112 protein-coding genes, 3 tRNA genes and 1 riboswitch are annotated in these 108,304 nt (G+C 68.9%); of the genes, 67 read left to right on the top strand and 48 right to left on the bottom strand.

What is annotated here, in order from left to right; translation table 11 throughout:
* The first annotated feature begins 44 nt into the window (after positions 1–44).
* The 3 genes from ASG17_RS15385 (at position 45) to ASG17_RS03390 (ending at position 1,773) form a co-directional block, all read left to right on the top strand.
* A tRNA-Arg gene (locus ASG17_RS15385) sits at positions 45–117 on the top strand.
* Between the two features lie 94 nt (positions 118–211).
* Positions 212–1,105, top strand: coding sequence for a co-chaperone YbbN (locus ASG17_RS03385; RefSeq protein WP_056099195.1), 894 nt, complete (start codon positions 212–214; stop codon positions 1,103–1,105).
* A gap of 11 nt (positions 1,106–1,116) precedes the next feature.
* Positions 1,117–1,773 carry an LON peptidase substrate-binding domain-containing protein gene (locus ASG17_RS03390; protein WP_056099199.1) on the top strand — a complete coding sequence of 219 codons (657 nt, stop codon included), beginning with the start codon at positions 1,117–1,119 and terminating at the stop codon, positions 1,771–1,773.
* On the opposite strand, the gene ASG17_RS03395 is transcribed toward ASG17_RS03390, so the two are convergent.
* The gene (locus tag ASG17_RS03395; protein WP_056099202.1) at positions 1,767–2,489 is read right to left on the bottom strand and encodes a GDSL-type esterase/lipase family protein; all 723 of its coding nucleotides are present in this window, start codon (positions 2,487–2,489) and stop codon (positions 1,767–1,769) included. The two genes, ASG17_RS03390 and ASG17_RS03395, sit on opposite strands and share 7 nt — an antisense overlap.
* A gap of 109 nt (positions 2,490–2,598) precedes the next feature.
* Here ASG17_RS03395 and ASG17_RS03400 point away from each other — a divergent pair, with 109 nt between their 5' ends.
* Together ASG17_RS03400 and ASG17_RS03405 are read left to right on the top strand one after the other, a co-directional pair.
* Positions 2,599–2,793 (top strand): Trm112 family protein, encoded by a 195-nt coding sequence (locus ASG17_RS03400; protein WP_056099205.1) that lies wholly within the window; start codon positions 2,599–2,601, stop codon positions 2,791–2,793.
* 2 nt (positions 2,794–2,795) lie between these two features.
* Positions 2,796–3,599 carry an AAA family ATPase gene (locus ASG17_RS03405; protein WP_156367718.1) on the top strand — a complete coding sequence of 268 codons (804 nt, stop codon included), beginning with the start codon at positions 2,796–2,798 and terminating at the stop codon, positions 3,597–3,599.
* Here ASG17_RS03405 and ASG17_RS03410 read toward each other — a convergent pair.
* The 3 genes from ASG17_RS03410 to ASG17_RS03420 all read right to left on the bottom strand — a co-directional run bounded on the left by ASG17_RS03410 (position 3,568) and on the right by ASG17_RS03420 (position 6,438).
* Positions 3,568–4,422 carry an HAD family hydrolase gene (locus ASG17_RS03410; RefSeq protein WP_056099211.1) on the bottom strand — a complete coding sequence of 285 codons (855 nt, stop codon included), beginning with the start codon at positions 4,420–4,422 and terminating at the stop codon, positions 3,568–3,570. The two genes, ASG17_RS03405 and ASG17_RS03410, sit on opposite strands and share 32 nt — an antisense overlap.
* A 129-nt stretch (positions 4,423–4,551) precedes the next feature.
* Entirely contained in the window at positions 4,552–5,607 is a 1,056-nt protein-coding gene (locus ASG17_RS03415) for an NAD(P)-dependent alcohol dehydrogenase (RefSeq protein ID WP_056099215.1), read from the bottom strand.
* Between the two features lie 144 nt (positions 5,608–5,751).
* Complete coding sequence (locus ASG17_RS03420) at positions 5,752–6,438, bottom strand: TorF family putative porin (protein ID WP_056099217.1); 687 nt, start codon at positions 6,436–6,438, stop codon at positions 5,752–5,754.
* A gap of 113 nt (positions 6,439–6,551) precedes the next feature.
* On the opposite strand from ASG17_RS03420, the gene ASG17_RS03425 reads away from it, so the two are divergent.
* The gene (locus ASG17_RS03425; RefSeq protein WP_056099221.1) at positions 6,552–8,183 is read left to right on the top strand and encodes an ATP-binding protein; all 1,632 of its coding nucleotides are present in this window, start codon (positions 6,552–6,554) and stop codon (positions 8,181–8,183) included.
* Here ASG17_RS03425 and ASG17_RS03430 read toward each other — a convergent pair.
* Positions 8,180–10,501: a PAS domain-containing sensor histidine kinase gene (locus tag ASG17_RS03430; RefSeq protein ID WP_056099224.1), complete on the bottom strand. Its 2,322-nt coding sequence runs from the start codon at positions 10,499–10,501 to the stop codon at positions 8,180–8,182. The two genes, ASG17_RS03425 and ASG17_RS03430, sit on opposite strands and share 4 nt — an antisense overlap.
* A 107-nt stretch (positions 10,502–10,608) precedes the next feature.
* On the opposite strand from ASG17_RS03430, the gene ASG17_RS03435 reads away from it, so the two are divergent.
* Complete coding sequence (locus ASG17_RS03435) at positions 10,609–11,010, top strand: metallopeptidase family protein (protein WP_056099227.1); 402 nt, start codon at positions 10,609–10,611, stop codon at positions 11,008–11,010.
* Between the two features lie 108 nt (positions 11,011–11,118).
* On the opposite strand, the gene ASG17_RS03440 is transcribed toward ASG17_RS03435, so the two are convergent.
* The gene (locus ASG17_RS03440) at positions 11,119–12,033 is read right to left on the bottom strand and encodes a WecB/TagA/CpsF family glycosyltransferase (RefSeq protein WP_056099230.1); all 915 of its coding nucleotides are present in this window, start codon (positions 12,031–12,033) and stop codon (positions 11,119–11,121) included.
* A gap of 151 nt (positions 12,034–12,184) precedes the next feature.
* On the opposite strand from ASG17_RS03440, the gene ASG17_RS03445 reads away from it, so the two are divergent.
* The 6 genes from ASG17_RS03445 (at position 12,185) to ASG17_RS03470 (ending at position 15,323) form a co-directional block, all read left to right on the top strand.
* Positions 12,185–12,271 (top strand) — tRNA-Leu (locus ASG17_RS03445).
* 133 nt (positions 12,272–12,404) lie between these two features.
* A complete protein-coding gene (locus ASG17_RS03450; RefSeq protein WP_056099233.1) occupies positions 12,405–13,019 on the top strand; it encodes a ribonuclease D in 615 nt (204 codons plus the stop codon).
* 5 nt (positions 13,020–13,024) lie between these two features.
* Positions 13,025–13,708 (top strand): LPS export ABC transporter periplasmic protein LptC, encoded by a 684-nt coding sequence (gene lptC / locus ASG17_RS03455; RefSeq protein ID WP_056099236.1) that lies wholly within the window; start codon positions 13,025–13,027, stop codon positions 13,706–13,708.
* A gap of 5 nt (positions 13,709–13,713) precedes the next feature.
* Complete coding sequence (locus tag ASG17_RS03460; protein WP_056103026.1) at positions 13,714–14,202, top strand: LptA/OstA family protein; 489 nt, start codon at positions 13,714–13,716, stop codon at positions 14,200–14,202.
* Between the two features lie 21 nt (positions 14,203–14,223).
* Positions 14,224–15,015 carry an LPS export ABC transporter ATP-binding protein gene (lptB, locus tag ASG17_RS03465; RefSeq protein ID WP_082496095.1) on the top strand — a complete coding sequence of 264 codons (792 nt, stop codon included), beginning with the start codon at positions 14,224–14,226 and terminating at the stop codon, positions 15,013–15,015.
* Positions 15,012–15,323 (top strand): EF-hand domain-containing protein, encoded by a 312-nt coding sequence (locus ASG17_RS03470; protein ID WP_056099241.1) that lies wholly within the window; start codon positions 15,012–15,014, stop codon positions 15,321–15,323. The genes lptB and ASG17_RS03470 overlap by 4 nt, the downstream gene beginning before the upstream one ends.
* A gap of 203 nt (positions 15,324–15,526) precedes the next feature.
* Here the strand turns inward: ASG17_RS03470 and lepB are convergent, their stop codons facing one another.
* Positions 15,527–16,276, bottom strand: coding sequence for a signal peptidase I (lepB, locus tag ASG17_RS03475; RefSeq protein WP_056099243.1), 750 nt, complete (start codon positions 16,274–16,276; stop codon positions 15,527–15,529).
* 191 nt (positions 16,277–16,467) lie between these two features.
* On the opposite strand from lepB, the gene rpoN reads away from it, so the two are divergent.
* The 3 genes from rpoN to ASG17_RS03490 all read left to right on the top strand — a co-directional run bounded on the left by rpoN (position 16,468) and on the right by ASG17_RS03490 (position 19,271).
* On the top strand, positions 16,468–17,967 hold the full coding sequence (gene rpoN, locus ASG17_RS03480; protein ID WP_056099247.1) for an RNA polymerase factor sigma-54: 1,500 nt from the start codon (positions 16,468–16,470) through the stop codon (positions 17,965–17,967).
* Between the two features lie 95 nt (positions 17,968–18,062).
* On the top strand, positions 18,063–18,722 hold the full coding sequence (gene hpf / locus ASG17_RS03485) for a ribosome hibernation-promoting factor, HPF/YfiA family (RefSeq protein ID WP_056099248.1): 660 nt from the start codon (positions 18,063–18,065) through the stop codon (positions 18,720–18,722).
* Positions 18,723–18,800: 78 nt separating this feature from the next.
* Positions 18,801–19,271: a PTS sugar transporter subunit IIA gene (locus ASG17_RS03490; RefSeq protein WP_056099252.1), complete on the top strand. Its 471-nt coding sequence runs from the start codon at positions 18,801–18,803 to the stop codon at positions 19,269–19,271.
* Between the two features lie 137 nt (positions 19,272–19,408).
* On the opposite strand, the gene ASG17_RS03495 is transcribed toward ASG17_RS03490, so the two are convergent.
* The 4 genes from ASG17_RS03495 to ASG17_RS03510 all read right to left on the bottom strand — a co-directional run bounded on the left by ASG17_RS03495 (position 19,409) and on the right by ASG17_RS03510 (position 21,005).
* Positions 19,409–19,669: a DUF1150 domain-containing protein gene (locus ASG17_RS03495; RefSeq protein WP_056099255.1), complete on the bottom strand. Its 261-nt coding sequence runs from the start codon at positions 19,667–19,669 to the stop codon at positions 19,409–19,411.
* A gap of 61 nt (positions 19,670–19,730) precedes the next feature.
* Entirely contained in the window at positions 19,731–20,150 is a 420-nt protein-coding gene (locus tag ASG17_RS03500) for an Hsp20 family protein (RefSeq protein WP_056099258.1), read from the bottom strand.
* A gap of 173 nt (positions 20,151–20,323) precedes the next feature.
* Positions 20,324–20,399 (bottom strand) — tRNA-Ala (locus ASG17_RS03505).
* Between the two features lie 135 nt (positions 20,400–20,534).
* On the bottom strand, positions 20,535–21,005 hold the full coding sequence (locus tag ASG17_RS03510; protein WP_056103032.1) for a TIGR02300 family protein: 471 nt from the start codon (positions 21,003–21,005) through the stop codon (positions 20,535–20,537).
* 124 nt (positions 21,006–21,129) lie between these two features.
* Here ASG17_RS03510 and aroA point away from each other — a divergent pair, with 124 nt between their 5' ends.
* The 9 genes from aroA (at position 21,130) to ASG17_RS03550 (ending at position 27,942) form a co-directional block, all read left to right on the top strand.
* A complete protein-coding gene (aroA, locus tag ASG17_RS03515) occupies positions 21,130–22,449 on the top strand; it encodes a 3-phosphoshikimate 1-carboxyvinyltransferase (protein ID WP_056099260.1) in 1,320 nt (439 codons plus the stop codon).
* Positions 22,450–22,453: 4 nt separating this feature from the next.
* Positions 22,454–22,795, top strand: coding sequence for a type II toxin-antitoxin system RelE/ParE family toxin (locus ASG17_RS15110; RefSeq protein WP_255353993.1), 342 nt, complete (start codon positions 22,454–22,456; stop codon positions 22,793–22,795).
* Positions 22,770–23,078 (top strand): addiction module antidote protein, encoded by a 309-nt coding sequence (locus tag ASG17_RS03520; protein ID WP_056099263.1) that lies wholly within the window; start codon positions 22,770–22,772, stop codon positions 23,076–23,078. Before ASG17_RS15110 ends, ASG17_RS03520 begins: the two co-directional genes overlap by 26 nt.
* Positions 23,078–23,713, top strand: a complete 636-nt coding sequence (gene cmk / locus ASG17_RS03525) for a (d)CMP kinase (RefSeq protein ID WP_056099266.1) — start codon at positions 23,078–23,080, stop codon at positions 23,711–23,713. The genes ASG17_RS03520 and cmk overlap by 1 nt, the downstream gene beginning before the upstream one ends.
* A gap of 145 nt (positions 23,714–23,858) precedes the next feature.
* A complete protein-coding gene (rpsA, locus tag ASG17_RS03530) occupies positions 23,859–25,565 on the top strand; it encodes a 30S ribosomal protein S1 (protein WP_056099269.1) in 1,707 nt (568 codons plus the stop codon).
* Between the two features lie 190 nt (positions 25,566–25,755).
* Positions 25,756–26,046, top strand: coding sequence for an integration host factor subunit beta (locus tag ASG17_RS03535; RefSeq protein WP_056099271.1), 291 nt, complete (start codon positions 25,756–25,758; stop codon positions 26,044–26,046).
* Between the two features lie 124 nt (positions 26,047–26,170).
* A complete protein-coding gene (mscL, locus tag ASG17_RS03540) occupies positions 26,171–26,593 on the top strand; it encodes a large-conductance mechanosensitive channel protein MscL (RefSeq protein WP_056099274.1) in 423 nt (140 codons plus the stop codon).
* A 206-nt stretch (positions 26,594–26,799) separates the two neighbouring features.
* Positions 26,800–27,417, top strand: coding sequence for a 30S ribosomal protein S4 (gene rpsD / locus ASG17_RS03545; RefSeq protein WP_056099276.1), 618 nt, complete (start codon positions 26,800–26,802; stop codon positions 27,415–27,417).
* 132 nt (positions 27,418–27,549) lie between these two features.
* The gene (locus ASG17_RS03550; protein ID WP_056099279.1) at positions 27,550–27,942 is read left to right on the top strand and encodes a hypothetical protein; all 393 of its coding nucleotides are present in this window, start codon (positions 27,550–27,552) and stop codon (positions 27,940–27,942) included.
* 18 nt (positions 27,943–27,960) lie between these two features.
* Here ASG17_RS03550 and ASG17_RS03555 read toward each other — a convergent pair whose 3' ends face one another.
* A complete protein-coding gene (locus tag ASG17_RS03555; RefSeq protein ID WP_056099281.1) occupies positions 27,961–29,070 on the bottom strand; it encodes an NADH:flavin oxidoreductase/NADH oxidase in 1,110 nt (369 codons plus the stop codon).
* Between the two features lie 154 nt (positions 29,071–29,224).
* Between ASG17_RS03555 and ASG17_RS15910 the strand changes: the two genes are divergently transcribed.
* Positions 29,225–29,356 (top strand): hypothetical protein, encoded by a 132-nt coding sequence (locus tag ASG17_RS15910; protein ID WP_255353994.1) that lies wholly within the window; start codon positions 29,225–29,227, stop codon positions 29,354–29,356.
* Positions 29,353–29,754, top strand: coding sequence for a hypothetical protein (locus tag ASG17_RS03560; protein ID WP_056099284.1), 402 nt, complete (start codon positions 29,353–29,355; stop codon positions 29,752–29,754). The genes ASG17_RS15910 and ASG17_RS03560 overlap by 4 nt, the downstream gene beginning before the upstream one ends.
* A gap of 49 nt (positions 29,755–29,803) precedes the next feature.
* On the opposite strand, the gene ASG17_RS03565 is transcribed toward ASG17_RS03560, so the two are convergent.
* The 4 genes from ASG17_RS03565 to ASG17_RS03580 are packed head-to-tail and all read right to left on the bottom strand — an operon-like array spanning position 29,804 to position 31,593.
* Positions 29,804–30,157, bottom strand: a complete 354-nt coding sequence (locus ASG17_RS03565; RefSeq protein WP_056099287.1) for a DUF1428 domain-containing protein — start codon at positions 30,155–30,157, stop codon at positions 29,804–29,806.
* Between the two features lie 33 nt (positions 30,158–30,190).
* Positions 30,191–30,679, bottom strand: coding sequence for a VOC family protein (locus tag ASG17_RS03570; RefSeq protein WP_056099290.1), 489 nt, complete (start codon positions 30,677–30,679; stop codon positions 30,191–30,193).
* 2 nt (positions 30,680–30,681) lie between these two features.
* A complete protein-coding gene (locus ASG17_RS03575; protein WP_056099293.1) occupies positions 30,682–31,143 on the bottom strand; it encodes an SRPBCC domain-containing protein in 462 nt (153 codons plus the stop codon).
* 9 nt (positions 31,144–31,152) lie between these two features.
* Complete coding sequence (locus ASG17_RS03580; RefSeq protein ID WP_056099295.1) at positions 31,153–31,593, bottom strand: VOC family protein; 441 nt, start codon at positions 31,591–31,593, stop codon at positions 31,153–31,155.
* Positions 31,594–31,651: 58 nt separating this feature from the next.
* Here ASG17_RS03580 and ASG17_RS03585 point away from each other — a divergent pair, with 58 nt between their 5' ends.
* The 3 genes from ASG17_RS03585 to ASG17_RS03595 all read left to right on the top strand — a co-directional run bounded on the left by ASG17_RS03585 (position 31,652) and on the right by ASG17_RS03595 (position 34,081).
* A complete protein-coding gene (locus tag ASG17_RS03585) occupies positions 31,652–32,368 on the top strand; it encodes a winged helix-turn-helix transcriptional regulator (RefSeq protein WP_056099298.1) in 717 nt (238 codons plus the stop codon).
* Positions 32,369–32,471: 103 nt separating this feature from the next.
* Positions 32,472–32,789, top strand: coding sequence for an Mpo1-like protein (locus ASG17_RS03590; protein ID WP_056099302.1), 318 nt, complete (start codon positions 32,472–32,474; stop codon positions 32,787–32,789).
* A 101-nt stretch (positions 32,790–32,890) separates the two neighbouring features.
* A complete protein-coding gene (locus ASG17_RS03595) occupies positions 32,891–34,081 on the top strand; it encodes a TMEM43 family protein (RefSeq protein ID WP_056099305.1) in 1,191 nt (396 codons plus the stop codon).
* An 80-nt stretch (positions 34,082–34,161) separates the two neighbouring features.
* Here the strand turns inward: ASG17_RS03595 and ASG17_RS03600 are convergent, their stop codons facing one another.
* Complete coding sequence (locus tag ASG17_RS03600; protein WP_056099308.1) at positions 34,162–34,743, bottom strand: 3D domain-containing protein; 582 nt, start codon at positions 34,741–34,743, stop codon at positions 34,162–34,164.
* Positions 34,744–34,938: 195 nt separating this feature from the next.
* Between ASG17_RS03600 and ASG17_RS03605 the strand changes: the two genes are divergently transcribed.
* From ASG17_RS03605 to ASG17_RS03615, 3 genes are all read left to right on the top strand, one after another.
* Positions 34,939–35,967 (top strand): hypothetical protein, encoded by a 1,029-nt coding sequence (locus tag ASG17_RS03605; RefSeq protein ID WP_056099311.1) that lies wholly within the window; start codon positions 34,939–34,941, stop codon positions 35,965–35,967.
* Between the two features lie 135 nt (positions 35,968–36,102).
* Positions 36,103–36,873 carry an RNA methyltransferase gene (locus ASG17_RS03610; protein ID WP_056099314.1) on the top strand — a complete coding sequence of 257 codons (771 nt, stop codon included), beginning with the start codon at positions 36,103–36,105 and terminating at the stop codon, positions 36,871–36,873.
* A complete protein-coding gene (locus tag ASG17_RS03615; RefSeq protein WP_056099317.1) occupies positions 36,870–37,193 on the top strand; it encodes a YnfA family protein in 324 nt (107 codons plus the stop codon). The genes ASG17_RS03610 and ASG17_RS03615 overlap by 4 nt, the downstream gene beginning before the upstream one ends.
* 190 nt (positions 37,194–37,383) lie before the next feature.
* Here ASG17_RS03615 and ASG17_RS15390 read toward each other — a convergent pair whose 3' ends face one another.
* Entirely contained in the window at positions 37,384–38,214 is an 831-nt protein-coding gene (locus ASG17_RS15390) for a hypothetical protein (RefSeq protein ID WP_162238768.1), read from the bottom strand.
* A 275-nt stretch (positions 38,215–38,489) separates the two neighbouring features.
* On the opposite strand from ASG17_RS15390, the gene ASG17_RS03625 reads away from it, so the two are divergent.
* The gene (locus ASG17_RS03625) at positions 38,490–39,062 is read left to right on the top strand and encodes an OmpA family protein (protein ID WP_056099323.1); all 573 of its coding nucleotides are present in this window, start codon (positions 38,490–38,492) and stop codon (positions 39,060–39,062) included.
* A 50-nt stretch (positions 39,063–39,112) separates the two neighbouring features.
* Here ASG17_RS03625 and ASG17_RS03630 read toward each other — a convergent pair whose 3' ends face one another.
* Positions 39,113–39,553: a VOC family protein gene (locus ASG17_RS03630; protein WP_056099325.1), complete on the bottom strand. Its 441-nt coding sequence runs from the start codon at positions 39,551–39,553 to the stop codon at positions 39,113–39,115.
* A 187-nt stretch (positions 39,554–39,740) separates the two neighbouring features.
* On the opposite strand from ASG17_RS03630, the gene ASG17_RS03635 reads away from it, so the two are divergent.
* From ASG17_RS03635 to ASG17_RS03650, 4 genes are read left to right on the top strand one after another with little or no spacing between them, the layout of a single operon-like run.
* On the top strand, positions 39,741–40,847 hold the full coding sequence (locus ASG17_RS03635) for an S-(hydroxymethyl)glutathione dehydrogenase/class III alcohol dehydrogenase (protein ID WP_056099328.1): 1,107 nt from the start codon (positions 39,741–39,743) through the stop codon (positions 40,845–40,847).
* A gap of 12 nt (positions 40,848–40,859) precedes the next feature.
* Complete coding sequence (locus ASG17_RS03640) at positions 40,860–41,246, top strand: VOC family protein (protein ID WP_056099331.1); 387 nt, start codon at positions 40,860–40,862, stop codon at positions 41,244–41,246.
* Positions 41,243–42,088, top strand: a complete 846-nt coding sequence (fghA, locus tag ASG17_RS03645) for an S-formylglutathione hydrolase (protein WP_056099334.1) — start codon at positions 41,243–41,245, stop codon at positions 42,086–42,088. The genes ASG17_RS03640 and fghA overlap by 4 nt, the downstream gene beginning before the upstream one ends.
* Positions 42,085–42,324 carry a hypothetical protein gene (locus ASG17_RS03650; protein WP_056099336.1) on the top strand — a complete coding sequence of 80 codons (240 nt, stop codon included), beginning with the start codon at positions 42,085–42,087 and terminating at the stop codon, positions 42,322–42,324. Before fghA ends, ASG17_RS03650 begins: the two co-directional genes overlap by 4 nt.
* 293 nt (positions 42,325–42,617) lie before the next feature.
* Here the strand turns inward: ASG17_RS03650 and ASG17_RS03655 are convergent, their stop codons facing one another.
* Positions 42,618–42,845, bottom strand: a complete 228-nt coding sequence (locus ASG17_RS03655) for a hypothetical protein (RefSeq protein ID WP_056099339.1) — start codon at positions 42,843–42,845, stop codon at positions 42,618–42,620.
* A 179-nt stretch (positions 42,846–43,024) separates the two neighbouring features.
* Here ASG17_RS03655 and ASG17_RS03660 point away from each other — a divergent pair, with 179 nt between their 5' ends.
* From ASG17_RS03660 to ASG17_RS03670, 3 genes are all read left to right on the top strand, one after another.
* Positions 43,025–43,639 (top strand): superoxide dismutase, encoded by a 615-nt coding sequence (locus ASG17_RS03660; protein WP_056099341.1) that lies wholly within the window; start codon positions 43,025–43,027, stop codon positions 43,637–43,639.
* A 106-nt stretch (positions 43,640–43,745) separates the two neighbouring features.
* The gene (locus tag ASG17_RS03665; RefSeq protein WP_235560351.1) at positions 43,746–44,660 is read left to right on the top strand and encodes an MBL fold metallo-hydrolase; all 915 of its coding nucleotides are present in this window, start codon (positions 43,746–43,748) and stop codon (positions 44,658–44,660) included.
* A 242-nt stretch (positions 44,661–44,902) separates the two neighbouring features.
* On the top strand, positions 44,903–46,459 hold the full coding sequence (locus ASG17_RS03670; RefSeq protein WP_056099344.1) for a beta-xylosidase: 1,557 nt from the start codon (positions 44,903–44,905) through the stop codon (positions 46,457–46,459).
* Here ASG17_RS03670 and ASG17_RS03675 read toward each other — a convergent pair.
* The 3 genes from ASG17_RS03675 to murC form a co-directional block, all read right to left on the bottom strand.
* Complete coding sequence (locus ASG17_RS03675) at positions 46,456–47,622, bottom strand: N-acetyltransferase (RefSeq protein ID WP_200935022.1); 1,167 nt, start codon at positions 47,620–47,622, stop codon at positions 46,456–46,458. The two genes, ASG17_RS03670 and ASG17_RS03675, sit on opposite strands and share 4 nt — an antisense overlap.
* 92 nt (positions 47,623–47,714) lie before the next feature.
* The gene (locus ASG17_RS03680) at positions 47,715–49,754 is read right to left on the bottom strand and encodes a TonB-dependent siderophore receptor (RefSeq protein WP_056099352.1); all 2,040 of its coding nucleotides are present in this window, start codon (positions 49,752–49,754) and stop codon (positions 47,715–47,717) included.
* A 31-nt stretch (positions 49,755–49,785) separates the two neighbouring features.
* Positions 49,786–51,189, bottom strand: coding sequence for a UDP-N-acetylmuramate--L-alanine ligase (murC, locus tag ASG17_RS03685; protein ID WP_056099355.1), 1,404 nt, complete (start codon positions 51,187–51,189; stop codon positions 49,786–49,788).
* Positions 51,190–51,258: 69 nt separating this feature from the next.
* Here murC and ASG17_RS03690 point away from each other — a divergent pair, with 69 nt between their 5' ends.
* Positions 51,259–52,095, top strand: a complete 837-nt coding sequence (locus ASG17_RS03690; RefSeq protein WP_056099358.1) for an LD-carboxypeptidase — start codon at positions 51,259–51,261, stop codon at positions 52,093–52,095.
* A gap of 57 nt (positions 52,096–52,152) precedes the next feature.
* Here the strand turns inward: ASG17_RS03690 and thrB are convergent, their stop codons facing one another.
* Together thrB and ASG17_RS03700 are read right to left on the bottom strand one after the other, a co-directional pair.
* Positions 52,153–53,097, bottom strand: coding sequence for a homoserine kinase (gene thrB / locus ASG17_RS03695; protein WP_056099364.1), 945 nt, complete (start codon positions 53,095–53,097; stop codon positions 52,153–52,155).
* A gap of 13 nt (positions 53,098–53,110) precedes the next feature.
* On the bottom strand, positions 53,111–54,868 hold the full coding sequence (locus ASG17_RS03700) for a homoserine dehydrogenase (RefSeq protein ID WP_056099367.1): 1,758 nt from the start codon (positions 54,866–54,868) through the stop codon (positions 53,111–53,113).
* 413 nt (positions 54,869–55,281) lie between these two features.
* Positions 55,282–55,397, top strand: a riboswitch (SAM riboswitch).
* 77 nt (positions 55,398–55,474) lie between these two features.
* On the opposite strand from ASG17_RS03700, the gene ASG17_RS03705 reads away from it, so the two are divergent.
* From ASG17_RS03705 to ASG17_RS03720, 4 genes are all read left to right on the top strand, one after another.
* A complete protein-coding gene (locus ASG17_RS03705; RefSeq protein ID WP_056103038.1) occupies positions 55,475–56,524 on the top strand; it encodes a homoserine O-succinyltransferase in 1,050 nt (349 codons plus the stop codon).
* Positions 56,521–57,702 (top strand): cystathionine gamma-synthase, encoded by a 1,182-nt coding sequence (gene metB, locus ASG17_RS03710; RefSeq protein ID WP_056099369.1) that lies wholly within the window; start codon positions 56,521–56,523, stop codon positions 57,700–57,702. Before ASG17_RS03705 ends, metB begins: the two co-directional genes overlap by 4 nt.
* Before the next feature lie 94 nt (positions 57,703–57,796).
* On the top strand, positions 57,797–58,984 hold the full coding sequence (locus ASG17_RS03715) for a divergent polysaccharide deacetylase family protein (protein WP_056099373.1): 1,188 nt from the start codon (positions 57,797–57,799) through the stop codon (positions 58,982–58,984).
* 186 nt (positions 58,985–59,170) lie between these two features.
* On the top strand, positions 59,171–59,647 hold the full coding sequence (locus tag ASG17_RS03720; RefSeq protein WP_056099376.1) for an RNA pyrophosphohydrolase: 477 nt from the start codon (positions 59,171–59,173) through the stop codon (positions 59,645–59,647).
* Here the strand turns inward: ASG17_RS03720 and ASG17_RS03725 are convergent.
* From ASG17_RS03725 to ASG17_RS03760, 8 genes are all read right to left on the bottom strand, one after another.
* Positions 59,644–60,093, bottom strand: coding sequence for a PaaI family thioesterase (locus tag ASG17_RS03725; protein WP_056099378.1), 450 nt, complete (start codon positions 60,091–60,093; stop codon positions 59,644–59,646). The two genes, ASG17_RS03720 and ASG17_RS03725, sit on opposite strands and share 4 nt — an antisense overlap.
* A gap of 58 nt (positions 60,094–60,151) precedes the next feature.
* Positions 60,152–60,406 carry a hypothetical protein gene (locus ASG17_RS03730; protein ID WP_056099380.1) on the bottom strand — a complete coding sequence of 85 codons (255 nt, stop codon included), beginning with the start codon at positions 60,404–60,406 and terminating at the stop codon, positions 60,152–60,154.
* Between the two features lie 85 nt (positions 60,407–60,491).
* Positions 60,492–61,475, bottom strand: a complete 984-nt coding sequence (locus ASG17_RS03735) for a metallophosphoesterase (protein WP_056099383.1) — start codon at positions 61,473–61,475, stop codon at positions 60,492–60,494.
* 8 nt (positions 61,476–61,483) lie between these two features.
* Positions 61,484–61,753 carry an ATP synthase F1 subunit epsilon gene (locus ASG17_RS03740; RefSeq protein WP_056099386.1) on the bottom strand — a complete coding sequence of 90 codons (270 nt, stop codon included), beginning with the start codon at positions 61,751–61,753 and terminating at the stop codon, positions 61,484–61,486.
* Positions 61,754–61,755: 2 nt separating this feature from the next.
* Entirely contained in the window at positions 61,756–63,297 is a 1,542-nt protein-coding gene (gene atpD, locus ASG17_RS03745) for a F0F1 ATP synthase subunit beta (RefSeq protein ID WP_056099389.1), read from the bottom strand.
* Between the two features lie 37 nt (positions 63,298–63,334).
* Positions 63,335–64,213, bottom strand: a complete 879-nt coding sequence (locus tag ASG17_RS03750) for a F0F1 ATP synthase subunit gamma (protein ID WP_056099392.1) — start codon at positions 64,211–64,213, stop codon at positions 63,335–63,337.
* Between the two features lie 32 nt (positions 64,214–64,245).
* Positions 64,246–65,778, bottom strand: coding sequence for a F0F1 ATP synthase subunit alpha (gene atpA, locus ASG17_RS03755; protein WP_056099394.1), 1,533 nt, complete (start codon positions 65,776–65,778; stop codon positions 64,246–64,248).
* A gap of 67 nt (positions 65,779–65,845) precedes the next feature.
* Complete coding sequence (locus ASG17_RS03760; protein ID WP_056103040.1) at positions 65,846–66,400, bottom strand: F0F1 ATP synthase subunit delta; 555 nt, start codon at positions 66,398–66,400, stop codon at positions 65,846–65,848.
* Between the two features lie 321 nt (positions 66,401–66,721).
* Between ASG17_RS03760 and ASG17_RS03765 the strand changes: the two genes are divergently transcribed.
* Together ASG17_RS03765 and ASG17_RS03770 are read left to right on the top strand one after the other, a co-directional pair.
* Positions 66,722–67,567, top strand: coding sequence for a TerC family protein (locus ASG17_RS03765; protein WP_056099397.1), 846 nt, complete (start codon positions 66,722–66,724; stop codon positions 67,565–67,567).
* A gap of 7 nt (positions 67,568–67,574) precedes the next feature.
* On the top strand, positions 67,575–68,348 hold the full coding sequence (locus ASG17_RS03770) for a glutaminyl-peptide cyclotransferase (RefSeq protein WP_056099398.1): 774 nt from the start codon (positions 67,575–67,577) through the stop codon (positions 68,346–68,348).
* On the opposite strand, the gene ASG17_RS03775 is transcribed toward ASG17_RS03770, so the two are convergent.
* The gene (locus ASG17_RS03775; RefSeq protein ID WP_056099401.1) at positions 68,345–69,142 is read right to left on the bottom strand and encodes a hypothetical protein; all 798 of its coding nucleotides are present in this window, start codon (positions 69,140–69,142) and stop codon (positions 68,345–68,347) included. The two genes, ASG17_RS03770 and ASG17_RS03775, sit on opposite strands and share 4 nt — an antisense overlap.
* Before the next feature lie 158 nt (positions 69,143–69,300).
* Here ASG17_RS03775 and obgE point away from each other — a divergent pair, with 158 nt between their 5' ends.
* Both obgE and ASG17_RS03785 read left to right on the top strand, forming a co-directional pair.
* Entirely contained in the window at positions 69,301–70,347 is a 1,047-nt protein-coding gene (gene obgE / locus ASG17_RS03780; RefSeq protein ID WP_056099403.1) for a GTPase ObgE, read from the top strand.
* A 136-nt stretch (positions 70,348–70,483) separates the two neighbouring features.
* On the top strand, positions 70,484–71,416 hold the full coding sequence (locus tag ASG17_RS03785) for a hypothetical protein (RefSeq protein ID WP_056099406.1): 933 nt from the start codon (positions 70,484–70,486) through the stop codon (positions 71,414–71,416).
* Between the two features lie 11 nt (positions 71,417–71,427).
* On the opposite strand, the gene ASG17_RS03790 is transcribed toward ASG17_RS03785, so the two are convergent.
* Both ASG17_RS03790 and secA read right to left on the bottom strand, forming a co-directional pair.
* On the bottom strand, positions 71,428–72,591 hold the full coding sequence (locus tag ASG17_RS03790) for an aminotransferase class V-fold PLP-dependent enzyme (protein WP_082496099.1): 1,164 nt from the start codon (positions 72,589–72,591) through the stop codon (positions 71,428–71,430).
* A gap of 56 nt (positions 72,592–72,647) precedes the next feature.
* The gene (gene secA / locus ASG17_RS03795) at positions 72,648–75,536 is read right to left on the bottom strand and encodes a preprotein translocase subunit SecA (protein ID WP_056099412.1); all 2,889 of its coding nucleotides are present in this window, start codon (positions 75,534–75,536) and stop codon (positions 72,648–72,650) included.
* Between the two features lie 281 nt (positions 75,537–75,817).
* Between secA and ASG17_RS03800 the strand changes: the two genes are divergently transcribed.
* The 6 genes from ASG17_RS03800 to ASG17_RS03825 are packed head-to-tail and all read left to right on the top strand — an operon-like array spanning position 75,818 to position 79,292.
* Positions 75,818–76,756 carry a peptidylprolyl isomerase gene (locus ASG17_RS03800; protein WP_156367720.1) on the top strand — a complete coding sequence of 313 codons (939 nt, stop codon included), beginning with the start codon at positions 75,818–75,820 and terminating at the stop codon, positions 76,754–76,756.
* Positions 76,753–78,162: a bifunctional glutamate N-acetyltransferase/amino-acid acetyltransferase ArgJ gene (argJ, locus tag ASG17_RS03805; protein WP_056099418.1), complete on the top strand. Its 1,410-nt coding sequence runs from the start codon at positions 76,753–76,755 to the stop codon at positions 78,160–78,162. Before ASG17_RS03800 ends, argJ begins: the two co-directional genes overlap by 4 nt.
* 21 nt (positions 78,163–78,183) lie before the next feature.
* Complete coding sequence (locus ASG17_RS03810; protein WP_056099420.1) at positions 78,184–78,420, top strand: hypothetical protein; 237 nt, start codon at positions 78,184–78,186, stop codon at positions 78,418–78,420.
* Positions 78,417–78,653 (top strand): type II toxin-antitoxin system RelE/ParE family toxin, encoded by a 237-nt coding sequence (locus ASG17_RS03815; RefSeq protein ID WP_056099422.1) that lies wholly within the window; start codon positions 78,417–78,419, stop codon positions 78,651–78,653. Before ASG17_RS03810 ends, ASG17_RS03815 begins: the two co-directional genes overlap by 4 nt.
* Positions 78,654–78,688: 35 nt before the next feature.
* The gene (locus ASG17_RS03820; protein WP_056099425.1) at positions 78,689–79,093 is read left to right on the top strand and encodes a (deoxy)nucleoside triphosphate pyrophosphohydrolase; all 405 of its coding nucleotides are present in this window, start codon (positions 78,689–78,691) and stop codon (positions 79,091–79,093) included.
* 19 nt (positions 79,094–79,112) lie between these two features.
* Positions 79,113–79,292, top strand: coding sequence for a Flp family type IVb pilin (locus ASG17_RS03825; RefSeq protein WP_056099427.1), 180 nt, complete (start codon positions 79,113–79,115; stop codon positions 79,290–79,292).
* A 171-nt stretch (positions 79,293–79,463) separates the two neighbouring features.
* On the opposite strand, the gene ASG17_RS03830 is transcribed toward ASG17_RS03825, so the two are convergent.
* Positions 79,464–80,339: a methyltransferase domain-containing protein gene (locus ASG17_RS03830; RefSeq protein WP_056099430.1), complete on the bottom strand. Its 876-nt coding sequence runs from the start codon at positions 80,337–80,339 to the stop codon at positions 79,464–79,466.
* Here ASG17_RS03830 and ASG17_RS03835 point away from each other — a divergent pair.
* From ASG17_RS03835 to ASG17_RS03850, 4 genes are read left to right on the top strand one after another with little or no spacing between them, the layout of a single operon-like run.
* Positions 80,338–81,114 (top strand): ComF family protein, encoded by a 777-nt coding sequence (locus ASG17_RS03835; RefSeq protein WP_056099431.1) that lies wholly within the window; start codon positions 80,338–80,340, stop codon positions 81,112–81,114. The two genes, ASG17_RS03830 and ASG17_RS03835, sit on opposite strands and share 2 nt — an antisense overlap.
* Positions 81,115–81,141: 27 nt before the next feature.
* Complete coding sequence (gene grxC, locus ASG17_RS03840; RefSeq protein ID WP_056099434.1) at positions 81,142–81,399, top strand: glutaredoxin 3; 258 nt, start codon at positions 81,142–81,144, stop codon at positions 81,397–81,399.
* Positions 81,400–82,236: a carbon-nitrogen hydrolase family protein gene (locus ASG17_RS03845; RefSeq protein WP_056099437.1), complete on the top strand. Its 837-nt coding sequence runs from the start codon at positions 81,400–81,402 to the stop codon at positions 82,234–82,236. It begins immediately after the preceding gene.
* Positions 82,233–82,667 (top strand): DUF1178 family protein, encoded by a 435-nt coding sequence (locus ASG17_RS03850; protein ID WP_056099440.1) that lies wholly within the window; start codon positions 82,233–82,235, stop codon positions 82,665–82,667. Before ASG17_RS03845 ends, ASG17_RS03850 begins: the two co-directional genes overlap by 4 nt.
* 6 nt (positions 82,668–82,673) lie before the next feature.
* Here ASG17_RS03850 and ASG17_RS03855 read toward each other — a convergent pair whose 3' ends face one another.
* From ASG17_RS03855 to ASG17_RS03865, 3 genes are all read right to left on the bottom strand, one after another.
* Complete coding sequence (locus tag ASG17_RS03855) at positions 82,674–83,963, bottom strand: ammonium transporter (protein WP_056103043.1); 1,290 nt, start codon at positions 83,961–83,963, stop codon at positions 82,674–82,676.
* A 93-nt stretch (positions 83,964–84,056) separates the two neighbouring features.
* On the bottom strand, positions 84,057–88,574 hold the full coding sequence (gene gltB, locus ASG17_RS03860; RefSeq protein ID WP_056099443.1) for a glutamate synthase large subunit: 4,518 nt from the start codon (positions 88,572–88,574) through the stop codon (positions 84,057–84,059).
* Positions 88,571–89,998, bottom strand: coding sequence for an NAD(P)-dependent oxidoreductase (locus tag ASG17_RS03865; RefSeq protein WP_056099446.1), 1,428 nt, complete (start codon positions 89,996–89,998; stop codon positions 88,571–88,573). Before ASG17_RS03865 ends, gltB begins: the two co-directional genes overlap by 4 nt.
* Before the next feature lie 243 nt (positions 89,999–90,241).
* On the opposite strand from ASG17_RS03865, the gene ASG17_RS03870 reads away from it, so the two are divergent.
* Complete coding sequence (locus ASG17_RS03870) at positions 90,242–92,680, top strand: membrane-bound PQQ-dependent dehydrogenase, glucose/quinate/shikimate family (RefSeq protein WP_056099449.1); 2,439 nt, start codon at positions 90,242–90,244, stop codon at positions 92,678–92,680.
* A gap of 135 nt (positions 92,681–92,815) precedes the next feature.
* Here the strand turns inward: ASG17_RS03870 and ASG17_RS03875 are convergent, their stop codons facing one another.
* A complete protein-coding gene (locus tag ASG17_RS03875) occupies positions 92,816–94,057 on the bottom strand; it encodes a glutamate-5-semialdehyde dehydrogenase (RefSeq protein ID WP_082496191.1) in 1,242 nt (413 codons plus the stop codon).
* A 5-nt stretch (positions 94,058–94,062) separates the two neighbouring features.
* Positions 94,063–95,217: a glutamate 5-kinase gene (gene proB, locus ASG17_RS03880; protein ID WP_056099454.1), complete on the bottom strand. Its 1,155-nt coding sequence runs from the start codon at positions 95,215–95,217 to the stop codon at positions 94,063–94,065.
* 279 nt (positions 95,218–95,496) lie between these two features.
* On the opposite strand from proB, the gene ASG17_RS03885 reads away from it, so the two are divergent.
* The 3 genes from ASG17_RS03885 to ASG17_RS03895 all read left to right on the top strand — a co-directional run bounded on the left by ASG17_RS03885 (position 95,497) and on the right by ASG17_RS03895 (position 98,933).
* On the top strand, positions 95,497–96,276 hold the full coding sequence (locus ASG17_RS03885) for a ZIP family metal transporter (protein ID WP_056099456.1): 780 nt from the start codon (positions 95,497–95,499) through the stop codon (positions 96,274–96,276).
* A gap of 210 nt (positions 96,277–96,486) precedes the next feature.
* A complete protein-coding gene (carA, locus tag ASG17_RS03890; RefSeq protein WP_056099460.1) occupies positions 96,487–97,644 on the top strand; it encodes a glutamine-hydrolyzing carbamoyl-phosphate synthase small subunit in 1,158 nt (385 codons plus the stop codon).
* 65 nt (positions 97,645–97,709) lie between these two features.
* Positions 97,710–98,933 (top strand): DUF1624 domain-containing protein, encoded by a 1,224-nt coding sequence (locus ASG17_RS03895; RefSeq protein WP_082496101.1) that lies wholly within the window; start codon positions 97,710–97,712, stop codon positions 98,931–98,933.
* A 43-nt stretch (positions 98,934–98,976) separates the two neighbouring features.
* Here ASG17_RS03895 and ASG17_RS03900 read toward each other — a convergent pair whose 3' ends face one another.
* The gene (locus ASG17_RS03900; protein ID WP_056099467.1) at positions 98,977–99,243 is read right to left on the bottom strand and encodes a hypothetical protein; all 267 of its coding nucleotides are present in this window, start codon (positions 99,241–99,243) and stop codon (positions 98,977–98,979) included.
* A 191-nt stretch (positions 99,244–99,434) separates the two neighbouring features.
* Here ASG17_RS03900 and dnaG point away from each other — a divergent pair, with 191 nt between their 5' ends.
* A complete protein-coding gene (gene dnaG, locus ASG17_RS03905; protein WP_056099470.1) occupies positions 99,435–101,327 on the top strand; it encodes a DNA primase in 1,893 nt (630 codons plus the stop codon).
* A 333-nt stretch (positions 101,328–101,660) separates the two neighbouring features.
* Positions 101,661–103,613: an RNA polymerase sigma factor RpoD gene (rpoD, locus tag ASG17_RS03910; RefSeq protein ID WP_056099474.1), complete on the top strand. Its 1,953-nt coding sequence runs from the start codon at positions 101,661–101,663 to the stop codon at positions 103,611–103,613.
* A 48-nt stretch (positions 103,614–103,661) separates the two neighbouring features.
* Here rpoD and recR read toward each other — a convergent pair whose 3' ends face one another.
* Together recR and ASG17_RS03920 are read right to left on the bottom strand one after the other, a co-directional pair.
* Positions 103,662–104,264, bottom strand: a complete 603-nt coding sequence (gene recR, locus ASG17_RS03915) for a recombination mediator RecR (RefSeq protein WP_056099477.1) — start codon at positions 104,262–104,264, stop codon at positions 103,662–103,664.
* Positions 104,264–104,593 (bottom strand): YbaB/EbfC family nucleoid-associated protein, encoded by a 330-nt coding sequence (locus ASG17_RS03920; protein ID WP_056099480.1) that lies wholly within the window; start codon positions 104,591–104,593, stop codon positions 104,264–104,266. Before ASG17_RS03920 ends, recR begins: the two co-directional genes overlap by 1 nt.
* Before the next feature lie 150 nt (positions 104,594–104,743).
* On the opposite strand from ASG17_RS03920, the gene ASG17_RS03925 reads away from it, so the two are divergent.
* A complete protein-coding gene (locus tag ASG17_RS03925) occupies positions 104,744–105,358 on the top strand; it encodes a malonic semialdehyde reductase (RefSeq protein ID WP_056099483.1) in 615 nt (204 codons plus the stop codon).
* Between the two features lie 178 nt (positions 105,359–105,536).
* Here ASG17_RS03925 and ASG17_RS03930 read toward each other — a convergent pair whose 3' ends face one another.
* The 3 genes from ASG17_RS03930 to ASG17_RS03940 all read right to left on the bottom strand — a co-directional run bounded on the left by ASG17_RS03930 (position 105,537) and on the right by ASG17_RS03940 (position 108,110).
* A complete protein-coding gene (locus ASG17_RS03930) occupies positions 105,537–107,390 on the bottom strand; it encodes a DNA polymerase III subunit gamma/tau (RefSeq protein ID WP_056099485.1) in 1,854 nt (617 codons plus the stop codon).
* Positions 107,391–107,517: 127 nt separating this feature from the next.
* Complete coding sequence (locus ASG17_RS03935) at positions 107,518–107,697, bottom strand: Flp family type IVb pilin (protein ID WP_056099489.1); 180 nt, start codon at positions 107,695–107,697, stop codon at positions 107,518–107,520.
* A gap of 233 nt (positions 107,698–107,930) precedes the next feature.
* Positions 107,931–108,110: a Flp family type IVb pilin gene (locus ASG17_RS03940; protein ID WP_056099491.1), complete on the bottom strand. Its 180-nt coding sequence runs from the start codon at positions 108,108–108,110 to the stop codon at positions 107,931–107,933.
* Positions 108,111–108,304 lie beyond the last annotated feature (194 nt).

The raw sequence follows: 108,304 nt of genomic DNA on the forward strand, positions 1-108,304 counted from the left end.
TTCCACCCGTTGCGGACATTCCCCACGTCAGTAAGCTGACGCCGAGCGCGGTAGCATAACCGGAGAGTGCATCAGGTTCGCCCTGAAGACGCCGGGTTCAAGTCCCGGCCCGCGCTTGCGACCGCGCTTCCTGGTCCCCGCCACCTTGCCGCACCCGCCTCGCGCGACCATCTCCCGCCTGCCGCGTTTTAAAGCTCACACGGAGACTTCCATGACCTTCGCCGACCCGACCGCCACCGCCGACCTGATCAAGGAAGGCTCCGACGCCTCCTTCATGGCCGATGTGGTCGAGGCGTCGAAGAGCCAGCCGGTCATCGTCGACTTCTGGGCCACCTGGTGCGGGCCGTGCCGGCAGCTGACGCCGGCGCTCGAGAAGGCGGTCCGGGCCGCCGGCGGAGCGGTGAAGCTGGTCAAGATCGACGTCGACAAGAACCCGGCCTATGCGGGCCAGCTGCGGGTCCAGTCCATCCCGACCGTCTACGCCTTCGTCGACGGCCAGCCGGTCGACGGCTTCCAGGGCGCGGTGCCCGAAAGCCAGATCACCGCCTTCATCGCCAAGCTGGCGGGCGGCGGCGACGACGCCTCCAACGACATCGAGCAGCTGATGGCGCTGGGCGAGGAATCGCTGGGCCTCGGCGACTTCGGCGGCGCGGCCCAGGCCTTCGCCCACGTCCTGTCGATCGACACCGAGAACCCCAAGGCCATCGCCGGCATGGCGCGCGTCTACCTGGGCGGCGGCGACATCGACCAGGCGCGCCAGACCCTGGCCATGGCGTCGGGCTCCAACGACCCGGCGATCCAGAGCGTGCGCGCGCAACTGGCCCTGGCCGACCATGCGCCGTCGGGCGAGCACGCCGATCTGGAGGCCAGGGTCGCGGCCGATCCCAACGATCACCAGGCCCGCTTCGATCTGGCCAACGCCCTCTCGGCGTCGGGCGATCTGAAGGGAGCGGTCGATCACCTGTTGAAGATCGTCGCCGCCGACCGCGAATGGAGCGAGCAGGCCGCGCGCAAGCAGTTGCTGACCGTCTTCGATGCGGCGGGCGCGACCTCCGACATCGCCCGCGACGGCCGCAAGCGCCTGTCCTCGATCCTGTTCGCCTGAGCCTGAGACCGATGCCGCAGGGCTATGTTCGCGCCGACGACCTGCCTCAGGTCATCCCCGTCTTCCCGCTGGCCGGCGCCATCGTCCTGCCGCGCGGTCAGCTGCCGCTCAACATCTTCGAGCCGCGCTATCTGAACATGATCGACGACGCGATGGCGGGCGACCGGATCATCGGCATGATCCAGCCGACGGGCGGCCCCAGCCACCTACCGCGCCTGTCGCAGGTCGGCTGCGCGGGCCGGATCACCAGCTTCGCCGAGACGTCGGACGGCCGCTATCTGGTCACCCTGACCGGCGTCTGCCGCTTCCGCGTCGCCGCCGAAATGCCCGCCTCCACCCCGTACCGCCAGGTGCGCGCCGCCTTTCAGGCCTATGAGTCCGATCTGGCCGAGCCGGACCTGGACGCCGAGCTGGACCGGCCCGGCTTCTTCGAGGCCCTGCGCCGATATCTGGATCACCGCGCGCTGGAGATCGACTGGGAGACCGCCGAGGGCGCACCCGTGGACGCCCTGGTCAACAGCCTGTCCATGGCCCTGCCGTTCGATCCGGCCGAGAAGCAGGCTCTGCTGGAGGCGCTGGACCTGACCGCGCGGGCCGAGGCCCTGACCGCCCTGCTGCGCATCGACGCCGCCGACGCGGGCGACGACGCCGCGCCCTCGGTTCAGTAGGTTCGGGACGCGCGCAGCAACGTGGGCCCGCACGACCGCGTGGTTTGGGCTCCGGGCTCTGGATCGTTCATCGGCTCGGCCGCCAGGATACGCGGCTCGGGCGCGATCCTCGGCCCGGTTTCGACGCCAAGGCGGCGCAGACCCGGCGTCAGGGCTTCCAGCCATTGGCGATACCCCGCTGCGTTCAGGTGCAGACCGTCGCGCGTCAGTCGGGGATCTAGCCCGCCGTCCGACAAAGCCAAAACCTCAGCGCCGTCCAGAAAGACCGCGCCGGCCGCCTGCGCCGTCTCGAGCAATGTGCAGTTCAGCCGGGCGACGGCGTCGGCGCGTTCGGCCGCACGGGGCGGTACGGCGAGCACGGCGATCGCGACGTCGGGGCTCAAGGCCCGCCATGTGGCCAGCGTCCGCCCCAACCAGTCGGGCGCCGCCTCGGCCGTGCCATGCGTGATGTCGTTGGTGCCGGCCAGCAGGACGATCCGGGCCGGACGCACGCTCAGAACCTGGGCGGCTCGGTCGTGGACGTCTCTGGCCGCGTCGCCGCTGATGCCGAAGTTGCGGCTGGGCTCGTGCGGGGTCAGGCGGTCCCACTGCGCATGCTCGATCAGGCTGTCGCCGACGAAGGCTGTACCCACGCCGTTCAGAGACGCATAGCCGGCGAACAGCCGAAGCCGACGCTCGCGCCGTGCACGGACGGCACGCGCCTTGGGAACAGACATACTCACGCAACAAGCCAGGCGCCGAGGGGAGCCGGCGTCCCGACCAACATGGGCGCCATGCAACGGGGGTCCAGTAGCGGTGTGGCGTCAGGCGCGATATGACGCAGGCATGAGCGACGTCTTCCACACACCCGTCACCGTCGATCCCCGCCTGCTGGAGATCCTGGTCTGCCCGGTGACGCGCGGGCCGCTGACCTATGACCGCGACCGCGAGGAGCTGGTCTCGGCGGGCGCCAAGCTGGCCTATCCGATCCGCGACGGCGTGCCGATCATGCTGGCCGAGGACGCGCGTCAGATCGACTGACCGTGGCCTTCGATCCGATCGAGGTTCTGGCGGATTGGGTCCGCGGCGCCGATTTGGCCGCGCCGCCGCCGCTGATCGGCGTGGCGGGCGCGCAGGGCTCGGGCAAGACGACGCTGGCGCGGCGGGCGGCGAGGGCCCTGGGCGCCGCGCACCTGTCGCTGGACGACGTCTATCGGACGCGGTCCGAACGGGCGCAGGCGGCCGCCGAGGTCCATCCCCTCATGGGCGTGCGCGGGCCGCCGGGCACGCACGACCTGGACCTGCTGTTCGAGGTGGTGGACCGATTGCGCGCCGCCGGACCGGACAACGTCACGTCCCTGCCGGCCTTTGACAAGCTGAAGGACGACCGCCTGCCCGAGGTGGACTGGCCGGTGTTTCACGGCCGGCCCCGCGCCATCCTGATCGACGGCTGGTGCCTGGGTGCGACCGCACAGACCGCGGGCGACCTGCTGACGCCGATCAATGTGCTGGAGCGCGACCACGACCCGGACGGCGGCTGGCGGCGCGCCGTCAACGACGCGCTGGCCGGGCCGTATCAGGCCGCCTTCGCGCAGTTCGACCACACGCTGTTCCTGGCCGCGCCCGGCTTCGACGTCGTCGCCGGATGGCGGCTGGAGCAGGAGGCCGGGCTGATGGGCGTTTCGTTCCAGGCCGTCCCGCCCGAGCGCCGCGCCGCCATCGACGCCTTCGTCCAGCATTTCGAACGCATCACCCGCCACATGCTGGCCGGAGGGGTGCGAATGGACGTGGTCGTTCCGCTGGATCCAGCGCGGGTCAGTCTTCCGCCGGCATGGTCCCGGCGTTGACCGCGATGCGGCCGACCAGACCCTTGACGATCAGGTCCAGCGGCGATCCCTCGCGGTAGTCGGCGGCGGCGACGAAGTTCACCCGGTCCTCGGAGATCAGGGAATAGATCTTCTGCTGATCCCGTTCGGAGTTGCGCGGATCGTAGACGGCGATCGAGAAGCCGCCCTTGGTGTGCATCATCTTCATGGTCGGCACGTCGGTGTCGCCGTCGCCCAGGAATATCATGCGCTCGAACGGCACCGGCCGCGCGTCGTCGGGGATGAAGCGGTTGATCCGCTCGTGATCCCAGTGGTTCAGCACGCCCTTGTTGATGCGGAACAGGTACTGGGTCTTGGTCGTGTAGTTGACCCCCACCGCCGGCCAGATGGCCACGCCGTCGCGGTCGTAGGCGAACTTGGACGCGAAGACGTGGTGGAAGGCGTCGCGGATCGGACACCCCTCGATCATCTCCTCCAGCCCGGCCGAGATGATGTAGTGCTCGATGTCCAGGTTGTAGCGTGCGCCGAAGGCGTTGATGCGGTCGAACCAGCCCGGGCCGGTCAGGTCGGTCTTCAGCCCGTCGAACAGCTTCACGTCCTCGCCATGCTCGCGCAGCAGGGTCCGGGTGATCGGCGCCGCGTTCTCGCGCGCCCGCTGCAGCATCAGCTGCATGTACATCAGGATGTTGTCGCCATCGGCCTCGCGCGTCAGCCGGTCGGCCTCGCCCCAGAAGTCGCCGATGCCCATGCCGACGGAGGGGATGAAGGTCACCTCCTGCATGTTGCCGCGCGCCAGGGTCCCGTCGAAATCGTAGATCAGGGCGGTCTTCAGAGGGGCGGGCATGGGGGGCTCGGGCGGCTTTGGTGAAGAGTGCTGGTGAGCAAGAGGTGAGGAGAAAGCAGGTTCAAGCTCTGCTCACTCCTCGCTCACTAGCACTTTTCACCCTGACGCCCACAGACGCCTCGTCGGGCGTCAGGCGGCCAGCGAGCCCAGGTCGATCGAGAAGCGGTACTTCACGTCGCCCTTCAGCATCCGCTCGTAGGCCGTCTCGATCTGGTCGATCGGGATGATCTCGACGTCCGAGACGACGTTGTTGTCGCGGCAGAAGTCAAGCATCTCCTGCGTCTCGGCGATACCGCCGATCAGCGAGCCGGCGATCGAGCGGCGGCCGAAGATCAGGGCGCCGACCGAGGGGGAGGGGTGCGGCTCGGCCGGCACGCCGACCAGCACCATCGTGCCGTCCCGCTTCAGGGCCATGACGTAGGGATCCAGATTGATGGGCGCCGCCACCGTGTTCAGGATGAAGTCGAAGCTGCCGGCGTGGGCCTGCATGTCGGCCTTGTCCTTGGACAGCACCACGCCCTTGGCGCCCAGGCGCGCGGCGTCCTCGGCCTTGCCCGGCGAGGTGGTGAAGACATAGACGTCCGCGCCCATGGCGGCGGCCAGCTTGACGCCCATGTGGCCCAGGCCGCCCAGGCCGACGACGCCGACCTTCTGGCCCGGCCCGACCTTCCAATGCCGCAGCGGCGAATAGGTGGTGATGCCGGCGCACAGTAGGGGCGCCACGGCGGCCAGCTGGCTCTCGTCATGGCCGATGCTCAGGACGAAATCCTGATCGACGACGATATGCTTGGAATAGCCGCCGAAGGTGTGGCCGCCCAGATGCTTGTCCGGGCCGTTGTAGGTGCCGACCATGCCCGTGCCGGTGCAGTACTGCTCCTCGCCCGCCACGCACGACGGACAGACGCGGCAGCTGTCGACCATGCAGCCGACACCGACCAGATCGCCTTCCTTGAACCGGCTGACCTTGCCGCCCACCGCGCTGACGCGGCCGACGATCTCGTGGCCCGGGCAGCAGGGGAACAGGGTGCCGCCCCACTCGGCGCGGACGGTGTGCAGGTCCGAATGGCAGACGCCGCAGTACAGGATGTCGATGGCGACGTCGCTTTCCAGCGGTTCGCGACGCTCGAAGCTGAAGGGCGCCAGCGGCTTGTCGCCGGCGGGTGCGGCGTAACCGATCGTTTGCATGGGGGACCTCATGGGATGGAAGGGCGCAGCAGGACGCAAGGGGCTGACCCGGCGACGCGTCGCCGATAACGCCATGATACGCCCGTCGGCTCCGTCAGAACACCGGGCCAGTGCGATATGTCGTCTGCGGACCCGGCCCCGGCGTCAAAAGCTCGCGAAGACGCTGCCGACCAGGGCGCCCGTGTCGGCGTCGCTGTCGATCCATTCGACGCCGGCGGTCAACCGGCCGAGCGGGAGGAAGGCGCCGATCCGCCAGTCGGTCTTGCCGTCCGGCGCCCATGCGCCGTCCTCGTAGCCGATCGACGCCGCCAAGCTGACGGGCCAGGCCTCCGGGGCGTAGTCCAGGCCGGCCCAGGCGTATCGATTGTCCTCTTCGCCGAGGGCGCGCTGTGCGGGGGCGTAGGCGACGCCCAGGGTGGCCGTGGCGGGGCCGAAGGTGCGGCTCGCCTGAACCGGAACCTCCACATAGTCGACGTCGTCGCCGCCGGGGTAGCGATAGGCCGAGACGGCCGCGTCCCAATCCAGGCCCAGCCATGCGCCCGCCCAGCCGCCGGTCAGCGTGACTTCAAGCTCCGATCCGTCACCGTCGTCGCCGGCGCCGTACGTCTCGATGCTGGACAGATAGACATCGGCGTAGAAGCCCGAGGCGTGCGAGACGGTGACGCCCGCCTGCAGCGCCGGATCCCCGCCGGACAGGCTGAGCCCGCGGAAGCGATAGTCGCTGACCGCGCCAGCCGTCGCCTCCACGCTCCAGTCGCCTTCATCCTGCGCTAGCACGGCGCCTGGCGCAGCCAACGCCATGGCGCCGATCAACAGTCCGATGCACTTCATGCGGGTTCCTCTTCGCTGCACGGCTAGCGCGAGGAAGGTTAAATTTCCCGGAAGTATTCATGTCTTAACGCTGAGGTGGGACGGTCACACCAGGAAGGCCGGGAAAGCTAGCCATGGACCACGCCCGCAGCGGCCAGGCGCACGAGATGCGGCTGATGAAGATCGGCGCCGCCACTATTCTTGGCGTCGTCTGCCTGGGCATGGCGTTGGCGCTGTTCCTGGTCAGCCGCGCGATCGACGCTCGAGCGTTGCGTGACGAGCAGGCCCTGGTCGAGCGTCGCGTGACCCGCAGCCTGGCTTCGATTTCTGAAGACATCACCTCCGCCACCATCTGGAACGACGCCGTCACGGCTATCGAGCGCGACGACCGGGAGTGGATGCAGGTCAACTTCGGCGACTACTACGCCGACTATATGGACCATGCCGTCACCCTGGTCTTCGACGGGGATGGCCGGCTGCTGCAGGCGTCGCGCGACAGCGAGCCGGCAAGTGCGGCCAGCGAGGCGCCCATCATCGCCGCGACGCAGAGCCTGCTGGCCGAGGTGCGCAAGGATTCGACGGACGCCAAGCGCCGCCGGGCCGTCGGCTTCGCCGCCGTCGCCACCCGCTCGGGCGTCGTCCGTGCGGGCGGTCAGCTATACCTGGTCGCGGCGGCGACCATCGTCCCTGAGGCGGAAACGCCCGTGGCGCGCCCGCCCGAGGACGCCGTCGTGATCTCGGCCAAGCCAGTCCAGGCGCTGGTAACCGCCATGAGTGCGGACCTGGGGCTCAGCGCGCCGCGGCTGACGGCGGCGGATGCGCCAAGTCTGAGCCGTCTGCGATCCGAGGACGGGGCGGTGCTGGCCGGCCTTGCCTGGACGCCGGAACGGCCGGGTCGGCAGGTGCTCATGACCCTCATCCCGGTGTTCGCGGGCCTGTTCATCGCCTTCATGATCGCCGCAGCCGCAATGTGGCGGCGCATCGCCAGTAACGTCCGCCGCCTGAGCCACAGCGAGGCGGCGTTGAGCGACGCGCTGGCCGCGGCCGACGCCGCCAATGTCGCAAAGACCCGCTTCCTCGCCAACATGAGCCACGAGCTTCGGACACCCCTGAACGGCGTGCTCGGTATGTCGGAGGTGCTGACGATGAGCGGCCTGACCGGACCGCAGCGCGCTCAGGTCGGTATAATCAAGCAGTCCGGCGAGCATTTGCTCAGCATGATCGAGCGCATCCTGGAGATGGCGCACGTCGACGCCACCCTGGCCGCGCCGGAAGCGCAGGCGTTCGATCCGGCGGCGGTGTTCGCCCAGGTGGCGGCGGGCCTGCATGGAAAGGCCGTGGCGAAGCGGTTGGCCATGACCGAAGCGTTCGAACCGACCGGCGTCCGGCTCGGGGATGCGGGTCGCGTGGCCAAGGTGCTGCACGCCCTGATCGACAACGCGATCCAGTTCACCCCCCAGGGCTCGGTCCGTCTGGAGCTGGAAGCGACGCCCGATCGAGTGACGTTCGTGGTTGCGGACACCGGCGTGGGCATGTCGCCCGAAACTCAGTCTCGCCTGTTTACGCCGTTCAGCCAGGGCGACGATTCCGCCACGCGCTCCGTCGACGGGGCGGGCCTGAGCCTGGCGCTCGCCAAGCGGCTGGTCACGTCCATGAACGGGGAGATCACCACCGAAACGCGGGTGGGCAGCGGCTCCACCTTCCGGGTCATGCTACCGGCTCCGGCCGTCACGATCGCCGCGGCCACCCCGGCGATGGCGGCCTAGCCCAGCGCCAGCTCCGGGGCCCCGACCTGCACCGGCGGCTCCGCCGGTACGTGCAGGATGAAGGCCGCGCCTTTCCCCGGTTCGCTCTGCACCTCGGCCCAGCCGCCGTGGAGTTCGACCAGGGCCTTGACCAGGGCCAGGCCGACGCCGGGGCCGCCGCGCTCGCGTTTGACGAAGCGGTCGAAGACATGGGCCTGCAGGTGGTACGGGATGCCCCGGCCGGTGTCCTCGATGCGGATGCGGACCTCGCCGCCGGCGCCCGCCTCGGCGGACAGGGTGACGGCGCCGTCGTCGGAGACCGCGCGGGCGGCGTTGTCCAGCAGGTGGTCGATGGCCTGGACCAGGCGGCGCTCGTCCGCCCGGATGGTCGGCAGGCCTGTGGGGCAGCTGACGGTCAGGACCGCGCCCCGGCCGACGATGCGCGGGCGCACCCGCTCGGCGGCCTCGTCCAGGATGTCGCGGATCCGCACGTCGCCCAGCGTCAGCTCCATCTCGCCGGCATCGATCTGGGCCATGTCCAGCACGTCGTCGATCGAGGCGGCCAGCTGGCTGGCGGCGACGCGGATGGCTCCCGCGTGCTGGCGGCTGCGCTCGGGCAGGTCGCCCAGGGTCTCCAGCAGCTCGGAATAGCCGACGATCGTCGTCAGGGGCGTGCGCAGTTCATAGCTGACGGAACCGACGAACTCCCTCTTCAGCGCCTGGCTCTCATCCAGCGCCGCGGCCTTGGCGGCCAACGCCTGCTCCAGCTCGCGCCGGGCGGTGACATCGGAGAAGGCGACCAGGGTGGCGCCGTCGGGCAGGGGGCGCGTCTGCCACGCGGCCACGCGGCCGTCGGCGGTGCGCCCTTCGCCCGAGATCGGCACGCGGCTTTCAGGATCGGGATCGGCGACGCGCGCCTTCAGGCTGAGCCACAAGGCCGGGTCGGGCAGGACCGCCTTGCACAGTTCGGCGATGCGGTCGAAGTCGCCCGCCGCCGTCAGCCGCTCGCCGGACAAAGCCCAGAAGCTCTCGAACGCCTCGTTGTGCAGGCGCAGGCGGCCGTCCGACCCGAACACGGCGACCGCGTCGTTCAGCTTGTCCAGCGTCGCGCGCTGGACCTGGATCTGGGCGTTGAAGCGGCTGCGCAGGCGCAGTTCGTCGGTGATGTCCGAGAACAGCAGCAGCACGCCGCCCAGCGGGTGCGGCTGGCGCACCACGCGCAGCGTGCGGCCGTCGGGCAGGGACCAGCTGTCGTCCGGTGCGGCCTCCGACGCCCCGTAGAAGTCCAGCTCGCGGGCGCGCCAGCCGGAATAGTCGACCACCTCGGGCAGCTGGCGGGTCTGGCGCAGGCGGTCCAGCAGTTCGGCGTGGGTGGGCCGGTCGTCCAGCCAGGCGGGCTCCAGATCGAACAGGGTCTGGAAGGCGCGGTTGTGGAAGGCGAGCCGCTTGGACGGGCCGAAGATGACCACGGCGTCGGCCAGATGGTTCAGGGTTTCGTCGTGGGCCTCGACGTGGCGACGCAGGGTGTCGCGCGTCTCCTCGGCCTCGGTCATGTCGATGGCGAAGGCCAGGACCGCGCCGGCCGCGCCCGGCGCCGGCTCGGCGATGACCAGCCAGGCCTTGCGGCGTCCGCCGCCGGAGACCCAGCGGAAGCCCTCCTGCCGGCCGTTCAGCCGCCGCGCCTCGGCGATCAGGGCGTCGGCCCCGCGATCGAAGCTGAGGGCGGCCTTGCGCGCCTCTTCCAGGGTCTCGACCCGCATCTCGGTCAGCCAGGCGCGGTTGGCCCAGACCAGCCGCCCGGCCGCGTCCACGACCCAGGCCGGGGAGGGGGAGACGTCGGCCAAGAGGCCCAGCCCGCTTTCGGACGCGCCCTCGACGGCGCCGGGCGCCGGATCGGCCGGGGCCAGTCGCAGCCAGGCCTCGCCCGCGCTGGCCCGCCCCTCGACGCGCCAGAGCCGCTCGGCGTGGGCTAGGGTCAGGTCCATGGGTTCGCCCCGCTCGACCAGGGCGGCCAGGCGCCCCGGCGCGGCCTCGCGCACGGCGTCCAGGATGGGGGCGGAATCGGCGGTCTCGGCGTTGGCGAAGGCCCGCGCCACGGCGGGATCGCCCAGCGCCGGACCGGCTGTGGCGTCCGGCCCGACCGGGATGCGCATGTCGTCGAAGGCGGCCAGCGCCGCGCGGTGCTCCGCCAGCGCCTGGGCCAGCGCCTCGCGGGCGGCGTCGCTGCGGTCGCGCTCGGCGTTCAGCGAGGCGCGCAACCTCACGCCCCACAGGCTCAGCGCCAGCGCCAGCCCGGTGGCCCCGGCGGTCGCGACATAGGCGAGGTCGGCCCCTGCCATCTTCTTCCCGGTCTGATTCGGCGTTCACCATACCCCAGCCGCGCGAAAAGCCACGCGCGACCATCCGCCGATTTGATCCCGTTTCGGGTCGTATCCATACAGGGGCCATGACCGACCCGATCGCCCCTTCGCTCGACGACTTCGCAAGGTTGGCCCGCGAGGCCTTCGACGCCCTGCCGCCCGAGTTCCGATCAGCAGCCGGGGAGGTCGTCCTTCGCATCGACGACTTCGCCGATGACGAGACGCTGGACGGATTGGGGATCGAGGATCCGTTCGAGCTGTCGGGCCTCTATCACGGCGTCGACATCGGCCGGCGCGACAGCCTGGGACCGGCGGCCGAGCCTTCGCGCATCTTCCTCTATCGCCGCCCGATCCTGGACGAATGGTGCGAGCGCGGGAATGTCGGCCTGGCCGAGCTGATCGCCCACGTCCTGATCCACGAGATCGGCCACCACTTCGGCCTGGACGACGACCAGATCCACGCCATCGAGGACGCGGCGGAGGGTTGAACCGTGGTGCGGATGGAGGGGTGAAGAGGGCGAGTGAGCAAGAGGTGAGCCGATGCGCGCTCGCCTGATCACGCCTTGCTCACCAGCACTCTTCACTCGGGCCGAAACTCAACGGCCGGCCGGCTTCGGCGGTCCGGCCGGGGCGGGGGCGTTGCGGGGTGTGCGCGCGGGCTTCAGGCGGCGCCGCGCCGCCTGGGTCACATCGGACAGGATGCGCGGGGTCAGGGCCCAGGGCTCGTAGAGATAGCGGCGGGCCAGACGCTTCGGATCGCACAGCAGGCGATAAAGCCACTCCAGCCCCGCCTGGCCCATCCAGCGCGGCGCCGACTTCTGGACACCGGCTTCATAGTCGAAGGCGGCTCCGACGGAGAAGATGACGCAATCGGGCAGGGCGTCGAGGTTGGACATGATCCACGCCTCCTGGCGCGGCATTCCCATGCCGACGAACAGGACGTCGGGCTGGAAGGCCTCGATCTGGGCGACCACCGAGGCGTTCTCGGCCGAACCGGGCGCGGCGTCGAAGTAGCCGTGGCGGGCCAGGATGCGCGCGCCGGGATAGCGGGCGGCGACGTTGGCGACGGCGGCTTCGGCCACGCCGGGCGCCCCGCCCAGGTAAAGCACCTTCCAGCCCGACCGATTGGCCACGCTCCAGAAATGCTCGCGCCAGTCCAGGTAGGTGCAGCGATGCAGCGGCCGGCTGTGCAGGCCGATCAGGCGCGCGAACCAGATCAGCGGCGTCGAATCGACCTCGATCATGTCCGCCTGGTCGTAGAAGCGGCGCATGCCGTCGTTCTCGCGGACCAGCTTCATGCTGTTCAGATTGTGGTTGGCGACCAGCGCCTTCCTGCCCTCTGCGACCCAGGCCTGGACGTGGTGCATGACCTCTTCGGGTCTGATCAGGTCGACGGCCTCGCCCAGCAGACGCACGCGTTCCAGCGCCCGGCGCCGCAGCCGGTGTGGCTTGCGCGGCCTCGCCCGGCGGTCGTCCTGGACGGCTTGGAAGTCGGAGACGTGGGCGTTCATCCCACAGCTCTAGGCCGGCGGCCGGAAACGCCCGGTAAGAGAAGAGGCTTAATGCGCGTTCACAACATGAAATCCGCCGTTGACCGCACCGGATCACTGCCTTAAGGGTCCGCGCCTTCCGGAACGGCACGCCTCGGCGGCGCGGTTCTGGGCCCAGATGGCGGAATTGGTAGACGCGCTGGCTTCAGGTGCCAGTGATCGAAAGGTCGTGGAGGTTCGAGTCCTCTTCTGGGCACCATATTTTGAAACGGCGTCGTCCTGACGGGCGGCGCCGTTTCTGTTTTTGGCGCAGATTTCTCGGCCCTATCGCGTCTCGCGCGGCGAGACGCTACTTGAGGGCGGACGCGCGCGACTTTTGAGGCCCTGCTTTCATGACCATCCACCTGCACGAAGGCGATCTGCCCGCCGGGCTTGACCTGGGACCGTCGGTGGCGGTGGATTCCGAGACGATGGGCCTGCGTTATCGGCGCGATCCGCTGTGCGTGGTCCAGCTGTCGTCCGGCGACGGCGACGCCCACGTGGTGCGGCTGAAGCGCCCCGACTACGACTGCCCGAACCTGAAAAAGCTGATGGGCGACCCGAACGTGCTGAAGATCTTCCACTTCGGCCGCTTCGACATCGCCATGTTCCAGCTGCATCTCGGGATCGAGACGCGGCCGGTCTATTGCACCAAGATCGCCTCCAAGCTGGCGCGCACCTACACCGACCGCCACGGCCTGAAGGATGTGGCGCGCGAACTGGCGGGCGTGGACATGTCCAAGGCGCAGCAGTCCTCGGACTGGGGCAATGAGCGCCTCAGCCAGGCCCAGCTGGAATACGCCGCCTCCGACGTCCTGCACCTGCACGTCATCAAGGCGAAGCTGGACGAGATGCTGGTCCGCGAGGGCCGGATGAAGCTGGCCAAGGCGTGCTTCGACTTCCTGCCGACCCGGTCCAGGCTGGACCTGGAAGGTTGGGATGAAATCGACATCTTCGCCCACGCCTGATCCGCATGACCGACCTCGATCCGCAGGCATCCGCACCGGCCGAAACCCTGGAGGCCAGGAAGGCGAGGGATGAGGCGCGGCTGGCCGAGGCGGGCGCGGCGTGGCGCAAACGGTCCCAGCGGGTGCGGCTGTATCGCCGGCTTCTGCCCATCATCATCCTGGTGCTGGCGGGCGGGGCGCTGACGTGGACCATCTTCCGCTCGGTCATGTCTGGCGTCGAGCGCCGGGCCAGCGAGACGCAGGAAATCCGCCTCGATAACCCCATGTTCCATGGCCAGGACGCGCAAGGGCGCGCCTTCATGATCGGGGCGCAGGGCGCGGTGCGCGACCCTCAAACCGGTCGTTTCCGTCTGAACGGGCCGGTGCTTCGGCTGAACCTGGGCGGGCGCAAGGTGACGCAGATGACCGCCGACGCGGGCATCTACAACGAGGCGGCGCGCACCGTGACGATCGGTCCGAACGTAAAGATCACCGACGGCGGTTCGGGTTTCACCCTGACGACGCCCGAGGCGGTGGTCGATACGGCGACTGGCGTGGTGACGGGGTCGAAGGGGGTCCAGGGCGCCGGCCCCCTTGGAACCATCAACGCTTCGTCCTATGCGATCTATGACCAAGGCCAGCGGGTCGTTTTCAACGGCCAGGGCGACAACAAGGTGCGCGGGGTCATCAACCCCGCCTCGGACAGGTGATCGACATGAACCGCAAGGTGCGCACGTTCCTGCCGCTGCTGGCCATCGCCGGCGTGCTGGCCGCCGCCCCTGCGGGCGCGCAATCGAACGCCGGGGACCAGCCGGTGATGTACGGCGCCAACTCGGGCGAATACACCTCGAACGGCTTCGCCCTGCGCGGCGCCGCCGAGGTGCTGCAGGGGACCAACCGCCTGCGCGCCGACAGCATCAACGGCTTCACCGCGGGCGGCGATCTGCAACGGGTCGAGGCTTCGGGCAGCGTCTATTTCGTCACCGCCAACGAGACGATCCGCGGCGACCGCGCCGTCTACACGCTGGGCAACGGCGAGGTGGTGGTGACCGGCGACGTCATCCTGACCCAGGGCAAGAACGTCCTGACCGGCGGCCGCCTGGTCTACAACGTGCGCACGGAACAGGCCCGGATGGAGGGCGCGCCGCGCGGCGGCTCCGGCACGCGCATCCAGGGCGTCTTCTATCCTCAGAACGGAGGCTGAGCCTCACGGCTCGCCCTGACCGTGGCCCGCAAGGAACTCTCCGCCCTCAACATCAACGAGGCGCCCGCACCGGCGCCGGCGCCCTCCGTGGCCGACAAGGGTCTGCGCGTGCGCAACGTCGCCCGCAGCTTCGGCGCCCGTCAGGTCGTGCGCGACGTCTCGCTTACGGTCCAGCGGGGCGAGGTCGCGGGCCTTCTGGGCCCCAACGGCGCGGGCAAGACCACCTGCTTCTACATGATCACCGGCCTGATCCCGGCCGACAGCGGCTCCATCTGGCTGGATGGCGAGGACATCACCCTGCAGCCGATGTACCAGCGCGCTCGCATGGGCCTGGGCTATCTGGCGCAGGAGGCCTCCATTTTCCGGGGCATGACGGTCGAGCAGAATATCGCCGCCGTCGTCGAGCTTCACGAACCGTCGCGCGCCAGACAGGCCGAGGAGGTCACCCGCCTGCTGGAAGAGCTGCGGATCGATCACCTGCGTCACGCGCCCGCCTCCGGCCTGTCGGGCGGCGAACGGCGGAGGGTCGAGATCGCCCGCTCGCTGGCCGGCAAGCCCAGCTTCATGCTGCTGGACGAGCCCTTCGCAGGCATCGACCCCCTGGCCATCGCCGATATCCGCCAGGTCATCCGCTATCTGGCGGACGAGGGGATCGGCGTCCTGATCACAGACCACAATGTGCGCGAGACGCTGGACATCATCGACCGCGCGTCCATCATCTCGGGCGGCGCCGTCCTGTTCGAAGGCACGGCCGACGAGGTGATCCACGACCCGGAGGTCCGCCGGGTCTATCTGGGCGAGATGTACGCATGACCCCGAAGAAGAGCGAGACGCTGGAGATCCGGCTGTCGCACGCGGCCAAGACCGCCTTCATGGAGCGCTGCCGCGCGGCGGGTGTGACGGCGTCCGAGGCGTTGCGGGCCCATATCGAAGGGCAGCCCCGCAAGACGCGCCGCGCGCCGGCGATCATCGCCGCCCTGATCGGCCTGGCGATCGGGGCCGTAGCGGCGCCGTCGCTGGCGGCCGCGGCGGGCAAGGTCTCGTCCGACCGGGCGGCGTTTGCGAAGCTGGACGCGAACAGGGATGGCGTGGTGAGCTTCGAGGAATTCCGCGCCCGCTAAGCCCTTCCCTCTCCCAGAGGGAGAGGGCTTGAGCGCCTGAGAGCCGTCAGGCGATCAGTCTTTGCGCGACCCGAAGGGCGGCGCGAAGCGTCAAAGGTGAGGGGACCGCCCCATCCTGTTTGCCGCCACCCCTCACCCGTTCGGCTTGGCGCATCGCTTCGCTCTGCGAGCCTCAAGCCCTCTCCCTCTGGGAGAGGGAAAACCTATTGGATCCGCTTGAAAAACCGGTCGCCCCTCAGATTCAGCCAGGTCCACGGCTTGAACAGCCCCGCGCCGGGCTTCCAGGACGCCAGCACCCATTCCGCCTTGCCGACCAGATTGCTGGCCGGCAGCAACCCCACCCCCACGTCCGCCGGAAAACGCCCGTCCAGCGAGTTGTCGCGATTGTCGCCCATCACCAGGTACTGCCCCGCAGGCACCTCATAGACGCCGGTGTCGTCCGCAAGGGTCTGGCCGCCGTCGTAGGTGACATAGCTGCGCCCTGACGGCTGGGTCTCGCGCACCCGCCGCACCACGCGCTCTGGCCGGTCCAGATCGACGGTCAGATCCAGCGCCTCCTGCGCCCACGGCTGTCCGTTCACGACGACCTGGCCGCCGATCATCTGGACCCGGTCGCCCGGCAGGCCGATGACGCGCTTGATCCACGCCTGTTTCGGGTCGCGCGGCAGGCGGAACACGACCACGTCGCCGCGCTTCGGATCACGCCCGAAGACGCGCCCCGACACCCATGGGCTGAACGACACGGACGCCAGGCTCCAGCCGTAGGTCGGCTTGGACACCACGATGTAGTCGCCGGTCCTCAGCCCCGGCTCCATCGAGGACGAGGGGATGGTGAAGGGCTGCAGGAAGACGGCGTGCAGCGTCAGCGCCGCCGCCAGGCCGATGATGAGGGTGCGGACCGTGTCCAGGATTTCGGCCCAGGGATCGGCGGCGGTTTCGGGTGTCTCGGTCATGGCGGCAGCAAAGCCCGCTCTGCCTCAATCTCCAAGCGACCCCGTGTCCGGACAGGCGGCGATCGTGTCCGGACACCGCATCGCATGCGGCAGCGGGGGCGTGTTCGCCTCGCGTTAACCTCCCCCCGACATTCTGCTCCAGCAAGTATCGGGCCACGTCGGCCCATCTGCGGAAAGTCTGGGGAAACGCGGTGCTCGGTCAGAGGCTGGAGGTCAGGCAGGGTCAGGGGCTGGTCGTCACGCCCCAGCTGCAGCAGGCCATCAAGCTGCTGCAACTGTCGAACCAGGAGCTGGACGCCTTCGTCGAGCAGGAGCTGGAGCGCAACCCGCTGCTGCAGCGCGACGAGCCCGAGGGCGAGACGGGCGACGCCCCGGCCGCCACGGAGGCGGCGGATCGCGCCGAAATGAGCTTTGACGACGGCCGCGCCCAAGATGGCGGCGACGCCGTGGACGCCCGATCCGACGACGTGCACGGCGAGGCCTCGCCCGGAGAGCGCGCCTCGGATCGCGCAGCCGAGGACAGCCAGCCGGGCCTGTCGGACTGGTCGCGCGTCGGCGCCGGCGGCTCGGCGCCCGAAGGCGACTACGAACGCCCCGACGAACATGAGGCGACCCTGTGGGAGCATCTGCAGGCCCAGGCCTCGCAGGCGGCCTTCAGCGCCCCGGACCAGGCCATCGCCCTGACCCTGATCGATGCGGTGGACGAGGGCGGGTATCTGCGGATCGAACTGGCTGAGGTGGCGGACCGCCTGGGCTGCGCGCTGGAGCGGGTCGAGGCGGTGCTGGCCGTCTGCCACGGGTTCGAGCCGACCGGCGTCATGGCCCGCACGGTGCCCGAATGCCTGAAGCTGCAGCTGATCGAGCGCAACCGCTTCGACCCGGCCATGGCGGCCCTGCTGGACAATCTGGAGCTTCTGGCGCGCCGCGACCTGATCGGGCTGAAGAAGGTCTGCGGCGTCGACGGCGAAGACCTGACCGACATGATCGCCGAGCTGAGAGGCCTGACGCCGCGCCCCGGCGCCGGGTTCGGCGGCGAGCCGGCCCAGACGGTCATCCCCGACGTCCATGTGCGGCCCGATCCCGCCGGCGGCTGGCGGGTCGAGCTGAACGCCGATACCCTGCCACGCCTGCTGATCGACAAGCGCTATCACGGCGTGGTCCAGGCCGGCGCGCGGACCGAGACTGAAAAGACCTTCGTCGCCGACTGCGCCGCCCAGGCCAGCTGGCTGGTCAAGTCGCTGGATCAGCGGGCCAAGACCATCCTCAAGGTCGGCAGCGAGATCGTGCGCCAGCAGGACGCCTTTCTGGCCTTCGGCGTCGAGTTCCTGCGGCCGCTGAACCTCAAGACGGTCGCCGACGCCATCGGCATGCACGAGAGCACCGTCAGCCGGGTGACCTCGAACAAATACGTCTCGACCCCGCGCGGCGTGTTCGAACTGAAATTCTTCTTCACCGCCGCCATTCAGTCCGTCGACGGCGCCTCCACCCATTCGGCCGAGGCGGTGCGCCACCGGATCAAATCGATGATCGATGCGGAGGGGTCGGACGGCGACGTCCTTTCCGACGACCGCATCGTGGAAATTCTGAAGGAGGCGGGCATCGACATCGCCCGCCGGACCGTAGCCAAGTATCGGGAAGCCCTGCGTATTCCGTCGTCTGTCGCGCGCAAGCGGATGCTCAAGACGGCCTGAGCGGACTTCAGCGCGCGACATCTGGCCGCTCCGGAATTCCCACGAATGCGTGAGCGGCCGTTGACACCAAAGACGTCCGGTCGCGTTCTATCCGCATGCAAGTCCAAGTCAGCGGCAAGCACGTGGATGTCGGCGAAGCGTTAGGCTCGCGCATCTCCCAGGAACTCGAAGACGGCATCGGCAAATACTTTGAGCGAGGAGCTCAGGACGCCGAAGTGATCGTCGCCAAGGAGGGCCATAGCTTCAAGGTGGACTGTTGGGTCCGGCTTGCTTCGGGTCAGGTCGTGGTGACGACCGGCATGGGCGGCGACGCCCATTCGGCCTTCACCGAAAGCCTGTCGAAGCTTGAAACCCGCGTCCGTCGCTACAAGCGGCGCCTGAAGGACCACCATATCGGTCCCAAGGGCCTGTCGCCCGAGAAGACCGAGAACGCGGCCCGCGAGGTCGCGCACTCCATCGTCCTGCGCAATCCCGACACGGTCGAGGACGACGCCTTCGGCGACACCGATCGCGCGGACGAACCGCCGCCCGTCGGCATGGTCATCGCCGAGACGCAGTCGGAGATCCGCACCATCACGGTCGGACGCGCGGTCATGGAGCTCGATATGACGGGCTATCCGCTCGTCATGTTCCGAAACGCGGCGCACGGCGGCCTGTCGGTCGTCTATCGCCGTCCCGACGGCAACGTCGGCTGGATCGATCCTGAACGTCAGGGCGTGCGCCTGAACGGTAACGGTTCAACAAACGGTCACTAGTAAGAGCTTCCCTCGCGGGGCGTGTGCGTCTACACGGCGCCCGCCTCGCGGGTTGTTCGCGTTCGAGTCGGGGATTTCATGGAAATCGGAGATCTTCTGGCGTCGGACGGCGGCATCGTGCTGCGCGGCGGGGCGTCGTCCAAGCGGCAGGCGTTGCACGCGGTGGCCGAGGTTGCGGCTTCGGCCCTGGGCGTCGACGGCCAGCGCGTGTTCGACGCGCTGATGGAGCGCGAGGCTCTGGGCGCCACGGGCCTGGGCTCCGGCGTCGCGGTCCCGCATGCGCGCCTGAGGGGGCTGACCCACGTCTCCGGCGTTTTCGTGCGACTGGACACGCCGGTCGCCTACGGTGCCGTTGACGATCGCCCGGTCGACCTGTTGTTCGCTCTGTTCGCTCCGCCGGCCGACGGCGCGGGCCACCTGCGCGCCCTGGCGGCTGTCTCGCGCGCCATGCGCTCTCCCGAGCTTCGCGAACGCCTGCGTCAAGCCAAGTCGGAGGACGCGGTGCGGGCCATGTTCGTCCCCCAGGAAATCACCACCACGGCGGCGTGAAGCTTCGGTCGCTAGATCGTCGCTCCTTGGACCGCGCAGCGGACCGCCGATACATCCCGCGCTAAGCGTGATCTCCTGGCTTTAGGTCTCCTCGCTACGCTCGCCCCGCAATGACGGACAGGGTTGCCCTTAAGCCGTCAGTGGACAGAGACCGGCGCCAGTTCGTGCGCCACGGCGGCGGCGAAGGCGGACTCGCGGTCCACCATCACGGCCAGGCGCTCGCCATCGGCGCTGTGGACCGCGTACAGGGTCGCTTCCGGGTCGATCTCCAGTCCCTTCACGGCGGTGACAGGCGTGTCGGACAGGACATCGGCCGCGCGGATCTGGCGAACATACACCAGGTCTGGGGCGCCCAGGCCGGCGAAGTCTTCTTTGGTCATCATCATCACGGGCGTCATAGGACCGCCTCCTCAAGCTTGCTAACGCCCGACAACGCCGGGCGGTTCGACCGCCGCGTCTTCAGCCGGCGGTTATAGGGATGCGCCGCACGGTGCGTTCGGGCTCCGGCCGGCTCATGTCGACGTGCAGCAGGCCGTGCTCCAGCCTGGCCGTCTCGACCTCCAGCCCATCCGCCAGCACGAAGCTGCGGACGAAGCCCCGCGCCGCGATGCCGCGATGCAAAAAGGCCTGTTCGGTCTTGGCCAGACCCTCTCGCTTGCCGATCAGGGTCAGCTGGCGCCCCTCGACGGAGACGCTCAGCTCGTCCGGCGCAAAGCCGGCGACCGCCAGGGTGATGCGCACCCCGCCGTCCTCGCGCTGTTCGACATTGTAGGGCGGATAGCTCTCGGCCGCCGCCTTGGCCGCCCGGTCGATCAGGGCCCGGGTGTGGTCGAAGCCCAGAAGAAAGGGGCTGTCGAACAGGATGGTGCGCGTCGTCATCGTGATCCTCGAGCCCTTGAAAGCAGCCCCCGGCCGTCGATCGCCCCCCGAAATCGGCAGGGCGCTGGCCGTGATTGTCAGATGGGGACGGGACAGCGTCGCCGCAACGCAGAGGGCCTGCAGGGCCGGAAACGAAGAAGGGGCCGGACATGCGTCCGACCCCTTCAGGAAACTGGTGGAGCTAAGCGGAGTCGAACCGCTGACCTCTTGAATGCCATTCAAGCGCTCTACCAACTGAGCTATAGCCCCAAGCCTTTCGGCCGGTTCGCCGCCGAAACCCCTGCGGGCCCCCTGCGGCGAGGCGGCGGAACCTATGTCAGGCCCCCTCCGCGATCAACCCGTCGGGACGCGATTTTTTTCGCGTCCCGAAACAGGCTGTTTTGGTCAGTCCTCGTCCTTGCCCGGACGCGAGATTTCGCCGTCCAGATTGTCTTCGTCCTCGTCCTCGATGAACGGGACATCGTCATCGTCGTCGTCGGCCAGGACGTCGTCGTCGTCGCCGTCGGTCGTGCCCATGCCGGCTTCTTCCGAAGCGTCGGCCGGGGTGCTTTCGTCGTCGTCGTCCGGCGTTAGGATGGGCTCATGGCCTTCCTCGTCGATTTCCGGGGCGGTGACGGCTTCGTCCTCGTCCTCTTCATCGGCGTCCGCCTTCTTGTCGGCGACCTGATCCTCGGCCTCGTCATCGGCGGCGTAGCCGGGGGCGAGACGACCGCGGACGCGGCGGTTCTTCAGGGCTTCCTCGGGGTCGAACTCCGTGGCGCACTTGGGGCAGTGGGCGGGGCGACGGTTGAGGTCGTAGAATTTGGCCTGGCAGTTCGGGCAGATCTGCTTGGCGCCAAGTTCAGGATTGGCCACGGGGCGCATACCTTTGGCGGGAGGGGGGGATTTAGGGCGGCTCACTTGCCACCCGATGGGGCCGCTGTCAAAACGCAAATCCTCGCGCCACCCGCGCGCCAGCACAGACGTGGAGCCTCAGCGGGTGACGACGCCTTCACAACTGACCGCGCGGCCTGCCCGCTCCCTGGCCGGCGTCGTGCGCGCGCCGGGCGACAAGTCGATGTCCCACCGTGCCCTGATCTTCGGGGCGATGGCGTCCGGCGTCACCGAAATCGAGGGCCTGCTGGAAGGCGACGACATCCTGGCCACCGGCCGCGCCGCCGCGGCCTTCGGCGCCCGTGTCGAACGGCTGGGCGACGGTCATTGGCGGGTCGAAGGCCAGGGCGGTCTGAAGTCGCCCGCCGAGGTCATCGACTGCGGCAACGCCGGCACGGGCGTGCGTCTGCTGATGGGCGCGGCCGCCGGCTATCCGATCCAGGCCCGGTTCGACGGCGACGCGTCGCTGCGCAAGCGGCCGATGAAGCGGGTCACCGGCCCGCTGGCGTCCATGGGCGCCCGCTTCGACTGGCTGGCTGACGAGGACCGGCTTCCCGTGCGCGTGCACGGCGGCGCGCTGGGCGCCATCGACTATGTGCAGAGCGTCGCCTCGGCCCAGGTGAAGTCGGCCATCCTGCTGGCGGGCCTGAATGCGTCGGGCGTCACCACGGTGCTGGAGCCGGAAAAGAGCCGCGACCATACCGAGCGTATGCTGCGCGCCTTTGGGGCCGAGGTCGGCGTCGAAGAGATCGGCGAGGGCTGGAAGGTGTCACTGGCCGGTGGTCAGCCGCTGAAGGGGACGTTCGTGGCCGTGCCGGGCGATCCGTCGTCGGCGGCCTTCCCTCTGGCGGCGGGTCTGGTGGTTCCAGGCTCGGAAGTGACGGTGGAGGGCGTCATGCTCAATCTCCAGCGCACCGGCCTCTTCCAGACCTGGATCGACATGGGCGCCGACCTGACCATCTCGAACCGCCGCCAGGCCGGCGGCGAGGACGTCGGCGACATCACCGCCCGCTATTCCCAGTTGAAGGGCATCGTCGTCCCAGAGGCGCGCGCCGCCTCGATGATCGACGAATATCCTATCCTGTCGGCTACAGCGGCTTTTGCTGACGGCCGGACGATCATGCGCGGCATCGGCGAGATGCGCGTCAAGGAAAGCGACCGCATCGCCCTGATGGTGGCGGGCCTGCAGGCCTGCGGCGTCCAGGTCGAGGAGGAGCCGGAGGGCTTCACGGTCACCGGCGGCCCCGTTCGCGGCGGGGCGAACGTCACCACCCACAGCGACCACCGTATCGCCATGAGCCACCTGATCCTGGGCCTCGCCGCCGCCGAACCCGTCACCGTCGATGAACCCGGCATGATCGCCACCAGCTTCCCGGGGTTCGTGGAAATGATGAACAGGCTGGGCGCCGCCATCGGCGAGGCTTGACTATTTGTCGCCTATAGACGACAATCTGATCCTCGAGCTGAGATACACCGACGCCTTCCTGCGTTGGCGTCGAAGCTTGAGGGACAGGCAGGCGATCGCTCGGATCACCACCCGGCTCGATCGCCTTGAGAACGGTCTGTGGGGCGACGCCAAATCGGTCGGAGGCGGCGTCACTGAACTACGGCTACACTTCGGGCCGGGCTACCGTCTCTACGCGACCCAACGCGGGAATAGGATCGTGATCCTGCTCTGCGGAGGGGACAAATCAAGCCAGAGCCGGGACATCGCCGATGCCCAGCGCATGGCAGGAGAGTTGGACGATGGCGATCAAAACCTACGCCTATGATGCGGCCGATTTCCTCGACAGCCCCGAGGCGGTCGAAGACTATCTGATCGCATCATTCGAGGACGCGGCTGAATATGGCGATCCCCGGATCATCACCAAGGCGTTGGGCAATGTCGCGCGGGCCAAGGGCATGACGCAGATGGCTCAGGACGCCGAACTGTCGCGCACGGCGTTGTATCGGGCGCTCAGCGAAGAGGGGCGGCCCGAGCTGTCGACCATCTTCAAGGTGATGCAGGCTCTGGGCCTGCGCCTCGCCCCCGTTCGCGTGGAAACCGCCGCCTGATGCCTATCGTGATCGCTGTCGACGGCCCGGCCGCATCGGGCAAGGGCACCATCGCCGCGCGGCTGGCGCGGACCTATGGGCTGCCGCACCTGGATACGGGCCTGCTGTACCGCGCTGTCGGGGTGAAGATGCTGGGCGAGGGTCACTCGCTGGACGACGCCGACGCCGCAGAGGGCGCAGCCTGGTCGCTGGTTCCGGCCGGCCTGGCCGAGGATGAGCGCCTCACCACCGGCGAGGCGGGCGAGGCGGCCAGCCGCGTGGCCGGCTATCCGGGCGTGCGCGCCGCCCTGCTGGAGCTGCAGCAGGCCTTCGCGCAGCAGGACGGCGGCGCCGTGCTGGACGGGCGTGACATCGGCACCGTCATCGCGCCGGACGCTCAAGCCAAGTTGTTCATCACCGCGACCGCCGAGGTGCGGGCCGCGCGCCGCTGGAAGCAGCTGACGGCGCGCGGCTTCGACATCGCCTACGAGGCCATGCTGGCCGACATCGTGGCGCGCGACGAACGGGACGCCGGTCGCGGCGCGGCGCCGATGGTCCAGGCCGACGACGCCGTCTTGCTGGATACGACCGATCTGGATATAGAGACCGCCTTCGATGCGGCCCGCCGTATCGTCGAGGCCGCGCGCGCCCGCTAAAGGCAAATCCAACGCGCCGCTTCGATCCTTCCGCGGGCGCCCTGGTCTATCGACCTCGCATCACACGACCCGCCTATCCGATCTCACCCACCCGCGCGGGGCCGTCCGGCTTCGCGCCCCAACCGTTTAGAAATTCCAGAGCTTCATGACCGACACCCAAGCTTTCAATCCCTCGCGTGACGACTTCGCCTCGCTGCTCGAAGAACAACTTCAGGGCCGCGACTTCGGCGAAGGCCAAGTCGTCCACGGCCGCGTCGTCGGCGTCGAGAAGGACATCATCATCGTCGACGTCGGTCTGAAGACCGAAGGCCGCATCGCCGCCCGCGAGTTCGGCATCGGCGAAGGCGCCGTGATCCCCAAGGTCGGCGACAACGTCGAAGTCTATCTGGAGCGCGTCGAGAACGCCCTGGGTGAAGCGGTCATCAGCCGCGACAAGGCCCGCCGCGAAGAAGCCTGGACCCGCCTGGAAGGCGTGTTCGAAAAGGGCGAGCCGGTCAACGGCGCCATCGTCGGCCGCGTCAAGGGCGGCTTCACCGTCGATCTGGGCGGCGCCTCGGCCTTCCTGCCGGGCTCGCAGGTCGACATTCGTCCGGTTCGCGACGTCGGCCCGCTGATGGGCAAGGAACAGCCCTTCGCCATCCTGAAAATGGACCGTCCGCGCGGCAACATCGTCGTCTCGCGCCGCGCCATCCTGGAAGAAGCCCGCGCTGAGCAACGCACCGAACTGGTCGGCCAGCTGCAAGAGGGTGAAGTCCGCGACGGCGTCGTCAAGAACATCACCGACTACGGCGCGTTCGTGGACCTGGGCGGCATCGACGGCCTGCTGCACGTCACCGACATGTCGTGGAAGCGCGTCTCGCACCCGTCGCAGGTGCTGGCGGTCGGCGACACCGTCAAGGTCCAGATCGTCAAGATCAACCCGGACACCCAGCGCATCTCGCTGGGCATGAAGCAGCTGCAGTCGGATCCCTGGGACGGCGTGGAAGCCAAATACCCGGTCGGCGCCAAGTACACGGGCCGCATCACCAACATCACCGACTACGGCGCGTTTGTTGAGCTGGAAGCCGGCGTCGAAGGCCTGGTGCACGTCTCGGAAATGTCGTGGACCAAGAAGAACGTCCACCCCGGCAAGATCGTCTCCACCTCGCAGGAAGTGGACGTCATCGTGCTGGACGTCGACGCCTCCAAGCGCCGCATCTCGCTGGGTCTGAAGCAGGCCCAGGACAACCCGTGGGACGCCTTCGTGGCCGCCAACCCGATCGGCTCGACCGTCGAGGGCGAGGTCAAGAACGCCACCGAATTCGGCCTGTTCATCGGCCTGGACAACGACATCGACGGCATGGTGCACCTGTCCGACCTTGACTGGTCGGTGTCGGGTGAAGAAGCCATCCAGCGCTACCGCAAGGGCGAAACCGTCCGCGCCAAGGTGCTGGACGTCGACGTCGAGAAGGAACGCGTCTCGCTGGGCATCAAGCAGCTGGGCGGCGATCCGGTCGGCGAGGGCGATACCTACAAGCGTGGCCAGCAGGTCACGGTCACTGTCACGGCGATCGAAACCGGCGGCATCGAGGTCAAGTTCGGCGAAGACGACGCGCCGGTCTCCAGCTTCATCCGCAAGTCGGACCTGAGCCGCGACCGCAACGAGCAGCGCACCGAGCGCTTCTCGGTCGGCGACCGCGTCGACGCCATGATCACCGGCGTGGACAAGGCCTCGCGCCGCGTCTCCGTCTCGATCAAGGCGCTGGAAATGAAGGACGAGCAGGAAGCCATCGAGCAGTTCGGGTCGTCCGACTCGGGCGCTTCGCTGGGCGACATCCTGGGCGCCGCGCTGAAGAACGCCGCCAAGGACTGATCCCGTCCCATGACGACAGAGGGGCGGCCGGAGCGATCCGGCCGCCCTTTTTCGTGGGCGTAAAGTGTCCGGTGCCGGACGTTATCAACGATAAGATTGGCCGTTAGCCACGCAAACCCCTTTTTCGCGCCGAAAGCGAAGGCTACGGTAAGGGTCACGGCCACTGAGGTCGGACAGGCGGGGGCCTGAAATGATCAAGTCTGAACTGATCGAACGCCTTGCGGCGGAAAACACCCACATGACGCACGCCGAGGTCGAGCGCGTGGTCAACGTCGTGCTCGGACAGATGACCGAGGCCCTGTCAGAGGGCGGGCGTGTCGAGCTGCGTGGGTTCGGCGCCTTTTCCGTTCGCGCCCGTCCGGCGCGGTCCGGACGCAATCCGCGCACGGGCGAGGCGGTCGAGGTCCCGGCCAAGGCGGTGCCGTTCTTCAAGAGCGGCAAGGAGCTGCGCGAGCGCCTGAACGCATCGGGCGACGCCTGACATTTTGAATGGGCCTGTCGCGCTCATGCGCTGCTTGAGGCCCGATTTCTGCTCCGCCTGACTTGAGGCCCGGCAAGCGTGGCCGTTAGATAGGCGGACGTTCACGTTTGCCTGGAGCCGCCCGATGAGCCTGCTGTCCGAATTCCGCGAGTTCGCGGTTAAGGGGAACGTCGTCGACCTGGCCGTCGGCGTCATCATCGGCGCGGCCTTCAACGGCATCGTCAAAAGCCTGGTCGATCAGGTGGTCATGCCGCCCATCGGCCTGATCACGGGCGGCATCGACTTCTCCAAGCTGGAATGGGTGCTGCGGCCCGAGAACCTGGCCACGCCGGAGATCGAGAAGGTCGCCATCATGTACGGCGCCTTCCTCAACACCGTGATCCAGTTCCTGATCGTCGCCTGGGTCGTCTTCCTGATGGTCAAGGGCGTCAACGCCCTGCGCCGGCAACAGGCAGCCCAGCCCGATTCCACGCCGTCGGCGCCCACGCCCACCGAGACCCTGCTGGCCGAGATCCGCGACGAACTGAGGGCGCAGCCGAAGGCGTAGTCCTGGCTGCCTTCGCCGGCCCGTCCACGGCGCGGTGTACGGGCCGGCCGAACCTTGACTCCGCCTCGCCCCGCCGTCATAAGCCCCGCCTTCACGCGACCGGCATGCCGGTCCGCGCGAACCAGTACGGACGATGCGTGGACCGCCGTTGAGATCGCATTCCCACTCACGGGGATGCCGGGCCGCATCAGCATTGAGAGTGACTTATGTCCAAGCGCCATAGCGCCAAGTACAAACTCGATCGGGTCATGGGTGAGAACCTGTGGGGCCGCTCGAAATCCCCGGTCAACAAGCGTTCGTACGGCCCCGGCCAGCACGGTCAGCGCCGCAAGCAGAAGGTCTCGGACTTCGGCCTGCAGCTGAAGGCCAAGCAGAAGCTGAAGGGCTACTACGGCAACATCACCGAGAAGCAATTCTCGGCTACCTATGACGAAGCCTCGCGCCGCAAGGGCAACAGCTCCGAGAACCTGATCGGCCTGCTGGAAGCCCGTCTGGACGCCGTCGTGTACCGCGCCAAGTTCGTGCCGACCGTCTGGGCCGCCCGCCAGTTCGTCAACCACGGCCACGTCACCGTCAACGGCAAGAAGGTGAACATCGCCTCCTACCGCGTGAAGGTCGGCGACGTCGTCGAGGTCAAGGAAAAGTCCCGCGCCCTGGCCCTGGTCCTGGAAGCCCAGCAGTCTTCGGAACGCGACGTGCCGGATTACCTGGAACTGGGCGACCGCGGCTTCTCGGTCCGCTACGCCCGCGTGCCGGAACTGGCCGACGTGCCGTTCCCGGTGAAGATGGAGCCGAACCTGGTCGTGGAATACTACTCCTCCTGATCGGCGAACGACCCCAAGATACGAAAGGCCCCGGGCGCGTCCCGGGGCCTTTTTTTGTTTGATGCCCCGCCCATTCCCGCCGCACGCGAAAGCTGGCATTCTGTGTTCGGCTGGCTGGAGAGGGAGGCTGAGATGAAACGCTCATTGGCGATCGCCGCTCTCGGCCTGTCACTGACCGCCTGCCAGACCCTGTCGATGGGCGGCAAGGACGACGACGCGGTCGCCGCCGCCATGCCCGGCCAGGTCGAGCCCCTGCACGCCGCCGCCTTCACCAACGACCTGGCCGTCTTCTGGGTCAGTTCGAACGGCTGCACCACCAAGGACGACCTGCGCCCAATCGTCCAGATGCGCGGCGGTTCGGCCGTCATCACCCTGCGCCGCATCGAGGAAGACCCCTGCGACCAGCCGGTCACCGAGGGCGTCGAGCTGCAGTGGTCGTTCGAGGAACTGGGCCTGCCGCAGGGCGCCCCCGTCTCGGTCAACAATCCCTACCAGCTGCCGGCCAGCCTGCTGCCGACGTCCTGACGATCCTCGGCCTCTGATCTAGCCGTGGGCCAGCTTGTACCCCGGCCACACCGGCTCGGCCGCCCGCGCATACTGCTTCGGCATCGCCTCCGGCGCGCCCAGCGCCACGGCCGCATGGTGACCCCAGTTGGGGTCGTCCAGCACCGCGCGGGCCAGGGCGATCAGGTCCGCCTGGCCGGAGGCCACGATGGCCTCGGCCTGGTCCGGTCCGGCGATCATGCCCACGGCCATGACGACGGCGTCCGGCACGCCCGCCTTGACCTGCTCCGCGAAGGGCACCTGATAGTTCGGTTCGCCGCCCGGAATCCGCGCCTTGGCGACATTGCCGCCGCTGGTCAGGTGCAGATAGTCGTAGCCCAGGTCGTGCAGGGCGCGGCCGAAGGTCACCGCCTCTTCCGGCGTGACGCCGCCTTCGGTCCAGTCCGACCCGTTAAACCGCACGCCCAGCGCCTTGTCCCGCGGCCACGCGTCCCGCACCGCCGCCGCGACCCGCAGCGGAAAGCGCATCCGGTTCTCCAGCGAGCCGCCGTTCTCGTCCGTCCGGTGGTTCGACAGCGGCGACAGGAACTGGGTCAGCAGATAGCCGTGCGCCGCGTGCAGCTCGACGAGGTCAAAGCCCGCCCGGTCCGCACGCCGGGTCGCGTCGACGAAGGCGTCGACCACCCGGTCCATGCCCGCGGCGTCCAGCGCGGTGGGCGTGTGCCAGTCGTCCTTGAACGGCTCGGCCGAGGCGGAGAATGTTTCCCACGCGCCTTCTTCGGGCCGGCACGCCCGCCCGCCGTCGATCCACGGCGCCGTGGTCGAGGCCTTGCGCCCGGCATGGGCCAGCTGGATGCCGATCGGCGTGTCGGAATAGGTCCGCAGCTCGGCGATCAGTCGCGCGAAGGCCGCCTCCTGTTCGTCATTGTATAGTCCGGTGTCGTCCGGCGTGATCCGCCCCTCCGCCTCGACCCCCGTGGCCTCCAGGATCACCAGGGCCGCGCCCGACAGCGCCAGGCGTCCCACGTGCTGCCAGTGCCAGGGCTGGGGCACGCCATCGACGGCCGAATACTGGCACATCGGCGCCACCACGATGCGGTTCTTCAGGGTAAGCGGCCCGATGGCGCGGGGCGAGAACAGTTGGCTCATCGGCGGGGTCCGTCAGGCAGGAACAGGGGCAACCGCAGCTATGCCGGTTGCGGTCCCGTTCAAGGGCCCAGCGTCCTTTCCCTTTCCGATTATTCACGTGACCCCGGTGGGCCAGCGTCGCCATATGCAGCCTGCATTAAAGGGGATCCCATCCATGCGCCGTCTGATCATCATCGCCAGCCTTCTGGCCGTTTCCGCCCCGCTGCTGAGCGGCTGCATCATCATCGCCAGCGACAAGCCGTCGACCCGCGTGGTGACCTCGGCCCCGGCGGAACCGTCGCAATGATCCGCCGTCTGATCGCCGCCGTCGCCCTGATGGCGGCCGGCGCGGCCCTGTCCGGCTGCGTCATCTACAGCGGCTCCGAGGGCGAGAACGTCGAGGTGCGCGTGGGCGACCACGCCGCGGCCCACACCGTGACCGACGCCCCGACCGAGGTGCTGCGCACCGCGCGCTTCGACGGCCAGGCCCTGGTCGTGCGGGTCGACAGCAACGGCTGCACCCAGGCCTCCGACTTTTCCGTCAGCGTCACGGACGGCGCACCGGCCGCCATCAGCCTGGTTCGCGACAAGCCCGACCTGTGCAAGGCCCTGGTCCCGGATGGCGTCGAACTGCGCTGGACCTACGACCAGCTGGGTCTGGACGCCGGCACGGCGGCCCGCATCGAGAACGCGCTGAAGCTCTAGTCGCCGTCTCCCGCTCCGCCGTTCAAGACGGCGGAGCGGGATCGATCGGTCAGGCCGTGGCCTCGAACAGCGTTTCGAACCCGCCCCAGATCATGCGCTTGCCGTCGAACGGCATGTCCAGGGTCTCCATGCGGGGATCCTGCATCATCTTCTCGTAGCCGCTGTCGGCCGTGGCCTTGTCCGGCCAGATCAGCCACGAAAAGACGACCACCTCTCCCTCTTCCAGCTTCACCGCCTGGGGAAAGCCGGTCACTTCGCCGACCGGGACGTTGTCGCCCCACGTCTCGACCTGGGCGATGCAGCCGAACTCCCTGAACAGGGGCCAGCCGGCCTTGGCGGTGGCGAGGTAGGCGTCCTTGTTCTCGGCCTTCACCGGGATCACGAAACCGCTGACGTAGCTCATGGGATGCTCCTTGGGTCGAGGGGGCGGTCTGGTTCAGCCCGCCGCGTCGGCGGCGGCTTCCAGGGCGGCGATGTCGATCTTCTTCATGGTCATCATGGCCTCGAAGGCGGCCTTCGCGCGGGCGGGGCTCTCGGCGTAGAAGGCCATCAGGCGCCGGGGCGTGATCTGCCAGCTGACGCCCCAGCGATCCTTGCACCAGCCGCACTGGCTCTCGGCGCCGCCGTGGCCGGTGATGGCGTCCCACAGGCGGTCCGTCTCGGCCTGATCGTCCGTGTAGATCTGGAAGGACACCGCCTCGGTCTGTGGAAACTGCGGCCCGCCGCTCAGGCCCATGAAGGACCGGCCCGCCAGGGTGAACTCCACCACCAGCTCTTCGCCGGCCCTGGTCGAGGGATTGTCCGACGGGCTGTCGGACGCCGTGTCCAGGCGGCTGTCGGGCAGGCCCAGCGAGACATAGAACTCGGCCGCCGCTCGCGCCTGGCCTTTGTCGTACCAGATGCAGGGGGTGATCTTGTCACGCATGGTCACGCCTCCGCTTCGGCCAGCGCGGCCAGTTGATCGGCGACGGCGCCCCAGCCTTGCTCGAAGCCCATGGCCTTGTGCTTGTCGGCCGCTTCGGCGTTCCAGTGACGGGCGCGCGTGACGTAGCGGGTGCCGCCGTTCTCGGGCTCGAAGGTGTCCATGCGGACGAAGGACAGGTCGCCCGCCTGCGGAACCCAGCCTTCGGTCATCGCGCCGGTGGCGACCAGTTTGCGCGCCGGCACGATCTCCAGCACCACGCCCTTGTAGGGATGCTGCTCGCCCTCGGGCGACTGCAGGGTGAAGTTGAAGCGCCCGCCGGAGAACAGATCCATCTCGGCCACCGGCGTGGTCCACGGCTTGGGACAGAACCATTCCGTGGGGCGCTGGGTGAACACCTTCCAGACCGTCTCGGGGCTGGCCTTGATGAAGCGGCTGACGCTCAGTTCGTGGGGGATGTCGGACATCGCGTTTCCTCAGTGGGCCGGGGTGTCGGACGCCATGTCCGGCGGACCGCCCGCGGCGGCGGCCGGGTCCATCCAGACGTATTCCCAGTGGTGGCCGTCCAGGTCGTCATAGCCCTGGCCGTACATAAAGCCGTGATCCTGGGGCGCGGGCTCGGCCTTGCCGCCGGCGGCGACGGCCTTGGCGATGATGTCGTCCACCGCCTGGCGGCTGTCGCGGGTCAGGCACAACGAGACCTGGGACGTCGCGTGGGCGTCGGGGATCGGCTTGTCGGTGAAGCTCTTCCACTTCGGGTGAGTCAGCAGCATCACATAGATGGTGTCGGAGATGACCATGCAGGCGGCCGTGTCGTCGCTGAACATCGGGTTCTTGGTCGCGCCGGTCGCCTCGTAGAAGGCGATGGATCGAGGCAGGTCGGCGACCGGCAGGTTGACGAAGATCATCTGGGTCATCGGCGTTTCCTCTCGTTGACGTTGCCAACGGTGGATCACGTGATTATATGAGTCAACCATGAAGTTAGAAAAAGTAACCGATCAGTCCGTTACGCCGACCACAGCCATGGGCGGGCGCTGGTATCATGACGCCTGCGGGGCCGCGCATGCGCTCGAGATCGTCGGCGAACGCTGGGCCTTGCTGGTCATGCGCGAGCTGTTTTGGGGTCCCAAGCGCTTCGGCGACCTGAAGGCGTCCCTGCAGGGCATCAGCGCCAACGTCCTGACGCAGCGCCTGGAAAGTCTGGAGGCGGCCGGCGTGGTTCAGCGCCGCCGCCTGCCGCCCCCTGCCTCGGTCCAGGTCTATGCGCTGACGCCCTGGGGGCAGGAGAGCGAGCCCATCTTCCAGGTGCTGGGCCGCTGGGCCGCCCGGTCGCCGGACCATGACCCCACCTTGCCGCTCAGCGTCTCGTCGCTGATGCTGTCGTTCCGCACCATGTTCGACGCCCGAAAGGCGGCCGGCCGAACGGCGGACGTCGGATTCCGCCTGGGCGCCGAGACCTTCCGCGTGAGGGTGGGCGGCGGCGCCCTCGAGGTCGCGCGCGGCGACATCGACGGCGCGGAGGCGACGATCATCGCCCCCGAAGCTCCCGCCATCGCCGCCGTCGCCTATGGAGGCCAGCCGCTCGCCGCCCTGCAGGCGGCCGGGGCTGTGACGGTCGAGGGCGACGCCGCCGTCGCCGGGCGCTTCCTCGGCTGGTTCACCCTGCCGGACAAGGCGGAGAAGCCCGCCTAGTCCATCCCGATCAACGGATGCGACCGTCTCGACACTCGCCGCCGTCTGCCCCATGCTTCGCTGAAGGGCCTCCCGTGGGGGGGCGGTAGACGCCGGAGGACGCATGAGCGACGCAGCGCCGGAGCGCTACCGCTCCTTCTCGGAATTCTACCCCTTCTACATCCACCAGCACTCCGACCGGACGTGCCGGCGCATCCACGTGGTCGGCTCCGCCCTGGTGCTGGCGGCTCTGGCGGCGGCCGTGGTCACGCTGAATCCGTGGTGGCTGCTCGCCATGCCGCTGGTCGGCTACGGCTTCGCCTGGGTCGGGCATTTCTTCTTCGAGAAGAACCGCCCCGCGACCTTCCAGTACCCGTTGTGGAGCCTGATGGGCGACTGGCGGATGTTCTTCGAGACCGTCAGCGGCCAGCGCAAGTTCTAAGCGGTACACCCTCCGCGTCGCGCCGTCTTTTCCCTCCGCCGAACGCTGCTATGCTGAAGCTTCAGCGCCGGGGAAATGGCGCGCGTTCGGGGGGACGTTTTATGGTCGGTCGCGGCGATCAGTTCACGGAAACCACCAGCCAGTCGTGGTTCAGCCGCATAGGCGGGGCCTTCGCCGGCGTCGTGTTCGGTCTGGTGATGATCCTGGTCTGCGTCGTCGCCCTGGCATGGAATGAGAACCGCGCCATCCGCACCCAGCATGCGCTGAAGGAAGGCGCGGGCCAGGTGGTGGCCGTTCCGACCGTCCCCCTGGATCCCGCCCGCGAAGCCGCCCTGGTCCACGTCTCCGGCCCCGTCACCGTCGGAGGCCGGATCACCGACGACCTGTTCGGCGTCACCGCCCCGGCCGTGCGCCTGATGCGCCGGGTCGAGATGTACCAGTGGAAGGAAGACTCCAAGTCCGAGACCCGCACCAAGCTGGGCGGCGGCGAGGAGACGGTCACCACCTACATCTACACCCGCGAATGGTCGGGCCAGGCGAACAAGTCCTCGGAGTTCAAGGAGCCGGTCGGTCACGAAAACCCGCCCTTCGACATCGAGAGCCAGACCTGGAACGCGCCGGACGCGCACTTGGGCGCCTTCGCACTGAACGACGACATCCTGAATCAACTGGACGACACGGCGCCGCTGCGGCTCGGCGACCAGGAAGAGGCCATCCGCGCCGCCATAGGCGACGGCCGCCCTGCGACCGTCTCGGCGACCCTGATTTACCTGGGCGCCGCGCCTGCGACCCCCGCCATCGGCGATGTGCGCGTCAGCTACGCCGTGGTCGATCCGGGCGAGATCAGCGTTGTGGGCCGCCAGTCGGGCGACGACCTGATCCCCTACCGCACCCGCAACGGCGAGACGGTGCTGCTGGTCTCGGAAGGCTCGGTCCCGGCCGACGAGATGTTCGCCGGCGCGCAGGACGGCAACCGCATCCTGACCTGGATCATCCGCGGCGCGGGCGTCGCCTTCCTGTGCGTCGGCTTCGGCCTGATCCTGGCGCCGTTGGGCGCGCTGGCCGACGTCCTTCCGTTCCTGGGCGCGGTCGTGCGGATGGGAACGGGGCTGGTCGGGACCTTCCTGGGCCTGACGCTGGGGCTGGTAATGATCGCCCTGGCCTGGCTGGCGGTGCGGCCGTTGATGTCGCTGGCCATCGTCGCCGGCGGCGGGATCGTGGCCGTCTTCCTGACCGGCTGGATGCGCAAGCGCGCGAGGAAGGCGGCGCCGGCTGCCGCGACGACGGCCTGATCCGATCCACGCCTGATCCCTGGATCACGTCCGAGGAAGACGGTTGGTGTGTTGTGTAGAGCTGGAGGCCCGAAGGCCTTTTAGCGAACGTCCGTGCGGCTCGCCGCAGACGCCGTTTCCCACTGCGGGGGGCAGCCGTTGAAGCGGCCGGCGTCGACGATGGTCAGGCGGCGCAGGTTCATGGCGCGCACCGGCCGCATCGAGGCCGAACCGTTGCCGGTGTAGAGATCAACCTTGGCGCCCTTGATCGCGCCGCCGGTGTCGGACGCGTACCAGTAGCCGTCATGGATCGAGCCGTCGGCCATCCGCATGCCGACCGTTTCGCGGATGAAGACGCGGGTCCGGCGCGGGATGACGCGCGGGTCGGTGGCGATGGTGCGCATGGCGACCGGACGACAGCCGAGCGAATCGTTGCCCGTCGCTCCACCCCCGCCTGCGTGATACATGGTCCAGTTGACGCCCTGCCAGTCGGGATCGCGTGCCATCATCTCGGCTTGCGCATCGGTCAGCGAGGTCTCGTCGGTCTGGGAACTTTCCGCCGCCTGTCCGGTTGTTTGAGCACCAGCGTCCGCCGCAACGGCGGCCTCATAGCTGATGGGTCCCTCAAGGCCCGGGAACGCCATGGACAAAAGCATGGCGAGCGCAGCAGCGGCGTTCAGCATCAAATCGACTTGCGTGGCGCTGGCCCCGACGTCGTCCAGCCCTCGCCGTGTCGTTTCCTCCTGTGACGGAAAAGTGGCGAATGTGACGGGTGCGACACCCTGCCTCGCCTCATTCGGGAACCTTTGCGCCGCCGCCAAAGCCTGTCACAGCCATGCGCAGTCACCCGTCAGGCCTTCTTTCAAGCGCGGTTCGTAATGACTCTTCCTCGTTTCGCCGCCGTCGCGGCCATCCTCGGCCTCAGCATCCTGGCGACGCCGCGACCGGTCGACGCCTGGGGCAATACCGGCCACCGGATCATCGGCGTGGCGGGGATTCGCGGCCTGCCGGACAGTCTGCCGGCCTTCGTGCGCTCGGCCGCCGCGGCCGCCGACGTGGGCGAGTTCTCGCGTGAGCCCGACCGCTGGAAGGGCGCCGGCCAGCCGCATGACCGCGAGCGCGACACCGCCCACTTCGTCGATCTGGACGACGACGGCCATGTGCTGACCGCCGCAGGCCCGACCCTGGCCCAGCTGCCGCGACTGAAGTCGGAATATGACGCCATGCTGACCCGCGCGGGTCTCGACGTCGACGACGCCGGCTACCTGCCTTACGCCATCATGGACGCCCAGCTGCAGCTGAAGCAGGACTTCGCCTATTGGCGCGTGCTGGTCGCGGCCGAGGCGCGCGAGATGAATATGGAGCGCCGCGCCTGGTACCGCGCCGACCGCGAGCGGCGCGAGGCGCTGCTGCTGCGCGACATCGGCATGCTCAGCCACTACGTCGGCGACGGCTCACAGCCGCATCACGTCAGCGTCCACTACAACGGCTGGGGCGACTATCCGAACCCGGAACGCTTCACCAGCAGCCGCCAGACGCACGGCCAGTTCGAGGGCGCCGCCACGGCCCGCGCCACCCGCCTGGACGCGATCGAGGCCGCCATGCCGGCGGCGAACTCGACTGCCGACTTGGCGCCGCGCGTCGCCGCCTATCTGAACGCCAGCCTGACCCAGGTGGTCCCCTTCTATCGCCTGGAAAAGGCGGGCGCGTTCCGCGGCGACGGCACGACCGAGGGCGCCGCCTTCATCAACGGCCGTCTGGCCGTGGCGGCGGCGGAGCTGCGCGACCTGATCGTCCTGGCCTGGCAGGCCGCGGGCCAGGGATCCATCGGCTGGCCGGCGGTCAAGGTCGCCGAGGTCGAGGCCGGCGCGGCCGATCCGTGGCTGTCCCTGATCGGCGAGGACTGACTCTCACCCCACTCATCCCGGCGGAAGCCGGGATCCAGTGAGAACGACACGCGCTCCCTCGTCCAGAAGCCTGCCTGACGCCAAAGGACTGGATCCCGGCTTCCGCCGGGATGAGCGGACGTTTATGCGGAAGCCATGCTTCCCCCCGTCGTCATCCTCGACAAGCCGCAGCTGGCGGACAACATCGGCGCCGTGGCGCGCGTCATGGCCAACTTTGGCCTGGACCAGTTGCGGCTGGTGAACCCGCGCGACGGCTGGCCCCAGGATCGCGCCTGGGCCACTGCGTCGGGCGCCGACTGGGTTCTGGACGCCGTCACCGTCTATCCGACCGTGGCCGAGGCCATCGCCGATCTGAACACGGTCTTTTCGACCACCGCCCGCCCGCGCGAGACGCGGATGCCGGTGCGCACCCCGCGCGAGGCGGCCCGCATCCTCTATGACGACCGCGCCTCGGGCTTGGGCGTCGGCCTGCTGTTCGGGGGCGAGCGGGCCGGGCTGGAGACCACCGACATCGCCCTGACCCACGGCATCGTCACCATCCCCATCGACCCCCGCCACCACTCGCTGAACCTGGCCCAGGCCGTGGCCATCAACGCCTACGAATGGCGCACGCTCATTCTGGACGCCCCGCCGCCGAAGTTCCGCGAGCAGGACCCGCCCGCCGCCAACGAACTGCTGGTCGGCATGTACGAGCATCTGGAGACAGAGCTCGACAACGGCGGCTTCTTCCACCCGCCCGAGAAGCGCCCGTCGATGAGCCAGAACCTGCGCGTCATGCTGGGCCGCGCCGCCTTCTCCGAGCAGGAGGTCGCCAGCTTCCGAGGCGTCATCCACGCCCTGGCCAAGGGCCGCGGCCGGGTGCTGGAGAAGCTGGCGGCGAAGAAGCGAGCTGAGACCGGCGAGTGAAAGCACTGCTCGTCTACCCGCTGGCGGCCCTTGCGGAAATCGGCGGCTGTTTTGCCTTCTGGGCCTGGCTGAAGCTGGATCGCTCGCCGCTGTGGATCGCGCCGGGCGTGGTCAGCCTGATCGCCTTTGCATGGCTGCTGACCCTGATCCCGTCCGAGGCGGCGGGGCGGGCCTTCGCCGCCTATGGCGGAGTGTATATCGTGGCGTCGCTAGCCTGGATGGGGCTGGTCGAGAAGACGGCGCCCGACCGCTGGGACCTCATCGGCGGCGTGATCTGTCTGGCCGGCGCGGCGATCATCCTGTTCGGGCCTCGAGGGTAGGCCACCTTTTCCCTCTCCCAGAGGGAGAGGGCTTGAGCGCCTGAGAGCGCAGCGATCAGTCTTGCGCAAAAGGGTGAGGGGACCGCCCTATCCTGTGAGCCGCCCACCCCTCACCCTTTCGGCTTATCCAATCGCCTTCGGCTCCTGGAGCCTCAAGCCCTCTCCCTTTGGGAGAGGGAGCAACGGGCGCTTACACCCCCAGCAAATCCGACCACCGCCACGCCGCCCGTCCCAGCGCCAGTTTCGGCCCGCCGTCGCTCAGCGACACCACGGCCAGCCCGCGCATCGACTGCCTGCGACACGCCTCCGGGGCGAAGGCCACTTCCAGCGCGATGGCCTGACGCACGCCCGCCAGCCCCTTTCCGGCCTGGGCGCCGCTCTGCAGCCAGTCGCCGTTCCAGACCAGCATGGCGCGGCCGGACGCGTTCAGCGTGCGCTCGGCTTCGGCGACGGCGGTGCGGACGGTGGGGGTGGCGCGCAGGCGGTCCTGGACGCGGCGGACCATGTCGCAGGCGCCGACGCCCGAGCCGTTGCCCCCGCCCGCCCCCGTGCCCGACCCGCCGCCACCCCCGCCGTCTCCGGCCGTCAGCGCCCCGGCCAGCTGATCGGCGCCCAGCAGAGGCAGGGCGGAGGCCAGGGCGGCGACCGGCGCGGCGGCGACCGTCTCGACCTGGGGCGGGGGCGCGACGGCCAGGCGCGGACGAGCCGGCGCCGGCGTGGCCGGCTCAAGCGTTGGGGCGGCCGGTTCCGAGGCGGCATCGGCTGCCGGGGCGCCGCCCGGCTCGGGCGTGGCAACGGGCGGCGGGGGCGGCTCGACCGGTGGGGGCGTGAACAGCTCGACCATCACCGGCTCGGCCGCAGGCAGGGATGGCGGCAGGGCGTGGCCGATGCCCAGCATTGCGAACAGGCCGAGGTGAAGACCCGCCACCACCACGGCCGCCACGCCCCATTTACGCGCCCGCGCGGCGGGCGTCCTTTGTGTCTCGCGACGGATATCGCTCATGCCGACGTGAAAAAACATTCGCACGCGTCAGGAACGTGGCGCGGCCCGTGCTGCGCGAAAAGTCACCCATCGACCGACGATAGGCAAACGCTGCCGCTGACGCACGAAGTGCTCAATCGGCGCAACGTCTCGACTCAGGCGGCGGTTCCGCAGCCGCGCAATTTTCTGTCGCACAATATGGTCAAGCTGAACGATTCTCGCCCAAAGCGCGCCATTACTCCGCCGTCTCAGACGCAGTTTGTTCAGCTGCGCTTTTCCCGGGGCTGCGCGCCCGGCCAGATTGGAGACCTCCCTTGAACAGATCGACCCTGAAGACCGCGCTGGTAGGCGGCGCGCTGATCGCCATGGGCTTCGCCGCCAGCGGCTGCGCCAGCCATCGTTTCGTGCGGGACCAGGTTGAGGTGGTGGACACGCGCGTCACCGGCGTCGAGGGCCATCTGGCCACCGTCGAGGGCACTGCGGGCCAGGCCCTGCAACGCGCCACCGCGGCCCAGAAGCTGGCCGAGGGCAAGTTCCTCTATGAGGTCGTGCTGTCGGACGACTCGGTCAAGTTCCCGGTCGATGCCTCGCAACTGTCGCCCGAGGCCGAGCAGCGCCTGACCGAGTTCGCCCAGCGCCTCGCGAGCGAGAACCGCAACGTCTACCTGGAAATCCAGGGCTTCACCGACGCGTCCGGGCCGGAATCCTACAATGACCAGCTCGGCGAACAGCGCGCCGAGGCCGTGCGCCGTTTCCTGAACCGCTCGGGCGTCGCCCTGAACCGGATGGCGACCATCTCCTACGGCGAGGAAGCCCCCGTGGCCTCGAACGACAACCCCGCCGGCCGCGCCCAGAACCGCCGCGTGGCGATCGTGGTCCTGGCGTAAGCAGATCCGCACCCTCTCCCGCTGTCGAGCGGGAGAGGGTGCGCGTCGCGTTACCAGACGCCCGTGTTCGGCATCGACGCCCACGGCTCGGCGGGCGCTAGCGGCTCGCCCTCCTGCAGCAGTTCGATGGAGATGCCGTCCGGCGAGCGGACGAAGGCCATCCAGCCGTCGCGCGGCGGCCGGTTTATGACGACGCCTCCGTCGGCCAATCGCTGGCAGGCGGCGTAGATGTCATCGACCTTATAGGCCAGGTGGCCGAAGTTGCGGCCGCCCGTGTAGACCTCCGGGTCCCAGTTCCAGGTCAGCTCCACCTCCGGCGACCGCTCGGCCGCCGAGCGCGCCGCATCCGCCGGCGCCGCCAGGAAGACCAGGGTGAACCGGCCCTTTTCATTGTCCTGCCGCCGCACCTCCTGAAGCCCCAGCAGGTCGCACCAGAACCGCAGCGACGCGTCCAGATCGGTCACGCGGACCATGGTGTGCAGATAGCGCATTGAGGGCTCCTGATCCTTCTCCCCTTGCGGGAGAAGGTGGCCGCGTAGCGGACGGATGAGGGGTTTCGCGAGCTTTGCCAAATGAGGGTTGAAACCGGCCGGCGCCAGTGCGACCCCTCATCCGACTTCGCTTCGCTCAGCCACCTTCTCCCGCAAGAGGGAGAAGGACTAAGGAAAGACACGACCGATGAAAACCCGCGCCGCCGTCGCCTTCGAGGCCAAGACCCCGCTGGAGATCGTCGAGGTCGACCTGGAAGGCCCGCGCGCCGGCGAGGTGCTGATCGAGATCAAGGCGACCGGTATCTGCCACACCGACGCCTATACGCTGGACGGCCTGGACTCTGAGGGCATCTTCCCCTCGATCCTGGGCCACGAGGGCGCGGGCGTCGTCGTCGTGGTCGGGCCGGGCGTGACGAGCGTGCAGGTCGGCGACCACGTCATCCCGCTCTACACGCCGGAATGCCGCCAGTGTAAGTCGTGTCTCAGCCGCAAGACAAACCTGTGCACTGCCATCCGCTCGACCCAGGGCAAGGGCCTGATGCCCGACGGCACCTCGCGCTTCAGCTACAAGGGTCAGGCCATCGCCCACTACATGGGCTGCTCGACCTTCTCGAACTACACCGTCCTGCCCGAGATCGCGGTGGCCAAGATCCGCAAGGACGCCCCCTTCGAGAAGGCCTGCTACGTCGGCTGCGGCGTGACGACGGGCGTGGGCGCGGTGGTCAACACCGCCAAGGTCGAGCCGGGCGCCAACGCCGTGGTCTTCGGCCTGGGCGGCATCGGTCTGAACGTCATCCAGGGTCTGAAGATGGTCGGCGCCGACATGATCATCGGCGTGGACATCAACGACACGAAGGAGGAGTGGGGCCGCCGCTTCGGCATGACCCATTTCGTTAACCCGAAGACCGTCCCCGACGTGGTCGCCCATCTGGTCGAGATGACCGGCGGCGGCGCCGACTACACCTTCGACTGCACCGGCAACACGGTGGTGATGCGTCAGGCGCTGGAAGCCTGCCACCGCGGCTGGGGCGAGAGCGTCATCATCGGCGTGGCCGAAGCCGGCAAGGAGATCGCCACCCGCCCGTTCCAGCTGGTCACCGGCCGCGTCTGGCGCGGCAGCGCCTTCGGCGGCGCCCGCGGCCGCACCGACACGCCCAAGATCGTCGACTGGTACATGGACGGCAAGATCGAGATCGACCCGATGATCACCCACACCCTGCCGCTGGAGCGCATCAACGAAGCGTTCGACCTGATGCATGCGGGCGAGAGCATCCGCAGCGTCGTCGTCTTCTAAGGAAGCGAGAGCATGTTCACCCACGTCGTCCTGGGCGCCAACGACATCGAGGCGTCGCGCAAATTCTATGACGCCGCCCTCGGCGCCCTGGGCATCGAGCCCGGAACGCCCGACCCAAAGGGGCGCATCTGGTGGCGCACGCCGCGTGGCAACTTCGCCATTACCACCCCGCTGGACGGCGAGGCCGCCTGCCACGCCAACGGCGGCACGATCGGCTTCTCGGCCCGCGAGCCCCAGATGGTCCAGGCCTTCCACGACGCCGGGGTCGCCGCCGGCGGCCGCTCCATCGAGGACCCGCCCGGCGAGCGCGCCGGCCCCTTCGGCGCGATGATCCTCGCCTATCTGCGGGACCCGGACGGCAACAAGATCTGCGCCCTGCACCGACCGAAGACCGCATGACCCTGCAAACCACCAAGACCCACATCGTCCACGGCGGCGTGCTGAAATACCTGCGCCACGACAGCGCCGCGACCGGCACGCCCATGACCCTGTCGGTCTTCACGCCGCCGGGAGAGGGGCCGTTTCCGGTCCTCATCTGGCTCAGCGGCCTGACCTGCACAGAGGACAACTTCACCACCAAGGCCGGGGCCTATGAGGCGGCGGCGAAGCACGGCGTCATCATCGTCGCGCCCGACACCTCGCCGCGCGGAGACGGCGTGGCCGACGATCCGGCCTATGACCTGGGGCAGGGGGCTGGCTTCTATGTCGATGCGACGCAGGCGCCGTGGGCGCCGCACTTCCGCATGGAGACCTATGTCACGGACGAGCTGATCGCCCTGATCGATGCAGAGTTTCCGACGACTGGCGTGCGCGGCGTCAGCGGCCACTCCATGGGCGGCCACGGGGCGCTGACCCTGGCCCAGCGCCATCCCGACCTCTTCCAGTCGGTTTCCGCCTTCGCGCCGATATCCTCGCCGACCCGCTGTGCCTGGGGCGAAAAGGCCTTCACCGCCTACCTGGGCGCCGACCGCGCCGCCTGGGCCGAACACGACGCGGCCCTGCTGATTGAGGGGGGCGCGGCGCGAGGGGTCTACGACGACATCCTGGTCGATCAGGGCGACGCCGACAGCTTCCTGACGGACCAGCTGAAGCCCGAACTGCTGACCGGGGCCGCCGCCGCCGTGGGCCAGACCCTGACTCTGCGAATGCAGCCCGGCTACGACCACTCCTACTTCTTCATGGCCAGCTTCATCGCCGATCATGTGGCCTTCCACGCGGAAAGGCTTAAGGGACCGGCATGAGCCAGTCAGACGCCACGCCGGACTACACCGAGATGTTCGCCGCCCTGTGCCGCGAGCTGGGCTACTGCCTGCACGAAAAGGGCGAGAAGCGCGTTCTCGCCGCCCTGCCGAACGGGCTGGACGCGGCAGTGCGGGCGGTGTTCGAGGCCGAGGGCGTCGACTTCCCCTCCACCACCGGCGACCACCGCCGCGCCGTGCGGGACTGCTTGAAGGCGAACCTGCCGGCTGAGGGTTGAACCGACCTTTTCTTTCGTCATCCCCCGACTTGATCGGGGGACCAGGCGGCGCCGAAGGCGATCTTTGCAACGGTCGTGGCTGAACAGCTTCGCGCTCTCGCGCGCCGCCTGGTCCCCCGGTCTCCGCTTCGCTCCGCCGGAGGATGACGAAAGTGGTGGGGCAGCCAAAGGCAGTCCACACAACGATCACAGCGAAGACCATAAAGGCCACGACGGGCGCGGCGTTCGTTGTGGCCGTCGTGCCTCGTCGTGTGCGTTGTGACACCTTGAGCGCTACCGCGCTCCCTCAAGCCTCAGAACGGAAACGCTTCGCCGCCGCTGGAGCACAGGCGCCGTTCCATCCGCTTGTTCGCATGGACCCGCACCAGCCGCCTCGCGCGCAACTGTTCGTGCAGGCTGTCGGCAAGACACAGGATCTGTTCGTCGCTCAGACGATCGGTCACGTCCGACAGCTGCTGGCGGATGGCTTCCAGCTGCAGGGCGTTGACGCACAGCGGCGCCAGTGAATGAACGTCTCCCATCACGGCTCCTCCTGAAGCGCGTTCAACGTGTGGAGATAGAACCGACGGCCGCAACCTTAAGTTCCCGGGCATCGTGCCTAACCATCCATGAACGGAACAAAGGTTCCTGCGGGGGCTTGGGATCGGCGAACGGGCGCCTAGATCAGGCCCCCCGAACGGATCGACCAAGGAGCCTGCCGATGGCCTTCACCCTGCCGCCTCTTCCTTACGCCTATGACGCGCTGGAGCCCGCCATCGATCAGGAGACGATGACTTTCCACCACGACAAGCATCACCAGGCCTACGTCGACAATCTGAGCAAGGCCGTCGACGCCGATCCGGCCCTGCAGGGCAAGTCGCTCGAAGAGCTGTTCGCCAACATCGGCGCGGCGCCCAAGGCGGTTCGCAACAACGGCGGCGGACACTGGAACCACAGCCTGTTCTGGGAGCTGCTGGCCCCCGTCGGTAAAACCGGCGAACCCTCGGCCGAACTGGCCGCCGCCATCGACCGCGACCTGGGCGGGCTGGACAAGTTCAAGGAAGATTTCAACGCCGCCGGCGCCGGCCAGTTCGGCTCGGGCTGGGCCTGGCTGATCGTCCAGGACGGCAAGCTGAAGGTCACCTCGACCCCCAACCAGGACAACCCCCTGATGGACGTGGCTGAGCAGAAGGGCGCCGTCGTCCTGGCCGCTGACGTGTGGGAACACGCCTATTATCTGAAGTACCAGAACCGCCGCCCGGAATACCTCAAGGCCTTCTGGACCGTGGTGAACTGGAACAAGGCGAACGAACTCTACGCCGCCGCGACCGCGTAAACGGGCGAGAAGCGAACAGAGTTGAGTCGTTTTTCCTCTGTTCGCTTCACCCCTCCCGTTCTGACATGTGCACGATGTGCACTCGAAAAAACCCCGGAGCCCGCTCGTGACCCTGGTCCCCTTCCGCCTTGCCACCGCGCTTCTGGTCACCGGCTTCGTCGTGGCCGCCTGCGACGCGCCGACCGCGCCGGCTGATGCGCCCCAAGCCGCCGCGCCCGCCAGCCCTGACGTCAGCCCGTTCCGCATCGGCGCGCTGCAGGCCTGGTCGCTGAAGGACGGCGACATCGTCATGCCCGTCGCCGCAGCCGAGTTCCCGTGGACGGACGGCCCGGCGGTTCAGGCGGCCCTGACCGCCGGCGGCCAGCCGACCGACCAGATCCGCCTGTCGATCCAGCCGCTGCTGATCAAGGACGGCGAGCATCTGGTGCTGATCGACACCGGCGCGGGCGGGGCGATGGGGACCGAGGGCAAGCTGGTCGCGTCGTTGCGCACCGCCGGCTTCCAGCCGACCCAGGTCACCGACGTCCTGATCTCCCACGCGCATGGCGACCACGTCGGCGGTCTGGTCGATGCGGACGGCCGATTGGCCTTCCCCAACGCTGTCGTCCGGATGAGCACGCCGGAATGGGCCTTCGCCCAGCAAACCGCGGAGGCGGAGGGCGCCGGCCCCCTGCTGGCCGCCATCACGCCCAAGGTCCAGGCCTTCGCGCCGGGCGCCCAGGTCACCCCCTCGATCAAGGCCGTGCCCCTGCCGGGCCACACGCCGGGCCACTCGGGCTACCAGATCGCCTCGGGCGACGGCCGCCTGCTCTACATCGGCGACGCCCTGCACAGCTCGGTCATCTCGGTCGCCCGCCCCGACCTGGTGAACGGCTGGGACAGCGACAGCCCCGCCGCCGTCGGCACGCGCCGCCAGCTGCTGGCGAACACCCAGTGGGTCTACGCCGGCCACTTCCCCTTCCCCGGCCGCGGCCGCTTCCAGCCGTTGGGCGAAGGCTACGTCTGGGCGGCGGAGCGCTAGGATCCTCCACCGCTCTTGGGCGGGGGAGGGGGATCACGAAGTGGTGGAGGGGGCGAGGGCATACGCGCCATCTGCTGCTGACGCTCGACCCAGCTTTCGCCCCCTCCACCGCAAGCGGCCCCCCTCCCCCGTGAAGAACGGGGGAGGATCTTTGTCGCAGGCCGCCATCTTGCCGCTCGCCGCCACTCCCGCTACGCCTTCTCCCCAATAGTCAGACAAAACGGGGACGGACGATGGGTTGGATGCGGAGCCTTCTGGCGGGGGCTGTGGCGGCGATCGCCTTGGCGGCCGAACCCGCACTGGCTCAACCCGCCCCGCGCGTGGTCACCGCCGACCTGGGCGCCCCGACCACCCCGCGCGACCGGATGGCCGACTTCTCGATCGGTTCGGACTATCCCGGCACCCTGATCCGCGACGACAGCCTCGGCCAGCTGCAGACCGCCCAGAACGAGCTGGGTTTCCGTTACATTCGCTTCCACGGCATCTTCCACGACGACTTGGGGACCTACCGCGAGGTCGACGGCAAGCCCGTCTATGACTGGACGCGGATCGACTACCTCTACGACCGCCTCTTGGGCATGGGGCTGAAGCCGTTCGTGGAGCTGGGCTTCACGCCTGACGCCATGAAGACGTCCGAGCAGACCATCTTCTATTGGAAGGGCAACACCTCCCACCCGGTCCCGGCCAAGTGGGACGGCCTGGTCGACGCCTTCGTGCGCCATCTGATCGACCGTTACGGGATCGAGGAGGTTCGGACCTGGTATTTCGAGGCCTGGAACGAGCCCAATCTGGACGGCTTCTGGGAGCGGGCGGACCAGGCGGCCTATTTCGACCTCTATGGCCGCTCGGCGCGGGTGATCAAGGCGATCGACCCGGCGCTGCGCGTCGGCGGCCCGGCCACGGCGGGCGCCGCCTGGACGCCCGAGTTCATCGCCTATGCCGACGCCAACAACCTGCCGATCGACTTCATCGCCACCCACACCTACGGCGTCGAGGGCGGCTTCCTGGATGAGTACGGCGAGGGCGACAACCGCGTCCTGCAGACCGACAAGGCCATCGTCGCCGACGTGCGCCGCGTGCGGGCCGAGATCGAGGCCTCCAGCCGCCCCGGCCTGCCGCTGTTCTTCACCGAGTGGAGCGTCAGCTACAATCCGCGCGACCCGGTGCACGACGACTACATGAGCGCCGCCTACATCATCGAGAAGCTTCACCAGGTCGAAGGCGTGGTGCAGGGGATGAGCTACTGGACCTACTCGGACCTGTTCGAGGAGCCCGGCCCCCAGACCCGCGCGTTCGATGGCGGCTTCGGCCTGATGACACCGGACGGGATCCGCAAACCCAGCTGGTTCGCCTACAAATACCTGAACGCCCTGGGCGACGCCGAACTGCCCAGCGGCGACGGCCAGTCCATCGTGGCGCGCGACGGCGATACGCTGCAGGTCCTGGCCTGGAGCTTCAGCGGCCCGCCCGAACAGGACGTCAGCAACCGTCCCTTCTTCCGCCGCGTCCGCCCCGCCGCCGAGGCCGCCCCGGTCCAGATCGCCTTCGCCGGCCTGACGCCGGGCGCGCATCAGGTGATGGTCCGCCGCGTCGGCTTCCGCAACAACGACGCCTACACCGCCTATCTGGAGATGGGCCGCCCGGAGAAGCTGACCGCCGAGCAAATCGCCGCCCTCAACGCCTTGTCTGACGATGAGGCCGTGATGCACGCGGTCACGATCGGCGCCGACGGCAAGGGCGTGCTGATTCTGCCGATGCTGGAAGGCGACGTGGTGCTGGCCGAGGTGGCGACCCGCTAGGCCTTGGCCACCCGGCCTTCGTTCTTGCCCTCGGTCTGCGGGGCCGGGACGCGCTGGCCGGCGGTGCGGCCCGCCGTCCGCAGCGGCGCGGGCCGTGTGCAGAAGCTGTAGTCGCCGTCGAAGGGGGTCGGCGCCCATTGGTCGCCGCCCGGACCGTCCGGGTCGAACCAGGCGTGGCAGTGGCCCCAGCCGCCCTCGCGCCGCGCCGTCCGCACCAGGGGCCCTAGGGCCTCCAGCAGTTCCGGGTTGACCACCTGCAGCCGCACCTTGGCGACGGCCAGCGCCTGGGCGTTGTCCAGCAGGGTCCGCGCGAGGGCGAAGACGGCGTCGCGCTCGCCCTCCAACGCGATCAGGTCGATGATCTCCAAGAACGGCGGCTCGATCGCATTGCCCTTGCCGATCTGGGCATAGGCGTAGCCGATGATCCGTCCGTCGCGTCGATAGGCAAGCAGCAGGGGCGCCAGCGTCTGGTCGGGGTCCGACACGCGCCAGCGCATCGCCTCGGGGCTGCGGTCCGCCACCATCCGCCCTTCGGCCTTCAGCGTGTCCCAGAACCGGCCGTAGTCCGAACCGTCGGACAGGTCCGTCACCACCTCGATCCAGTCGGGCAGCTTCAGGCCATCGACGTCACCCAGACGCGGGCTCATCAGCCGTTCGCCCAGCGGCCGGGCCAGCCCCGGCGCCCGCTTGACCAGGCCCCGCAGCACCCGTCCGGTCAGGCAGGCCAGGGGATCGATCACCCACGACAGCTTCAGGGCGTGGGTGTCGGGAAATGGCTTCAGATCGAAGCGAGGATACAGCCGCGCCGAGGCCGGATTGGCGTTGAAGGTGAAGACGCTGAATACGCCGTCCTGCCGACACACCGACCGGATCAGACCCCGGCTGCATCCGGCCAGTTCCGGGGGCACGACGATGGAGAAACCCTGCGCCCCGAAGTATTCGCGCCCGTCTTGCCAGAAGCGCTGGATCATGTTGCCGACGAAGGCGCGGGCGACGCCGTCCCGATCCTGAACGACGTAGCCGACCGGGGCGTCCAGCGCCTGGCGGGCCGGGTTGTCCTCCAGCCAGCGCCAGCCCGCGCTCGACCGCTCCGGCCACCACACCGCGCGGTGCAGGGCGTTGACGTCGGCGTAGTCGCCCTGATGGACAGGACGGACGCTCACCGTGGATCGATCCGGGACGGACGAGGGGTCATGAACGCGCATGAGCAGACATTACGCCACTCAGGTTAACAACCTGAGATTGCAACCTCGGGTCACCTCGACAATGTCAGTCCTACCATGACGGTTCGCGGCGGGCCGAGGCTCTCGACCCCCGTGCCGGTCTCGGCGACCTGCACGTTTGCATCGAGCAGGTTCTCCGCCGCCAGCCAGAGGCCGAGGCCCTCGCGCACGGCCCAGTCGGCGCGGGCGTCCACGGCGACGGCGGCCTCCAGCACCCGGCTGTTCAGATCGTCCTCGAAGCGGTCGCTCTCATAGCGGGCGGCGACGCCGAGGGTCAGGCGCTCGGTGGCGCGCCAGTCGGCGCCGGCGGTGGCGCTCCAGCGCGGGGCCTGGGCGGGACGCAGACCCGTCAGCTGCGGCGCGGCCGATCCGCCGTCGATGTCCGCGTCGGTCCAGCTGGCGGCGGCGCGCAGGGTCAGTCGGTCGCCGGCTTCGACGGCGCCGTCGACCTCCACGCCCACCGCCTTGATGGTCCCCGCATTCTGACGCTGGCGCAGGACGCCGCCGGCCGGAACAAAGCCCGCGCGCGGGAAGGTCGCCGGGCCCTCGCCGATGGTGACGTTCACGATGGCGTCGTCGATGGCGTTCCAGAACACGGTCGCGCCCCAGCGGACCGCCCCGCGATCAAAGGCCAGTCCCGCCTCGACGCCCTTCAGTCGCTCGGGCTCCAGCGCCGCATTGGCCTCGGTCAGATCGTTGCCGACGCGGAAGGGCCGGTGCAGCTCGTTCAGGGTCGCCGGGCGAAAGCCGGAATAGGCCGCGGCACGCACCGCGTAGCCGTCGCCGATAGCTCGCCGCGCCGCCAGCCGCGCGCTGAAAACCTCGCCAGACCGGTCCGGGTCGGTCTCGTCCAGCGTCGCCGCGCCCGTGGCCAGATCGGTCTCGTAACGGAAGCCGCTGGTGTTTTTCCAACGGTCATAGCGTGCGCCCCCGGCGACCAGCCACGGCCCGGCGCTCCACGAGCCGTCGACGTAGCCGCCCGCGACGCTGGTCTCGCCGCCCGCCTGCCGGCCGCGCGTGAAGGCGCCGGCCATGTAGCGGAAGCGCTCGTTGGTCTCGCCCTCGTTGAAGCGGGCGTCGGCGCCGAGTTCCCATTCCAGCCGTCCGCCCATGACGTCGGCGGTGCGGCGGCGCAGGGCGGCGTTCAGGCCCCAGCCGGTCGCCGGCGTCTTGAACTGGTCGTTGGCGGGCGTGGTGGTGGCGCGGTCGGCGGCGACGGCGGCCGAACTGTTGGCCAGATCGCTCTCGATCCGCCAGGCCTGCAGGCGCCAGCCGTATCCGCCGTCGGTCGGCGCCCGGGCCGCTGTGGCGCTCAGGCTGTGGCCGCTCGCATTGGCGCGGGCGCCCGCGAAGCCCGACCCACGGTCCTCCTCCCACGCCGCTGCGCGCAGCGACAGGTTGGCGTCGCCCAGTGGCGTGTTTAGGGGCGCATCGGCGCGCAGGGCCGCGCTGCGGGCGTCCAGGTCCAGCGGCGTATCGGCCGCGCCCGCCGCCGCGCCGCGCACGGGGACGTAACCGCCCGAGGTCTCATAAAGGCCCGACGCCGTCAGGGCGAAGGCGCCGATCCGCGCCGTGCCCGACCCTGCGACGCGCGCCCCGCCGCGCTCAGCCGCCGAGGCGTTCAGCATGGCACCGCCGTCGCGTTCACGCAGAGTGATGGTCCCGGTCAGGGCGCCGGCCCCGTACGGTCCCGACCCGGCCCCGCGCACCACATCCAACCCGTCCAGGCTCTCCGGCGAGGCCTGGGACCAGATCACCCAGCCGCCGAAGGGATCGTTGATCGGAACCCCGTCCAGCAGGACCAGGGTCCGCCCCGCCCCGGACGGCGCGATGGCCCTGAGGCTGATCCCCTGCGTCGTCGGATTGGCCGCCAGGCTGGTGGTCCGGCGAAACAGGCTGACGGCTGGGATCTCCTGCAGCGCCTCGTCCAGCCGCTGCGACCGGTCCAGATCCTCGCGGCCCAGGCGGATGACGGAGAAGGCGGCCTGCGCCTCGGCGGGCGGCAGGCGCGCGGCGCTCACCACCACGTCGGACAACTGGGCGGGCGGGGGCGGCTGGGCATCCTGGAACATCAGCTTCCTAACGGACCGATACGGCCGAGGTTCAGCGCCGCGACAGGCTGTCCAGCAGATCGGCGGCGAAGACGGACAGGGTGTCGTCACGCGCGCCCATGACGACAATCCGGTCGCCCGGCTGGGCCAGCTCCAGCAGTCGATCGCCACAGGCGGCCCGATCGCTCAGCGCTTCGGCATTGCGCCCCGCCGCCCGGACGCCGGCCGCGATGTCCTGCGACCCCACGCTGCGGTCGGTCGTGCCGCCGAAATAGACCGGCTCCGGCATCAGCAGAACGTCGTCCTCGCGCATCAATCCCGCGAAGCCGTCGATGAACTCGTGCTTCATGAGCTTCAGCGGCCCGAACCCGTGCGGCTGGAATAGGATCAGCAGCCGCCCCGGATAGGCGTGCAGGGTCTTCAGCGTGGCGGCGATCTTGTCCGGGTTGTGCCCGAAGTCGTCGATGACCGTGACGCCCGCGGCCTCGCCCACCGTCTCCAGTCGCCGCCGGATGCCGGCGAAGCTCTCCAGCGCCTCGGCCGCCGCATCCGCCGGCACGCCCAGGGCGCCGACGGCGCCGATGGCCGCCAGGGCGTTGGCGACATTGTGCGCGCCGGGCGTCTTCAGGGTCACCGCGCGGCGCAGGCCGTCGCGCGTGACCAGTTCGAACCGCACGCCGCCGGGCAGGGGCTCGATGGCGTGGGCCGAAAGGTCCGCCGCCTCCTCGCCCAGCGCGAACGTCACCGCCTTGCCCGCCGGCAGGGTCTGCGCCAGCGCCGCCGTCTCGACGTTGTCCAGGTTCAGCACCGCCGTTTCGGCCCGCCCGGTGAAGCCGCCGAACAGGTCGCGCAGCTCCTCCATCGACTTGTGATCCAGCGAGATGTTGGAGACCACGGCCACCGTCGGATCATAGCGGGCGATGGAGCCGTCGCTTTCGTCCACCTCGGCCACGAACAGGTCTGCGCCGCCGACCAGCGCGCTGGCGAACGGCTGGTCCGGGCCGGCGAAGTTCTTCATCACCGCGCCGTTCATGACCGTCGGCCGTCGTCCGGCCCTGTGCAGGATCCAGGCGATCATGCCGGTGATGGTCGATTTGCCCGAGGTGCCCGCGACGCCCACCGACACCTCGGCGCCGTTGAACAGCTCGCTCAGAAGTTGGGGCCGCGTCTTGATCGTCGCGCCCGCGCGCCGCGCGGCGCCGATGTCGGGCACCGTGTCCTCAACCGCGCCGGTGGCGACCACGATCTGCGCAGCCCGCGTCACGCCCGACCCGTCCTGCGGATGGAGCGTCACGCCTTGGCCGCGCAGCCAGTCGAACTTCTCCGGCGTCCGCCCCTGGTCCAGCGCCCGGTCCGACCCCTCGATCCGCCCGCCGCGCGCCTGCACGATCATGGCCAGCGGCAACATGCCGGACCCGCCGATGCCGCAGAAGAAGTAGGATGCGTCGGTGCTCATCCCGCCTTAGAACAAGGCTTCGCGTCGATCCGCCAGTGCTGACGGCAATTTTCCGACGCGAAGGGGATCATGATCGCCAACCACTTCAAGATCGGCGTCGTCGCCGCCAGCTCCCGCTTCGACCCCGAGCGCGGGGCGGCGATCGAGGCGTGGTTCGCGCAAAACGTCCCGGACGGCGAGATACAGATCGTCTTCCACCCCTCGGTCTATTCCAAGCACGGCCATTTCGCCGGCGACGACGCCAGCCGCGCCAACGCCCTGGTCGAGTTCGCCAACGATCCGCGGCTGGACGCCGTCTGGTTCGCGCGCGGCGGCTACGGCTCCAACCGCATCGCCGAGGCGGTGCTGCCGCGCCTGACCGCCGTGGCGCGCAAGAAGCGCTATCTCGGCTATTCCGACGTCGGCAGCCTGCTGGCGTTGTTCTACAAGGCCGGGTTCCCGCACGTGGCGCACGGGCCGATGGCGTCGGACGCGCTGCGATCGGACGCGACCGCGTGGCGGGCGCTGAACTGGCTGAGGGACGGCGATGCGACTTCGCTGGAGCCGAGCCTGGCCGAGGACGCGCGCCCGGCCGTCGCCTTCAACCTGTCGATCATTGACCAGGTCGTCGGCACCCCGCTGGAGCCCGACCTGACCGGCCACGTCCTGATGCTGGAGGAGGTGTCGGAGCCGCTGTACCGGATCGACCGGATGATGTTCCACCTGACCAGCCAGGCCTCGATGAAGCGGTTGGCCGGCATCCGTCTGGGCAGCGTCACCGCCGTGGTCGAGAACGACCCTGACTTCGGCCTGACCCCCGAGGAGATCATCCGTTACTGGTGCCAGCGCAGCGGCATCCCCTACCTCGGCCGCGCCCGGATCGGCCATGACGCCGACAATCACGTCGTGCCGTTCGGACCCCGCTAGGCCCCTGCTTCGTCAGCCTTGGATCAAGTCCGGGGATGACGACGTCAGGTGCGCGCCTCAGTTCACCGAGACGCTGCGCCAATAGTCCAGGCGGCGCAGGAAGGCGGCCGGGTCCTTGGGCGTGACCAGCTTGGATGGGTCGTGGAAAACGCGGTCGTGCAGGCGGGTCAGGGTGAAGCGCAGGGCGGCGGCTTCGCCCAGGCGCGGCAGGGCTTCGCGCTCAAGCGGCGACAGCGGGCGGACAGCCTCATAGCCGCGCTGGAAGGCGGCGAGGGCCGTCTCATCCGGCCGGCCTTCGCCGTCGAAGCCCCAGGCCGACAGGGCGATGGCCAGGTCGTAGGCATAGGCGCCGTTGCAGGCGAAATAGAAATCGATCACCCCTGACACGGCGCCCTGGTCGAACAGGATGTTATCGGGAAAATAGTCGGCGTGGATGGGACCAGAGGGAAGGTCGTCCTTGAACGGATCACCCAGCCGCTTCAGCCCTGCCTCGACCTGATCCAGCAGCACGCGATCGACGCCCGACGCGCCCGCCGCGCAGCGGTCGGCCAGCCGCCGCCACATCGCTGGCCCCACGGGGTTCTCGCGCGTGCGTCCAAAGCCCTGACCGGCCTGATGCAGCCGCGCCAGCACAGCGCCTGCCGCCGTCTGGTCGGCCGGCGACGGCGCGCGCAGCCACGCCCCCTCGCGCCACTCGATGACCGAGGCCGAGCGCCCGTTCAGCGTTCCGATCCAGCCGCCCTCGCGATCCGGGATCGGCTGTGGGGCCGGAAAACCCTTCAGCGCCAGCCAGTCGGTGAGGCCCAGGCAGAAGGGCAGGGACGCCGCGTCCGTCCGCCCCTCGAACAGGGTCAGGACGAAACGGCCACGGTCGGTCTCCATACGGTAGTTGGTGTTCTCCACCCCCTCGGCGATGGGCGACAGCGCCATCAGGTCGCCGACGTCATAGCCCTCCAGAAAGGCCTCGGCCTGGGCGTTTGATACGGGAGTGAAGACAGCCACGGCGGGGGTCCGATCAGGTCAGGCCGGCTTCGGCGCGCCGTGCACGGACGATCTCGCCGAGATCGGCCATCAGGCTCTCCGTCGTCGCCCAGCGACCGGCGCCGCGCCCCTTGCAGCGCCAGACCCGGCCGTCGGCCCCGTAGACCTTCAGCGCATTGCCCTCGCCCCGCAGCTCCAGGAACAGGGCGTCGTCCTGGTCCGTCAGCGAGACGGAGGCGTCCAGCTCGCCGTTCTCGAGGCGGCGGCAGGCGCCGATCTGGCGGACGGCCGGACTGGCGTCGGTCGTTTCCGACAGGTGGTCGCGTGACACGGCGGCAAGCTCCGGCGAGCGGCCGAAAGCTTCGTAGGACAGCAGGCGCACCTTGGCGGCCGCGTCCAGGCCTTCCAGATCGGCCGAAGGATCCTCCTCGGCGAAGCCGGCGGCGCGGGCGTCGGCCAGGGCCTCGGGGAAGGCGGCGCCTTCGCCCAGACGTTCCAGCATGAAGTTCACCGTGCCGTTCAGCACCGCCTCGAAGGCCACGACCTGACCGGCCTGACGCGCCGCGCGCATCGTCTCGATCATCGGCGCGCCGCCGCCGACGGAAGCCGACCAGTAAAGGCGCCGGCCATGGGCGTCCGCGAGGGCCTCGAGGCCCGACGGATCGCGGCTGACGGCCTGCTTGTTGGCGCTGGCCACGTCGCAGCCGGCTTCCAGGGCGGCGCGGATCAGGGCGTGCCCGGCCTCGCCCTCGCTCATGGCTTCCAGCACGATGTCGGGCTTGCGGGCCAGCAGGGCCTCGCGATCGTCCGTAAACAGATCGGCGGGGCAATCGATGTCGCGCGGCTTGGAAGGATCGCGCACCAGCACGCCTACCACCTGATAGCGCGGATCGACCAGCAGGCGCGTCAGCACCCCGCCGCCGACCACGCCGCACCCTGCCACCGCCACCTTCAGCGGTTGAAGACGCGGCGCCGGGCCGGGAGGCGCCGAACGACGGCCGATGACGGTCGAATCGACCCGGTCCAGCGCCGCGACCTCGATCTCCACCCCTCGCTGTTCGCCCAGATCGATGGCGTCACGCTGCACCAGCGAGCCGCCGAGGCGGCGCGCCACGTCCCAGGACGCACGGCGATAGCGCAGGGCCGGGGCCGTCTGGTCGTTGGGATCGTGGTCGTAGAGCCCGTCGACGTCCTTCACCAGCCGCACCGACGACAGGCCCAGCTCGGCCGCCAGGAACACGGCCGTCAGGTCCGAGCCGCCGCGACCCAGCAGGGCGACCTTGCCGTCCGGGCGGATGGCGCCGAAGCCGGGCACGATCACCGCCTGATGCCGGTCCAGCGCCTGCTTCAGGTGATCGGGCCGAAGGCCGCAGGGGCGGGCGTGCTCGGCCGGACCCTCGGCGACGATGCCGAGTTCGCGCACCGACAGGGCGCAGGCGTCCAGCCCGACGCGGTCGCAGGCGATGGCCACCAGGGCCGCGGCCTGCTCTTCCCCCAGCGCCACATAGCCGGGCAGCAGGTCGTTGGAATGGGCGAGGCCCAGTCCGCGCGCGTCGGCCAGCATCCGGTCGGTGTCGCCCGAAAAGGCAGACACCACCGCCACGACCTTCTTGCCCTGCCGCACCTGGGCGTAGACGGCCGAGGCGACCAGGGCGCTCTCGGCGTGGCCGCGCAGGATGGAGCTGCCGAACTTCATCACCACCGTCTCCTGCCCGGCGAAGGCGAAGGCGGTGGGGCTGAGCGGCTTTTCACTGGATCGTTTGTCGGCTTCGACGACGGCGAGGGCGGGCATGGTGTGAGCTTTCGGGCGGTGGGGATGGGGTGAAATGAAAAACCCCGCTCGGCGGACCGGGCGGGGTTCGGGTTTGTGCGGCGTCTTCAGGTGCGCGCTAAACTCGTCCCGCCCGTCTGGGCATGGTGGTGATGGTGGTTCCGGTTCCGGTGGTAATCATGCCGAAACGCCCCGCGCCGATGAGCGAGAGGGACGAAAGGCCGGCGATGATCGAGCGCTGCTGCACAGGCTGGGATCCGGTTGCGATGGCCTAAGGGTGGGCCGGGTGACGGCGATACGTCAACCCTGTCAGCATGAATTTTTCGTTGAGGGCGTCTGATGGATGACCTTGACCCCGTCGCCGCGCCATTACCGCCACGGTCGGCACGATTTTTCCCCCTTGACGATCGCGGCTGGTTTCCTCAGTTTAAAGACACTCATCAAGACCGGCTGAGGGATTAGGCCCTTTGACGCCGGGGCAACCATCGGGTTCCGCCCGAAACGGTGCCAACTCCTGCGGGGGTCCTTCGGGGTCCGCGAGAGATGAGTGGAGCGCCGGTTCACGGCGGCGCCCCACGATCTGTCACCGCATCGAGCTCTTGGCGAGCCGGAATGATGCGGACGACGATGACCCTGGCTGAAGCAACCTACGACGAAACGACCTGTAGCTCCGGCGCCCTGCTGCGTGTGCCGGAAGCCCCGGCAGCGCGTCCGCGCGGCGCCCAGGACATCTTCGCCGACATCCCCGAGGACTTCCGCCTGGCCTCGGGCGAGCGTTTGGGACAGACCCGGGTGCTGGGGCGGCTGCACGGCCGGGCCGGCGCGCCGCTGGTCGTCGTGGCCGGGGGCATTTCGGCCAGCCGGTTCGTGCACCGCACCGAGACGAACGGTCTGGGCTGGTGGTCGGACGCCGTGTCGTCGCGCGGCCCCATCGATCTGTCGCGCCTGCAGGTGCTGGCCTTCGACTTCGCGCCGGAGACGGCCGAGGGCGCCGGCCCCGTCACCATCACCACCCACGATCAGGCCCGCTTGCTGGCCCTGCTGCTGGACAAGCTGGGCGTGGAGCGGGTCGGCGCCTTCATCGGTTGCTCCTATGGCGGCATGGTCGCCCTGGCCTTCGGCGAGCTGTTCCCCCGCTGGGCCGAGCAACTGGTCGTCGTCTCGGCCGCCCATCGCGCCCATCCGCAGGCCACTGCCTGGCGCGGTATTCAGCGCCGCATCCTGCAACTGGCCGCCGAGGCCGGTCGTCCCGAGGACGGCGTCGCCTTGGCCCGCGAGCTGGCCATGACCACCTATCGCACCTCGGAAGAGCTGGGCGACCGTTTCGAGACCACGGCCCCGGCCAGCGTCGGCGGCGCCTATCCGGTATGCGACTATCTGCAGGCGCGCGGCAATGCGTATCGCACCCACACCACGCCCGCCCGCTGGCTCAGCCTGTCGGACTCCATCGACCGCCACAGCATCACGCCGGAAGCGATCCGCACGCCCGTGACGCTGGTGGGCTTCACCTCCGACCGGCTGGTGCCGATCGACGACATGCGCGAACTGGCCGCGCGCCTGCCGGTCCTGTGGCGCTTCGTCGAGGCGCCCTCCCTGTATGGCCACGATGCTTTCCTGAAGGAGGACGCCCTGGTGGGCGACATCCTCCGCGCTGCTCTCAAGGAGACGGGCCGATGACCCGCCACAAGACCCCGTCCAATCCCTCGACCATCGCCGCGCGCACCGGCGTGGATAGCGACACGGCCCACGGCGCGGTGATGCCGCCGCTGTATCTGTCGTCCAACTATTCCTTCGCCGGTTTCGACCAGAAGCGTCAGTACGACTACAGCCGCTCGGGCAATCCGACCCGCGACGTGCTGGCCGAAACCCTGGCCGAGCTGGAAGGCGGCGCCGGCGCCGTCATCACGGCCACGGGCATGGCGGCGGTCGATCTGCCGCTCAGCCTGCTGAACCCCGGCGACCTGCTGATCGCGCCGCACGACTGTTACGGCGGCACCTGCCGCCTGCTGACCGCCCGCGCCAAGAAGGGCCACTTCGACCTGAAGTTCGTCGATCAGGGCGACGCCGCCGCCCTGGCCGAGGCCTTGGCCGCCGGTCCGAAGCTGGTGCTGATCGAGACCCCGTCCAATCCGCTGCTGCGTGTCGTGGACGTGGCCGCCATCGCAACGGCCGCCCACGCGGCGGGCGCCAAGGTGGTGGTGGACAACACCTTCCTGTCCCCGGCGCTGCAACAGCCGATCAAGCTGGGCGCCGACTTCGTGGTCCACTCGACGACGAAATACATCAACGGCCACTCCGACGTGGTCGGCGGCGCCGTGGTCTCGGCCGACGCCGAAGACCACACGACCCTGGCCTGGTGGGCGAACTGCCTGGGCGTCACCGGCTCGCCGTTCGACGCCTATATGACGCTGCGCGGCGTGCGCACCCTGTTCGCCCGCATCGAGCGCCAGCAGGCCACCGCCGGCCGCATCGCCGAACTGCTGGACGCCCATCCGGCGGTGAAGGTGGTCCACTATCCGGGCCTGAAGTCTCACCCCAACCACGACCTGGCCGCGCGCCAGCAGTCGGGCCCCGGCGCCATGCTGTCGTTCGAGCTGGAGGGTGGGGTCGACGAGGTGCGGCGTCTGGTGGAGGCTTTGGACGTCTTCACCCTGGCGGAATCGCTGGGCGGCGTCGAAAGCCTGATCGCCCACCCGGCGACGATGACCCACGCCGCCATGACCCCGGACCAGCGCGACCTGGCCGGCATCACCGACGGCCTGATCCGCCTGTCAGTCGGGCTGGAGCATGAGGACGACCTGATCGCTGATCTGGCGCCGGCGCTGGACGCCCTGCGCGTGCGGGCGGCGGCGTAGGGCTCTCGATCATGGTGAACGCCCGTTAGGCTTTCTTAACCGGCACGCGGGCAATCTGACGGGGCGGGAGTCCGCCCGCTCAGCGTCGCCTGTCATGTTCGCCAAACGCCAGTCCGCCCTCGCCGCCGCCGCCGGCGCCCCGCCCAAGGGGCGCGGGCTCGACGCTGCTCCGATCCTCGAGATCCTGCGCCGCCCGCCTGTGCTGGTCGGTGTGGCGGGCCTGTTGCTGATCGGCGCGGTGGCCCTGTTCCTGACCGTGCTGGGCGACCCGCGCGCGGGCACGCCGTCCGCCCGTGTCTCTCTGCACCGCGATGCGCCCGAAGCGGCGCCGCCGCCCACGGGGTTGGAGGCCTTCTCCGCCGGCGCCATGGGCTTTTATCAGACCCTGACCGGCCAGGACGGCGCGCCCACCGATGCGGCGGGCGGCGAGGCCCTGATCACCCTGCCGGACGGCGCCACCGTCGCCGGCGGCGTGCCGACCAGTGCGCCGCGCCTGGCGGCCCAGCCCCTGCCGACCGCTCCCATCGCCGGCCTCAGCCAGCCTGGGCCGAACGGCCCTCTGCCCGTCATCGCGCCGGACGGCCGCAGTCCCGCCATCGCCTATGCACGTCCGTTCCGCCCGAACGGCAAGCCGCGCGTGTCGCTGATCGTCGGCGGCCTGGGCCTGAACGCCGTCACGACCCGCGCCGCCATCGAACGCCTGCCGGCCGACGTCACCCTCAGCTTCGTTCCCTATGCTGAGGGCCTGCAGGGCTGGATCGACCTGGCCCGCGCGCAAGGCCATGAGGTCATGATCGAGATCCCGATGGAACCGTCGGGCTATCCCGACAACGATCCCGGCCCCTATACCCTGCTGACTTCGTCCAGCGAGGACGATCTGCACGCCAAGCTGGCCTGGCTGCTGGGCCGCGCCACGGGCTACTTCGGGGTGACCAACTACCTGGGCGATCGGTTCGTCACCAATGACGCGGGGATGTCGACGCTGCTGTCGACCCTGCGCCAGCGCGGCCTGGCCTTCATCGACGACGGATCGACCCGCAAGCCCGGGGCCTTCACCCGCGCCAGCGCCAACGCCGTGATCGACGAGACCCAGACCCCCGCCGCCATCGTCGCTGCCCTGAACGGGCTGGAGGCGACGGCCAAGCAGCGCGGTCAGGCCCTGGGCGCCGGCTTCAGCTATCCGGTCACCGTCGAGGCCGCTGCTCGTTGGGCCGCCGGTCTGGACGCTCGCGGCCTGCAGCTGGCCCCCGCCAGCGCCATCACCCAGCGGCCGGGCCGGTAAGGCGCACAGCCTCTCCCTCCCCGTCTCGGGGAGGGCAGCTGCCGAAGGCAGCGGGTGGGGACGGCCAGGCGAACGTGCGCCAAGTATCGCCAGGCCGCCCCCACCCCGGCTTCGCTTCGCTGCGCCATCCCTCCCCGAGCCGGGGAGGGAGAGACTCGGCGCCCTGATCCCGCTAAACCGCGCGCCGTGACCGACACCGACCTTCCCCGCCACCGCCCCAATGTGGGCGTCGTCCTGTTCCATCCGGATGGCCGCGTCTGGTACGGCCGCCGCGCCGGCAGCGCCTCGGATTATTGCTGGCAGTTCCCCCAAGGCGGCGTCGACGAGGGCGAGGATCTTGAGACCGCCGCCCGGCGCGAGCTTCAGGAGGAGACGGGCGTCACGTCCATCGAGTTGTTGGCGCGCACCGACGGCTGGATCGCCTACGACTTCCCGAAGGACTACGGCGGCTCCAAACAGGCGCGAGGGTATCTGGGCCAGAAGCAGGTCTGGTTCGCCTATCGTTTCACCGGCGAGGAGAGCGAGATCGACCTGGAGGCGCACGAAGTGGAGTTCGACGCCTGGCGCTGGGGACGTCTCGATGAAGCCTGCGATCTGATCGTGCCGTTCAAGCGCCCCGCGTACGAGCAGGTGGTGGCGGCGTTCGGCGTCTTCGCCGCCTAGCGCTCCATCACCAGGCAGGTCGAGGTGGCGGTGGCGTACAGCTTGCCGTCCACGCCCCGCAGGTCCGCCTCGGAAAAGGCCGCCCGCCGTCCTACCTGCACGATCCGGCCCGTCGCGATCACCGGCGTGTCGGCAGCCAGGGCGCGGTGGAAGACGGTCTTCAGCTCCAGCGTCGTGTAGGCCTGACCCTGCTTCAGCATGGCGTGGACCACGCAGCCGCAGGCGGAGTCGAGAATGGTTGCGATCCAGCCGCCGTGGACGGTGCCGAGCGGATTGTAGACCGCCTTGGTGGGCGTGCCTTCGAACACGACCCGGCCTTCCTCGACCTCGACCAGATCGAAGCCGACGGTGGCGCCGATCGGCGCGATCGGCGCCTCGCCGCGCATGGCGGCCCGCAGCTGCTCCAGGCCGCTCAGCAGGGTCAGGTCGATCAGGGCGTCGGTCATGTCGGGCTCCGGGGAAAGTCCGTCCACAATAAGGACGGACGCCGCCAGAGCAAGCGGGTCAGCCCCTGGGCGCGAACGCCAGCCTGACCAGGCCGATCACGGCCACCAGCGCCCAGGCGCCCTCCATCAGCACGGCCGACAGGTTGAACTCGAAGAACAGCGACCAGAGGATCAGGATCGAGCCGATCAGGTTCAGCAGCAGCGCCGGCGCCTTGGTGGCGTCCATCCGTCCGGTGGTGGCGCCGGCATAGGCTACGATGACCAGCAGCACGCCCACGACGCCCAGGGCGTTGACAATATCCGGCAGACTCATGGTTCGGATCCCTTTTGAGGAGCCGGGCCGTCCCGGACTTGAACCCGTTGACGCGGGGCGAGGACGTGGCCTCGTCTTGCGGGCGCTATCTAGGGCGCCGGGCGGCGGGGTCAACCTGTCGAGGTGCCTGAAGCGTCACCACCACGATCTCGGGCGGCGCGCGGAAGCGAACAGGGAAGATCGACACGCCGACCCCGCCGGTCACGAACAGCTTCCGGCCGCCCTCGTCGTAAAGACCACACGACCAGCGATACGAAGCCAGGGAGGGCAGCACCAGACGGCCGAGGATCGGCAGGTTGACCTGTCCGCAATGGGTGTGCCCGGCCAGGGTCAGGGCCACACGCGGCGGCACGTCCTCGAACGGGTCGGGCCAGTGGGTCAGGAGGATCACCGGCGCATCCGCAGGCACGCTCGCCACGGCGTCGGGCACTGATGGCGCCATCCGTTCGGAGACCATGTCCGCCACGCCGCCGATCCAGAACGGTCCTGTCGGCCGGGAGACCGGGGCGGCCCGGTTCTCCAGCACCTCCACCCCGCCACGGCGCATGGCGGCGGCGATCTGAGTCTCGTCGAACCAGCTGTCGTGGTTGCCCAGCACGCCGTAGCGGCCCAGCGGCGCCCGCAGGCCCGAGAAGGCTTCGACCCCGGCCAGGATCTCGGCCTGTTCGGCGCGAGGACGCGCCCCGGCGGCGCGATGTCCGCCGGTGTAGTCGCCCAACAGGACGACGACGTCGGGCTGCTCGGCGTTCATGCGGGCGACCAGCCGTTCAATCCGCGGGACATCGACATGGGGCGCCGCGACATGGGTGTCGGAGATAACGCCGATCCGCAGCGGCGGTCCCCGCCAGGCTGCGCTCTCGACCGTGACGTGGCGCACGGTCAGCGTGGCGGGCTCGACGATGAACCCCCAGACCCCGAGCGCCCAGGCCACGGCGGTCAGTCCGGCCACCGTCCAGCCAAGAAAAATCCGGCGGACGCTCAGCATCCGCCGGACCCATAGAAACACCAGCACAGGACCGACGATGGCGACGGCCCAGGCGAGGATCAGAACCATGTCCGATCCCGTCATCGCCGGTCTCAGGCCGTCGCCACTTCCGTGGCGTGTTCGGCCAGGATGGTGAGGCCGGCGGGCGTCACGTCGGCGAAGCCGCCGTGGACGTCGAAGCGGCGACGGGCCGAGCCGTCGATGACGGTGACCACGCCTTCGCGCAGGGCCGTCATGAAGGGCGCGTGGTTGGCCAGGACGCCGAAGTCGCCCTCGACGCCCGGCGCGTCGACCTGATCGACGAGGCCGGAAAAGACCTCGCGCTCAGGCGACACCAGGGAGAATGACAGCTTGCCGGCCATGCTTAGGCTTCCGACGCCATCTTCTGGGCCTTCTCGACGGCCTCTTCGATGGCGCCGACCATGTAGAAAGCGGCTTCCGGCAGGTGGTCGTAGTCACCGGCCACGATGCCCTTGAACGAGCGGATCGTGTCTTCCAGCGAGACGAACTTGCCGGGCGAGTTGGTGAACTGTTCGGCCACGAAGAAGGGCTGCGACAGGAAGCGGCTGATCTTGCGGGCGCGCGAGACGACCAGCTTGTCCTCTTCCGACAGCTCATCCATGCCCAGGATGGCGATGATGTCCTTCAGGCCCTTGTAGGACTGCAGGACTTCCTGGACCGAGCGGGCCACCTGGTAGTGCTCTTCGCCGATGACCAGCGGGTCCATGATCCGCGAGGTCGAATCCAGAGGGTCCACGGCCGGGAAGATGGCCTGGGCAGCGATGTCGCGGCTCAGGACGGTCTTGGCGTCCAGGTGGGCGAAGGAGGCGGCGGGCGCCGGGTCGGTCAGGTCGTCGGCGGGAACGTAGATGGCCTGGATCGAGGTGATCGAGCCCTTCTTGGTCGAGGTGATGCGCTCCTGCAGGTTGCCCATCTCGGTGGCCAGCGTCGGCTGATAGCCCACGGCCGAAGGGATGCGGCCCAGCAGAGCCGACATTTCCGAACCGGCTTGCGTGAAGCGGAAGATGTTGTCGACGAAGAGCAGCACGTCCTTGCCTTCCTCGTCGCGGAAGTACTCGGCCTGGGCCAGGCCGGTCAGGGCGACGCGGGCGCGGGCGCCGGGAGGCTCGTTCATCTGGCCGTAGACCAGGGCGCACTTGGAGCCTTCGGTCGAGCCGCCGTTCTTGGTCGGGTCCACGTTGACGTTGGACTCGATCATCTCGTGATACAGGTCGTTGCCTTCGCGGGTGCGCTCACCCACGCCGGCCAGAACCGAATAACCGCCGTAGGCCTTGGCGATGTTGTTGATCAGCTCCTGCATCGTGACGGTCTTGCCGACGCCGGCGCCGCCGAACAGGCCGGTCTTGCCGCCCTTGGTGTAGGGGCACATCAGGTCGATGACCTTGATGCCCGTGACCAGGATTTCCGACGAGGTCGACTGTTCCTCGAAGCTGGGCGCCTCGCGGTGAATCGGGCGGAACATGTCCGTCTTGATCGGGCCCTGCTCGTCGATCGGCGCGCCGACGACGTTCATGATGCGGCCCAGGGTGCCGGGACCGACCGGCGCCAGGATCGACGAACCGGTGTCCGTCACCGGCTGGCCGCGCGTCAGGCCTTCCGAGGTGTCCATGGCGATGGTGCGGACCATGTTCTCACCCAGATGCTGGGCGACTTCCAGGACCAGGGTGAAGGGCTCGCCCGTCTTCTGGTCGACGTTCTGGGTTTCCAGCGCGTTGAGGATGGCCGGCAGGTGGCCGTCGAACTCGACGTCGACGACGGCGCCGATCACCTGGGCGATGCGGCCCGTGGCGACGGCGGCGACCGGCTTGGTCGAGGCGGCGACGGCGGACGCCTTGGGCGCGGCCGGCTTGCGGGTGGTCTTCTTGGGGGCGACGGTGTCGGTCATCGGTTCGTTCCGTTCGGAATGTCGTGTCAGGATCGGATCAGAGCGCTTCCGCGCCGGCGATGATCTCGATCAGTTCGGTGGTGATCTGGGCCTGGCGCTTGCGGTTGTACTGCAGGGTCAAGGCATTGATGAGGTCGCCCGCGTTGCGGGTGGCGTTGTCCATGGCGCCCATCTGGGCTCCGAAGAAGCTGGCCTGGTTCTCATACAGGGCGGCCAGGATCTGGGTCGTGATGTTGCGCGGCAGCAGGGTCTCGAGGATTTCCTCTTCCGAGGGCTCGTACTCATAGACCGCGCCGTTCAGGTCGATCGGCTCGGAGCCGCCGTCCACGACCGCCGGGATCAGCTGGCGCGGCGTCGGCACCTGCGAGATGACCGACTGGAAGCGGCTGTAGAACAGGGTCACCACATCCGCGTCGCCGTTCTCGAACGCCTCGGCGATCAGGGCGGCGATCGGCTCGGCCGTGGCCATGCCGATGACCTTGTGCTCCGACAGTTCGAAGGTGCGGATGATCCGGTCGCCATACAGACGGCCCAGGCCGTCGCGAACCTTGCGGCCCACGGCCACGATCTTCACGTCCTTGCCGGCGTTGATCAGGCTGTTGATCCGCTCGCGCGCGGCGCGGATGACGTTGGTGTTGAACCCGCCCGCCAGGCCCTTGTCGCCGGTCGCGACGACGATCAGGTGCTTCTGGTCCGAACCGGTGCCGGCCAGCAGCTTGGGCGCGCCGTCGCCGGAGACGCCGGCGGCCAGATTCGCGATCACCGCCGCCATCTTACGGGCGTAGGGACGGGCGCTTTCAGCCTGATCCTGGGCGCGCTTCAGCTTGGCCGCGGCGACCATGTTCAGGGCTTTCGTGATCTTCTGCGTGGATTTCACGCTACCGATCCGATTGCGCATTTCCTTGAGGCTGGCCATCCGGGGCTACTCTCTCAGCTTTCCGGTCAGTCTCAGGCGAAGGTCTTGGTGAAGGCGGCCAGGACGTCCTTCAGTTCGGCTTCCAGCTCGGCCGTCAGGTCCTTCTTGGTCCGGATGCCTTCCAGCAGGCCGGGGTTGGAAGACTTGATGCGGGCCAGCAGTTCCGACTCGAAGCGGCCGATGTCGGCCACGGCGACGCCGTCCAGGTAGCCGCGCGTGCCAGCGTAGACCGAGACGACCTGCTCTTCCATGGTCAGCGGCGCGTACTGGGGTTGCTTCAGCAGCTCGGTCAGGCGAGCGCCGCGGGCCAGCAGCTTCTGGGTCGAGGCGTCCAGGTCCGAGCCGAACTTGGCGAAGGCGGCCATCTCGCGGTACTGAGCCAGCTCGCCCTTGATGGTGCCGGCGACCTTCTTCATCGCCTTGGTCTGGGCCGACGACCCCACGCGCGACACCGAGATGCCGACGTTCACGGCCGGGCGGATGCCTTGGTAGAACAGGTCGGATTCCAGGAAGATCTGGCCGTCGGTGATCGAGATCACGTTCGTCGGAATGTAGGCCGACACGTCGTTGGCCTGGGTCTCGATCAGCGGTAGGGCGGTCAGCGAGCCCGAGCCGTAGTCGGCGTTCAGCTTGGCCGAACGCTCCAGCAGGCGGCTGTGCAGATAGAAGACGTCGCCCGGATAGGCTTCGCGGCCCGGCGGACGGCGCAGCAGCAGGGACATCTGGCGATAGGCGACGGCCTGCTTCGACAGGTCGTCATAGACGATCAGGCCGTGCATGCCGTTGTCGCGGAAATACTCGCCCATGGCGGTGCCGGCGAACGGGGCCAGGAACTGCAGCGGGGCCGGCTCCGACGCCGTGGCGGCCACGACGATGGTGTATTCCAGCGCGCCGGCTTCCTCGAGCGTCTTGACGATCTGGGCGACGGTCGAGCGCTTCTGGCCGATGGCGACGTAGATGCAGTAGAGCTTGGCGCTCTCGTCGGTCGTGGCGTTGACCGACTTCTGGTTCAGGATGGTGTCGATGGCTACGGCGGTCTTGCCGACCTGACGGTCGCCGATGATCAGCTCGCGCTGGCCGCGGCCGACGGGGATCAGGGTGTCGATGGCTTTCAGGCCCGTCTGCATCGGTTCGTGAACCGACTTGCGCGGGATGATGCCGGGGGCCTTCACGTCGACGCGGCGACGCTCGGTGAACTGGATCGGGCCCTTGCCGTCGATCGGCTCGCCCAGCGGGTTGACGACGCGGCCCAGCAGGCCCTTGCCGACCGGCACGTCCACGATCTCGCCCAGGCGACGGACTTCATCGCCCTCGGCGATGGCGCGGTCTTCGCCGAAGATCACGGCGCCGACGTTGTCGCGTTCCAGGTTCAGGGCCATGCCCTTCACACCGGCCTTGGGGAACTCGATCATTTCGCCGGCCTGGACGTTGTCCAGACCGTGGATGCGGGCGATGCCGTCGCCGACCGACAGCACCTGGCCGACGTCGGACACGTCGGCTTCGACGCCGAAGTTGGCGATCTGCGACTTCAGGATGGCCGAGATTTCGGCGGCGCGGATGTCCATGGGGTCTCTTTCGTCTTGGTCTTCGGTGCGGGCCGTCAGGCACGCTGCATGGTTCGTGTGGTCGCGCTTACGCGCGCTTGAGGGCAAACTTCATTTGGTCGAGCTTGGTCTTCAGCGAAGCGTCGAACAGCTTGGAGCCGACCTTTACCTTCAGGCCGCCCAGCAGGCTGGGGTCGACCCGTGCGGTCAGTTCCGGCGCCTTGCCCACGGCCTTCAGCAGGGCCGAGCGGATATGCGTCAGTTGAGTCGCCGACAGCGGCAGGGCCGAGACCACCTCGGCGGCCACGACGCCGGTTTTCTTGGCGTAGAGGGTTTCAAAGGCGGCGATCACGGCCGTCAGGTCGCGGATCCGGCCGTTCTGGGCCAGCAGGCCGAGGAAGTTGCGGGTCACGCCGTTGAAGCGCGCCTTTTCGGCGATGGCGCCGAGGCCACGGCCCTGGTCCTCGGCGGCGATGACCGGCGAGGTGATCAGGCGGCGCAGGTCCGCGCTCTCGCCATAGGCGGTTCGCAGGCTCTTCAAGTCGGCGCGCACGGCCTCCAGGGCGCCGGTCTCGTCGGCCAGGTCGAACAGCGCTTGTGCGTAGCGCTCACCGACTTGCGTCGTTCTGAAATCGTCAGCCACAGCCAAAAGGTCCGCGATAGTAGGTTCGGGTCTAGCCCGGCGGCGGTCACCGCCCCGGACAAAGGCTTGAAATGCTTTAGGAAAGCACGCCAGAGGCACATCAGGTGATGCATCTCTCGGCTAAGCCGGGCGCCTGATAGCATTTGTCCCGGACCGTCGCAACCGAAGCCGATGCCGCAGTTCACGCCCGCGTGATATTTGTTGCGCCCATGCGGCCGCAACCCGCTGGCGGCGTGCTCTGTACGCCGCCATGGCGACATCCTGACGCTGGGGCCAAATCGCAAGCTGCGCTAATAGGCGATCACGCTCACAGGGAATTCCATGTTCGACTTCACGCCACTCTTCACCGATCCGACTGCCTGGGCCGCGCTCATCACCCTGGTGGTGATGGAAGTGGTGCTGGGGATCGACAATCTGATCTTCATCTCGATCCTGTCGAACAAGCTGCCGCCCGAGCATCGCCAGCGCACGCGTCGCATCGGCATCGGCCTGGCCCTGATCATGCGCCTGGGCCTGCTGGCCACCATCGGCTGGATCGTCGGCCTGACGGCGCCGGTGTTCGACCTGGGCATCCAGGGCGCGGTCAACAGCCACGGCGAACCGGCGTTCGACACGGCCTTCAGCTGGCGTGACCTGATCCTGATCGCGGGCGGCCTGTTCCTGATCTGGAAGGCGACCAAGGAAATCCACCACGCCACCGATCACACGCCGTCCCACGCCCTGATGGACAAGGACAAGAAGGACGTCGTGATCAACAACGTCGGCTCGGCCATCTTCCAGATCATCCTGCTGGACCTGGTCTTCTCGATCGACTCGATCCTGACCGCCGTCGGCATGACCGATCACGTGGTCATCATGATGATCGCCGTCGTCATCGCGGTGCTGGTGATGCTGCTGGCCTCCGACCCGCTGGCCAACTTCATCGACAAGAACCCGACCGTGGTCATGCTGGCCCTGGGATTCCTGCTGATGATCGGCGCGGTGCTGATCGCAGACGGCTTCGGCGTCCATGTGCCCAAGGGCTACATCTACGCCGCCATGGCCTTCTCGGCCCTGGTCGAAGGCCTGAACATGCTGTCGCGCGGCGCCTCGACCCGGAAACAGGCGGCCGAAGCGGCGCATCTGGCCGAACTGAACAAGCGCGAGACGGCAGAGCCGGGGGTCTGATCCTTCGATGAGTGCGTCGGCCGTTCGCTGCATCGCGGCCCTTCTGGCGACGCTGGCCCTGTCCGGGCCGGCGTTCGCCGAGGTCCCGGTCCAGGGCTACCAGATGGTCAAAACCTATCCGCACGACCCTGCGGCCTTCACCGAAGGGCTGTTCTACCGTGACGGCGACCTGTTCGAGAGCACGGGCGGCTATCCGTCCGACATTCGCCGCGTCCGCCTGAACGACGGTCATGTGCTGTCGAAGCGCGAGATCGCCAGCATCTATTTCGGCGAAGGCATGATCGACTGGGGCGACCGGGTCATCAGCCTGACCTGGAAGAACGGGATCGGCTTCTTCTGGTCGCTGGACGGGTTCGAGCCGCAAGGCGCCTTCACCTACCCGGGCGAGGGCTGGGGCATCACCCGCGACGACCGCCGCCTGATCATGAGCGACGGCACCGATCAGCTGCGCTTCCTCGACCCCGCGACCATGGCCGAGATCGGCCGCGTCTCCGTCACCGCCGACGGCCGGCCGGTCGATCGGATCAACGAACTGGAATGGATCGACGGCGAGGTCTGGGCCAATATCTGGCAGACCGACCGCATCGCCCGCATCGACCCTGAAACGGGGCAGGTGAAGGCCTGGATCGACCTGACCGGCCTCTATCCCCTGACACCCGAGATGGACCCGGTCGACGACGTGCTGAACGGCATCGCCTGGGACCGCCAGGCCGACCGCATCTTCGTCACCGGCAAGCGGTGGTCCAGCCTGTTCGAGATCCGCGTGACCGCTCAGCGCTAAATCTGGATGGAAATCCCGGCGCCCAGGTCCATCAGTCCGGCCATCGGCGACGCTATGTCGCCCAGCGCTTTCTGAACCTGATCCAGCGCGTCGTCGGCCGCCTTCTGGTCGGGCGACGACGTTTCGCCATCTTCGCGCTTCGCCCTGTGCGCCGCCTGGCGCAGGATGGCCTTCAGCTCGCTGACCAGCGACTTCGCATCGGCGGCGAACGTGGCGTCCGCCTGTTTGTCGGCGTTTTTGCGGGCCTGTTCCGCCCCCTGTTGCTGCTGACGTTCGATCACCTGCCGGTACGGATCGGAGCCTTTAGCGCTCTCGTCATCGGCGGCGTCCGCCTCAACGGCCGTTCTGGCTTCGGGCGAGGCTGCTGCGTTCGTAGCGGGAGCAGCGACCTCGGGGCTCGGCTCGGCGGCGGTCGCGTCGGCGGCGGCAGGCGGGGCGGCGGGGGTCGACTGCATCCCCATGCCGGCGGCTGATCCGCCAGCGGCGGCATAGGCCTTCACCGCCGCGCCCAGTTCGCGCGCCAGCTGGGCCGCCATCTTGGCGACCGCGTCGGGGTCGCCCGCCATGGTCATTCTCAGCGCGCGGATGCGGGCCTTCAACGCCTCGACCTTCTTGCGGGCGGCGGCCTTCTTGTCTTCGTTGACGGACGCGGATTGCGTCTTCAGCGACTGAAGTGCGCTTAGCGCGTCCTTCGCGCGGTCGTCCTGGCGCCGACGTGCAGCCTCGACCGACGTCGCCGAGGGCGACATCATCCCGATCACCGCGCCTGTCATGACGGATGAAGCCGCGGTCATGACAAGGCGCCGATCATGCGCGGCACCATCCACTGCTTTGCTTGATGACCCGTGAATAGGGCGCCCGCCTGTAATTTGCCGCTCTCCTGCGCTATAGCCCCGGCGCTCAAGCAGCGAGCGACCGCGTCGCGCGCGACAGCGCCCCAGAAAAATCCGCGATGAAGTTCCTCGACCAGGCCAAAATCTACATTCGCTCCGGCAACGGCGGGGCCGGCTCGGTATCGTTCCGGCGCGAGAAGTTCATACCGAACGGCGGGCCGGACGGCGGTGACGGCGGCAAGGGCGGGGACGTCTGGATCGAGGCGGTCGAGGGGCTGAACACCCTGATCGACTACCGCTACCAGCAGCATTTCAAGGCCCAGACCGGCAACCACGGCCAGGGCCGCCAGATGCACGGCGCCAAGGGCGAGGACGTGGTCCTGCGCGTGCCCGTCGGCACCCAGGTGCTGGACGAGGACAAGGAAACCGTCCTGCTGGACATGGACACCATGGGCATGACCGAACTGCTGCTGAAGGGCGGCAACGGCGGCTGGGGTAATGTCCGCTTCAAGGGCCCGTCCAACCAGGCGCCGACCCATGCCAATCCCGGCCAGGAGGGCCAGGAGCGCTGGATCTGGCTGCGGCTGAAGTTGATCGCCGACGTCGGGCTGGCGGGCCTGCCCAATGCAGGCAAGTCGACCTTCCTGTCGGCCGTCTCGGCCGCGCGGCCAAAAATCGCGGACTACCCCTTCACCACCCTGGCGCCCAACCTGGGCATGGTTGACCTGTCGACGACCGAGCGGTTCGTCATCGCCGACATTCCCGGCCTGATCGAGGGCGCGTCCGAGGGCGCGGGTCTGGGCACCCGCTTCCTGGGCCACGTCGAGCGGTCCGGCTGCCTGATCCACCTGATCGACGGCACCCAGGATGACGTCGTCGGCGCCTGGCGCACCATCCGGCACGAACTGGAGGCTTACGGTGAGGGTCTGGGCGAAAAGGCCGAGGTGCTGGCGCTGAACAAGATCGACGCCCTGAGCGAAGAAGAGCGTCAGGAGAAGGCAGACGCGCTGGAGGCCGCCGCCGGTCGCCGGCCGTTGCTGGTGTCCGGCGTCTCGGGCGAGGGCACGCGGCCGTTGCTGCGCGCCGCCTGGGGCGAAGTGCTGCGGACACGCGGGCTGGGCGATCCGAGCGCTCCGGCGGCTCAGATCCAGGGATGGACGCCCTAGGGGCCAACAGGCTGACGGCTCGGACGCCGGGTCCCCCGCAGCTTCATGGTCGGATTTCCGCCGATGTGTCGCCCGGACAACGCTTTTCAATGCTAGGCGTTAACGACGGGAACGGTGAAGCTGGAGCCAGAGCCTGATGCGTCGCTTTCTAGTCTGGTCGGCCCTCGCGGCCCTGGTGGGGTTGATCCTCGCCGGGGGTGGTTACTGGGCCTACTGGAACTTCTACGCCCGGTTCCAGCCGGTGACGATCACCCGCAACCAGGCCGAAATCCAGCGCTTGCTGGACGAGGCTTCGTGGGTGTCGGACGGCGGAGGAGGGCAGCCGCTCTATGTCGTCGGCTATCGCGACAGCGCCTCGACCATGCGCTACGACCGCGAGGAGACGCCCAAGCTGCGAGCTGGGGGCGTCGAGACGCGCGTCATCCTGTTCGCCCGTGACGACCGCGAAGGCCAAGCCCAGTCCACCCCCGCCGAGCGCGCCACGATCGCCGAGCTGTGGCTGACGCGGGACTGGACGCTCTACCAACGCTGGACCGCCACCCCGGCCCGCAACTGGACGGCCGCGGGGATTCCGCAGGCCGACGGCAACCTGGCCCGCCGCGCCGTGGTCGACGCCAGCCGGCAGTTCAACAACCGCCTGAACGAACTGCTCAGTGGAGCGGGCATCCAGCCGCGCTATCCGATCATCCTGTGGCGCGATCGCGAAGGCTTCCTGAAGGCTTGCGCCTGTTCGGACAGCCGGTCGTGGACCTTCATCCGCGACGACCTCGGCGCGCCGGACCGGATCGACCCCGTGACGGCGCAGGACGCGCCCGTGCCCCCCGCGGTCACGCCCGGCGACGGCAGCCCCGAGACGTTGCCCTATCCTAACCTGCCTCCGATCCCCGGCCAGACGCCGCCGATGCAGCCGGGCCAGACGCAGCCCGTTCCGGCGCTGCCCGGCCAGGTCCAGCCCGGTTCGCCGGCCCAGCCCGGTCAAGCCACGCCGCGGCCGTCTCGACCGACCCAGCCGTCGGCGCCCCCGTCCGCTCCGGCCCCGCAGAAGTCGGACGACACGACCTTCTTCTAGGTCGGGATCCTTCAGGCGGGCAGGGCGCGGCGGCAGGCGTCGACCAGCCGGTCGACGTCCGCCGTGTCCTGATAGAGGCCGAAGCCGAAGCGGATGACGTCGTCCCGCACATCGGTCACGATCTCGGCCGCCAGCAGGGCCGCACGCCAGCGCTGGGCGTCCGGGTGTCGCAGGGCGAGGAAGCGCGCGCGCGGCGCGTCGCCTTCGACAGAATTGAGCACCTCTGCGCCGGCTAGTTCGCCTGCTTCAGGCAAGGCCGACTGGAGCCGCGCCGCCAGGCCGCGCGCATGGTCGGCGACGGCGGCCGTGTTCAACCCGGCCTCGTCCAGCATCCGTCGCACCGCGTTCAGACGGTAGAGGGCGGTGAAATCCATCGTGGCGCCCCAGAACCGGCCGCCGTCGGTGCGATAGCCGACACCGCCCGGCGGACCAGCCAGGTCGCCGAACTCGGCGAACCAGCCTGTCACGACCGGTCGCTCGCAGAACCCCGGCGGCGCGTGAAGGAAACACGCGCCTTCGCCCGCCATGGCGTATTTGTATCCGCCGGAAACGTAGAAGACGCGGTCCGCCACGGCCCTCAGATCGGTCGGGGTCGCCATGAAGCCGTGGTAGCCGTCGACCAGGACCCACGGCCCCTCGGGCCGCGCCAGCGCCGCGAGATCCTCGATCCGGTCGAACAGGCCGCCTGTGCGGAAGAAGACCTGACTGACAACGATCCAGTCGTATGCGCCCCCCCGCGCCGCCTCGACGAACCGCTCGGCGAAGGTGTCGAACGGCTCCAGCGGCACGCGGTGGACTTCGGCCTGGCCGGCTTCGACCCAGCGGTCGGCCTGACGCCGGAAGCTGTGGAACTCGCCGTCCGTCGACAGGATGCGCACCGGGCGCCGGCCGAAGCCGGAGTGGAGGCGGACCAGGAAGTCGTGCGTGTTGGGCGCGAAGACGACGCTGTCGGGGTCGGGCAGGTTCAGTTCGGCCGCGACATGACGCTGCGCCTCGGGCAGAACCTCGCCGAAAACCAAATCCCATTTGCGATCCGCGTGCCGGTTCGCTTCGTCCCACGCCCGGCCCTGCGCCTCGTAGCTGGCGTCAGGCCACAGGTGATGGCTGTGCGCCGCGAAATGCAGTCGCCCGGGCGCCAGGCCCAGGGCGCGCGAGAAGAGGGGCTTGTAGGTCATAGCCCGATGTCTAGCACGCAGCGCGCCCTCTCCCAGAGGAAGAGGGCGGCCCAGCCTTAGACCAGCGCGCCGTGGCAGTGCTTGAACTTGCGGCCCGAACCGCAGGGGCAGTTGGCGTTGCGGCCGGTGTTCTGCCAGCCGGCGGGCAGCATCTCGACCGGAAGGCGGCTGCGGGCGTCACCCTCCAGCGCCTGTTCGGGCAGCTGGGCGCCGGGGTTGGCCATCTCGTTCTCGCCGGTGCCCGGGTTCAGGTGAATCTCCTGGAACTCGGGCAGTTCGGGCGGGGCCTCGAAGCGGAACTCCACCGTCATCAGCCAGCGCGTCACATCGTGGCGCAGTTCGTAGAGCAGGGTCTCGAACAGGCTGAAGGCCTCGGTCTTGTACTCGTTCAGCGGGTCGCGCTGGCCGTATCCGCGTAGACCGATGACGCCGCGCAGGTGGTCCAGGTGGACCAGATGCTCGCGCCACTTCATGTCGATCATCTGCAGCATGAACTGCTTCTCGAGGCCGCGCGTACGCTCCTCGCCCAGCACGCCCAGGCGCTCGGAGGCGCGGGCGTCGGCCGCTTCGACCAGACGCTCCTCGATCTCTTCGTTGGACACGCCTTCCTCGGCGGCCCAGTCGGCCAGGGGCAGCTCCAGGCCCAGCTCGCCACGGACCTTCTCGTCCAGACCGGCGATGTCCCACTGCTCGGCATAGGCCTTGGGCGGCATGTAACGCTCGACCAGGTCCGAGATCACATCACGGCGGAACTCGGCGACCAGTTCGGACAGGTCCGTCGCGTCCATGAACTCCTGGCGCTGCTCGAACACGGCCTTGCGCTGGTCGTTCACGACGTCGTCGTACTTCAGCAGGTTCTTGCGGATGTCGTAGTTGCGGGTCTCGACGCGCTTCTGGGCGGTCTCGATGGCGCGGTTCAGCCAGGGGTGGGTGATCGCCTCGCCCTCGGCCACGCCGAAGGAGCGCATGATCGAGTCCAGACGCTCGCCGGCGAAGATCCGCAGCAGGTCGTCCTCGCAGGACAGGTAGAATTTCGACGTGCCGGGATCGCCCTGACGGCCGGTGCGGCCGCGCAGCTGGTTGTCGATCCGGCGGCTTTCGTGACGCTCGGTGCCCAGCACGAACAGACCGCCGGCGGCCAGCGCCTTTTCCTTCTGGACGGCGATGTCGGCCTTCAGGCGCGCCTCTTCGGCCGCTTCCATCTCAGGCGTGACGGCGACCGCCAGGTTGCGCTGGTCGAGCCGCCATTTGGCGACGCGCATTTCCAGGTTGCCGCCCAGCTGGATGTCGGTGCCGCGGCCGGCCATGTTTGTGGCGATGGTCACCGCCCCCGGCAGGCCCGCGTCGGCGACGATGTAGGCTTCCAGCTCATGCTGGCGGGCGTTCAGGACGCTGTGCGGAATGCCGCGACCCTTGACCGTCTCGATGTCGAAGGCGTCGGGCTTCAGGGCGTTGAACTGTTTGCGCGCGGCGAAGCGGGTCTTTTCGTCGTCCGAACGCATGGCGTCGCCGATGGCCCGGTGCTCGGGCTTCAGCGTCCGCTTCTCGACCTCGTAGGCGTAGGTGTTCAGCAGTTCCGACAGCTGCTCCGACTTCTCGATCGAGACGGTGCCGACCAGGATCGGCTGGCCGTTGACGTGGCAGTCGGCGATCTGGTGCGCGATGGCCTGATTCTTCTCGGCGAAGGTCCGATAGACCTCGTCGTCGTAGTCGATGCGCTGGATCGGGCGGTTGGTCGGAACCTCCAGCACGTCCATCTTGTAGATGTCGTTGAACTCCTGCGCCTCGGTGGCGGCCGTGCCGGTCATGCCCGACAGCTTTTCGTAGAGGCGGAAGTAATTCTGGATGGTGACCGAGGCCAGGGTCTGGTTCTCGGGCTGGACCTTGACGTCTTCCTTGGCCTCGATGGCCTGGTGCAGGCCTTCGGACAGGCGCCGGCCGGTCATCATGCGACCCGTGAACTCATCGATCAGGACGACCTCGCCGCCCTTGATGATGTAGTCCTTGTCGCGCTGGTACAGGGTGTTGGCCCGCAGCGCCTGGTTCACGTGGTGCACCAGCGATACGTTGGCCGCGTCGTAAAGGTCGGTCGTGTCGGCGGCGAAGTAGCCGCCCTTTTCGAGCATCTGCTCGATCTTCTCGGACCCTTCCTCGCTCAGCAGCGCCTGCTTCTGCTTTTCGTCGAGGTCGTAGGTGGCCTTGTCGACGATCAGCTGTTTCACCAGGCCGTCGACGATCTTGTAGAGTTCGGACCGATCTTCGGTCGGGCCGGAAATGATCAGCGGGGTGCGCGCCTCGTCGACCAGGATGGAGTCGACCTCGTCGACGATGGCGAAGTTGTGGGGGCGCTGCACCATCTCGGACCGGTCGTAGACCAGGTTGTCGCGCAGATAGTCGAAGCCGAATTCGTTGTTGGTGCCGTAGGTGATGTCGGCGGTGTAGGCCGCCTGGCGCTGGCCCTGGCTCAGGCCGTTCACGATCACGCCGACGTCCAGACCCAGGAAGCGATAGACGCGGCCCATCCATTCGGCGTCGCGCTTGGCCAGATAGTCGTTGACCGTGATGACGTGCACGCCCTTGCCGGTCAGGGCGTTCAGATAGGCCGGGGCGATGGCGACCAGGGTCTTGCCCTCGCCGGTGCGCATCTCGGCGATGCCGCCTTCGTGCAGGATCATGCCGCCGGTCAGCTGCACGTCGTACTGGCGCTGGCCCAGGACGCGCTTGGACGCCTCGCGGGCGACGGCGAACGCCTCGTTGACCAGCTTGTCCAGCTTCTCGCCCGCCGCCAGGCGGTCGCGGAAGGCCTGGGTCATCATCCGCAGCTCATCGTCGCTCAGCGCCGCGAACTTGGGCTCCAGAGCGTTGATGGCCTGAACTTGGCCCATGAAGTCCTTGACCTTGCGGTCATTGGAGGACCCGAAGATTTTCCTGGCGAAGCCGAGCATGGGGAAGTTTACCGGTGGACGTGCGCGAGCAGCGAGGATGCGGGCTCTGGGCAGGCGAAGGGACAGGTCCCGAAAGGGCGGCGATCAAACGCCGTTGAGAGGTCCGAACCGAGGGCGGCCCGACGCCCGAAAGACGGAGCAAGAGGGCCGCGCGAACGATCGAAAACCCCTCGACTTGGGCGCAGGCGGGACTTAAGCACCGACCCTATCCCTGTCAACGCAAGGGGCTTTCACAGCCCCGCGCGCCGGGGCTTTCCGGGCCGCTTATGGAGCGACGCCGCATGACGCCAAACAGCCGCATCGCCTCGATTTTGATGGCCAGCCTTCTGGTCTTGACCGCCTGCGGACGCGGTGGCGGCGACGAGCGTGCGCCCGAACCGAACGATCGTGCGGTGGCCAAGGTGCAGGACCAGACGATCTGGGCCTCCGACGTCAAGCGCGAGGCGGTGGCGCAGGGGCTGATCGGCGAAGGCGAGCCGCTGGATGTCACCTCCGACCTGTTCCGCCGCGTCCTGGACGAGGTGATCGACCAGAAGCTGCTGGCGCGCGAGGCCGAGCGGCGGGGCCTGGACAACTCCCCCCTGGCCGAGCGCCGGCTGCAGGCGACGCGCGAACGCATCCTGGGCGACATGCTGGTGGAGACCGTGGTGAACGGCGCCATTTCGGACCAGGCGGTGCAGACGCTGTATCAAGAGCAGCTGCGCCTGGCCCGCACGTCGGAAGAGATCCGCGTGCGCCTGATCCTGTCGCGCACCAAGCCCGAGGCCGACGCCGTCATCGGCATCCTGGGTCAGGGCGCCAGCTTCGAGGCCGTCGCCATGGAGCGGTCGGTGGATGAGGCGACGCGCTTCTCGGGCGGCGACCTGGGCTATTCGACGCTGGACGTCATGCCCCAGGCCTACGCCAACGCCCTGCGCGACCGTCCTGCCGGCTCTACGGTCGGCCCGTTCCAGACCGAAGGCGGCTGGGCCGTCCTGCGCGTCGAGGATCGCCGCAAGGAAAGCCCGCCCACGCTGGAGCAGGCCCGCCCCCAGATCGTGCGCTATCTGACCTATGAAGGCGTGCGGCGATTGCTGGAGCAACTGCGCGGCAAGGCCAAGGTCGATGTCATGCTGTCGGCCGACGGCGCGGCCCCGGCGCAGGAGCCCGCCTCGGCGCCCGCCGCCGCCCCGCCGTCGCAGGTCGCTCAGCCCGCCCCCGCCGGAACGCCCGCCCAATGACGCGCACGCCCAATCGTGTGACCCGCGCCGGCCAGAAGATCGAATCCGCCATCGAAAAGGCGCTCGATCCGCTCGCCACCGCCATCAAGGGCGCGACGCAAGCCAAGCCGAAGGCGGACGCGCCCCCCCCGCCGCCCGCCGCCGGCAAGCCGGGCTTGGCGATCTCGCCGCTGGCGGTCCCACTGCCGAAGTTCAAGCCGATCGGCGGCGTCGACATCGCGACGGCCCAGGCCGGCTTCTACAAGCACGAACGCGACGACCTTGTGGTGTTCCGCTTCGCGCGCGGCACGACCTGCGCCGGGGTCCTGACCAAGCACAAGGTGGGCTCGGCGCCGGTCGACTGGTGCCGCCGGCATCTGGACGCGGCCGATGGCGGCGGCGACGTGCGGGCTCTGGTGGTCAACGCGGGCTGCGCCAACGCCTTCACCGGCAAGCCGGGCGCCGATGCGGCCCGGCGCACCGCCTCTGAGGTCGCCAAGCGGATCGGCTGTCGCCAGCGCGACGTCATGCTGGCCTCCACCGGCGTCATCGGCGTGGTGCTGGACGACAAGAAGATCGCCGCCCGGCTGAACGCCGTCGAGGCCGCGCTGGACGGCGACACGCCCCCGGCCGAGCAGTGGATCGCCGCCGCGCGCGGCATCATGACGACCGACACCTTCCCCAAGGGGGCGGTCGCTGAATGCGAGATCGACGGCGCCAAGGTGCGCATCGCCGGCATCGCCAAGGGCTCGGGCATGATCGCGCCGGACATGGCGACCATGCTGGCCTTCATCGTCACCGACGCCGCCATTTCTCCGCCGGTGCTGAAAGCGCTGCTGGGGCTGCACGTCCGCACCACCTTCAACTCGGTGACGGTGGACGGCGACACCTCGACCAACGACACCTGCCTGATGTTCGCCACCGGCGCCTCGGCCGCGCCGAGGATCACGCGCGTCGGCGACCGGCGGCTGAAGGACTTCTCGGCCGCGCTGGATAAGGTGATGCTGAACCTGGCGCACCAGCTGGTTCGCGACGGCGAGGGCGCGACCAAGTTCGTGCGGATCACGGTCGACGGCGCCGCCAGCCCGGCCTCGGCCCGCAAGCTGGCCAAGTCGATCGCCGACAGCCCCCTGGTCAAGACCGCCATCGCCGGCGAGGACGCCAACTGGGGCCGTGTCGTCATGGCGGTCGGCAAGACCGAGGAACCGGTCGACCGAGACCGTCTGGCCATCAAGTTCGGTCCCAATCAGGCCGCCATCGACGGCGCCCCGGCCCCGAACTACTCCGAGGCCAAGATGAGCGCATACATGAAGCGCCCCGAGATCGAGATCACCGTCGACGTCGGCTCAGGCCGCGCCTCGGCGACCGTCTGGACCTGCGATCTGACCAAGGGCTACATCGAGATCAACGGCGACTATCGCAGCTGATTTCGTGGTAAGTTGCGGGGCATGAGCGCCAAGCCTAAGCCTGAAGTCGACCCATATGCCGATGAGACGAGCCCTTTCGTCGGCAAGGCGCTGTGGGATGACCTGGACAGCGACAATCCCTCTCCCGAAGCCATCGCCTGGGCGCGGCGTCAGCATGAGAAGGCGCTGGCCGACCCCCGGCCGCCGCTGACGTCTGAGCAGCTTGGTCTCAACCTGCTCGCGCGTCATGAGGCGCGCCTGAAGCGGGACCAGGCTTGAGCCGCCGGCTCGTATTTCTGCCCAGCGCCGAGTTCGATTTTGCGATGGCCTATGATGTCATCGCTCAGGACTCACCGCGAGCTGCGTTGCGGTTCGTCGAAGACATCCGCCGACGCTGTGAGGCTCTGACCGATTTTCCACGCATGGGACGTCCACTGGACGATGTGGTCTACCGCATCTTCTTCGACCGGCGCGCAACTGTCCTCTATGCCTTCGATGAAGAGACCGTCTAGGTCTCAGCATTGCGATATCTTGGCCAAGCCTTCTGATGACCATCCCAACCGTCCTCGTCGTCGCCGTCGCCCTGGTGGACGTGGATGGTCGCGTGTTGATCGCCAAACGGCCGGAGGGCAAGTCGCTGGCCGGACTGTGGGAGTTCCCCGGCGGCAAGGTGGAGTCGGGCGAGCGGCCGGAAGCGGCCCTGATCCGCGAGTTGAAGGAAGAGCTGGGCATCGATGTGAACGAGGCCTGCCTGGCGCCGTTCGTTTTTGCCAGCCACGCTTACGATTCGTTTCACCTGTTGATGCCACTATACCTGTGCCGGCGCTGGTCCGGCATGGTCGTGGCGAAAGAGCACGCGGCCCTGGCCTGGGTGAAGCCGAACGCACTGTCGGACTATCCCATGCCGCCCGCCGATGAACCGCTGGTCGCCTGGCTGCGCGACTTGCTCTGACGCCTGGGGGAGGGCGCCGATGCGAAGGCTGATCGCCCGTTTCGCCCGCGATGAAAGCGGCGCCACCGCCATCGAGTACGGCCTCATCCTGGCGCTGATGTTTCTGGTCATCCTGGGCGCGCTGACGGCCTTCGGCGGCACGTCCAGCGGCATCTTCAACACGGCGATGAATACCCTGCGGGCGGCGATGGGGGGCTAGTCAGCCGCCCCTCCCACGTCGTCATCCTCGGACTTGATCCGACGATCATGGTGTCTGGTGAGCGTTCAGAGACGGCTGAAACCTCGCGCCTTGAGACATCCGATCATCAGCACGATCGGCGCCTGACCCCCGGATCAAGTCCGAGGATGACGGGGCGCCGAGGGCGGGCTTCTAGTTCCGCCCCTGCTCCCGGACGTGCAGCGCGTCCGCCAGACGCATCTTGGCCGAGCCCCTGGGCACCGGCTTCTGCTGGCTTTCGTGCGGGGCCCAGCCGGCCAGGTGGATGATCTCGAAGGTGGCGGGCAGGCGGCCGTCGGGCTCGGCGTGACGCTGGGCATAGAGTTCGGCCGCACGGGTCAGGACCGCCGCCGACAGCGGGCGCACCGGTCCGGCCAGACCGCTGGTCTCCCCCATGGCCCGCAGGTCCGCGATCAGCGCCGGCAGGGATCGATAGCGCACCGTCACCCGGTCCACGTCCGACACCGGCAGGGCGAACCCCGCCCGCTGCAGCAGGCCCGCGCCGTCATAGCCGTCCGCGAACGGCGACACCCGCGCCTGCGCCCCGCCGCGCAACTCCAGCTCCGCCTCGGTCAGAACGCCGCGCAGCTCCTTCAGCGTCCCCGCCCCGAACAGGGCGCCGAGGAACAGGCCGTCCGGCCTCAGCGCTCGCCGGATCTGGGCCAGGGCGCCGGGCAGATCGTTGGCCCAGTGCAGCGACAGCAGCGACACGATCAGATCCGTCGATCCATCCACCAGCGGCAGGGCGGCTTCGCCCGGTCCCGCGCGCGCGGCCAGGTCGCCGATCACCTGCGCCGGGCCGACGCGCGACGCAGCGTCGCTCTCGGCCAGTCGCGCGGCGAAGGGCCCCGGGTGCGCGGATAGCTCGACCACAACGGGAAAGTCGCGCAGGATCGCCTCAAGGCTGTCGACGGCGTTGTCGGCGGCGCGGCGGTGCAGGAAGTCGGCGTCGCCGAACCGGGCTTTGGACCGCTTCAGGCGAGCCAGGCGGCGGACGGGGTCGAACAGACGAGGGGGGGCGGCGGTCATGTCGGGCCATGATGGGGATTTGGGCGCGCGTTTGAAAGCGGTCGCCGCCGGATGGGGTCGCGCCTGCGCCGACCTGATCCTGCCGCCGCCGATGGAGGCGGGGCGGGCGGGCGCGTCGCTGGAAGCCGACGCCTGGCGGCAAGTCGCGTTCCTGGAGGCGCCGGTCTGCGACGGTTGCGGCGCGGCGTTCGAATTCGACGGCGGGATGTTCGCCGAGAGCCGCTGCGCCGCATGCCTGGCCAAGCCCTATGCGTTCGAGCGGGCGCGGGCGGCCTGCGTCTATGATGACGCGTCGCGCGGTCTGGTGCTGCGGTTCAAGCATGGCGATCACCAACCGCTGGCGCCCGTCTTCGCCCGCTGGATCCACCGTTCGGCGGCGGAACTGATCGAGGCGGCGGACGCCATTGCGCCGATCCCTCTGCACCCGCTGCGCCTGTTGGCCCGCCGCTTCAATCAGGCCGCGGAGATCGCCCGGCCGCTGGCCGTCATGGCCGGCCGCGACTATCTGGCCGACGCCCTGGTTCGTGCACGGCGCACCGACAGCCAGGGCGGCAAGAGCGGCCGGGGGCGGCGCGAGAACGTGCGCGGCGCCTTTTCCGTCACCTCGACGGGCGCCCGTCGCGTGCGGGGCCGCCGCATCCTTCTGATCGACGACGTGTTGACCACGGGCGCGACGGGCGAGGCCTGCGCCAAGGCCCTGCTGGAGGCCGGCGCCCGCGCCGTCGATCTGGCGGTCGTGGCGCGGGTGCGAACGGCGCGACAATTGCCTATGTAATCACAAACAGCCTTTCGGAGCCCTGCCTTGGCCGACGTCGTCATCTACACCAAACCCGGTTGCCCCTACTGCTCGATGGCCATGGGCCTGCTGGCCAAGAAGGGCGTCGACTTCACCGAGATCGTCGCGTCCAACGATCCGGAGAAGAAGGCCGAAATGATGGAGCGGTCGGGGGGCAAGGCGACGTTCCCGCAGATCTTCATCGACGGAAAGCACGTCGGCGGTTCGGACGACATCCACGCCCTGGATCGCCGCGGGGGGCTGGACCCCCTGCTGCAGGCCTAGGTGACGACGGTCGATATCGCACTGATCCAGACCCGGACGCCGGCGACGGCGGCCGGAGGTCTGGCGCATCTCGAGCCGCTGGTGCGGCAGGCGGCGGCGGGCGGCGCGACATTCGTCCTGACGCCCGAAGGCTCCAATCTGCTGGAGCAGCGGCGCGACCGGCGCGCAGACGCGGTGGTCGGCCAGGATGCCGATGAGGCGGTCATGGGCCTGTGCGCTTTGGCTGCGGAGCTTGGCGTCTGGATCCTGATCGGCTCCGCCATCGTGGCGTCGGGCCATCACGGCGATGCGCGGGCGGCCAACCGCTCGCTTCTGATCGACGATACGGGCCAGGTGGTCGGCCGGTACGACAAGCTGCACGTCTTCGACGTCGACCTTCCCAACGGCGAGACCTATCGCGAGAGTTCGACCATCCGACCCGGCGATGGCGCGCGGGTGGTGGACACGCCCTTCGGCCGGCTGGGCTTCGCCATCTGCTATGACATCCGCTTCCCGCACCTGTTCCGACAACTGGCCAAGGCGGGCGCCCAGATGATCGCCGTTCCCGCCGCTTTCACGGTCCAGACCGGCGAGGCGCATTGGGAGACCCTCCTGCGCGCCCGGGCCATTGAGACCGGCTGCTTTATCCTGGCCCCCGCCCAGGGCGGTCAGCACGAGGACGGGCGCCGCACCTGGGGCCGCTCGATGATCGTCGGGCCGTGGGGCGAGGTGCTGGCCAAGGCCGACCACGACGAGCCTTGCGTCCTCACGGCCACGCTGGATATGGACGCGGTCTCCCGCGCGCGGGCGGCGGTGCCGTCGCTGCGCCACGACCGAGAGTTCGACCCAGTTCGATGATCCGCTACGCCCTTCAATGCGACCAGGATCATGGCTTCGAGGCCTGGTTCGGCTCCTCGTCGGACTACGACGACCAGGCGGCGCGCGGGCTGGTAGAATGCCCCTTCTGCGGTTCGCGACAGGTCGCCAAGCAGATCATGGCCCCCAACGTCGCGGGCACGAAGAAAGCTGACGCAGGCCTCGAGATGCGGGCGAAGATGCAGTCGATGATGATGCAGGCGGCCCGCGAGGTCCGCAGCCACGTCGAGCAGAACTTCGACTACGTCGGCGACAGCTTCGCCCGAGAAGCGCGCGACATCCACGAGGGCCGCAGCGAGAAGCGCGAGATCTACGGCGAGGCCACGCCCGCCGAGGTCAGGAAGCTGAAGGACGATGGCGTGCCTTGCGCGCCGCTGCCCCAACTGCCGCCCGAGCCCGAAAAGCTGAACTAGCGTCCCTTAGTGCACGGTCTCGCCGTGCTGGGTGTAATCCAGGCCTTCGATCTCCTGCTCGCGGGTAACGCGCAGGCCGGTGGTGTATTTGCAGATCATCAGCACGACGAAGGTGCCGACAGCGCTCCAGGCGATGACGGCGACCAGGCCGATGGCCTGCTTCACGATGGTCGCGCCTTCGCCGAGCGGGTTAAAGGCGGCGCTGGCGAAGATGCCGGTCAGCAGGGCGCCGACGATGCCGCCGATGCCGTGCACGCCGAAGGCGTCCAGGCTGTCATCATACTTCAGCGCGCGCTTCAGCCAGACGGCGCCGGCGTAGCAGGCCGGGCCGGCGATCAGACCGATGAAGAAGGCGCCCTTGGGATCGACGAAGCCGGCCGCCGGGGTGATGGCGACCAAACCCGCGACGATGCCGGAGAACAGGCCGAGCAGGGTGGGGCGCTTGCGCTCGAACCATTCGATGGCCAGCCAGCCCAGGGCCGCGGCGGCGGGCGCCAGCAAGGTGTTGAAGGCGGCTGTGGCGGCCAGGTCGGTCGCGCCGCCCGCTGAACCGGCGTTGAAACCGAGCCAGCCGACGAACAGCAGGCCTGTGCCGATAGCCGTATAGACCAGGTTGTGCGGGGCCATGTTGTCCCGGCCGTAGCCGTGGCGCGGGCCCAGAACCAGCGCGCAGACCAGGCCCGCCACACCCGCGTTGACGTGCACCACCGCACCGCCCGCGAAGTCCAGCACGCCCAGGCCGCCCAGGTAGCCGCCGCCCCAGACCTGATGGCAGATCGGCGCATAGACGATCAGGTGCCACAGGGCGAAGAACAGCAGCGCGGCCGAGAACTTCATCCGCTCGGCGAAGGCGCCGGCGATCAGGGCCGGGGTGATGATGGCGAAGGTCAGCTGGTAGCTGATGAACAGCAGTTCGGGCAGGCCGGGCAGGAGGCTGTGCGCCGTCTGCGGCGTGACGCCGTTCAGGAAGGCGGCCTGCACCCCGCCGATGAAGCCGTTGATCGCATCGGGGCCGGAGCCGAATGACAGGCTGTAGCTGACGATGAACCAGAGCACCGTCACGATGGCCAGGGCCGCGGTCGAATGGGCGATGGCGCCGATGATGTTCTTCTTGCGGACCATGCCGCCGTAGAACAGCGCCAGACCCGGCAGGGTCATCAAGAGGACCAGCGCCGTGGACGTCAGGATCCACGCCGTCGCCGCCCCGTCGATGGCCAGCGGCGCCTGGTGCGCCAGGAGCGCCGGGGCGCCCTGCGCAAGGGCAGGGGAGGCCAGGCCTGTCAGTGTCAGGCCCATCAGGGCCAGACAGGTCGCCAGGAGCGTGCGCGCACGGATCATTTGGGAGCTCGGTCGAAGGGGAGGATTCAACTGAACCACAGTCATGCGCGATCAGGCGGGCGTGGCAAGTCTCTGCGGTTCACGGACGATCATGGTCTGGGGCAGGATGCGTACGAAACGCGACAGGGTGTGACGCCAATCCGACAGCAGACGCCGCGCCAGCGGTGATCCGGTGGCCGCCAGATGGGCCTCGATCAGGTCCTTCAGTCGCGCCTCGGCCTCGTCGTCGATGTCCGCCACTCCGGCGAGATCGCCGTTCAGCGCGCGCTCTGCCGAGCCGTCGGCGTCATAGACGAACAGCTCGCCGCCGCTCATGCCCGCCGCCAGGTTCCACCCGACCGGACCCAACACCACGACGCGCCCGCCGGTCATGTATTCGCAGCCGTGGGCGCCCAGGCCCTCGACCACGGCTTCGGCGCCGGAGTTGCGCACGGCGAAGCGCTCGCCCGCCATGCCGGCCACGAACAGCCGGCCCGACGTCGCGCCGTACAGGGTGGTGTTGCCGCAGATCAGCTGGTTCTCGCGCCACTCGGGCGTACGCACCGAGATCTCGGCGCCCGACAGGCCCTTGCCGACATAGTCGTTAGCCTCGCCCGTCAGGTGCAGCTCCAGACCCTTGGCGGCGAAGGCGCCGAAGCTCTGGCCGGCGATGCCTTCCAGCTTCAGCCGCAGACGGCCGGTCGGCCCCTGTGGACCGAAGCGGCGCACGATGGCCGAGGAGGTCGCCGCGCCCACCGTCCGCTGGGTGTTGTTCAGCGGATAGCTCAGCTCAAGCGTCTGGCCGCGATCCAGGAAGCGCACGGCGTCCTTCAGGACGCGGGCGTCCAGGCTTTCGTCGATTGGATGGCGCGCGGCCTTGTCGGCCCACTTGCCGGCCGCGCCGCGTTCGACCTGAACCAGCAGCGGGTTCAGGTCGAGGTCGTCCAGGTGCGAGCCGCCGCGGCGCGTCTGGCGCAGCAGGTCGGTCCGGCCGATCACCTCGTCCAGTGTCCGGGCGCCGATCTGGGCCAGGATCTCGCGGGTTTCCTCGGCGATGAAGGTGACCAGGTTGACGACCTTGTCCGCCGTGCCGGTGAACTTCTCGCGCAGGCGCTCGTCCTGAGAGCAGATGCCGACCGGACAGGTGTTCGAATGGCACTGGCGCACCATCAGGCAGCCCATCGCAATCAGGCTGGTGGTGCCCATGCCGTATTCCTCGGCCCCCAGCAGGGCGGCGATGACCACGTCACGGCCGGTCCGCAGACCGCCGTCTGTCCGCAGCACGACCGAACCGCGCAGGTTGTTCAGCGTCAGCACCTGATGGGCCTCGGCCAGGCCGATCTCCCACGGCAGGCCGGCGTGCTTGATCGAGGTCTGCGGCGAGGCGCCGGTGCCGCCGTTGTGGCCGGCCACCAGGATGGCGTCGGCCTTGGCCTTGGCGACCCCCGAGGCGATGGCGCCGATGCCCGACGCCGAGACCAGCTTCACCGTGACCCGGGCGTCGGGATTGATCGCCTTCAGGTCGTAGATCAGCTGCGCCAGATCCTCGATCGAATAGATGTCGTGGTGCGGCGGCGGAGAGATCAGCGTCGTGCCGGGCACGGCGTGGCGCATCCGGCCGATGAACTCGGTGACCTTGAAGCCGGGCAGCTGGCCGCCCTCGCCGGGCTTGGCTCCCTGGGCCACCTTGATCTCGATCTCGCGGCACTGGTTCAGATATTCGGCCGTGACGCCGAACCGGCCGGACGCCACCTGCTTGACCGCCGAGTTGGCGTCGTCGCCGTTCGGACGCGGGTGGTAGCGTTCCGGATCCTCGCCGCCCTCGCCGGAGACCGAGCGGGCCCCGATGCGGTTCATGGCGATGTTCAGCGTCTCATGGGCCTCAGGGCTCAGCGCGCCCAGCGACATGGCCTGGGTCAGGAAGCGCTTGCGGATGTCCGAGACGCTCTCGACCTGATCCAGCGGCACCGGCGTGACGTCGGTGCTGAAGTCCAGCAGGTCGCGCAGGCTCAAGTCCGGCTGATCTCTCAGCAGGTCGGTGTACTGCTTGAACCGGCGATAGTCGCCGCGATTGCAGGCGTCCTGCAGCAGGTGGATGGCCTTGGCCTCGTGGGCGTGGGCCTCGCCGCCGGCGCGGATCTTGAAGAAGCCGCCCATGGACGGGACGGGCTGGGCCTCGCCCCACGCCATCTTGTGCCGCTTCAGCGCCGCCTGCTCCAGACCGGCCAGGCCGATGCCGGAGATGCGCGACGGGGCGCCGGGGAAGAACTCGGCGGTCAGGGCGCGCGACAGGCCCAGCACTTCGAACTCGCAGCCGCCGCGATAGGCGGAGATGATCGAGATGCCCTTGCGGGCGATGGTCTTCAGCAGCCCCGCCTCGATGCCGGCCTTGTAGTTCAGGCAGGCGTCGCGCAGCGACAGGCCGGGATACAGGCCCCGGTCCAGACGCTCCTGGAACAGGTCCTGCGCCAGCCAGGCGTTGACGGTGGTGGCGCCCACCCCGACCAGAACCGCGAACCCGTGCGGATCCAGGGTCTCGGCCGTCCGCACGACGATCGAGCAGAAGGAGCGCAGCGCCTGATCGGTCAGGCGGCGGTGCACGCCGGCCGTGGCCAGGATCATCGGCGCGGCCAGGCGGTCGGCCCGAGCGCGTTCATCGGTCAGGACGATCAGGGCCGATCCGCCCCGTGCGGCCGCCTCCGCCTCGTCGCGGATGCGGTCCAGCGCCTGACGCAAGGCCACGCCCGGACGCGCGTCGTCACCGGGCACGTCGTAGGTGCAGTCGATCACCGTCGTGGCGCCGGCCCCGACCGTGTCCAGCATCCGCTCATACATGCCGTTGGTCAGCACGGGGCTGTCCAGGACGAAGACGTTCGTCTGGGCCTCTTCCTGGGCCAGGATGTTGCCCAGGTTCTTGAACCGGGTCTTCAGGCTCATGGCGCCGGCTTCCCGCAGGGGGTCGATCGGCGGGTTGGTCACCTGGCTGAAGTTCTGGCGGAAGTAGTGGGCCAGCGGGCGGGGCAGGGCCGACAGCACCGCCGGCGGCGCGTCGTCGCCCATTGAGCCGACCGCCTCCTTGCCGTCGCGCACCAGCGCGTCGAGCAGCAGGTCCAGGTCTTCGCGGCTGAAACCGGCGGCGATCTGGCGGCGCGTCAGCGCCTCGCCGGAGGCCGAACGCGGCTCGGGTCCGGGGCCGATCAGCGGCTCCAGATCGACCATGTTGTCCAGCCACTCCGTGTAGGGGTGGGCCTCGGCCAGGGCGTCGATGGCCTCGTGCTCATCATAGACGCGGCCATGCTTCAGATCGACGGCGATCAGCTTTCCGGGGCCGATGTGCAGGCGGCGTTTCACGCGGCTTTCGGGGATCGGCACCAGGCCGGCTTCCGAACCGGCCATCAGCAGCCCGTCGACGGTCTCGACCGCGCGCAGGGGGCGCAGGCCGTTGCGGTCCTTGCCCGCCACGATCCAGCGGCCGTCGGCGGCGCAGATGGCGGCCGGGCCGTCCCACGGCTCCATCACGGCGTTGCAGTAGGCGTAGAAGGCCTGATGTTCGGCGGGCATGACGTCGTCGCCCTTGGCCCAGGCTTCGGGCATCAGCAGGGCCTTGGCCATCGGCGCGGGGCGACCGGCGTGGACCAGCACCTCCATGACGTTGTCGAGCGCGGCGGAGTCGGACCCGCCCGGCTGGACCACCGGCTTCACTTCCTGATCGCGATCTCCGAAGGCGCCGGCCGCCATGCGGATCTCGTGCGACTTCATCCAGTTCAGGTTGCCCTTCAGCGTGTTGATCTCGCCGTTGTGGGCCAGCATGCGGAAGGGCTGGGCCAGCTTCCATTCGGGGAAGGTGTTGGTCGAATACCGCTGGTGGAAGACGGCGTAGGCAGAGGTGAAGCGCGCATCCTCCAGATCGGGATACAGGTTCCCCAGCAGCTCGGCCCGGACCATGCCCTTGTAGGCGATGGAGCGCGCCGACAGGGTGCAGATGTAGACGCCCGGAACGCCGTCCGACTGGACCGCCTTCTCGATGCGGCGACGGCACAAGTACAGCTCGCGCTCCAGCGCCTCGCCGTCCAGCGGTTCGCCCGCCTGATCCAGCGGCGGGGCCAGCATGATCTGCTCGATCTCGGGCCGGGTCGCGCCGGCCTTGGTCCCGACGACGGACAGGTCGACCGGCGTCTGGCGCCAGCCGTAGATCCAGAAGCCCGAGCGCAGCGCCTCGGTCTCGACGATGGCGCGGGCGCGGTCCTGCGCGCCCAGGTCGGTGCGCGGCAGGAAGATCTGTCCGACGCAGACGGGGCCGGGACGCTTGGTCTGGCCGATGGCCGCGACCTGTTCGGCGAAGAAGGCTTGCGGCAGCTCGACCATCACGCCGGCGCCGTCGCCGGACAGGCCGTCGGGATCGACGGCGCCGCGGTGCGCCACGGCCTTCAGGCTCTTGATCGCATATTCCACGACGTCCCGGCGCGGGCTGCCGTCGATCGAACAGACCAGGCCGACGCCGCAGGCGTCGCGCTCCGACGAACGGTCGTAGGCGTTGCCCGCTTCCAGACGGTCGCGGGTGGTTTCGTATTGTTCTAACCAGTCGCTCACGCGGCGACCTCCTCGGTTCGGGCACGCAACATACGGTCGATCTGGGCGGCGGCGTCCTGGCCTTCGCGCACGGCCCAGACGACGAGGGAGGCGCCGCGCACGGCGTCGCCGGCGGCGAACACGCCCGGCAGGCTGGTGGCGAAGGACACGGCGCCGACCTTGATGGTGCCGTCACCCCGTAGGGTCAGGTTGGGCTCATGCGCCGCGAACGGCTCGGGCTCGAAGCCTAGGGCCTCGATCACCATGTCGGCGGCCACGTCGAAGTCGCCGCCGGGCACGGGGATGATCCCTCGACGCTCGCCGGGCGCCGCTTCGGTCAGGGCCATGCGCGCGGCGCGCACGCCGGTCACGACATCGCCCTGGCTCAGCAGCGCCTTGGGCGAAGCCAGCCATTCGAAGACGACGCCCTCTTCCTCGGCGTTGGTCACTTCGCGGTCCGAGCCTGGCATGTTCTCGCGGTCGCGGCGGTACAGGCAGGTCACCTGCTCGGCGCCCTGGCGCACGGCGGTACGGACGCAGTCCATGGCCGTGTCGCCGCCGCCGATGACGACGACCTTCTTGCCGCGCGCCATGTGCCAGCCGTCGTCCTCGGCGTCGCCCAGGTCGCGGCGGTTCTGGTGCGTCAGATACTCCAGCGCGGCAACGGTCGAGTCCGCGCCACGTCCGGGCGCCGACAGGATGCGCGGCTGATAGACGCCCATGGCCAGCAGCACGGCGTCATGGCGGTCGCGCAGGTTGCTCAGCGTCACGTCCTTGCCGACTTCGCAGCCCAGCACGAACTGGACGCCGCCCTCGGCCAGGCGATCCACCCGGCGCTGCACGACGCGCTTCTCCAGCTTGAAACCGGGAATGCCGTAGATCAGCAGGCCGCCGGCCCGGTCGTGCCGATCGTAGACGGTGACCTGATAGCCCTCGGAGCGCAGGCGGTCAGCCGCCGCCATGCCCGCCGGGCCCGCGCCGATGATCCCGACGCTCTCGCCGCGCTCGGCGGCCGGTCGGATCGGATCGACCCAGCCGTTCTCGAAGGCGGTGTCGCCCAGCCAGGCCTCGACCGAGCCGATGGTCACGGCGTCCCAGCCGGACTGGTTCAGGGTGCACGAGCCCTCGCACAGACGGTCTTGCGGGCAGATGCGGCCGCAGATCTCGGGCATGGTCGAGGTCGAGGACGCGATGCGCCACGCCTCGCGCGCCTCGTTCTCGGCGGACAGGCGCAGCCAGTCGGGAATGTTGTTCTGAAGCGGGCAGGCGTTCTGGCAGAAGGGCACGCCGCAGTCGGTGCAGCGCGAGGCCTGCGCCTCCGCGGCGGTCTGCGCCGGACGCGCGTAGATTTCCTGGAAGCCCTTGCGGTCTTCGACGGCCGCCTTGGGAAGACGGCGGGGCTCCACCACGAAGGTTCCGCCCTGTTTTAATGTCTTGTGGGTCACGCGTTCGCATATGCACAAGCTTTTGAAACGCGCAAATCCTAACCGCGTGATGCGAGTTTCGACGCGCTAAAAAGCACGAACTGTGCTGCGGACGACGCGAAATGGGTGCGTTCTTGCAGACATGCGCGAATGACGCGCCTGCGAGCTGGTCGCAAGACGTCCGAACATATGATCGCTGATCACTTATGCGGAACCGCAACCGCAGTTGCGACTTTTTGAAGCAGTCTCATCGGGAGCTTCCCAATGTCTATCCGCCTGCCGGCATCGCCCGGCGCCTGGGCCGTCGCGGCCCTTGGCGTCCTTTTCGTGCTTCTGGGACTGGTGCTGACGTGCGGGGGGATATGGCTGATCTCCCTCGGCGGTTCTTGGTATTACGCCCTGGCCGGCCTCGGCCTGATCGCCTCTGGCGCCCTGCTGACCCAGACGCGGATCGAGGGGCTCTACGTCTACGCCGCCGTCTTCGCCTTCACCCTGTTGTGGAGCCTGTGGGAGGTCGGACTGGACGGCTGGGGCCTGGTGCCCCGTCTGGTCGGGCCGGTGGTGTTGCTGGCCCTCGCGCTGGCGTCCCTGCCGGTGCTGATGAAGCGGCGCGGCGCCGGCAAGATCGCGGGCTTCAGCCTGGCCGGTCTGGCGGTCGTGACCGTGGCATTCAGCGCTTTGGTCGCGAACGCCCAATCGATGAACCCGCTGCCGCTGCCGGCGGCCAATGCGGTGGTCTCCAGCGATCCTGACGCCATCCCGGTTGACGCCGACTGGGCGGCCTATGGCGGCAGCTATCACGCACAGCGCTACTCGACCCTGAACCAGATCACGCCCGAGAACGTCGGAAAACTGGAGCGCGCCTGGAGCATCCACACCGGCGACCTGCCCGGCGATCGCCCCGGCGCACAGAACAAATACGCCTCAGAGAACACGCCGCTGAAGATCGGCAATGTCCTCTATATCTGCACCGGCAAGAGCATGGTCGTCGCCGCCGACGCCGCCACCGGCCGCCAGTTGTGGAAGTCGGACCCGCAGGTCGACGACAAATCGATCCCCTATACGGCCGCTTGCCGGGGCGTCAGCTACTACACCGTCCCGGCCGCCAACCCGGCCGATCCCTGCGCCAACCGCATCATCTGGGGCACGCTGGACGCTCGTCTGATCGCCGTGGACGCCCGGACCGGCAAGCGCTGCGCCGGCTTCGGCCAGGGCGGTCAGGTCGATACGTCCGCCAATATGGGTCAGCCGATCCCCGGCATGGTCTCGATCACCTCGGCGCCAACCATCGTGCGGGGCGTCGTGGTCACCGGCCACCAGATCCTGGACGGCCAGAACCGCTATGCGCCGTCCGGCGTCATCAAGGGCTTCGACGCCGTCAGCGGCCAGTTGCGCTGGGCCTGGGACATGATGCGCCCGGACATCAACGCCGCGCCGCCCGCCGGACAGACCTATACCCTGGGCACGCCCAACATGTGGACCACCGCCTCGGGCGACGAGCGTCTGGGTCTGGTCTACCTGCCGCTGGGGTCGACCGCCGCCGACTACTATTCCTCCAGCCGCCAGCCGCTGGAGTTGCAATACGCCACCTCTCTGGTCGCGCTGGACGTGACCACGGGCAAGCCGCGCTGGCATTTCCAGACCGTGCACCACGACGTCTGGGATTACGACCTGGGCTCGCAGGCGACGCTGGTCGACTACCCGACGCCGGCCGGGGCCGTTCCCGCTGTCGTCCTGCCGTCCAAACAGGGCGACATCTATGTGCTGAACCGCGAGACCGGCCAGCCGCTGACCCAGGTCGCGGAACGCCCCGTCCCGCAGGGCGGCGTCGAGCCTCAGATGCGCGCGGCCACCCAGCCGCACAGCCTGTTCCACACCCTGCGCCGGCCCAATGACCTGACCGAGCGCCAGATGTGGGGCATGTCGCCGATCGACCAGATGGTCTGCCGCATCCAGTTCCGTCAGGCGTCTTACGAAGGCTTCTACACCCCGCCGACCACCGAGCGCCGCTACATCGAATATCCTGGCTATAACGGCGGCTCGGATTGGGGCGGTGTCGCGGTGGATCCAGCGCGCGGCATCATCGTCGCCAACTACAACGACATGCCGAACTACAACCGCCTGGTCCCCCGCGCCCAGGCCGACGCCAACGGCTGGTTCCCGCGCGGCGACCCGCGTCTGGACCAGCCCACCCGGGCGCGTGGCGGCGGCATGAAAAACCACGCCGAAGGCGCCGGCGACCCGCAGGCCAACACCCCCTACGCCATCACCGTCAACGCCGGCTGGCGCCTGCCCTTCACCGGCCTGCTGTGCAAGGAGCCGCCCTACGGCGGCATCCGCGCCATCGACCTGCGCACCGGCCGAACGATCTGGGACCGCCCGCTGGGCACGGCGCGCAAGAACGGACCGTTCGGCATCCCGTCCGGCTTGCCCATCGAGATCGGCACGCCCAACAACGGCGGCGCCGTGGTCACCGCCGGCGGATTGATCTTCGTCGCCGCCGCCACCGACGACCTGATCCGCGCCATCGACCTGCGCACCGGCAAGACCGTCTGGACGGCCCCCCTGCCGGGCGGCGGACAGGCGACGCCGATGACCTATTCGGTGGGCGCCAAGCAGTATCTCGTCATCGCGCCGGGCGGCCACCACTTCATGGAAACACCCGTCAGCGATGAGGTGATCGCCTACGCCCTGCCGAGCTGAGGCGGGGGACGATCTCCGCCCCCTGGGCGGAGACAGGCGCTGCAAGGCGCCAGAGGCGGGCCCGAAAGGTCGAGCCCTGAACTTGCCCGCCTCTGCTCGCTCCGCTCGCTGTCTCCGCCCAGCGGGCGGAGAGCTTCACGGCCGCGTCTGGCCCGTCCCGCGCACCACGTACTTATAGCTAGTCAGTTGCTCCGCCCCGACCGGCCCGCGCGCATGCAGCTTGGACGTCGAGATGCCGATCTCGCCGCCGAAGCCGAACTCGCCGCCGTCGGCGAACTGGGTCGAGGCGTTGACCAGGACGATGGCGCTGTCCACCGCGCTCAGGAACCGTTCGGCGGCCGCGGCGTCCGTCGTGACGATCGCGTCCGTGTGGCCCGAGCCGTAGCGGCGGATGTGCTCCACCGCCCCGTCCAGATCCGTCACGACCCGCACCGACAGGATCGGCGCCAGATACTCGGTGGACCAGTCGGCCTCCTCGGCCACCCCCATGCCGGGGACCAGCGCCCGCGCGGCCTCGTCGGCGCGCAGCTCGCATCCGGCCGCCGTCAGCGCGTCGGCGATGGGCGGAAGCAGACGCTCGGCGCCCGCCGCGTCGATCAGCAGCGTTTCGGTCGATCCGCACACCGACACCCGCCGCATCTTGGCGTTGACGACGATGCCCTTCGCCACGTCGAGGTCGGCGGCCGCGTGAACGTAGGTGTGGTTCAGCCCCTCCAGATGCCCCAGCACGGGCGCCCGCGCCTCGGCCTGCACCCGCGCGACCAGGCTCTTGCCGCCGCGCGGGATCAGCATGTCGATGGCACCGTCCAGGCCGCTCAGCATCGCCCCGACCGCCGCCCGGTCGGGCGTGGCGACCAGCTGCACGGCCTCCGCCGGAAGGCCCGCCTCGGCTAGCGCCGCCGACACGCAATTCGCGATGGCCAGCGACGAGCTCAGGCAGTCCGAGCCGCAGCGCAGGATCGCGGCGTTGCCCGACCGGATGCACAGGGCCGCCGCATCGGCCGTAACGTTCGGCCGGCTCTCATAGATGACGCCCAGCACGCCGATCGGCACCCGCACCCGCGCGATGTCCAGACCATTGGCGGGCGTCCAGCGCGCTATCTCGGCGCCCAGCGGATCGGGCACGGCGGCGATGGTCGTGACGGCCTCGACCATGCCCTGCACGCGCGTCGGCGTCAGGCGCAGCCGGTCGATCATGGCGGCGGCCATGCCATTGGCTTCGCCGCGCGCCACATCCTCGGCGTTGGCGGCCAGAATGGCGGCCTCGGCTTCGCCCAGCCGGCGGGCGAGGGCGGTCAGGGCTTGGCTTCGCGTCTCGGCCGACGATGCGGCCAAGGCGGTGGCCGCCGCCCGGGCGCGGCGGCCCATCTGCAGCATGTCGGTCATGAGCTTCTCAGCGCCAGGTCGTCGCGGTGCACCAGCACAGAGGGTCCGCGATAGCCCAGCACTGTCTCGATCTCGTCGCTGCGGCGACCCAGGATGCGGCGCGCCTCATCGGCGGAATAGGCGGCCAGACCGACGCCCAGCACGGCGCCGCCCGAGGTCAGGCTGACGCAGTCGCCCTTGCCGAAGCCGCCGGTTACGCCGGTCACGCCGGACGGCAGCAGGCTCTTGCCCGCCTTCAGGGCGGCGGCGGCGCCGGCGTCGAGGCTCAACGATCCGGCGGGCGCCAGCGAGCCGGCGATCCATTGCTTGTAGGCGGCCATCGGACCGTGCGGCGCGGGGATCAGGGTCGCGCGCGCCCCGCCCTCGACGGCGCCCAGCGGTCCCGCCGTCTGGCCCGAGGCGATGACGGTGGCGCAGCCGGCCGAGCGGGCGATCTCTGCGGCCATCAGCTTGGTGGCCATGCCGCCCGTGCCGACGCCGGCCTGGGCGTTCGCGCCCTCGGCCATGGCGTGGGTCGCCCCGTCCAGCCTCTCGACCAGCAGCAGGTGTTTCGCCTCGGGATCGCGGCGCGGATCGGCGGTATAGAGCCCGTCCACGTCGGACAGCAGCACCAGCAGGTCCGCCCGCGCCAACTGGGCCGCGCGCGCCGCCAGCCGGTCGTTGTCGCCGTAGCGGATCTCCTCGGTCGCCACCGTGTCGTTCTCGTTGACGATGGGCAGGACGCCGTGGCGCAGCAGGGCCTCGACCGTGCCGCGCGCATTCAGCCATCCGCGCCGCCGCTCGGTGTCGTCGCGGGTCAGCAGAACCTGGCCGACCACGATGTCGTGGGGCGCCAGCGCTGCCTGCCACGCCGCCATCAGCAGGCTTTGGCCCACCGCCGCCGCCGCCTGCTTGTCCTCGATCCGCCCCGCTTCCGCCTTCAGCCGACGCCGCCCCAGCGCCACGGCGCCCGACGACACCACGATCACCTCGCGCCCCGACGCCCGCAGCCGCGCGACGTCCGCCGCCAGCGCTGTCAGCCAGCCCGTCGCCGGCGTGCCGGTGGCGGCGTCAACCAGCAGGCTGGACCCGACCTTCACCACCACGCGCCGAGCATCGCGGAGCGCGCAGGCGGCGGTCGCCGCCTTCAAGCTGTGCAAGGCCTCGGACATGCCGGTCCTTTAGGGGGCGGACGGCGGATGCGGAAGCGACGTTCGCTTTAAGGCGTGACCACGAAACCTCGCCCTACCTTTCGTCATCCCCCGACTTGATCGGGGGACCAGGCGGCGCCGCAGCGGAGCGAAGGCGATCTGTCGGCCGGTCACACCCTTGGCAGTTTCGCGCTCTCGCGCGCCGCCCTGTCCCCCGGTCTCCGCTGCGCTCCGCCGGGGGAAGACGAAAGAGCAAGGAGCGTCATTGCCTCTCGCCCGCGAAGCCGCCACACACCGCCGATGTTCGAAGGTCTGTCGCCGCTCGCCGCCGGTTCGCTGGGAAGCCTTTGCGCCGGTCTGATGACCGCCCTGGGCGCCGTGCCCATGCTGGTCATGCGCGACACCTCGGCGCGGACGCAAGGCACGCTGCTGGGCTTCGCCGCCGGGGTCATGCTGGCGGCGTCCTTCTTCTCCCTGATCATTCCGGGGGTCGATTCCCTGACCGAGCACGGCGCGACGCGGGCCGTGGCCGCCGGGTCGATGGCGGCGGCGGTGCTGATCGGGGCGGCGGCGGTGGGGCTGATGAACCGGTTCGCGCCGGTCCACATGGTGTCGATCGGCCCGGCCGGATCACCGGCGCTGGCGCGGCGCATCTGGCTCTTCATCTTCGCCATCACCCTGCACAACTTCCCCGAAGGCGCGGCCGTGGGCGTCAGCTTCGGCGGCGGAACCCAGCAGGGCCTGTCGACCATGCTGGGCATCGGCATCCAGAACGTGCCCGAGGGGCTGGCGGTCGCCGCCGCCATGGCCAGCCTGGGATACAAGCGCCGCGCCGCCTTCCTGGCCGCCCTGGCGTCGGGCCTCGTCGAGCCGATCGGCGGCGTGATCGGCGCTTCGGTGGTGGCGCTGCTGCCCGGCGCCCTGCCGTGGGGCCTGGGTCTGGCGGCCGGCGCCATGATCTATGTCGTCACCGCCGAGATCATCCCCGAGGTCCAGCGCGACGCGAAGGATCAGCGCGCCATGGTTGGCCTGATGATCGGCCTGGTAGGGATGATGTTCCTGGATATCGCTCTTGGGTGAAATGGCTATCCTCCCCATCGCCGATGGGGAGGTTGCTCGGCCCTCGCCGAGACGGAGGGGCGATTACAAGCGCCGCGCCTGATACAGCCCCTCCACCGCAAGCGGTCCCCCTCCCCATTTCATGGGGAGGAAAAGCGGCCTCATGCGTTGACCCGTCACCGCCTCGCGCCTAACCACGCCGCCGTTTGTCCTAAACCGCCGGAGATCGCCATGACGACCGAACTGCTGCCCGGCGCGACCGGCGTTCTGGCCTTGGCGGACGGCACGATCCTGCAGGGAATTGGTGTCGGCGCCGTCGGCTCGGCCCTGGGCGAAGTGGTCTTCAACACGGCCATGACGGGCTATCAGGAGATCCTGACCGACCCGTCCTACATGAGCCAGATCCTGGCCTTCACCTTCCCGCATGTCGGAAACGTCGGGACTAACGTCGATGACATCGAACAGATGGGCGGCGGGTCTGACACCTCGGCGCGCGGCGCCATCTTCCGCGACGTCCCGACCGATCCGGCCAACTGGCGGGCCGACTCGAGCTTCGACGACTGGATGAAGCGGCGCGGCGTCGTCGGTCTGGCCGGCGTGGACACCCGCGCCCTGACCAAGATCATCCGCGACAAGGGCGCCCCGCACGCCGTCATCGCCCACGACCCCGAGGGCAAGTTCGACCTCGACGCCTTGGTCCAGCAGGCGCGCGAATGGACCGGCTTGGTCGGCCTCGACCTCGCCAAGCCCGCCTCGACGCTCCAGGCGTTCGAGTGGAACGAGGGCCTGTGGGAGTGGCCGGAGGGTCACCCGCGCACGGAAGGCCGGAAGACCGTCGTGGTCATCGACTACGGCGTGAAGCGCAACATCCTGCGGGCCCTGGCCTCGACGGGCGTGAGGATCACCGTCGTGCCCGCCACCACCTCGGCCGAGGACGTGCTGGCCCGCAACCCGGACGGTGTCGTCCTGTCGAACGGGCCGGGCGATCCGGCCGCGACCGGCGAATACGCCGTGCCGGAGATCAAAAAGCTGGTGGATAGCGGCAAGCCTGTCATGGGCATCTGTCTGGGCCACCAGATGCTGGCGCTCGCGCTGGGCGCCGCGACGGTGAAGATGGATCAGGGCCACCACGGCGCGAACCATCCGGTGAAGGATCTGACCACCGGCAAGGTTGAGATCGTCTCGATGAACCACGGCTTCACCGTCGATCGCGACAGCCTGCCGGACGCCGTTCAGGAAACCCACGTCAGCCTGTTCGACGGCACCAACTGCGGCATCCAGCTTAAGGACCGTCCGGTGTTCAGCGTCCAGCATCACCCCGAGGCCTCGCCCGGCCCGGCGGACAGCCTGTATCTGTTCGATCGATTCCGCGCGCTGATGGACCGCTGATATCCCGGCTTGCGACGGTGTGGCCAAGCTGATTACTTCCCGCCTGACGGACGAGGGGGATCGGCATGTCACAGACGACCGTGAAGGCGCATGACGCGCCCCTTGCGTCACCCGCTGTTTCGAGCGGTCTAACGCGATCTGGCGCGGTGCGGCTGGATGCGCTGGATCTCCTGCGCGGCATCGTCATCTGCCTGATGGTGCTGGATCACGTCCGCGACTACTTCCACGCCAGCGGCGCCTTCGACCCGATGGACGTGACCCTGTCCAATCCCGCGCTTTATCTAACGCGCATCATCACGCATTTCTGCGCCCCGACCTTCGTCTTCCTGGCGGGTGTGTCGGCCTTCCTGCAGAAGGCCAATGGCAAGACGACCGCCGCCCTGTCGCGGTTCCTGCTGACGCGCGGACTGTGGTTGATCGTGCTGGAGCTGACGGTCATCAACATCGGCTGGCAGTTCGTGCCGGCGCTGGTCTTCCTGCAGGTCATCTGGGCCATCGGCTGGTCGATGGTGGCGCTGGCCGCCCTGGTCTGGCTGCCGTGGCGGGCCGTGCTGGCCATCGGCGTCGTCATCATCGCCGGGCACAACCTGTTGGAAGGCATCACGCCTCAGGCGTTCGGAGCGGCCGCGCCGCTCTGGAACTTCCTGCATGTGGCCAACGTCATGCCCATCGGCGGCGTCCCGGTGCTGTTCGCTTATCCGGTGCTGCCGTGGATGGGCGTCATGGCGTTCGGCTACGGCATCGGCTGCGTCTTCCTCCTGCCGGCGGCGCAGCGGCGCCGAACGCTGGTCGTTCTCGGCCTGTCGATGATCGCCGCCTTCGTCGTGTTGCGTGGCCTTCAGCTGTACGGCGACCCGCGTCCGTGGGCCGTGCAGGACCAGCCGTGGAAGACGGTCGGCGACTTCCTCAACGTGCTGAAGTATCCGCCGTCGCTGGATTATGTGCTGATGACGCTGGGGCCCGTGCTGGCCCTGATCCCCACGCTGGAGCGGCTGAAGGGTCCGGTCGCGGCCTTCTTCCTGCCGTTCGGGCGCGTGCCGCTGTTTGTCTATGTGATCCACATCTACCTGGCGCACGCCTTGTCGATGCTGCTTGGCGTCCTGATGGGCTATCCGGCCGCGGCCTTCATCAACCCCTTCTTCGGCGGCGCGGCGCCGGCGGGCTGGGGCGTCCCGCTGCTGGGCGTCTATGCCGTCTGGGTGCTGGTGCTGGCCATACTCTACCCGCTCGGCCGCTGGTTCTCCGGCGTGAAGGCCCGCCGCCGCGACTGGTGGCTGGGGTATCTCTAGGCCGCGTCGGGTCGAGAAGGCGGAGCCTTCTGACCGCGGCCTATCAAGGAAGCGGCGCGAAGCTCACTTCTTCACGCAGCGCCGCAGCCCTGCGGACGGCCACCGGCGCGGCGTGCAGCCAGTAGTCGGCGTCGTCGAGCCGCTGAGCCTGTTTGCGCTCCTGCCCGCGTAGGCGTCGCTGGGCGGCGTTCGCCAGAAGGCGGGCATGCAGGGCGCGGGGGCTGATGTTTTCGATGCGCGGCGCGAAGGGCGTGGCGACAGCGTCGGGGCCGGCGGGTTGGACGGCCGGCAGGATCGGGGCCATGAACATGAGGAAGCTCGGAACTGAAGGGCGGCGCTTCTGCACCCTGGTGACGTGTGGTTAACCACAGTGTCTGTGGATAGTTCCGGTTCGCGCCGAAAAGATGTTCGCGAACAGAGGGTTGTGGCCTTTCCACCGCCTTAGTGGTTACCAAAGGCTTAACGGCTCGCGGCCACCCGTCGCCCGCGCTAAAGAGGTCCGTGAGGTTCGACGAGCGCTACATCGAGGAACTGAAGGCGCGCCTTCGCCCGTCCGACGTGATCGGGCGGACGGTGAAGCTCAGGCGTCAGGGCCGTGAGTACGTCGGCCTGTCGCCCTTCTCTAAGGAGAAGTCGCCCAGCTTTTTCGTCAACGACGACAAGGGCTTCTTCCACGACTTCAGCTCCGGCAAGCACGGCGACGTCATCTCCTTCCTGCAGGAGACCGAGCGGCTCACCTTCGTCGAGGCCGTCCAGAAGCTGGCCGGCGAGGCGGGTATGGCCCTGCCGGCCGAGGACCCCCAGGCCGCCCAGCGCGAGGAGAAGCGCCAGAGCCTCTCCGACTGGATGGACCTGGCCCAGAAGTGGTTCGCCGCCAATCTGCGCCGCTCGGTCGGGCAGTCTACCCGCGCCTATCTGGAGCGGCGCGGCCTGCCCGAGGATCAGTGGGAGCGGTTCGGCCTGGGCTATGCGCCCAACGATCGCGAGGGCCTGAAGGCCGCGCTGGTCCAGCGCGGCGCGCGGGCCGGCGATCTGGTCGAGGCGGGCCTGCTGATCAGTCCCGAGGGCGGCGGCCAGCCCTATGACCGGTTCCGCGACCGGCTGATGTTCCCGATCCTGGACGGGCGCGGCCGCATCGTCTCCTTCGGCGGCCGGGCCATGAACCCGGACGACCGCGCAAAGTATCTGAACGGCCCGGAGAGCCCGCTTTTCCACAAGGGGGCGACCCTCTACGGCCTGCCCGAGGCGCACCGGATCCTGGGGGCGGGCGGGAAGTCCGACCAGGCTATCGTGGTGGTTGAGGGCTACATGGACGTCATCGCGTGCCAGCGCGCGGGCGTGCCGGCTGTCGCCGCAATGGGCACGGCCCTGACGGAAGAGCAGATGGCCCTGCTGTGGCGTGTCAGCCCGGAGCCGGTCCTTTGCTTCGACGGCGACGGCGCCGGCCAGCGCGCCGCCCACCGCGCGGTCGAGCGTGCATTGCCACTGTTGAAGCCCGACCGGTCGTTCCGCTTCGTCAGCCTGTCCAGCGGAATGGATCCCGACGACATGCTGCGGGAGAAGGGCGCGCCCGCCCTTCGCGAGGCGCTGACCCTGACCGCGCCGTTCGCCCGTGTCCTGTTCGAGCGCGAGCGTGAAGCGATCGGGACAATGGATACGCCGGAGAAGGAGGCGGGCCTGCTGACGCGCCTGCGCGCATCCGCCGCCCTGATCGCGGACCCCGACCTGTCGCGCACCTACAAAGACTATCTGGTCGGCGCCTTCTATCAGCTGACCCGGCCTTCACAGGCCGAGAAGCGCCAAGCCAACCGCACGATCTATCGCGACCGCCGCGCCCGTCAGGGCCAGTTCCGCATGGATGCGACCAATATGGAAGCGACGCCTGAGGCCCGGACGGCCGCCGTCGCCCTGGCTCACGCGCCCAAGCCGCTGGTCGCCGCCGTCGTCGAGGGGCTGATCGCCCACCCTTCGGTGGTCCAGGAGCGCGCCGAACTGCTGGCCAATCAGGGGCTGGGAGACGCCGGGCTCGACCGGCTGGTCAACGATCTGGTGCGCATGACCTATGAGGCGGACGCCCTGGGCGAGGGCCTGCTGCGATCACGCCTTCTGGCCATGGGACATGAGGAGACGCTGCGCCGCGTGGACCGCATGGCCACGATCGCCCACGCCCCCTTTCTGGACGCCGCGCGCGCGGTCGAGGATGCCCGCCGGCAGCTGATCCAGGCCATCGACCTCCTGCTTCAGGCGCTCGCCCTGGGCCGCGCGTTGGAAGAGCTGAAGCGCGAGGACGAATACGACGGCGCCGCCTTCACCAGTCTGAAGTCCCAGCGCGACGCCCTGAACCGATCGCTCACCAGCGGCGACTTCTGGGCCGAGGCGTCGGGTCCGCACTGAGGCTTCGCAGCCCTCCGCCCCTTGACACCTGTGCTACGCGACGCCATCTGCCGCGCTCGGATCACTTGCCTGTCCTGTGCGGGGTCGAGGCGGCGGCGACTTGGATCGACCAGCCGACCTGGCCACACTGCGCCCCCCGCCAAGGCTCGGTTCCGAGGTTGCCCGTTCCGGTTCGCCGGACGGCGGAGAGGTTGACCCTGGCGCCGTGCGGCGCCCGGCCCTTCGCGCGCGGCCCGACGAACGAATTCAATCAAGCCCGTATGCGCCGTTAAACAAACGGCCGCCTGCGGCGTTTATGCAACGTCCCTCGCGTGTGGGACCGGAGAAGACTGAATGAGCGCTCAGACCGAAACGCAGGACGCCGAACCCGCCACCGACGGCCCCCTGCTCGATCTGACGGACGCCGGCGTCAAGAAGTTCATCAAGCAGGCCAAGGCCCGCGGCTATGTGACGATGGAGGAGCTGAATAAGGTCCTGCCGTCCGAAGAGGTGACTCCCGACCAAATCGAGGACACCCTGGCGATGCTGTCCGAGATGGGCGTCAACGTCGTCGAGGCCGAAGAGGACGCCGAGCAGAAGGAAGGCGAGGGCGGAGAGGTCGCCGAGCGCGCCGACACCTCCGTCGCCGAAACGCCCGCCAAGGCCGCCTACGACCGCACCGACGACCCGGTGCGGATGTATCTGCGCGAGATGGGCTCGGTCGAACTGCTGTCGCGCGAGGGCGAAATCGCCATCGCCAAGCGCATCGAGGCCGGCCGCGACGCCATGATCTCGGGGCTGTGCGAAAGCGCCCTTACGTTCGAGGCCATCATGGTGTGGCGCGACGAGCTGGCCAACAACCGCATCCTGCTGCGCGAGGTCATCGACCTGGACGCCACCTATGGCGTGTTGAACCCCGCCTCGGTCCCCGGCGCCGCCCAGGAAGGCGAGGGCGAAGAAGAGGAAGAGGCCGAGGAAAAGCCGGCTTCCGAAGACAAGCCTGAGGGCGATGACGACGACGACGACTTCGACGATGGCGGCGGCCTGTCAATCTCGGCCATGGAGGCCGAGCTGCGTGACGGTGTCATGGAGGTGCTGGACGCCATCGCCGGCGACTTCGGCGCGTTCCGCAAGCTGCAGGACAAGCTGGTGGAGAGCCGCCTCAAGGGCGACGTCCTCAGCACCAAGGATCAGAAGGCCTACGAGACCCTGACGCGGACCATCTCGGACCGCCTGAAGACGCTGAAGCTGAACAACAACCGCATCGAGGCGCTGGTCGAGCAGTTGTACGCCATCAACAAGCGCTTGATGGGGTTGGAAGGCCGCCTGCTGCGTCTGGCCGACAGCTACGGCATCTCGCGTCCCGAGTTCCTGAAGGCCTATTTCGGCAAGGAGCTGGACCCAAACTGGATCGACGCGGTCAAGGACATGGGCGTGCGCTGGACCAAGTTCAGCGAGAAGGAAGGCGGCCAGATCACCACCATTCGCGGCGACGTCGCGGCGGTGGCGACCGAGGCCGGCCTGCCGATCGACGACTATCGCCGCATCGTCCAGACGGTTCAGAAGGGCGAGCGCGAGGCCCGTCAGGCCAAGAAGGAAATGGTCGAGGCCAATCTGCGCCTCGTGATCTCCATCGCCAAGAAATACACCAACCGCGGCCTGCAGTTCCTGGATCTGATCCAGGAGGGCAACATCGGCCTGATGAAGGCGGTCGACAAGTTCGAGTACCGCCGCGGCTACAAGTTCTCGACCTACGCCACCTGGTGGATCCGTCAGGCGATCACGCGGTCCATCGCCGACCAGGCGCGCACCATTCGCATCCCGGTGCACATGATCGAGACGATCAACAAGATCGTCCGCACCAGCCGCCAGATGCTGCACGAAATCGGCCGCGAGCCGACCCCGGAGGAATTGGCCGAAAAGCTGGCCATGCCCCTGGAAAAGGTCCGCAAGGTCCTGAAGATCGCCAAGGAGCCGATCAGCCTCGAAACGCCCATCGGCGACGAGGAGGATTCGCACCTGGGCGACTTCATCGAGGACAAGAACGCGATCCTGCCGATCGACGCGGCCATCCAGTCGAACCTGCGCGAGACCACCACCCGGGTGCTGGCGTCCCTGACGCCGCGTGAGGAACGCGTCCTGCGCATGCGCTTCGGCATCGGCATGAATACCGACCACACGCTGGAAGAGGTCGGCCAGCAGTTCAGCGTCACGCGCGAACGCATCCGCCAGATCGAGGCGAAGGCCCTGCGCAAGCTGAAGCACCCCAGCCGGTCGCGAAAGCTGCGCAGCTTCCTGGATAGCTGATTTCAAGGGCCGCTTCGGAAACGAGGCGGCCCTTTCTCTTTGGACCGCTCAGGCGGGACGCCGCGCCCGCAGGGCCTGGATGATGGTGCCGTCGTCCAGCCAGTCGAGCTCGCCGCCGACCGGGACACCCCGGGCCAGTGAGGTGACCTCGACGCCCGTGCCGGCCAGGCGTTCGGCGATGTAGTGGGCGGTGGTCTGGCCGTCGACGGTGGCGGGGAGGGCGAGCACGGCTTCCTTGACCTCGCCACCCCGGATGCGGCCGACCAGTTCGGCGACGCGCAGTTGGTCCGGGCCGACGCCGTCCAGCGCCGAGAGCAGCCCGCCCAGCACATGGTATTTGCCGCGAAAGGCACCCGAGCGCTCCATGGCCCACAGGGCGCCGGCCTCCTCGACCACGCAGATCAGGCCGTTGTCGCGGGCTCCGTCCGAACAGATGGCGCAGGGATCGCGGGTGTCCGGCGCCCCGCAGACCGAGCAGGAGACGACCTTGGCGGCGGTCTCGGCCAGCGACGCGGCCAGCGGCTCCAGCAACTGTTCGCGGCGCTTCAGCAGGGCTAAGGCGGCGCGGCGGGCCGAACGGGGGCCTAGGCCCGGCAGCTTGGCCAGGAGGCTGATGAGGCGCTCGATCTCGGGGCCAGCGGAAGCCGCCATCAGAAGAGTTTCGGCATCCCGGGGATGTTCATGCCGGCCATGGGCCCGGCCGCCTCGCGCATCAGCTCGGCGTTGACGGCGTCCAGCCGGCGCTTGGCGTCGGCGTGGGCGGCCTGGATCAGGTCGGCCAGAATCTCGTTGTCGCCGGGGACCATCAGGCTGTTGTCGATGGTGACGCGAGTGATGTCGCCAGGTCCCTTCAGGGCAATGGAGACGAGGCCGCCGCCGGCCGAACCCTCGGCGGTCGTGTCGGCCATGCGGGCCTGGGCGTCCTGCAGACGCTGCTGCATCTGCTGGGCCTGCTGCATCAGGGCGTTGAGGTCTTTCATGCAGCCTAGATAGGGGGTTCGGGTCGCGGGACCTAGGGGCGGGCGCGCGATTCAAATAGCAACATTATTTGTTGCGAATGGCCTTTCGCCGCCACCCGATCCGCTTATATGTGATCTGTCACTGTTGCAGATTGCTAAGAAGAGGGTCCCATGGCTTTCGACACCGTCACCCACCGCGACGAGCCGATTTCGGACGCCGCCCTGGCCCAGCTGTTCACCGAGGCGCGCACGCGCAACGCCTGGACAGACCGTCCTGTGGCGCCCGAGCTGCTGCACAAACTGTACGACCTGACCAAGTTCGGGCCGACGGCGGTGAACAACACGCCGGCGCGCTTCGTCTTTCTCACCTCGCCCGAGGCCAAGGCCCGCCTGGCGCCGCACATGAGCGAGGGCAACCGCGCCAAGACGCTTCAGGCGCCGGTCAATCTGATCATCGGCCAGGACCTGGACTTCCCCGAGACCCTGCCGCGCCTGTTCCCCCATGCGCCGGGGGCCAAGGACTGGTTCGCGGACGAGGGCGCGCGGCGTGAGAGCGCCTTCCGCAACGCCTCGCTGCAGGGCGGCTATCTGACCATCGCGGCGCGGGCCCTGGGCCTCGATGTCGGGCCGATGTCGGGCTTCGACCCGGCGGGCGTGAAGGCCGAGTTCTTCGCCGGCACGAACATCGAGCCGAACTACATCATCAACCTAGGCTACGGCTCGGACGAGAACCTGTTTCCGCGCTCGCCGCGGCTTGAGTTCGACGAGGCGGCGAAGATCCTGTGAGGCCGCCACAGCCGTCGCAGCCGTCATCCTCGGACTTGATCCGAGGATCAGGGTGTCCGGTGGGCAACGGAGGCCGGCTGAAGCGCTGTGGCCGGAGCCATCCGAAGGTCAGCACGACCAACACCTGATCCTCGGATCAAGTCCGAAGATGACGGTGCGGAGAGTGGAAGGCGGCGGATCAGTCCTCGTCGTCGTCCGAGGCTTCGTCCGGTATCACCGGCAGTTCGACCGGCGCGGCGATCTCCTTGATCTCGCCCAGTTCGGCGCCGGGGAAGGCGTCCATGACGGACTTGACCAGCGGGTCGGCCAGGATGGCGTTGCGCGTCTCCTGGACCCGACGGCGGTCGGCCTCGATGATGGTCTCGCCGCCGCCCTGGCCGTTGGCGGCGATCAGCCAGGTGCGGCCGGTCCAGTCCTTCAGGCGCGAGGCCAGTTTGCGGGCCAGATCGACCGGCGCGCCGGCGCCGCTTTCGTAGACGATGGCGCCGGGCTTGAACGACACCGGCTTCACATAGCGCTGCACGTCCAGCTGCAGCGCGATCTCGCGCCGTTCGCCGATCAGGGCGACGACGGCCTCGAAGGATTGCGGGTCCGGGCGGATGTCGGCCGGGGGAGCCGGGCGCACGCTGACGGCCTGGGCACCGCCGCCGCCACCGCCGCCGCCGCCGCCGCTGCCTCGCGGTGCAGACGGGCCGCCGGGCAGAAGGGGCTCGCCGTTCTGAAGCCGTTTCAGCGCCTCTTCGGGTCCGGGCAGGTCGGCGGCGTAGGCCAGGCGGATCAGGGCCATCTCGACGGCCTCCGCCGGATTGGGCGCGCGGCGCACCTCATCCAATGCCTTCAGCAGCATCTGCCAGGCGCGCGACAGCACGCCGGCCGGGATGGCGGCGCCCAGGGCCGTCAGGGCGCGGGCCTGATCGGCGGGCAGGCGGGTGGCGTCGGGGCCCAGCATCTTGGCGACGCTGGCGGCGTGACAGTGCTCCAGCAGGTCGCCGATCACCTGGATCGGATCGGCGCCGTAGCCATAGAGGGTGCGGAAGGCCTCCAGCGCCTCGGGCGTGCGGCCGGCCATGACGCTTTCGAACAGGGCGATGGTCTGGGCGCGGTCGGCCAGACCCAGCATGTCGCGCACGACGGCGGTCTCGACCGGGCGGCCGTCCTCGCCCTGGACCAGGGCCTGGTCGAGCAGGCTGAGGCCGTCGCGGACGGAGCCTTCGGCCGCGCGGGCGATCAGGGCCAGGGCGTCGGCCTCGACCTTCATCCCCTCGCGATCGGCGATGCGGCCCAGGTGCTCGGACAGGACGTCGCTCTCGACGCGGCGCAGGTCGAACCGCTGGCAACGCGACAGGATCGTCACCGGCACCTTGCGGATCTCGGTGGTGGCGAAAATGAACTTCGCGTGCGGCGGCGGCTCTTCCAGCGTCTTCAGAAGCGCGTTGAAGGCCTGGTTCGAGAGCATGTGCACCTCGTCCAGGACATAGACCTTATAGCGGGCCTCTACGGGTGCGTAGCGGACGCTTTCCAGGATGTCGCGGATGTCGTTGACGCCGGTGTGGCTGGCGGCGTCCATCTCCATGACGTCCATGTGCTGGCCCGCCATGATGGCCGCGTCATGCCGGCCGTCGGGGGTCAGAGCCAAGGACGGGCTGTCGATCGTCTCCGTCTCGTTGTTCAGCGCGCGGGCCAGAAGGCGCGCCGTGGTCGTCTTGCCGACCCCCCGCACGCCGGTCAGCATGAAGGCGTGGGCGATGCGGCCGGTCGAGAAGGCGTTCGACAGGGTGCGGACCATGGCCTCCTGGCCGATCAGGTCCTCGAAGGTGGTCGGCCGGTATTTGCGGGCCAGCACCGTGTAGGGCGCCGCGCCGTCGGCGGGGACGGGGGCGGGCGCCGGCTTCGGCGCGGCGACGGGCGCCGGATCGGGCGCAGGCTGCGGGGCGGCCGGGGCGCCGAACATGTCGTCGGTGTCCGGATCACGCTCCACCGCTTCGGGGGCGTCCGGTTCGTCGTCTTCCCAGGGCGGGCGGGCGTCGCTCATGCCCTGTTCTTAGCGGGGCGCGCCGGTCCGCGCATCCCATCGCTCGCACGCGACTTGGGACAAAAACAAAGGGGCCGGAGCGTTTCCGCTCCGGCCCCCCGGTTTCAAGACGTTGTCGCTGGGCCGATTAGGCGCCGGCGGTGCCGCCCATGCCGGTCACGACGGCGTTGAACTTGGTCTTGATGGTCGTGCCGAGCGCGGTCACGGCCGAAATGATGACGACGGCGATCAGGGCGGCGATCAGGCCGTACTCGATGGCGGTGGCGCCGGATTCGTTCTTCAGGAAGCGCGTGGCGAACTTGGTCATTTGAATGTTCCTCTTGGGTTTGAGCAGGCGGTTGGACTTGGGAGGAGCCGGTCGCCCGCTTGACCCCCGTTTGACCCGTTCATCATGGACAGGACGGGTTAAGGCTGGGTCGTCAGGCGTGGTTACTGCGCGATTCACCGCGATTTCTTCGAACCAGGGCTCGCGGACAGCAAAAGGGCCGGGGCGTTTCCACCCCGGCCCTTGCCGGTTTCAAGAGTGCTTCGTCGGGCCGATCAGGCGCCGGCGGTGCCGCCCATGCCGGTGACGACGGCGTTGAACTTGGTCTTAATGGTCGTGCCGAGCGCGGTCACGGCCGAGATGATCACCACGGCGATCAGGGCGGCGATCAGACCATATTCAATGGCCGTGGCGCCCGACTCATCCTTGACGAAACGCGAAACGAACTTGGTCATCTTGAGTATCCTTTGTCCTAAGCAGGCTTTTCGATTGAACCACTCAGGGTCTTCGGTTCGCCCGCTTGACCCCCACACATCGAGGATGACCATCGCCGACAGCGATTAAAGGGCGGTGAATCGAAACGAGCCAAGAACAGAAAGATGGTTACTTCGCGTTTACTGTGAATGAGACGTCGTTTGCCGGCTTCAGC

It is taken from the genome of Brevundimonas sp. Leaf363 (assembly GCF_001424025.1).
In the GTDB taxonomy this organism is placed as follows: Bacteria; Pseudomonadota; Alphaproteobacteria; order Caulobacterales; family Caulobacteraceae; genus Brevundimonas.

What these genes read in the sequence shown, in the direction of transcription:
- ASG17_RS03385 (WP_056099195.1), top strand. Translation starts at nt 212, where the DNA reads ATGACCTTCGCCGACCCGACCGCCACCGCCGACCTGATCAAGGAAGGC.
- ASG17_RS03390 (WP_056099199.1), top strand. Translation starts at nt 1,117, where the DNA reads ATGCCGCAGGGCTATGTTCGCGCCGACGACCTGCCTCAGGTCATCCCC.
- ASG17_RS03395 (WP_056099202.1), bottom strand. Translation starts at nt 2,489, where the DNA reads ATGTCTGTTCCCAAGGCGCGTGCCGTCCGTGCACGGCGCGAGCGTCGG.
- ASG17_RS03400 (WP_056099205.1), top strand. Translation starts at nt 2,599, where the DNA reads ATGAGCGACGTCTTCCACACACCCGTCACCGTCGATCCCCGCCTGCTG.
- ASG17_RS03410 (WP_056099211.1), bottom strand. Translation starts at nt 4,422, where the DNA reads ATGCCCGCCCCTCTGAAGACCGCCCTGATCTACGATTTCGACGGGACC.
- ASG17_RS03415 (WP_056099215.1), bottom strand. Translation starts at nt 5,607, where the DNA reads ATGCAAACGATCGGTTACGCCGCACCCGCCGGCGACAAGCCGCTGGCG.
- ASG17_RS03420 (WP_056099217.1), bottom strand. Translation starts at nt 6,438, where the DNA reads ATGAAGTGCATCGGACTGTTGATCGGCGCCATGGCGTTGGCTGCGCCA.
- ASG17_RS03425 (WP_056099221.1), top strand. Translation starts at nt 6,552, where the DNA reads ATGGACCACGCCCGCAGCGGCCAGGCGCACGAGATGCGGCTGATGAAG.
- ASG17_RS03430 (WP_056099224.1), bottom strand. Translation starts at nt 10,501, where the DNA reads ATGGCAGGGGCCGACCTCGCCTATGTCGCGACCGCCGGGGCCACCGGG.
- ASG17_RS03435 (WP_056099227.1), top strand. Translation starts at nt 10,609, where the DNA reads ATGACCGACCCGATCGCCCCTTCGCTCGACGACTTCGCAAGGTTGGCC.
- ASG17_RS03440 (WP_056099230.1), bottom strand. Translation starts at nt 12,033, where the DNA reads ATGAACGCCCACGTCTCCGACTTCCAAGCCGTCCAGGACGACCGCCGG.
- ASG17_RS03450 (WP_056099233.1), top strand. Translation starts at nt 12,405, where the DNA reads ATGACCATCCACCTGCACGAAGGCGATCTGCCCGCCGGGCTTGACCTG.
- lptC (WP_056099236.1), top strand. Translation starts at nt 13,025, where the DNA reads ATGACCGACCTCGATCCGCAGGCATCCGCACCGGCCGAAACCCTGGAG.
- ASG17_RS03460 (WP_056103026.1), top strand. Translation starts at nt 13,714, where the DNA reads ATGAACCGCAAGGTGCGCACGTTCCTGCCGCTGCTGGCCATCGCCGGC.
- ASG17_RS03470 (WP_056099241.1), top strand. Translation starts at nt 15,012, where the DNA reads ATGACCCCGAAGAAGAGCGAGACGCTGGAGATCCGGCTGTCGCACGCG.
- lepB (WP_056099243.1), bottom strand. Translation starts at nt 16,276, where the DNA reads ATGACCGAGACACCCGAAACCGCCGCCGATCCCTGGGCCGAAATCCTG.
- hpf (WP_056099248.1), top strand. Translation starts at nt 18,063, where the DNA reads ATGCAAGTCCAAGTCAGCGGCAAGCACGTGGATGTCGGCGAAGCGTTA.
- ASG17_RS03490 (WP_056099252.1), top strand. Translation starts at nt 18,801, where the DNA reads ATGGAAATCGGAGATCTTCTGGCGTCGGACGGCGGCATCGTGCTGCGC.
- ASG17_RS03495 (WP_056099255.1), bottom strand. Translation starts at nt 19,669, where the DNA reads ATGACGCCCGTGATGATGATGACCAAAGAAGACTTCGCCGGCCTGGGC.
- ASG17_RS03500 (WP_056099258.1), bottom strand. Translation starts at nt 20,150, where the DNA reads ATGACGACGCGCACCATCCTGTTCGACAGCCCCTTTCTTCTGGGCTTC.
- ASG17_RS03520 (WP_056099263.1), top strand. Translation starts at nt 22,770, where the DNA reads ATGGCGATCAAAACCTACGCCTATGATGCGGCCGATTTCCTCGACAGC.
- cmk (WP_056099266.1), top strand. Translation starts at nt 23,078, where the DNA reads ATGCCTATCGTGATCGCTGTCGACGGCCCGGCCGCATCGGGCAAGGGC.
- rpsA (WP_056099269.1), top strand. Translation starts at nt 23,859, where the DNA reads ATGACCGACACCCAAGCTTTCAATCCCTCGCGTGACGACTTCGCCTCG.
- ASG17_RS03535 (WP_056099271.1), top strand. Translation starts at nt 25,756, where the DNA reads ATGATCAAGTCTGAACTGATCGAACGCCTTGCGGCGGAAAACACCCAC.
- mscL (WP_056099274.1), top strand. Translation starts at nt 26,171, where the DNA reads ATGAGCCTGCTGTCCGAATTCCGCGAGTTCGCGGTTAAGGGGAACGTC.
- rpsD (WP_056099276.1), top strand. Translation starts at nt 26,800, where the DNA reads ATGTCCAAGCGCCATAGCGCCAAGTACAAACTCGATCGGGTCATGGGT.
- ASG17_RS03550 (WP_056099279.1), top strand. Translation starts at nt 27,550, where the DNA reads ATGAAACGCTCATTGGCGATCGCCGCTCTCGGCCTGTCACTGACCGCC.
- ASG17_RS03555 (WP_056099281.1), bottom strand. Translation starts at nt 29,070, where the DNA reads ATGAGCCAACTGTTCTCGCCCCGCGCCATCGGGCCGCTTACCCTGAAG.
- ASG17_RS15910 (WP_255353994.1), top strand. Translation starts at nt 29,225, where the DNA reads ATGCGCCGTCTGATCATCATCGCCAGCCTTCTGGCCGTTTCCGCCCCG.
- ASG17_RS03560 (WP_056099284.1), top strand. Translation starts at nt 29,353, where the DNA reads ATGATCCGCCGTCTGATCGCCGCCGTCGCCCTGATGGCGGCCGGCGCG.
- ASG17_RS03565 (WP_056099287.1), bottom strand. Translation starts at nt 30,157, where the DNA reads ATGAGCTACGTCAGCGGTTTCGTGATCCCGGTGAAGGCCGAGAACAAG.
- ASG17_RS03570 (WP_056099290.1), bottom strand. Translation starts at nt 30,679, where the DNA reads ATGCGTGACAAGATCACCCCCTGCATCTGGTACGACAAAGGCCAGGCG.
- ASG17_RS03575 (WP_056099293.1), bottom strand. Translation starts at nt 31,143, where the DNA reads ATGTCCGACATCCCCCACGAACTGAGCGTCAGCCGCTTCATCAAGGCC.
- ASG17_RS03580 (WP_056099295.1), bottom strand. Translation starts at nt 31,593, where the DNA reads ATGACCCAGATGATCTTCGTCAACCTGCCGGTCGCCGACCTGCCTCGA.
- ASG17_RS03585 (WP_056099298.1), top strand. Translation starts at nt 31,652, where the DNA reads ATGAAGTTAGAAAAAGTAACCGATCAGTCCGTTACGCCGACCACAGCC.
- ASG17_RS03590 (WP_056099302.1), top strand. Translation starts at nt 32,472, where the DNA reads ATGAGCGACGCAGCGCCGGAGCGCTACCGCTCCTTCTCGGAATTCTAC.
- ASG17_RS03595 (WP_056099305.1), top strand. Translation starts at nt 32,891, where the DNA reads ATGGTCGGTCGCGGCGATCAGTTCACGGAAACCACCAGCCAGTCGTGG.
- ASG17_RS03600 (WP_056099308.1), bottom strand. Translation starts at nt 34,743, where the DNA reads ATGCTGAACGCCGCTGCTGCGCTCGCCATGCTTTTGTCCATGGCGTTC.
- ASG17_RS03605 (WP_056099311.1), top strand. Translation starts at nt 34,939, where the DNA reads ATGACTCTTCCTCGTTTCGCCGCCGTCGCGGCCATCCTCGGCCTCAGC.
- ASG17_RS03610 (WP_056099314.1), top strand. Translation starts at nt 36,103, where the DNA reads ATGCTTCCCCCCGTCGTCATCCTCGACAAGCCGCAGCTGGCGGACAAC.
- ASG17_RS15390 (WP_162238768.1), bottom strand. Translation starts at nt 38,214, where the DNA reads ATGTTTTTTCACGTCGGCATGAGCGATATCCGTCGCGAGACACAAAGG.
- ASG17_RS03630 (WP_056099325.1), bottom strand. Translation starts at nt 39,553, where the DNA reads ATGCGCTATCTGCACACCATGGTCCGCGTGACCGATCTGGACGCGTCG.
- ASG17_RS03635 (WP_056099328.1), top strand. Translation starts at nt 39,741, where the DNA reads ATGAAAACCCGCGCCGCCGTCGCCTTCGAGGCCAAGACCCCGCTGGAG.
- ASG17_RS03640 (WP_056099331.1), top strand. Translation starts at nt 40,860, where the DNA reads ATGTTCACCCACGTCGTCCTGGGCGCCAACGACATCGAGGCGTCGCGC.
- fghA (WP_056099334.1), top strand. Translation starts at nt 41,243, where the DNA reads ATGACCCTGCAAACCACCAAGACCCACATCGTCCACGGCGGCGTGCTG.
- ASG17_RS03650 (WP_056099336.1), top strand. Translation starts at nt 42,085, where the DNA reads ATGAGCCAGTCAGACGCCACGCCGGACTACACCGAGATGTTCGCCGCC.
- ASG17_RS03655 (WP_056099339.1), bottom strand. Translation starts at nt 42,845, where the DNA reads ATGGGAGACGTTCATTCACTGGCGCCGCTGTGCGTCAACGCCCTGCAG.
- ASG17_RS03660 (WP_056099341.1), top strand. Translation starts at nt 43,025, where the DNA reads ATGGCCTTCACCCTGCCGCCTCTTCCTTACGCCTATGACGCGCTGGAG.
- ASG17_RS03670 (WP_056099344.1), top strand. Translation starts at nt 44,903, where the DNA reads ATGCGGAGCCTTCTGGCGGGGGCTGTGGCGGCGATCGCCTTGGCGGCC.
- ASG17_RS03680 (WP_056099352.1), bottom strand. Translation starts at nt 49,754, where the DNA reads ATGTTCCAGGATGCCCAGCCGCCCCCGCCCGCCCAGTTGTCCGACGTG.
- murC (WP_056099355.1), bottom strand. Translation starts at nt 51,189, where the DNA reads ATGAGCACCGACGCATCCTACTTCTTCTGCGGCATCGGCGGGTCCGGC.
- ASG17_RS03690 (WP_056099358.1), top strand. Translation starts at nt 51,259, where the DNA reads ATGATCGCCAACCACTTCAAGATCGGCGTCGTCGCCGCCAGCTCCCGC.
- ASG17_RS03700 (WP_056099367.1), bottom strand. Translation starts at nt 54,868, where the DNA reads ATGCCCGCCCTCGCCGTCGTCGAAGCCGACAAACGATCCAGTGAAAAG.
- ASG17_RS03705 (WP_056103038.1), top strand. Translation starts at nt 55,475, where the DNA reads ATGACCCTGGCTGAAGCAACCTACGACGAAACGACCTGTAGCTCCGGC.
- metB (WP_056099369.1), top strand. Translation starts at nt 56,521, where the DNA reads ATGACCCGCCACAAGACCCCGTCCAATCCCTCGACCATCGCCGCGCGC.
- ASG17_RS03715 (WP_056099373.1), top strand. Translation starts at nt 57,797, where the DNA reads ATGTTCGCCAAACGCCAGTCCGCCCTCGCCGCCGCCGCCGGCGCCCCG.
- ASG17_RS03725 (WP_056099378.1), bottom strand. Translation starts at nt 60,093, where the DNA reads ATGACCGACGCCCTGATCGACCTGACCCTGCTGAGCGGCCTGGAGCAG.
- ASG17_RS03730 (WP_056099380.1), bottom strand. Translation starts at nt 60,406, where the DNA reads ATGAGTCTGCCGGATATTGTCAACGCCCTGGGCGTCGTGGGCGTGCTG.
- ASG17_RS03735 (WP_056099383.1), bottom strand. Translation starts at nt 61,475, where the DNA reads ATGACGGGATCGGACATGGTTCTGATCCTCGCCTGGGCCGTCGCCATC.
- ASG17_RS03740 (WP_056099386.1), bottom strand. Translation starts at nt 61,753, where the DNA reads ATGGCCGGCAAGCTGTCATTCTCCCTGGTGTCGCCTGAGCGCGAGGTC.
- atpD (WP_056099389.1), bottom strand. Translation starts at nt 63,297, where the DNA reads ATGACCGACACCGTCGCCCCCAAGAAGACCACCCGCAAGCCGGCCGCG.
- ASG17_RS03750 (WP_056099392.1), bottom strand. Translation starts at nt 64,213, where the DNA reads ATGGCCAGCCTCAAGGAAATGCGCAATCGGATCGGTAGCGTGAAATCC.
- atpA (WP_056099394.1), bottom strand. Translation starts at nt 65,778, where the DNA reads ATGGACATCCGCGCCGCCGAAATCTCGGCCATCCTGAAGTCGCAGATC.
- ASG17_RS03765 (WP_056099397.1), top strand. Translation starts at nt 66,722, where the DNA reads ATGTTCGACTTCACGCCACTCTTCACCGATCCGACTGCCTGGGCCGCG.
- ASG17_RS03770 (WP_056099398.1), top strand. Translation starts at nt 67,575, where the DNA reads ATGAGTGCGTCGGCCGTTCGCTGCATCGCGGCCCTTCTGGCGACGCTG.
- ASG17_RS03775 (WP_056099401.1), bottom strand. Translation starts at nt 69,142, where the DNA reads ATGACCGCGGCTTCATCCGTCATGACAGGCGCGGTGATCGGGATGATG.
- obgE (WP_056099403.1), top strand. Translation starts at nt 69,301, where the DNA reads ATGAAGTTCCTCGACCAGGCCAAAATCTACATTCGCTCCGGCAACGGC.
- ASG17_RS03785 (WP_056099406.1), top strand. Translation starts at nt 70,484, where the DNA reads ATGCGTCGCTTTCTAGTCTGGTCGGCCCTCGCGGCCCTGGTGGGGTTG.
- ASG17_RS03790 (WP_082496099.1), bottom strand. Translation starts at nt 72,591, where the DNA reads ATGACCTACAAGCCCCTCTTCTCGCGCGCCCTGGGCCTGGCGCCCGGG.
- secA (WP_056099412.1), bottom strand. Translation starts at nt 75,536, where the DNA reads ATGCTCGGCTTCGCCAGGAAAATCTTCGGGTCCTCCAATGACCGCAAG.
- ASG17_RS03800 (WP_156367720.1), top strand. Translation starts at nt 75,818, where the DNA reads ATGACGCCAAACAGCCGCATCGCCTCGATTTTGATGGCCAGCCTTCTG.
- argJ (WP_056099418.1), top strand. Translation starts at nt 76,753, where the DNA reads ATGACGCGCACGCCCAATCGTGTGACCCGCGCCGGCCAGAAGATCGAA.
- ASG17_RS03810 (WP_056099420.1), top strand. Translation starts at nt 78,184, where the DNA reads ATGAGCGCCAAGCCTAAGCCTGAAGTCGACCCATATGCCGATGAGACG.
- ASG17_RS03820 (WP_056099425.1), top strand. Translation starts at nt 78,689, where the DNA reads ATGACCATCCCAACCGTCCTCGTCGTCGCCGTCGCCCTGGTGGACGTG.
- ASG17_RS03825 (WP_056099427.1), top strand. Translation starts at nt 79,113, where the DNA reads ATGCGAAGGCTGATCGCCCGTTTCGCCCGCGATGAAAGCGGCGCCACC.
- ASG17_RS03835 (WP_056099431.1), top strand. Translation starts at nt 80,338, where the DNA reads ATGTCGGGCCATGATGGGGATTTGGGCGCGCGTTTGAAAGCGGTCGCC.
- ASG17_RS03830 (WP_056099430.1), bottom strand. Translation starts at nt 80,339, where the DNA reads ATGACCGCCGCCCCCCCTCGTCTGTTCGACCCCGTCCGCCGCCTGGCT.
- ASG17_RS03850 (WP_056099440.1), top strand. Translation starts at nt 82,233, where the DNA reads ATGATCCGCTACGCCCTTCAATGCGACCAGGATCATGGCTTCGAGGCC.
- ASG17_RS03855 (WP_056103043.1), bottom strand. Translation starts at nt 83,963, where the DNA reads ATGGGCCTGACACTGACAGGCCTGGCCTCCCCTGCCCTTGCGCAGGGC.
- ASG17_RS03870 (WP_056099449.1), top strand. Translation starts at nt 90,242, where the DNA reads ATGTCTATCCGCCTGCCGGCATCGCCCGGCGCCTGGGCCGTCGCGGCC.
- ASG17_RS03875 (WP_082496191.1), bottom strand. Translation starts at nt 94,057, where the DNA reads ATGCTGCAGATGGGCCGCCGCGCCCGGGCGGCGGCCACCGCCTTGGCC.
- proB (WP_056099454.1), bottom strand. Translation starts at nt 95,217, where the DNA reads ATGTCCGAGGCCTTGCACAGCTTGAAGGCGGCGACCGCCGCCTGCGCG.
- ASG17_RS03885 (WP_056099456.1), top strand. Translation starts at nt 95,497, where the DNA reads ATGTTCGAAGGTCTGTCGCCGCTCGCCGCCGGTTCGCTGGGAAGCCTT.
- carA (WP_056099460.1), top strand. Translation starts at nt 96,487, where the DNA reads ATGACGACCGAACTGCTGCCCGGCGCGACCGGCGTTCTGGCCTTGGCG.
- ASG17_RS03895 (WP_082496101.1), top strand. Translation starts at nt 97,710, where the DNA reads ATGTCACAGACGACCGTGAAGGCGCATGACGCGCCCCTTGCGTCACCC.
- ASG17_RS03900 (WP_056099467.1), bottom strand. Translation starts at nt 99,243, where the DNA reads ATGTTCATGGCCCCGATCCTGCCGGCCGTCCAACCCGCCGGCCCCGAC.
- rpoD (WP_056099474.1), top strand. Translation starts at nt 101,661, where the DNA reads ATGAGCGCTCAGACCGAAACGCAGGACGCCGAACCCGCCACCGACGGC.
- recR (WP_056099477.1), bottom strand. Translation starts at nt 104,264, where the DNA reads ATGGCGGCTTCCGCTGGCCCCGAGATCGAGCGCCTCATCAGCCTCCTG.
- ASG17_RS03920 (WP_056099480.1), bottom strand. Translation starts at nt 104,593, where the DNA reads ATGAAAGACCTCAACGCCCTGATGCAGCAGGCCCAGCAGATGCAGCAG.
- ASG17_RS03925 (WP_056099483.1), top strand. Translation starts at nt 104,744, where the DNA reads ATGGCTTTCGACACCGTCACCCACCGCGACGAGCCGATTTCGGACGCC.
- ASG17_RS03930 (WP_056099485.1), bottom strand. Translation starts at nt 107,390, where the DNA reads ATGAGCGACGCCCGCCCGCCCTGGGAAGACGACGAACCGGACGCCCCC.
- ASG17_RS03935 (WP_056099489.1), bottom strand. Translation starts at nt 107,697, where the DNA reads ATGACCAAGTTCGCCACGCGCTTCCTGAAGAACGAATCCGGCGCCACC.
- ASG17_RS03940 (WP_056099491.1), bottom strand. Translation starts at nt 108,110, where the DNA reads ATGACCAAGTTCGTTTCGCGTTTCGTCAAGGATGAGTCGGGCGCCACG.